53 protein-coding genes and 5 pseudogenes are annotated in these 110,847 nt (G+C 66.7%); 20 read left to right on the plus strand and 38 right to left on the minus strand.

The window, feature by feature from the left end; all coding sequences use genetic code 11:
- The first annotated feature begins 92 nt into the window (after positions 1–92).
- Positions 93–791, plus strand: coding sequence for an SDR family NAD(P)-dependent oxidoreductase (locus ABD366_RS36610; protein WP_324767139.1), 699 nt, complete (start codon positions 93–95; stop codon positions 789–791).
- 547 nt (positions 792–1,338) lie between these two features.
- Here ABD366_RS36610 and ABD366_RS36615 read toward each other — a convergent pair.
- The 5 genes from ABD366_RS36615 to ABD366_RS36635 form a co-directional block, all read right to left on the minus strand.
- Positions 1,339–25,539: a hypothetical protein gene (locus ABD366_RS36615; RefSeq protein ID WP_344443221.1), complete on the minus strand. Its 24,201-nt coding sequence runs from the start codon at positions 25,537–25,539 to the stop codon at positions 1,339–1,341.
- A gap of 598 nt (positions 25,540–26,137) precedes the next feature.
- Positions 26,138–26,512 (minus strand): GNAT family N-acetyltransferase, encoded by a 375-nt coding sequence (locus ABD366_RS36620; RefSeq protein WP_324770667.1) that lies wholly within the window; start codon positions 26,510–26,512, stop codon positions 26,138–26,140.
- Between the two features lie 115 nt (positions 26,513–26,627).
- Positions 26,628–27,491: a helix-turn-helix domain-containing protein gene (locus ABD366_RS36625; protein ID WP_324770666.1), complete on the minus strand. Its 864-nt coding sequence runs from the start codon at positions 27,489–27,491 to the stop codon at positions 26,628–26,630.
- A 376-nt stretch (positions 27,492–27,867) separates the two neighbouring features.
- Complete coding sequence (locus ABD366_RS36630; protein ID WP_324770665.1) at positions 27,868–28,185, minus strand: hypothetical protein; 318 nt, start codon at positions 28,183–28,185, stop codon at positions 27,868–27,870.
- 556 nt (positions 28,186–28,741) lie between these two features.
- A complete protein-coding gene (locus tag ABD366_RS36635; RefSeq protein WP_344443224.1) occupies positions 28,742–29,662 on the minus strand; it encodes a LysR family transcriptional regulator in 921 nt (306 codons plus the stop codon).
- A 242-nt stretch (positions 29,663–29,904) separates the two neighbouring features.
- Between ABD366_RS36635 and ABD366_RS36640 the strand changes: the two genes are divergently transcribed.
- The 5 genes from ABD366_RS36640 (at position 29,905) to ABD366_RS36660 (ending at position 35,833) form a co-directional block, all read left to right on the plus strand.
- Positions 29,905–30,972, plus strand: a complete 1,068-nt coding sequence (locus ABD366_RS36640) for an esterase-like activity of phytase family protein (protein WP_411293752.1) — start codon at positions 29,905–29,907, stop codon at positions 30,970–30,972.
- A gap of 300 nt (positions 30,973–31,272) precedes the next feature.
- Positions 31,273–32,196, plus strand: a complete 924-nt coding sequence (locus ABD366_RS36645; protein ID WP_324770662.1) for a helix-turn-helix transcriptional regulator — start codon at positions 31,273–31,275, stop codon at positions 32,194–32,196.
- A gap of 149 nt (positions 32,197–32,345) precedes the next feature.
- Positions 32,346–33,785 (plus strand): NADP-dependent phosphogluconate dehydrogenase, encoded by a 1,440-nt coding sequence (gene gndA / locus ABD366_RS36650; protein WP_324770661.1) that lies wholly within the window; start codon positions 32,346–32,348, stop codon positions 33,783–33,785.
- A 375-nt stretch (positions 33,786–34,160) separates the two neighbouring features.
- Positions 34,161–34,499: a hypothetical protein gene (locus ABD366_RS36655; RefSeq protein ID WP_324770660.1), complete on the plus strand. Its 339-nt coding sequence runs from the start codon at positions 34,161–34,163 to the stop codon at positions 34,497–34,499.
- A gap of 221 nt (positions 34,500–34,720) precedes the next feature.
- Positions 34,721–35,833 carry a DNA alkylation repair protein gene (locus ABD366_RS36660; protein WP_324770659.1) on the plus strand — a complete coding sequence of 371 codons (1,113 nt, stop codon included), beginning with the start codon at positions 34,721–34,723 and terminating at the stop codon, positions 35,831–35,833.
- A gap of 116 nt (positions 35,834–35,949) precedes the next feature.
- Here the strand turns inward: ABD366_RS36660 and ABD366_RS36665 are convergent, their stop codons facing one another.
- The 10 genes from ABD366_RS36665 to eccD form a co-directional block, all read right to left on the minus strand.
- A complete protein-coding gene (locus tag ABD366_RS36665; RefSeq protein WP_344443227.1) occupies positions 35,950–36,471 on the minus strand; it encodes a hypothetical protein in 522 nt (173 codons plus the stop codon).
- A 931-nt stretch (positions 36,472–37,402) separates the two neighbouring features.
- On the minus strand, positions 37,403–40,762 hold the full coding sequence (locus ABD366_RS36670; protein ID WP_324770657.1) for a right-handed parallel beta-helix repeat-containing protein: 3,360 nt from the start codon (positions 40,760–40,762) through the stop codon (positions 37,403–37,405).
- 293 nt (positions 40,763–41,055) lie between these two features.
- The gene (locus tag ABD366_RS36675) at positions 41,056–49,890 is read right to left on the minus strand and encodes a hypothetical protein (RefSeq protein WP_324770656.1); all 8,835 of its coding nucleotides are present in this window, start codon (positions 49,888–49,890) and stop codon (positions 41,056–41,058) included.
- A gap of 70 nt (positions 49,891–49,960) precedes the next feature.
- The gene (locus tag ABD366_RS36680) at positions 49,961–50,404 is read right to left on the minus strand and encodes a YbaB/EbfC family nucleoid-associated protein (RefSeq protein WP_324770655.1); all 444 of its coding nucleotides are present in this window, start codon (positions 50,402–50,404) and stop codon (positions 49,961–49,963) included.
- Positions 50,405–50,468: 64 nt separating this feature from the next.
- Positions 50,469–53,969, minus strand: a complete 3,501-nt coding sequence (locus tag ABD366_RS36685; protein ID WP_324770654.1) for an AAWKG family protein — start codon at positions 53,967–53,969, stop codon at positions 50,469–50,471.
- A gap of 80 nt (positions 53,970–54,049) precedes the next feature.
- A complete protein-coding gene (locus ABD366_RS36690; RefSeq protein ID WP_324770653.1) occupies positions 54,050–54,520 on the minus strand; it encodes a type VII secretion system-associated protein in 471 nt (156 codons plus the stop codon).
- A 78-nt stretch (positions 54,521–54,598) separates the two neighbouring features.
- A complete protein-coding gene (locus tag ABD366_RS36695) occupies positions 54,599–54,913 on the minus strand; it encodes a WXG100 family type VII secretion target (RefSeq protein WP_324770652.1) in 315 nt (104 codons plus the stop codon).
- Positions 54,914–54,992: 79 nt separating this feature from the next.
- Positions 54,993–55,364, minus strand: coding sequence for a hypothetical protein (locus ABD366_RS36700; protein WP_324770651.1), 372 nt, complete (start codon positions 55,362–55,364; stop codon positions 54,993–54,995).
- 379 nt (positions 55,365–55,743) lie between these two features.
- Positions 55,744–57,237 carry a type VII secretion protein EccB gene (gene eccB, locus ABD366_RS36705; protein WP_324770650.1) on the minus strand — a complete coding sequence of 498 codons (1,494 nt, stop codon included), beginning with the start codon at positions 57,235–57,237 and terminating at the stop codon, positions 55,744–55,746.
- A gap of 20 nt (positions 57,238–57,257) precedes the next feature.
- Positions 57,258–58,655, minus strand: a complete 1,398-nt coding sequence (eccD, locus tag ABD366_RS36710; protein WP_324770649.1) for a type VII secretion integral membrane protein EccD — start codon at positions 58,653–58,655, stop codon at positions 57,258–57,260.
- Positions 58,656–58,982: 327 nt separating this feature from the next.
- Here eccD and eccCa point away from each other — a divergent pair, with 327 nt between their 5' ends.
- A complete protein-coding gene (eccCa, locus tag ABD366_RS36715) occupies positions 58,983–62,975 on the plus strand; it encodes a type VII secretion protein EccCa (protein ID WP_324770671.1) in 3,993 nt (1,330 codons plus the stop codon).
- A gap of 92 nt (positions 62,976–63,067) precedes the next feature.
- Here eccCa and ABD366_RS36720 read toward each other — a convergent pair whose 3' ends face one another.
- The gene (locus tag ABD366_RS36720; protein WP_324770648.1) at positions 63,068–64,270 is read right to left on the minus strand and encodes a S8 family serine peptidase; all 1,203 of its coding nucleotides are present in this window, start codon (positions 64,268–64,270) and stop codon (positions 63,068–63,070) included.
- Between the two features lie 358 nt (positions 64,271–64,628).
- Here ABD366_RS36720 and ABD366_RS36725 point away from each other — a divergent pair, with 358 nt between their 5' ends.
- Together ABD366_RS36725 and ABD366_RS36730 are read left to right on the plus strand one after the other, a co-directional pair.
- Complete coding sequence (locus ABD366_RS36725) at positions 64,629–67,469, plus strand: hypothetical protein (RefSeq protein ID WP_324770647.1); 2,841 nt, start codon at positions 64,629–64,631, stop codon at positions 67,467–67,469.
- 776 nt (positions 67,470–68,245) lie between these two features.
- Entirely contained in the window at positions 68,246–69,100 is an 855-nt protein-coding gene (locus ABD366_RS36730; protein WP_324770646.1) for a hypothetical protein, read from the plus strand.
- Between the two features lie 242 nt (positions 69,101–69,342).
- Here ABD366_RS36730 and ABD366_RS36735 read toward each other — a convergent pair.
- From ABD366_RS36735 to ABD366_RS36755, 5 genes and pseudogenes are all read right to left on the minus strand, one after another.
- Positions 69,343–69,714: pseudogene (locus tag ABD366_RS36735) on the minus strand (transposase); the annotation flags it as partial.
- A gap of 92 nt (positions 69,715–69,806) precedes the next feature.
- Entirely contained in the window at positions 69,807–70,892 is a 1,086-nt protein-coding gene (locus ABD366_RS36740; protein ID WP_324770644.1) for a uroporphyrinogen decarboxylase/cobalamine-independent methonine synthase family protein, read from the minus strand.
- Positions 70,893–71,000: 108 nt separating this feature from the next.
- Entirely contained in the window at positions 71,001–71,879 is an 879-nt protein-coding gene (locus ABD366_RS36745) for a helix-turn-helix domain-containing protein (RefSeq protein WP_344443233.1), read from the minus strand.
- Between the two features lie 121 nt (positions 71,880–72,000).
- The gene (locus tag ABD366_RS36750) at positions 72,001–72,390 is read right to left on the minus strand and encodes a DUF6009 family protein (RefSeq protein ID WP_324770643.1); all 390 of its coding nucleotides are present in this window, start codon (positions 72,388–72,390) and stop codon (positions 72,001–72,003) included.
- Positions 72,391–72,512: 122 nt separating this feature from the next.
- Positions 72,513–74,033 carry a DNA primase family protein gene (locus tag ABD366_RS36755; RefSeq protein WP_324770642.1) on the minus strand — a complete coding sequence of 507 codons (1,521 nt, stop codon included), beginning with the start codon at positions 74,031–74,033 and terminating at the stop codon, positions 72,513–72,515.
- A 1,647-nt stretch (positions 74,034–75,680) separates the two neighbouring features.
- Here ABD366_RS36755 and ABD366_RS36760 point away from each other — a divergent pair.
- Both ABD366_RS36760 and ABD366_RS36765 read left to right on the plus strand, forming a co-directional pair.
- Positions 75,681–76,049, plus strand: coding sequence for a hypothetical protein (locus ABD366_RS36760; RefSeq protein WP_324770641.1), 369 nt, complete (start codon positions 75,681–75,683; stop codon positions 76,047–76,049).
- 871 nt (positions 76,050–76,920) lie between these two features.
- Positions 76,921–77,640, plus strand: a complete 720-nt coding sequence (locus tag ABD366_RS36765) for a hypothetical protein (protein ID WP_324770640.1) — start codon at positions 76,921–76,923, stop codon at positions 77,638–77,640.
- 615 nt (positions 77,641–78,255) lie between these two features.
- Here the strand turns inward: ABD366_RS36765 and ABD366_RS36770 are convergent.
- The 6 genes from ABD366_RS36770 to ABD366_RS36795 all read right to left on the minus strand — a co-directional run bounded on the left by ABD366_RS36770 (position 78,256) and on the right by ABD366_RS36795 (position 88,599).
- Positions 78,256–81,258 carry a lantibiotic dehydratase gene (locus ABD366_RS36770; protein ID WP_324770639.1) on the minus strand — a complete coding sequence of 1,001 codons (3,003 nt, stop codon included), beginning with the start codon at positions 81,256–81,258 and terminating at the stop codon, positions 78,256–78,258.
- A 609-nt stretch (positions 81,259–81,867) separates the two neighbouring features.
- Positions 81,868–82,707 carry a carbohydrate ABC transporter permease gene (locus tag ABD366_RS36775; protein WP_324770638.1) on the minus strand — a complete coding sequence of 280 codons (840 nt, stop codon included), beginning with the start codon at positions 82,705–82,707 and terminating at the stop codon, positions 81,868–81,870.
- A complete protein-coding gene (locus ABD366_RS36780; protein WP_324770637.1) occupies positions 82,704–84,068 on the minus strand; it encodes an ABC transporter permease subunit in 1,365 nt (454 codons plus the stop codon). Before ABD366_RS36780 ends, ABD366_RS36775 begins: the two co-directional genes overlap by 4 nt.
- A 5-nt stretch (positions 84,069–84,073) precedes the next feature.
- A complete protein-coding gene (locus ABD366_RS36785; RefSeq protein ID WP_324770636.1) occupies positions 84,074–85,402 on the minus strand; it encodes an ABC transporter substrate-binding protein in 1,329 nt (442 codons plus the stop codon).
- Between the two features lie 68 nt (positions 85,403–85,470).
- Positions 85,471–87,093 carry a glycoside hydrolase family 13 protein gene (locus tag ABD366_RS36790; RefSeq protein ID WP_324770669.1) on the minus strand — a complete coding sequence of 541 codons (1,623 nt, stop codon included), beginning with the start codon at positions 87,091–87,093 and terminating at the stop codon, positions 85,471–85,473.
- Positions 87,094–87,327: 234 nt separating this feature from the next.
- The gene (locus tag ABD366_RS36795; protein ID WP_324770634.1) at positions 87,328–88,599 is read right to left on the minus strand and encodes an ABC transporter substrate-binding protein; all 1,272 of its coding nucleotides are present in this window, start codon (positions 88,597–88,599) and stop codon (positions 87,328–87,330) included.
- A gap of 163 nt (positions 88,600–88,762) precedes the next feature.
- Here ABD366_RS36795 and ABD366_RS36800 point away from each other — a divergent pair, with 163 nt between their 5' ends.
- The 4 genes from ABD366_RS36800 (at position 88,763) to ABD366_RS43685 (ending at position 93,419) form a co-directional block, all read left to right on the plus strand.
- Positions 88,763–89,278, plus strand: coding sequence for a PadR family transcriptional regulator (locus ABD366_RS36800; protein ID WP_324770633.1), 516 nt, complete (start codon positions 88,763–88,765; stop codon positions 89,276–89,278).
- Complete coding sequence (locus tag ABD366_RS36805) at positions 89,275–90,051, plus strand: ABC transporter ATP-binding protein (RefSeq protein WP_324770632.1); 777 nt, start codon at positions 89,275–89,277, stop codon at positions 90,049–90,051. Before ABD366_RS36800 ends, ABD366_RS36805 begins: the two co-directional genes overlap by 4 nt.
- A gap of 76 nt (positions 90,052–90,127) precedes the next feature.
- A complete protein-coding gene (locus ABD366_RS36810; RefSeq protein ID WP_324770630.1) occupies positions 90,128–92,419 on the plus strand; it encodes an FtsX-like permease family protein in 2,292 nt (763 codons plus the stop codon).
- 676 nt (positions 92,420–93,095) lie between these two features.
- Positions 93,096–93,419, plus strand: coding sequence for a helix-turn-helix domain-containing protein (locus ABD366_RS43685; RefSeq protein ID WP_411293751.1), 324 nt, complete (start codon positions 93,096–93,098; stop codon positions 93,417–93,419).
- Between the two features lie 276 nt (positions 93,420–93,695).
- Here the strand turns inward: ABD366_RS43685 and ABD366_RS36815 are convergent, their stop codons facing one another.
- The 5 genes from ABD366_RS36815 to ABD366_RS43690 form a co-directional block, all read right to left on the minus strand.
- Entirely contained in the window at positions 93,696–96,032 is a 2,337-nt protein-coding gene (locus ABD366_RS36815) for a hypothetical protein (protein WP_324770629.1), read from the minus strand.
- A gap of 365 nt (positions 96,033–96,397) precedes the next feature.
- The gene (locus ABD366_RS36820; RefSeq protein ID WP_324770627.1) at positions 96,398–96,910 is read right to left on the minus strand and encodes a hypothetical protein; all 513 of its coding nucleotides are present in this window, start codon (positions 96,908–96,910) and stop codon (positions 96,398–96,400) included.
- 508 nt (positions 96,911–97,418) lie between these two features.
- A complete protein-coding gene (locus ABD366_RS36825; protein ID WP_324770625.1) occupies positions 97,419–97,967 on the minus strand; it encodes a hypothetical protein in 549 nt (182 codons plus the stop codon).
- A gap of 508 nt (positions 97,968–98,475) precedes the next feature.
- Complete coding sequence (locus tag ABD366_RS36830; RefSeq protein WP_324770623.1) at positions 98,476–99,414, minus strand: ParA family protein; 939 nt, start codon at positions 99,412–99,414, stop codon at positions 98,476–98,478.
- 1,243 nt (positions 99,415–100,657) lie between these two features.
- Positions 100,658–101,131: an IS110 family transposase gene (locus tag ABD366_RS43690; RefSeq protein ID WP_411293750.1), complete on the minus strand. Its 474-nt coding sequence runs from the start codon at positions 101,129–101,131 to the stop codon at positions 100,658–100,660.
- Positions 101,132–101,613: 482 nt separating this feature from the next.
- Here ABD366_RS43690 and ABD366_RS36835 point away from each other — a divergent pair, with 482 nt between their 5' ends.
- Positions 101,614–101,919 carry a hypothetical protein gene (locus ABD366_RS36835; protein ID WP_344443239.1) on the plus strand — a complete coding sequence of 102 codons (306 nt, stop codon included), beginning with the start codon at positions 101,614–101,616 and terminating at the stop codon, positions 101,917–101,919.
- On the opposite strand, the pseudogene ABD366_RS36840 reads toward ABD366_RS36835, so the two are convergent.
- The 3 pseudogenes from ABD366_RS36840 to ABD366_RS43695 all read right to left on the minus strand — a co-directional run.
- Positions 101,913–102,206 (minus strand): annotated as a pseudogene (locus ABD366_RS36840) (transposase); the annotation flags it as partial. The gene ABD366_RS36835 and the pseudogene ABD366_RS36840 overlap by 7 nt on opposite strands.
- Before the next feature lie 17 nt (positions 102,207–102,223).
- Positions 102,224–103,296 (minus strand): annotated as a pseudogene (locus ABD366_RS36845) (IS110 family RNA-guided transposase).
- A 240-nt stretch (positions 103,297–103,536) separates the two neighbouring features.
- Positions 103,537–104,335 (minus strand): annotated as a pseudogene (locus ABD366_RS43695) (IS630 family transposase); the annotation flags it as partial.
- A gap of 865 nt (positions 104,336–105,200) precedes the next feature.
- On the opposite strand from ABD366_RS43695, the gene ABD366_RS36860 reads away from it, so the two are divergent.
- Positions 105,201–106,433: a ParA family protein gene (locus tag ABD366_RS36860; protein ID WP_324770189.1), complete on the plus strand. Its 1,233-nt coding sequence runs from the start codon at positions 105,201–105,203 to the stop codon at positions 106,431–106,433.
- Complete coding sequence (locus ABD366_RS36865; RefSeq protein WP_324770188.1) at positions 106,430–107,602, plus strand: ParB/RepB/Spo0J family partition protein; 1,173 nt, start codon at positions 106,430–106,432, stop codon at positions 107,600–107,602. Before ABD366_RS36860 ends, ABD366_RS36865 begins: the two co-directional genes overlap by 4 nt.
- Before the next feature lie 152 nt (positions 107,603–107,754).
- Here ABD366_RS36865 and ABD366_RS36870 read toward each other — a convergent pair whose 3' ends face one another.
- From ABD366_RS36870 to ABD366_RS36880, 3 genes are all read right to left on the minus strand, one after another.
- On the minus strand, positions 107,755–108,354 hold the full coding sequence (locus ABD366_RS36870) for a hypothetical protein (protein WP_324770187.1): 600 nt from the start codon (positions 108,352–108,354) through the stop codon (positions 107,755–107,757).
- Positions 108,355–108,446: 92 nt separating this feature from the next.
- Entirely contained in the window at positions 108,447–108,884 is a 438-nt protein-coding gene (locus tag ABD366_RS36875) for a hypothetical protein (protein ID WP_324770186.1), read from the minus strand.
- Positions 108,850–109,467 (minus strand): hypothetical protein, encoded by a 618-nt coding sequence (locus tag ABD366_RS36880; protein ID WP_324770185.1) that lies wholly within the window; start codon positions 109,465–109,467, stop codon positions 108,850–108,852. The genes ABD366_RS36875 and ABD366_RS36880 overlap by 35 nt, the downstream gene beginning before the upstream one ends.
- A gap of 72 nt (positions 109,468–109,539) precedes the next feature.
- Here ABD366_RS36880 and ABD366_RS36885 point away from each other — a divergent pair, with 72 nt between their 5' ends.
- Positions 109,540–109,776, plus strand: a complete 237-nt coding sequence (locus ABD366_RS36885) for a hypothetical protein (RefSeq protein WP_324770183.1) — start codon at positions 109,540–109,542, stop codon at positions 109,774–109,776.
- A 21-nt stretch (positions 109,777–109,797) separates the two neighbouring features.
- Positions 109,798–110,709, plus strand: a pseudogene (locus ABD366_RS36890) (IS5 family transposase).
- Positions 110,710–110,847 lie beyond the last annotated feature (138 nt).

A 110,847-nucleotide genomic window follows, 5' to 3' on the forward strand; every position in this document is an offset into this window, starting at 1 on the left:
CAGCAGGGCAACACCACCATCAACGGCATCACCTCCCAAGCCTTCACCCGATAACACCGGCACACGTTCGAGACATGCGGGGAGAGTCCGATATGACCACCACCTTCATCACCGGGGCCAACAGGGGCATCGGCTACGAGGTCGCACGCCAGCTCATCGAGCGCGGCCACCATGTCCTCCTCGGCGCGCGCAGCGCCGAACGGGGCGAGGCGGCCGCGGCCGAACTCGGAGCACGCTTCGTGCGCATCGATGTGACCGACCAGGAGTCGGTCGACGCCGCCGCCTCGGATGTCCTCGCCCGGGAGGGCTCCATCGACGTACTCGTCAACAACGCCGCCGTTCCCGGTCCGGTCGTCACGAACATGCTGGAGGTGACGGCCGAGGACGCCGAGTACGTGATGCAGACCAACTACCTCGGCACGCTGCGCACGACCCGGGCTTTCCTGCCCCTGCTGGAGAAGTCATCCCTGCCCGGCATCGTGAACGTCTCCAGCAGCATGGGCTCCTTCGGCCGCTCGGTCGACCCGGCCACGATCGAGCATGCCCATCCGATGCCCTTCTACCAGCCCAGCAAAGCGGCGATCAACATGCTCACGCTGAAGTACGCCGAGGCATATCCCCGGTTCCGCATCAATCTCGCCGACCCCGGCCCCACCGACACCGTGTTCAACGGACATATGGGCACCCAGACCGTCGCCGAGGGCTCGGAGGCCATCGTGCGCCTTGCCACGCTCGGACCTGACGGCCCGACCGGCATCTTCCTCGACCGCGAGGGGGTTGTGCCGTGGTAGCCCCGGCCTCCGCGGAAGCTCTCGTACCTGTGCTCGTCCACGGTGTCGCGACACCACCACAGCTCGTGCGGCTGTCGCGCGGAGCCTGACTGATCGTTTTGGTCTGCACTGCCGAGGCGCTTGGTCGCGGGATTCCCCGTGGATGAGCCGGCACCAGGGGTCATCGGCGGCGGATGACCGTCCCACCGTAGTCCGCGCGTCGGATTCCGCGACCACCGTACTGGCCGGTTCTGCGGCGCACTGTCCGCCACTCGCGTCGACACATGCGGTCCATGTCCAAGCTGTCGATGGCATCGAGCTTTATTTCGACGCGGGGCCACAGCCGATCGTAGTGGCCGAGAACGGTCGCCATCAGCGCGTCGACCGTGCGTGATCCGTACTGCTCAGCGACCTGCGCCGGCATCTCCCGCTCCGGGGCCCTCCAAGGCCTGCGCGCGACCGGCGGCTCACTCGACGGATCGCAGCCCAGTCAGTGCGGGACGGATCACACCCCGCTATCGCGGGCAGAGCACGGGCGAAAGATCCGGGGCGCGCCGAGAAATCGTCCTTACCCGGCGGTCCCCCGCACCACGGTGGACCACACGACGACAGAGCGCCTGGCCTGACGGTCGACGGCACCCGCCGGCGCCACGAGGCGCATCCGACTTTCTGACGGGTCCTTACCGCGCGACGTCACTCGGACAGTCGGGATGAAATCCGGTCCCCATCGATCCGCAAATCGAGCGAGCAGATTCCGCAGGTGCAGTTCTACGGCCTTCGCCCGCTCCATACCGGTTTTTACCGCATCGCTTCCGTTGCCCCCACCTTCCACGTGAATGGTGAGACCCGGAAGGTTTTCCTTACGACGCCGCCACACCTCCTTCATAATATTCGACAAGAAATCATCAAGGGGACCGGAGGAATCCGGCGAGATATTCAGCCTGTCCTTCTCCGCAAAATCGATTCGCGCGACAGGCGTATTCCACCGCGGGTCGGGGCGACCCTTATCAACTTCTTCCCTCCATGCACGAGAGTCGGCATCCTGAGCCAGTTTCATAATTTCTTTGTAATACGCGGACAATTCGCTCTCGTAAGTATTCCAACCGCGAACCAGCGCACGATCAAAATCGCCATAAGCTCGAAGTTCTATTACCGCAAGAGGAACGGTCGATCGAGTCCCGTGATGGTCGTCCATTTTTTCGAAGTAAGTTCCCACACCCATCATCACCCGCTGATTGATGGCTGCAGTGCTTCCGCGCGACGGTTCCTCAAAGAGTGCACTCTTGAGATAGTCCAGTATCGAAAATCCTTTTTTGCTCCTCGCCAGAAACACTGCAGGTTCCCCCTGCTTTCCCTCCAGGTAGAGATCCGGATCCTGACCATTATCCTTCAGGAACTGCGTGACGAATTTATCGATTATCCGCCCTCCCTCATCCCGGAGGAACTCCCGGACCGGGCGGGAAAGCGACTCCCGCAGCGCCGACATGGAGGTGCGAGAAGCGACCTGAGAAAGTTTCTTGGCGTCCAGCCCCGATTCAGACAGAAGCGTGTATGCGACCGCAGCCACCTGCGTATAGAGAAGCCACGTATAGCCATGCAATGCGTCTAGGTCCGATTTGGAATTCCGTATTTCCTGCGGCAGACGTCGTACAACGCGATCCGCAAACTCTCGCCCCCCTTGCAGGTTTACATGGCCCGGAGCATTTTTGAACATTGTCCGCTCTGCGGTCAGCTCAAGGAGGGGGCCAAGACCGACCAAGGGGACTCCGACCGTCATGTGAATCGACAACCTGCCCTCATGCAGTTCAGGGCCACGACGGGCGGACTCCCCTTCCTTCGTCAACGAGAACCCGTCGCCCCTGGGGAAGATTTTCGCCAGAGGGGTTCCGGGCTTGGCCTTCTTCAAGCGCCTGAACACCTCCACCACATCCCCGAACACATGCTCCCGCTGAGCCCATTCCGATTCACCACTCAGCGCATTGATCGGCCGCGTGACGACCTCGGCAACCCATTCATCTCTGAACTTGTCTGTAGTGATCACTACATTCTTGGACAGGACCAGGTCATCCGCGTAGAACCATCCGTCACTTTCCTTCGAGTCAAGAACGATGGAGCTTTCCACCTCGAATCCCATTGCACCGATGCGCAAATCCAAGGGCTTATCCACGATCGAACGCGCAGTGGACTCCGACTCCGAGACTCGATCAAGGACGTCAGAGGAATGGTTATCGGTGTTCATCAACAGGGCGTCCGGGGATACGCGCCCGAGGGAAACTACAACCGCTTCGGCATGGAGGGCGTCCCGGGCGGGTGCGTGAACCGATACCCGGTTACCCGAAGCTCGTTGAAGTTCAAGCCACCAAGTACGCCCATCGGGTTCGGCGACAGCGGCGAACGCGTGCCCGATAGAGGCGGTCCGATCTTGGAGGAAGTCAGCACCGGAACCACGCCTCCATATGATCAATGCAACAGCAGGAGCACTGGCTCGCACTGATTCCCTCCTGAGAGAATCAGCCACGTGCGACCACGAGGATATTCTATTCCAGGCAGCTCCTGGAATAATTGTATTTTTTGCACCTGAAAGCCCGATGACGGAATCGTCTACCGATCCGGCCGCGCGCACTCCGGTATACGGTTCGCGTTGAGGCTGAATTTGGGTCAGGAATTCTGCCAGCAATGTCACACAGTCATTGTTTGCGGCGTCTCGGACCACCCTTTCCGCCACTGCCTCGAGCGCAAGTCTGTTCAGCTCTCCCCTGACGAGTACTTCCCTTCTTTTATTCTCGGCTGCACCCATGAGTTGAGCTGTCACTCGGTCGGCGAGCGCGAGCGACGGCGTCGGTGAGATCTCCTCGGCCTGATGGGCCGAGCCCCTGCGTGACGACGCCGCAGACGTCACCTGGAGCTCTTCCCCCGGCCGGAAGACCACCACCGGTTCCCGGCCCGAGGCATGGTTGCGGTTGACCTCTTCAGATATGTGCCGACCCTCGGATGTCTCCGGCTTCCAGTAGGTGAGAGCCCCGTGCTCGACCCCCATGCGGCCCGCCTTCATCGCGCCCACGGCACCCTCGTCACGCACAAGGGTCAGCGGGGAACCACCCGGCGTGTAGATGTCGAAGATGTCGTGGTCGCTGGTGAGCGGGCGCAGCTCTCCCTCGCTGCTGTATCCATGCACCACGCCGTCGACCACGGGGAACCGCTCGGCGAGGGCAGCCATCTCGGGGGCCAGTACCCGGTATTCGTGCAGTCGCCGTCGGCCGCGGGTTTGGATCTCGTCCCACAGGCTGTCGTCCATCAGAGCCGTGCGCTGCGGCGAGGTAGGTGAGAAGTACCCGACGAGCCCGAGGTTCCGTTCGTCCGCCCCCAGGTGGACATCGAGCGCGTCGAGCGGCTTGGCCTTCACCGCCTCGGGCTTGGGCAGCGCCCCCTTGTCGAGCCACGCGGTCGCGTGCGGATCGGTCGGGCGCACCTCGAGCACCAGGTTGAGTTCACTGCTCAACTTCCGGAAACGTGAGACGTTCTTCTCCGGTATGCCATGGTCGATGTCCACCCTGGGCACGGCGAACCCACCCCCATGGGTTCCGAAGCCGCTATCCGGCAGGGTGGTTGTCCGTCCCTGCTCCGGCACAAGGGTGGTGCCCTCGGAGCCCCACGTCGCCGGCCGGCTCGAATCGCGCCCCGTGGCGGCGTCGAGCCACTCGGTGGCGATCGGCGGCACCACGGCTTCAGGCGCTGGTGTCACGACTTCGGCTGTCGATGTCACGGCTTCGTGTGCCGACGCCACGGCCTCGGGCACCGGCATCGCGATCACCGGTTCCGGCTCAGCGGTGGGGCGGAACCGCTCATAGGTGTCCAGTACGGCCCGCACCCGTGCGTGGCCCGGGGTGTTCGGGTCCAGACGTTCCAGCTGCTTCCTGAGAATCCGCTGGCTCTGCCCGTTCGTGATGTCGTTTTCGGTCAGCGCCATGCCCACCCAGGGGGCGGATCGCTCAGCGACGCCCCCGGACGCGTCGCCTCCGGTGGAGTCGAGGACCGGTTTTGAAGCGGCAGCGACAGGGCGCGGGGCCACCCGCTCGACGAGTCCCAGCACGCTCAGAAGATCGTTGCCGAGGGACAGCTCAGGGAAGTGGGTCGCCTCATCGCCCAGCTCGGACAGTTCAGAGGGCGGATTGATCATCTTGCCTTCGGCATCGACGCTCATCCATGACACCAAGCCGGCGTCTGACTGCGGAGCGGACATCAGGACACCGCTCCTGGCGTGGGACCAGCGCACACGATGGCGGAGATTGACCGCGTACAACGGACTGCCGACACCCTCTCCCCAGAACTCGGGCAGCACGAGCGCGCGAGCGCCGGTTCCAGCCTCCAGCAACTCCCTCTCTATGTGCGTCGCCGCGAGGTTGGCATCAGGCGAAATCCGAAAGGCCAGGCGCAGGCGCTCCTCGTACTCGACGGGCACGGCGGCCGTCACCGGCCCGGTCTCCCTCTCTGGCAGGGGTGCCTTCGCGGGCAGGAGATCACTGACGGACCTCAGCAGGGTTTCCAGCCGTTCGGGGCTGATGTCCTCGGTGTCGCGTGCCAGCTCGCGCAGCCCGTCGAGCGCGAACCCGGCGTCCTGGCCGGTCCTGACCGGCGCCTCCTCCCCTTCGGCCAGCCGCAGAGCATCGCGATACAGCGAGGCCAGGCGTGGATCGGTGTCGAGCCGGGCCTGCCTGCGTGACACCTCGACGGACAGCGCGTCGGCGAAACTGCGTCGGCGCTGCCATGAGGTCCGGTAGATCTCGCCGAGTTCCGACTTGTCGAACCCGAGTTCGTCCGCCTTCTCACGCAGGTCCCCGGTGATCAGTCCAGCGCCCTCGGCGTCCGCCGCCGTGAGCCCGCCCCGGGCAGGGCTGTCGGCGCCGGGATCGAGCGGATCGAACGCGTACACGTGACCGGACGGATCGGCCCAGCGCTGACGGACCGTGCCGTCCCCGCCGTTGATGTCCAGGCGTACGTGCACGTCGAGTTCATGCGCGAGGTCACGGACCAGGTAGTCATGGGGCAGCCCGTAGAGACTGAGCGAGGGGGGAGTGCTCACCGGCGGCGGCTGCTGCTGTGAGGCGTTTGTGAGATGGGCGGCGGAGTCCAGGGTGAGGACAACCCCGTCGAACGCGCCGTCGGACTGCTGGCGGATCAGCCGGGCGACGGTCTGGTGGGCCCGGTCCGCGCTTGCCGCGCGCGTCCTGCCGGCGTCTCGCAGCAGGGAAGCCAGGTCGAACCGGGGCGCCTCCTCCAGTTCCAGCCAGCCCAGGTCGCCGCGGCTCGCCCGCTGTTCCCTTTCCTCGAGGCGGGCACGCAACTCCTCGACCTCGGCCTGGAACAGCTGGACATACACGTCACCGGTGAAGGCGTCACTGCGGACGATGCCCCGCTGTCGCGTGCTGGGCCACAGGAGGTGGCGTGCGTACCGCTCGGCCTCCAGCCGGTAGCGGCCGCGCATGCGTACCAGTTGCAGCGGACCCTGCTGCTTGACGTGCTGCTCGCGCCGGTAGTTCTCCGTCCCCGCGTCCGCCGCGCTGCCGGCGGTGACACGGGTGGCCACGGTGCTGCCCTCCGCTGTGTAAGGGGGGATCGGCTGGCCGTCGGTGCCGGGCTCGGGCTGGTGGATGGCGCCGGTGGCGGAGGAGTTCACGTTGGCCGAGGGACGCCAGCGGTCGGTGGTCTGACCGGCTGTCGTGCCGCTCTGGTGCTTGATGTAGCGGCCCGCACCCGTGCCCTTCACCGGGCCGAGGACTTCGAGGTCGAAAAGGTCGCCTCGCATGTACAGCCTGGCTCGCGTGGAGGAGCGGCCTGGCACATGCAGTTTGTCGGTCAGCAGGTATCGGTTGCCCGCTGACGCCTGCAGTATGTGGTTGGTCTGGTGTGCACGGCCCATGAGCTGCCGGAGCGTCTGGCTGGTGCGGGTCACGGCTCCGTCGGCCTCGGGGCCGAAGAGCTGTCGCATCAGCTTCATGGCGGCCGGCAGCCCGTCGTCGAGCATGGTGCCCGTGACGTAGGCGTCGCCCGGAAGTGGCGGCAGGGGGCGCAGGTCGCGGGGGAGCGAGGGGCCGTACTCGGGCAGGAACTCCGCGAGTCCGCGCGGGACTTGCAGGTCGAGCAGGCCGGAGACACTCGTGCGGTTCACGGCTGATCGGGTGGGCTCGCCCGCCCTGTACCACCCGGCCAGCAGGTTGTTGAGCGGTCGGCCCGCCATGTCCAGGCGCCTGACCTCCGCGGTCAACGTGTGCCGGAACCGGGCCAGGTAGTTGGCGTTCCAGTCGTAGATCGTCTGCTCGGTGACGGCGTTCTCGGCGCGGGTGACGCTCCGGTGGTGGCCCTGCCCGAAGCCGACACTCGCGCTGTTGAAGGCGTTCGTCTCACTGCCGCCGAATTTCAGGGGCGTGAAGCTCTGGATTCCGTCGCGGGAGGAGCCCTGCGACTGGCTCACATAGCCGTGGCCGTACACCTCGATACCGGTGCCGGGCCGGAAGTCGTATATCTGCGGGGCGCCTTCGAGGACGTCCGAGAGCTTGATCTCCACGATGTCGGTGAGCAGCCAGCCGATCGGGTTGACCAGATAGAGGGCGTGCCCGTTGGGCGAGAGGAATTCGTCCCACATCGCCATGTCGCGGCCCTTGGCCAGCAGGGCCTGCAGGGAGTTCACCCCGCCCTGGACCCGGCCGATCCGCCGTCCCCCGGCTGTCCACAGTTCGGGGTCAGAGGCCAGCAGACCCGGGGCCGTCTTCTCGACCTGTTCGCGCACGATGTCGTATGTGGTGCGCCCGTCCTGGTAGTTGAGGTCGTGGATGCCGCTGTGGCCCAGGGTCCGGCCGCCGTCGTCGTCGCGGGTGAGGTACTCGGGGAGCTGGATGTCGTTGAAGTCGTTCAGCTCGATCAGCGGATTCTTGCGCCTCATCTCCGCCGGGCTCTCCAGCTCCGTCCCGAAACGCCCGTTGAACGTGTTCCTGACCGTGTCGTCCAGGACCGGCAGGCCGCCGTTCTCGTGGAGTCGCGCGAGCGAGTGGGCGAGTTCGGTGCGCTCCGCGTCGAGAGGTGCGGGCAGGTCGTCGGGGAGTGTCGCGGTCTCCCTGACCCACCGGGACAGGACGGCGGCGACCGTGTTGCCGCTGAGCCTGGCTTCGCCCTTGTTCCAGCGGTTCATCACATCGACGAGCTGCTCGTCGGAGACGGGGAGGAGGTCCTTCCCGTACTGTTCGAGCGCTTCGGGCTCGGAGAGCAGGAACAGGGCCGTGTTGCTTACCTTCGTCTCGGCCTCGTCGGCCACATGGTGCACTTCCGGCAGCAGCTTGCTGTGCTTCTCCAGGCGGTTGGCGACGAAGTAGTCGACCGTCGTACGGAAGGCGTAGCCGCGGTTGAAGTCGAGCTGGATCAGCTCCTTGCCCCCCGTGCGCCCCTCGCTGGAGGAGATGTTGCGCTGCCAGGTACGGCCGGCGTCCGCTGTCCCCTGGACCGCTCCGGTGCTGCCGGGGTCGTCCGCCTGGGTCGGGCCTCCGGCTGTGACATCGGCCTGGACCCACTTCAGGCCCGTGGTCCCGGTGTCCGAGGTGTTCGTCTGCAGCAGCGAGAGCATGATGATGCCGAGGACGAACTTGTCGGGTGTGGCGCCCGCGAACTGTACGGGTCCCAGCTCGGCCCGCAGATTGACCATGCCGAACGTGTCCCTGAACCAGCCGGGGCTGAACGGCTGGTCCGTGGTCAGCTGGCCATGGGCGATCTCCTTGAAGTGCGCCTTCACCTGGATGGTGTTGGTGAGCGAGTGCAGTTCCTGGTCCGCGTTGCCCTGCGGGCCGATCAGCGGTGTGAGTACCGAGGTGGCCGCCTCGTGGAGACCCGTGGCGTCGACGTAATACACCACGGCACGGTCGAGTACGGACGCCGGTGTCCTTCCCGGGGTGTCCTGGCCTTGTGCCAGGGTCTTCAGGCCGGGCTTGCCGGGACGGCTGACGTCGCCGAGGGGCAGCAGGTAGGCCAGGGCGCCCTGGCCCTCCAGCCTGATGGGGCCGGGGTTGCGGGTTCCCTTGCGGATCTCTCCCTGTACTCCGCTGTGCTGGAGTTCCATCGTGACGGTGTAGTCGCTGAACAGGCGGTGCTTGTTGACGACGCCTGGATACTCCAGCAGTTCGGGACGGTTGTTGAGGTAGGAGACGCCTTCGGTCGCACCGATCTGACGGATCAGGTCGACGCCGGTCACGGAGCCCTTCAGCTGGTTGAAGAGGCTCTTGAACCGGAAGCTGAGCCCGGCCTTCGTGCTGCCCCCGGTGGACTGTCCGGCGGTGTCCATGCCCATGGCGAGGTTGACGGTGTGGAACTCGGCGGTCGAACCCTCGAACCGGGGGGCCAGTTCCGAGGAGCCGCTCGCCTTGAGCGTGATCTTCACCGCGTCCACATCGAGGTCGATGCCCGCGATGCCCCGGCGCCGGTACATCGTGAGCACCAGGCCGTCCTGGTGGATCTGGTCGAAGTGCGATTCCATGCCGCGGGCGCTGAAGTACTTCTCCAGCATGTTCAGGTTGCTCAGCCGGGAGTCGGTCTGGTTGCCGTGCGAGTACCAGTGGCCGCCGGCCAGCGGTGCCCTGGTGTCCGCGGGCAGGAAGCCGAGCCGTTGCAGCTCACCGGCCACCCGGTCGTGCAATTCCCGCACGGTCTCCTCGTCGACGTCGACGAGTCCCATGCCGATGCCCCGTCCCTGCGCCACGTGCGGGGGGACCTCCAGGTGTTCGGGGTCCCCGGGGCGCCGCCCGGCGGCGCGCAGCAGGTCGGGGCGGTACTCGACGGTCCGGCCGAGCGGCCCCTCGTGGATGGTCATCGTGTGCTCGGAGGTCTCCGGCGCGGTCTGCGTGACACTGCCGGCCTCGACGATCTCAAAGGGCCGGACGATGTCGTCCCGCCCGGCCAGCGCGGCGATCTCCTCGGGGTCGGTGATCTCTGTGATGGCCGGCTCGTCCACGGTCCGGGCCGTCGTCGGCTCGGCAGCTCCGCCGGCCCCGTGGGTCTCCTCGATCCGCGTGGCACTGTCCGTGATCAGCGGCCTACTCGGGCCGACGACCTGATCGTCGCGCAGCGCTTCCTCGTCCACCTGGAATCCGTACCTGAACGCAAGTGGTTCCGGCATCCGGACCAGTCCCTGGCCGGACACCGGGGAGGTCGTGAGTGTGCCGCCGCCCCGAACGGCGACCACGGCACTGTGCTCGAACTCCACCCGGTAGCCGGCGGTGAATCCCGTGTACCGCGGTACCACGACCCATAGACCGGTGCGTCCCGAGCTGATGCTGTCGGAGTTGCCCCAGGTCATGGCGAGCGAGGCGCTGACGCCCAGGCCCAGATCGGGGTGGGCGAGCGACGCCGGCGATATGTCGAGCGTCACGGCCGGCACGGTGAGCGTGGTCGAGTTGTTGACCGTATGGGTGCCTCCCGTTCCGTCGATCGCCGTCCTGACGTTCTCCACATGGGCGACGTCGCTCGTCGAGCCGACCCGGCGGCTGTGCTGGAGCCGCTTCGAGTGCAACTCCACCACCGCGATCGGCCTGCCTGACCCGTCGTGAAGACTGAAGCGGTAGCCCTCCTCCTTGTTGACCGCGTCGTCCAGGTGTGAGTCGAGGTTCCACAGTTTCTGGAGCAGTTCGTTGCGGGTCACGCTGCCGAGCGGCAGTTGGTACCCCTTGTGACTGAGCGAGTCCTCGATGTGGTCGAACAGCTGGGGCAGGTTGGTCAGACCCGAGGCGTAGTGCACGGCGGGCAGGCGGTGTGCGAGGTCACCCGTGCCGGTGGCGACGATCTGGTCGGGGGCGGACTGCAGATAGTGGTCCGGTACGTACAACAACAGCCGCTGTTCCCCCTGCGGCCTGACCTCGGTGGGAGTGATCTCCCTCCAGGGCTGTTTCCTGTCCGTTCGCACCCGCAGGGACCAGTCGGGACGGTACGCGATCATCGTCGAGTCGGCTCTGGTGTCCTCTACGTGACCGCCCTCGGCGTCCCCGGTCTTGGTGGTGGACCGGAAAGAGGAGTTGGCGACACCGGAGACGCCGGCGGAGAGGTACACGCCGGGGGCGACGACGTACTGCATCGAGAGCCCGCCCCGGGTCGCGCCCGTGGGGCCGGAGTGGGACTGGACCTGTGCGCCGGTGAGGTACGAGGCGTTGATCGTCTCGTTGGCGTGGAAGCGCTCAGGTCCGGCGGGACGGTCGGGTACGAGGCCGACCGGTCCTGGACTCGCCTCCGTCTCCTGCGGATGGGCTTGAGCATCCGTGGAGGGCACCGAGTCCGGGTCTTCGGTCTGCCGGAGCCACGAACGGTCGTACGCCCCCGCGACGTGGGAGACCGCATGTGGGTCGCGTGGATCGAGCGTGACGAGCGCCTCGACCCTGCCCAGGGGCACCATCAGGCCGCTGGGTTCGGAGTCCCCTTCACCCGGCACCAGGTAGCGGTAGTTGCTCAGCAGACGCTGCGGCAGGCTGTCCCAGTACGACTCGGAGACGGTCTGCCCGCTCTCCTCGACCATGACGCGCAGCCGCGCCACCACGTCGATCAGGTACGGCAGTCCCGCTCTCGGCACTCCGATCGACCTGACCATGGGATCGACGTCGATGGGATAGCCGGGCGCCGAAGGCGTCCCGGAGGACTCGGTCGTCGGGGGTGTCCGCTCCTGGGCGGCCGCGTCGAACGCGGTCGCTGAGTCAGTCGGTGTCTCCAGGGTGATCTGTCGTCGCAGGAAGTACGTTCGGCTGCCGGCGCGTTGCCCTTCGAACAGTCGGAAGCCGGTGCCGTTCTCGAGGCCCTCGGGTGCGTCGGCCTCGCTCAGTGTGCCCGCGTCGAGATCGATCTCCATGCCGTAGCGGCTGGCGATGACCGGTGTCCCGAGGATCTCGGAAAGCTGCGGCGCGACCTGGTCGGCTCCCGGCATCGTCAGCAGCGGTGCCCTCATGCCGCCCGTGACAGCCGTGATCAGGCTCGCCAGGCCCTCCGCCGTCACAGGCCGGCCGTCGGCGAAGAGTGCGCCTTCGCGTACTTCGCCGAAAACGAGCACGGTCTGCTCGGGGACGAGCCTCGGCAGCGCGGCGAGGGTGGCCCGGTCCCGATCCGGTGTCCCCGTGTGCGGGCCGGGCAACCACAGGGCCAGCGGCCGGTCGCCTGCGTGCGCCGTCCACGCCCCGGCGAACAGCTCTTCCACCGGTACGGCTCCCGCCGGGCGCGCGGCGCCCACCACGGGTTCGACAAGGAGACCGGGCGTGGGTGCGGAGCCTGGCACGTCCTCCTGAGCGGGCAGTTGGGCCGCTTCCTCTGCCCGGGGCTCTTCCGGGATCACCGGGAGCGGTCCTGCGGGAATCGGCGGAAGTACCCCCTTCGAGACTGCCGTGTGGCTCCACTGATCCTGCTCCCGCGACTCCTGCGACTCGTGTTCCTCGGTCTCCGGATCCGACAGATCCTGTGGCACTCCGATCCTCGACAGCCGCACTCGGAAGGTGTGCGCCCCCGCCTCGGCGAACTCCGTGAGCCTGCGGCCGAGCTGGACCGCCTCGTCCTCGCCCGAGTGGCGCAGGACGATCTCCTCGACGTCCGACCATGACAGGTCTCCGTGGATCTGTGCCTCGAAGTAGCCACGCTGATCGAACATGCCGGCGCTGAGCTGCTCCCGCAGCTCCGGATCGTGGACGAAGCCGGTCGCCTCGGCGAAGGCCAGCCTGACCGGGTCCTCATCGCCGTGCGCCAGCAGGGGGAACAGGTGGTCCCGGCTCGTCACTCCTCGGACCCCCTGTGCTCCCTCCAACCAACTGTCGCGCGGCGTGAGCGTGATCCGTGACGCGACGTCCTTCTTCCAGTGGAAGACGGCGTTGCCGTACTCGGTCGCACCGCCCTGCTGGAGGCGGGAGACGAGGGCCGCGTATTTAGGCAGCTGCCGTACCGCCTCGGCGGACGGGTTGAACTCGTCCAGCAGAGCGTTCGGGGTCCGGCTCTGGAAGGTGCCTCCGAGGGTGACGTCTCTGCCCAGGAGAGCCGCGTACCCCATGCTCTCCTCTCGGGTTCCGCGCATCGCCGAGTTCATTTGAGCCTGCGAGGACTGCGTCTCCCAGTAGTTGCGGAACAGTCCGTCCGCGTCTCCCGTAAGGGCCTGAAGGAGAGTGCCGCCCCTGACTTCGCGCCCCAGATCGAAGTTGGTCACCAGCTCCATCCGGTCCCGCAGATGCTCGTGCACCCGGTCGAGCAGCTGGTCCAGTTCCTCGCCCCGCGTCGGGTACCCGGCGGCCCATGTCCAGTCCCCCTCTGCCAGGTGCTGCCTGACGATCTCCCGCTCGCGTCCCACCAGCTCCTGAGCCTTGCGCTCGACCAGCACGAGAGCCGTGCGCTGCGCGTCGGTGAGATGCCGAAGGCCGTCCCGGGAGCGCATGGCCCGCAGCAGACCGCGGTCCTCCTCCATGTGCCTCTGGTGGCGCCGCAGCATCTCGGTGTACCCGTCGGCCCCCTTCCCGCCCCGTGACCGCAGAACATCGACGCGCCCGAGCTCGGTGGTGAGCGCCGCGGCACGAAGGTCGAACTGACGCTCCGCCTCGTACTCATCCATCGCGAGGAAGCGGGCGAGTTCGATCTCCCGGGCCCCTGGCACCATGCTCTGGCTCGCGCGCGTCGCCTCGGTGCGGCGGTCCAGCTCGGTCCGGATCGTGGCCGTCTCCTGGAGCAGTCGCTGCCGGAACTCGCGCAGGTCGGCGAGACGGTCGGCGAAGCGGGAGCCGGAGGCCGCCTTCGCCTCGGCCTGCGTGACGGAGCTCTCCAGGCGGCTCAACAGCCTCTCGCGTCGGCGCACGCCCTGTTCCAGCGCGTCCTGCGGGCCTGTCAGGAAGTGGGAGGCGGCGAGGCCGGAATCGGTGAGGAGGGCACGCGCACTCCCGAGACGCTGGTTCAGGTCCTGCTGAGACGCCGGGTCGAGGTGTTCCGTCCGTTCCTGCTCGTCGCGTATGTCGCTCAGTTGCTGCCAGGCGGTCCGAAGCCGGGGCAGCGGATCACTCGCGCGCGATCCTGGGACGTGGTGCGCGTCGTCGTCCGGGTGGGTGGCAACCGGCATGGTCGCACCGCTGACCGCCGTACCGCGTCGCCCGCCGTGCACCAGAGGATAGAGCGCCGCCCAGCCGGCGGGCACGGACGGAGCGACGTCCACTTCTGACCGCGGACTCGCTGCCAGGGGTGCCCGTGCGGGAACGACCTGCCCGGAGACGGCCTGGCCCCCGGCATGGACGTGCGGCAGGAGGACATCGTTGATCTGGCGCAGGTGATCGGGCGTGAGGAACAGCTCGCTCGGCAGGGTGCGCCCGCTCATGGGCCCCATCACGCTCGACAGGCCCTCGGGCACCGCTTGTTCGCCACGGTTCCCCGGGCGGAGAAGGGCCTCCGGCGCGAGCAGGTCGTCGAGCACGCCGAGACCGTGCAGGTACTCGTGCACGTATGCCGCCGGATGCACGCCGGTGAACCACACGTCCTGGACCATGCCTCGCTCGGTGTCCGGCAGTCCGCTGCGTACGGTCACCGTGCCGTGCGCCTCTTCGGCACTGTCCACGAATTCGACAGAGGTGAAGAGGTTGGGTCCGACTGTCCGCGGCCCTGGCACATTTCCGGGCTGCAGCGGGGGCAGCCGGTAGCCGGGAAGGTTCACCACCTGCTCCAGCGCCAGGGTGAAAGCCGCGCGTACAGCGCTCAGCTCGCTTCGGGAGACGCCTTCGGGCCGTAGGTGGATCCGCCGTGTCACACGCAGAACACCCGGCTCGGCCGCGCTGCGGCGATGCCACGCCCAGTCGTAACCGACCTCGGTCCGCTCACCGGAACGAGCGGGTCGGGTGACGCGCGGCCGTGTTCCGTTCCCGCCCGGGGTGAACACGAAGGCCTCGGGTCCGCGCCCGGACTCGTCGCCCCGGCCGCCGAACGGTGTCCAGCGGTCGGTACGCACCTGGCCGAAGCCCCACACCGGGCCCAGACCGGGAGCGAACAGAGGGTCGGCCGCAGTCTCGTCGTAGGCCGACTCATCCGCTGCGGCGCCTGCTAGCAGGGTGTTGTGCCAGCTGAGGTGGACCGGCGCGGACGCGTCAGCAGGGGCCTGCCAGTCTCCGGGCCGCCAGCGCACCTCTCCGGCCCCCGTGTCCCACTCGCCCGTACGGTGCTCCAGCGCGTCGAACACGCTGACGGGGGCGCTGCCGGAATCCGCGTCAACCTGGTATCGGTAGCGTGCGACGCCGTGCCACAGCTGCCGATCACGCGGCGTGGGTACGAGCCCTGCGTCCGGAGTGTCCCTGGCCCACTCGTACAGGGTGGCGTCGCGGGGCGCTTCACCCGCTGGGAATCCCCGGCCCAGAACCGTCGCGGGATCGGCACCGGAGAACCGCCACAGCCGTATGCCCGCGCCGCTCTCCACCGAGACCGTTACATCATCGCCGCGGCTGGGCCGGTACTGCAACGAGGGAGCCACGTCCGGTCGGGGTGTTTCGGGAGGGGCCACGAGGTGCCGGGCGACAGCACGGCCTCCGGACTCACCCGCCACCTCCGTGGCCAGCGCGACAGCCCCCCGCTCGTACTCGGACCAGCCCGGCAGCACATCATGGCCACCCTGCCCCGCCGACCACTCCTGCTTGAGAAATTTCTCCGCCGACGCCGAGGTCGCCTCGGACACGGTCTCCCAACCCCGGGTGAACACATCCGCACCCAATGCTCGGAGCCTCATGCCCGCCCCGACCAGCCTCCCCGCCGCGTTCCGGGACTTCAGCGCCTTGTCCTTCTTGGCACGACGTGCGGCCGACGACAGCGCGTCAAGCGCCGCATGATATTCCGTCACCGCCTCCGACACAGCCTTCGACCCAGCCGCGACATCCCGCGCCCGCGCCTCGACGGCCGGCTCCAACACGGCATACCCCGCTCCGGATCGCGCCACCGGAACAGCCTCCACCCTCCCCAATACCTGCCGACGGGCGACAAGGTCCCTGGACTTCACCAACTCAGCGGCATTCGCCACCACCTCCAAGGACGGAGGGCCATCCACATACTGCCCGCTGCCACCCCAGCGGTACTGATTACCGCTTCGAGCGACACTCTTCGCATATACAACCGTGTCTACCAGCCCGTCCGCAGCAAGCGCGAAGAAGAAGGCCACACCCCCGCTGCCACCATCCAGATGAGCATGCAGACCCACATTGATCGCGAGGTGTGACTCCCGCACACTCGTACCCGAACCGGCAATGGCATCCAGAACACTGTGCTGCAAATCCGTGAAAGCGTCAGATCCCAGGCGTCCGACGGGGTAATGGACCCGACCGCTGTGCTCCCACGTCCTGGCATCGGCCGGACGGAACGCTTGGAAACGCCCCGCCCGCACAGCCCGCTCATCAGCCAACCGACCCTCTCGCTCCTCCACCACACCCCTCCACACCAAGGCCCCAGCCGCACTCACCTTCTTATAGGAATCATCATCCAAAGCGATATCAACCGACCCAAGGAACTCATCAAACTGCCGGCCGAACGAACCAGCAGGAGCCTCATGGTCCAGGAATTCGTCGACCACATATCCGGCCACCCGATCCGGATGCGCATGAACATCCTCGGCCGCCGACGGCGCCCCGATCAACAGAGGCAACAACCCGGGATGACGCTCCAGCGCACCACCGACACCAACACCCGCGTCAGCATCGGACCCCTCTCCCCAGATCGCCCGGTCAGCCAGCAGATCCACGACCTCGACAGGCAAGACCACCACACTGTCCACCCGTGAACCGGAGGAACCTGGAACCCGAGACCCCGGATCCACCCTCTCAGCGACTGAACCGGCCTCGACACGGATCTCCACAGCCGACTGCGACATATCAGGATTCCGATATACGGCACCAGTCCCCCGGGCAGCTCTCTGCGACTCGTCGATCGCGGCGAGCAGCCGCGTGACATCAGCAGCGGCCACCAGCTCCTCGAACCTCGGCGCATTCTCCCGAACTAGCTGACGCACCGTATCGGTGAACTCTGCGTCTCCAGCGACACGCCCCCACCACAGAGGCTGTTCCCAGAACATCCGTGCGAAATCGGTGTGCTCCTCGAGCAACGAAGCGAAGCCCCGACGCGCGATGGCCCGCACCAACACCTCGGCATGCTCCACAACAAAATCTTTATCGACCCTGAGGAGGGAACTCATCACGCCGGTATGTTTTTCCAGAAATTTTCTCCGAGACTGGTTCAAGAATCCAGCCAACACAGGATGCCGTTGAATGACCAGCCAGACCCCGCTTTTGGCGCTGGCTACATCGATGAGAATCCTGTTTGCACGCACCGCCTCAATAAGCTCAGGACTCCTCAAAAATGCGGGAAGAGAACTGGGATCGGCTCGCAGCAACTCCGCCATACCCCGCAGGCCCACCACGGCCGCGCGCAACCCGTCATGAGTCATCAGTACCTGCGCAACCGCGGGCTTGGCACGAATCAAATCCAGCACAGCCTGACTGGTGAGTCCACTGCGGACACCATCAGTCGCAGAATTCAGCACATCCACGAACTCGGGAGCCACCGACACCACCGGCAGCAACTTCTTCGTCACCACATCAGCCATGAGACCGGGGTACTCAACCAGCTTCGACAACAGACGAGAGTTCTCCAGAAGATTCCGCCAGGCCCTCGCCTCTCCCGCAACTTCGGGCCGCTCCCCAAGAATCTTTGCAAGACCCGGCACACCTTGCAAAGCCGCCACCAGATTTACATCGTGCGCCGATGCGGACAGTCGGCCCTCAGTCGCCAGAACAGCCCGCACAACACTGTCGGGCGCGGAGCCCAACACCGCGACCAATTCCGGAGACCTGATCAGCTCAGTATAGGCCGATCGGCTCCGAAGAACAGCCTCAGCTGCGGGCACACTGCGCCTCATCAGATGGTCGAAATTCTGATTCCGCGGGAGCAACAACGACTGGCTGTAGGCTTCGAAAACCTTGAGGTAATTAGGGTTTTGCTTGTAGACCTCAACGTAGTAGTTGTTGAAATTCTGCCGCAGAGAATCATCCATGGTAAAGGCAATGAATGACTCATCATGTTGAATAAGGAGGTCTGCCAGATTCCTCACTTTCATCACCTGGTGCAGCACCATAGGCGAGCGTTCAAAAAGGTCCAACAGCGAGGGGCGAACCTCGGTCAGTTCAGCCACTCTTTCGTAGAAGAAGGCTCCCAGAGCGTAGGTCTCGCTGCTGACCACCGCCTTCTTCAGTCGCCCGTCAGCCAGGATCCGCTCGTATCGGGACAGCACGGACCGCAGATCGCTTGTCTGCTCTCCGTTCTCCCGGAGCAATTGCTCGGCCGCCGCAGCGGTATCCCCCCGGACGATGCTCCCCACCAACAGACTCACCTGGTGAACACGTTCCTCATCATCGATCAAGAATCCGTCAGCGGCTACATGCCGCTGCCCGGTGTCCCTTATCGCTGCGAGGAGGCCTCGTGCGGGGTCCAGGTCCTCACCATCCGCCTCGCTTATCTGCGTGGCGAGAGCATCAAATTTTTGAGGATCATCTTCCCATGCCTTGACAAAAGCAGGTCGGGCAACAGCCTCTCGCAGGACTTCCGCACGGGTTGTCAATTCGTCGACCATCGGCCCTTGCATCTGTCGCCCGATGGCCCGGAGGAGCGCACCGTCGAAGAAGAAGTATTTCCAGTGGCCGGCGGTCACCTCGCTACTACGAGGAAGAAGGATACTTGGAACATCAGGGGCGATCATCAAATGGCTGAGCACAGTCAGCCAGTCCTCCCCGTCGAATCCGTTCACACTCTCCGGACTCCTGTGAACGATCCGCAAAAAGGAAGAATTCCCTGCAGTGAATGCAGTCCAGATCCTGTCGGCCAGACCCTCCAAATCTTCCTTATTTCGTACGATGGCTCGATCCCTTAGAATGTTCAGGATCGCCAGATGGGTGGGGTGAAGAAGACTTGCAAGGTTATCCGTAGCGTCTAGGTCACCGAAAGAAGCAGCATTTTTTATGGGTTCTAGATTTTTCAGATGAGAAATGTCCCGTAGCACCCTGAGGACATATTCAACATTGGGAGAGCGTTCCACTGCCGCACCCAACCACGGATTCGCCTTGAGAAAAGTGAGCAGCTCCGGACGGACAAGGTATTGCAGGTTGAAGGAGAGGTAGGCCAGCCCCGGATTTCTGTATATTGCATCGAAAAAGCCCGGATTGATTGTCAATTCACTACTGAATGCCTCTATCGCCCCGAGGTCCTGCCCTCGATCAAACTTCTCGTACATGGCTTCGTGCCTCGACGCAAGCTGAAGCGCCATGAGGGCGGCTTTAGGATCTGCCGGTAGCTGTATTTTTTCCATCTTGGGATGCAGCATCCTCCGCACCGAATGCGGATAACGGGGGAGGGTCGGGTGATGCGCCCATATGCGTATCAGGCTTTCACGCCCCATCACAGACAGAGCGAGTTTCTTGTCAGCCTCACTTTTACTACCGAGAACAGTCTCAGCTGCCGCATTCATCTGCCTGATGTAACTCAGCAGTTCTATAGGTCGTTTGCTATTGATCTCTGCCGGCGAGAGTACCGCCGGCACTCTCCTGTTTTCCTGCTGCGGAGACGGATCCCGAGTACTCGCGAGAGCTGCGGACAAATTATCGTCGTCGACCTTGTCATAATGATGCGGATCGGACGAGAGTGCGGCAGCCACGTGGGCGTTGTCAATTGCCGCGGAGATGAACTCCTCTTTGGATAGCAGCCGAACAGCAAGTTCGGGCAGGTCCTCCAGCACATCGGTCAAGAACGATGCTTGTGGACGGCTGAGGTGCCGAATCGAGGCAGGCTCAGACTGCGCAATACTCAGCAGTCGCTCATCGGACAACAAGACGTTCTGTCGCTCTGGATTATGCCGAAGGATTGATCTGATTCGATCATTCTCAAGAATTGTTCGATAGAACTCTATAGATCCTGTTCGACCCCTGTGGCGCTGAGTCAGCAACGCCTCGACGAGATTTACCTCGGATCCCAGATTCCACAGCGCCTCTACAGGATCATTTGCCTGCAGCACGGCTGACCCGAATTCTGGTGACTGGTGACCCAGCCGGGTGAGACCTGTCGTGACCTTTATCAGATTTCGTAGAACACCAAGATTCCCGTCGAAGTGTGCCAGCAGGTTCCAGGCATCCACGAAGACGGCTCTACGCAACTCGAAGTCGGACTCCAGTTCTCGAACGACCTCTTCCCTGCGCAAGATCGAAACGGACTTTTCAAGATAGGTGTCGTCCCAAAGGTGAATCACTTGAGTCAACTGCTCCGAAACTGCAGGAGCCGAACTCATTCGTTCCAGCAGAACACCGTCATTTAGAAATCTCCTCATCAGGAGGGGACGCTTCATCGCCATGTACACGAGATAGGGATTTTGGAGCATCTGCTCCCGGAAATTAGAATTTGCCTGGTGCAGTGCAAGGACAGCAGAAGCAACTGTTGCAAGCGAAAGTGTCGGAAGATGTGCGATCTTCGGAATCAGTTCAGTGACGTCAACACCAATGGCGATCGTTTTCTGCTGGTCCAGCCTGAGTCGCTGCCACGCGGCCGTACTACGTACGGCTTCGAGGATTTCTTCCCGAACCTTGGGCCTCTGCGCTGCGGGGCCCTCCTGGGCTCGAAGATGTGCCGGAGGCTGGTGCTGCGGCTGGGCGGAGGTGGCTGCTGTGGAGGAAGACTCCGAGGGCTGCTCGGTCGCGGCCCTGGCCTTCTTCTTTGCTCCGCCATTGAGCCGTCCCTGCTCGCCGCCGCTCAGCACACGGTCTGCGATGGTCTGGGCCTGCTTCTTCAGCGGATCCCTGCGTTGCATGTCTGACAGTTCGCGCTGCCAGCCCATCACCTCTTCGACTCCGACCGTTCGTTTGGTCCAGCCAGTCGCCTTGCTCAGTTCGATGACGACCTGGGCTTTCAGGTGCTCGCGCCACTGAGTATCGGTACCGGAAGTGAGGTGTCCCTGCGTCGGCGTCGTGGAGATCTCGCGAGTGGTGTCTCCGTTGCGGCTCCGGGTGTTCGCCCGGCTGGCGGACGAGCGCGTCAGGTCGCCGACGACCGCGGTGTCCTGTGCGGCCGGCTCCTCCTGGACCAGCTGATCCTGCGTGTCCAGGTGCTGGGTCTCTGTCCGCTTCTGCGACTGGGAGGCGGGGCGAGTGGGTTCGGCAAGAGGACCGGCCACGGCCGCCGGGGCGGGACGGTTCTGCGCCGTGGCCCGCTGAACCGCTTCTCCGACATCAGCCGAATCCCTGTCCGACTGGTTCGCGTCCGACGGGTGGGTGTCCGACGGGTCGGTGCTGTCGACGGTGGGGGCAGGGTCGGTGCTCTCGGAGGTGTTGTTCTCGCCGGGACGGGTGCCGGGGGGCGTGGGGGCGTCGGTTGCCAGCGGCGTACTGCGCGCGGCGGCTTCCTGCGCTCGCAGGTGAGCGGCGGAGGCACCCTCCTGCATACCGCGGGCGGTGGAGAGTGTCTCCTCGAAGCCGTTCTCGTGACGGCGTTCGTGCCGCAGCCATGCCTCGATGTCGTGTTCGGTGCGCGCCCAGATGGCGTCGTAGCGGGTGATGCTCTCATAACGGAAATCCCCGCCGAGCCGCCCGAGGGTTTCCTCGTCGACGTCGTAGCGACGTACGAGACTGTCGGGATGACCAACCAGGTTATGGAAGTCACGGGCGGTGTGATGCAGGATCCCCTGAAGCTCTGCCTCGTGCTGCAGTCTCAGCTCGACTGTCGCGCGCAAGTCATCGAAGGCGTCCCGCCAGGAGCGGGTCCCGGCATCCCGCTGTCTGCCGACCGATCCTGCGGATCGCCTGGATCCCTGCGCCCGCGGATCGTCGGTGGACAGCGTGGGCAGTGGACGGGTCCAGGCATCGTCTTCGGCCGGGAAGGCGCTCTCCCGCGCGCCGTCGACTTCCGGCAGCCCGGCGGCGTCGAGGGACTCGGCGGTGGGCGGGACCCGGAAGTCATGGCGACCCTGGTGGCCGAACCAGTCCTCGTCGATCGCCTTCTCAACAACCTTGTCCCACTGTGCAAGAACCCGCTCCCGGCCCGCCTCGTGCAGTTCCTCCACACTGGTACGGCGGTTCTCGAACCGGTCGAACTCCGTGGTGAGGAAAGTGCGGGCCTGCGCCATCCGCTGCTCACGGACCTCCGCGTACATGAACCGCTCGCGCAGGGCTGACTCTGTCAGGGAACGGTCGAGATACGTTCCCCAGCGCAAGGCGAACGCCGGCCGGTCGGCGCCCGAGGCACGGCGCAGTGCCCGGTGCACCGTGCGCAGTTCCTGCTGGAAATCCGCACGCGCCTTCGCCTGCGAGGCTTCGTCGAGGAGACCGCCGCCGGCGATGTCGTCCTGCCACTGCTCCAGCGCATCGTCGAACCGGCGCGTGGCACGAGCATGCTGCTCGATATGCCGCTCCCGCTCGCTCAACTGCGCTACTTGGTCGGCGAGTTCTTCGCGCAGCGCGTCGATACGTTCATCGAGCGCCTGGCCGTAGCGCTCGTCGCCCGGCAGCCCGTCGCCCCCGGTGCGGTAGACCTCGTCCACCGCGCGCAGGTATCGCAATTGCATCCGCGCTCTGATCTGCTGCAGAGAGTGCGGGACATCGGTCTTTTCCGCCTCCTCCAGCAGGTCCTCCTGCTGGATCTCCCTGTCCGGGGCGGTCTCCGGTGTCTCCTGGCCGCTACGGGCCCCGGGCGTCTCCTCGGCCGGGAGATACAGCCCGCCGAACGGATCTGTCGCACGGAATTCGCTGACCGTGCGGTCGAAGTCCCGATGGAAGATCTCCGCGTGACGCTCCCGTTCGGCACCCCGGGCGAGGAAGCGCGGCATGTCCTCACGCACCCGGTCGTGGGCCGCTCGCCACTGCTCCGCGCTCACCCCTGCGGGCCCGGCCCGGCGTGTCAGGTCCTCGTGCACACGGCGCAGTTCCTCGCGGTAGCTGGACTCGGCATGCTCGCGGGCCATCCCGCCGGACTGTGCGTACCGCCCTCCGAACAGATCCGTACGCGCGAAGCGCCCGCTCTCCTGCCCGACCTCGGCCGACACATCCCCGGCCACACGCTGGAACCGCTCCTCGGCCGACAACCGCTGCTCGTAGAACGCATCCCGCTCCGCCCGGTAAGCCGACCACTGCTCCAGCGCCTGCGCCCGCTCCGCCGGCGGGATGGAGGCATACAAGGGCGACAACGCGTCCGGAACCGCGGTTCCACCATCCTCATGCCGGTCGCCGACCTCGGCCTGCTGAGCGGGCGTTTCATCTCCCGCCTGCGGTGCGGGTGTTGCAACCTGCGCGGGCGGGTTCTGCCGCTCCGCCGCCGTCGGCTGCCCATGCGCCGTGGGCTCCCCGAACTGACCTGTCGTCTCCCGCGCCCGTGGTGACCGAGGCTCCCGGTCGCGGCCTGCGGGGTCTTCCGAGACCGTGGCCTGCCGTAGGGGGGGACCCGCATCCGTGCCCGCGACCTGAGGCTCACGGATTCCCGAACTGACCGCCGCCAACCACCTGGGCGCGTCGAGGTCGCCCGGGGCGTCGCCGTCGCGGGTGTCCGGCACGGTGACGTCGTGGTCGGCAGCGGCCTCCAGACCGCCCAGGCCGCCACTGCGGTCGGATACGCCCTCCTCACGGGCGAACTGCCCCGCGCCGGTTCCGGTGTCCGCCAGGTTTCGCGTCGGGTCGCCACGTCGCGTCGCCGCATCGGCCGGCCGCTGACTCGCCTGCGGCCCCTGTCCGTGCCCCTGGGGGCTCTGGGGACTCTGGGGACTCTGGGGACCCTGTGCCATCAGCACACTCGACTGTGCCTGTGCCGCCGTGAAGTCCGTGACCGGCCGCTCTCCCGGCGCAGACCCCTGATCCAGACCACTGACCGGGTCACGTCCCGAACCGGACAGCACCTCGCCGCCGTCAGGCGCCGTAGCCGTACCGTCAGCGGCCCGGCCGACGTCCCCGGCGACATGGACCGCTCCCGATTCCGCGCCAGGACCGGCCGACGACGTCGGCAGCACCCTTGGCTCCGGTGCCCCCGCCTCCTCACCACGCACCGGACCCGAGCCCGGCGTCCCGGTGAGGGTCTCGGTCCCGGGAAGATCCGAGCCGGGGAGCTCCGCGCCGGTTCGGTCCGACGCCCGCCCGGAGGATCCGGAGCCCACCGGTGCCTCACCAGACACACCGAAAGACCCGCCGGACCCGGCCGGGCCGGCATCCGCGAGCCGTGTCCCGCCTTCCACAACAGCAGCATCGCCCCCGGCACCAGCACCGCCCCCGACCGTGCCGGGATCGCCGGTTCCCACCGTGCCGATGCGGTACCCGTTCGCACCGTCATTGAGCGGCGCATCCGGCCCCGGCAGCGGGTTGACACCACCGGCCCGGATCCCCGCCAGAAGTTCCGGCTTCGCCCACACCTCGAGCTTGTCCCGGATCCCCGCACCCATACTCAACGCGTTCCGCGTCAGCATGTGCCCCAGCAGACCCGCCCCCGCACCCGCCACGCCCGTCTCCCACGACGTCGTGAACCGGCCCGTCGTGAACAAGTTGTACGTGCCTTCGGAAACATTCTGATGCGCCACATTCGCCACCGCGTCCCCGGCATAACCGCTGAACTTACGGCCCCAGTCAGTCGTCAGAGCATCCGCGACACCATGCGACAACGCACCCCGCAAACCCCCACCCGCCACCGCCGGCAGATCATCAAGACTCCGCCACAACGCCTCGCCCAGATCCTTCTTCCCGAACCGGTACACGAACCCCTCGGCCCATCGCTGCCCCAACGACCGCGCGGCGTCCGTCCCCATCACCCCGCCCAGATCCCGCGCAAACAAATCACCGACATCCGCCCGGAACCCACCGCGGACCGACGCACCCACCTCACCCATCTCGAACCGCTGCGCCATACCCACCGCACTGACACCCAGATCCCGGCCCAGCCCACCCAACGGCCCCACCACATCCCGATCCCCCGCCTCCCGGCCCAGCCGGCCCCCCGCCTCCTTCACACCCTCCGAGCCACCCCCCAGCACAGCACCGTCGACCGCCCTCCCGATCGACCCGACAACGTCCTTGCCCATCCCCTTCGCCAACAGCCCCGCCAACGCCGAACCCGCATACGGCACGAACACCATGAGCGCGCCCTGCACCGCACCGAACGCCACCGCCTGCTTCAGATACTGGCCGCCGTTCTCCGTGTACTTGCCCTCACCCGCCAACGACCAGCGCACGAACACATCCATCGCCGCGCCCAGACCCACGTTCAGCGCCTCGAACATCGCCACCTGCGCCAACAACCGCAACAGGAAACTTCGCAAAATCAACTGATACAACGCCCGCAAAAACGTCTGATCGATCAGCGCCGCGATCGGATTGAAAACCGCCAGGATCAGCGTCATCGCCCACTCGACCAGGAACTGCACCACCTGAGCGATAATCATGCGGTTCGTGTAATCGATCTGATAACCCGTCTCCCGCGCGTAGTTCGCAACCTTCGCCGCGGTATCCCTCAGACTCTTCACATAATCCGCACCCGCACCCGTACCAAACGTCGACATCGCCTGGCCGTAAGCATCACCCCACTTACCACTGACCGTCCCCGACACCGACCGCGTAATATCCGCGATCGCCTCCTGGAACTCATCCAGAGACGCAGCCAGAGCCGCATGCGGAACCTCCACCTCGCTCCGCAAACGCGCAGAACTCCCCCGCGGAACATGCATACCAGTCAGCATCACCACGATGCCGTCAAGAAACGGATCCACCGCCACGGGCTACCAGCACCCCCCGCGGAACGCACCGGCGACGGCCCCGACCGGCATACGGCGTGGAGCACTCGGAGCATGGGGGCGCGGCATCAGCCGTGCGGGGCCGGACGGGTGCGCACGCAGGATCGCAGGGCCCCGCCCGGCCGAAACGCGGCCACCACCGCCCCATGACCTGAGCGACCCCAGCACGGCGCACACCCCCTTCCCCCTTGGTCTGTCCCTAGATCCAGGGGTATTCGGAGCCTGGGCGACGGCTACTCGTCGCGCACCCAGCCACATGACTCAGCGATTACCGGATTCTGTGTCGCTGCTACGGCCCATGACTACCGGCTCGGCTCAGCCATGGCACCTCAAGGAAAACTCTAGACCCTCCAAATGAAATATCCGCCCAAATGAAATAGCGAAACGATGGAGTGGGGCCGAGCTCGATCCCAAGAGTCCCGGCGACTCGTCGTGAAGGGCGGTGGCACAGCCCGGCACCGGGCCGCACGCCGTGGATTCAAGAGGCGGACAGGGGCGGGAGAGTGAAGAGCCGGTACTTCGCCCACCGTCTCGCACCCCAGCCGCCGGTACCGGGATGCACCCGCCGGAATCGCTACAGCGCGCCCGCTTCCGTGCCGCGGTCCTGTCCGGTCCGGAGAGCCGCCGCCGTGAGGGCCGCGCCGATCCCTTGCCTCCGGTGGCTCTTCGCGACATGAACCAGGAAGACACCCGCTACCCCGTACGAGCCCAGCATCATCGCCGTGCCGGCCACACGGCCGTCCATCACACCGGCGATACGGACGATGTCGGCATTGTCCGCACGCTGCGATTCGATGTGCACCACGTCATTCCCCATGTCGGGTGACACTCCCCTGGAGGCGATGTACGTACGCACCCGCTCCGCGAGTTCGCCCGCGTCCTCGACCGACTCGACCCTCGGACCGGCAGGCTGGACCGTATCCTCGATCCGGTCCAGCTGCCGGGTCATCACCGGCAGCACTCCCGATGACGCGGCACCGAGGGCTGACGACGCCGTTGGACTGGCGCCCTGTGATGAACGAGGTTCGGGCAACGGCTCCTTTCCGAGGAACCTCTCGTCACGGTCACGCCGTGGCAGCGCGGCCGGCGTCCGTCGAACTCAGCCGCGCCCGGTCCTCCCAGTTCCCCAGCAGTCGGTCCACCGCCTGCCGCGTGTACGACCCGGCCTTCGGCATGAAGATGTCGAGCGTCTGGCCCCAGTCTCCGCGCGGCGTCACCTCCTCGACCTCGAACTCGAGAACACCGGCGACAGGGTGGCGTATGGCTCTGCGAGGGTGCACATCCAGTTCCACCGGGTGCTCGGCCCACAACTTCGCGAAGACGGGGCTGCGTTGAGAGAGCTCACAGATCAACTTCTGCAGGCGTCGGTCCGAGGGGTACAGCCCGGCGTCGAAGCGGAGCGCGCCCACGATGTCCCTCGCGTTACCCGACCAGTCAAGCCAGTTGCGCGACTCCTCGTTGAGGAAGAACCAGTGGGCGGTGTTCCGCTCCCTGGCCGGCAGGGCGTAGAAGTCAGTGATGACGACCCGGGCGGCCGCGTTGGCGGCAAGGACGTCCATCCCGCGCCCATGAATGACGGCCGGGGCCTCTCGGACGGACTCCATGAGGCGCAGAAGACCGGGGCGTGCCGATGTGGTGGGCGGTGTGCAGTGGGGAGAGAGGTGTGTGAGATTGACCAGATGGATCCGCTCGGATACGGAAAGGTCCAGGGCTGTTGCTATGGCGTTGAGAACCGCTTCCGAGGGAAAGCGCTTGCGCCCCTGCTCCAGACGCGCATAATAGTCAGCACTCACACCCGCGAGCGACGCCACCTCTTCACGACGCAGCCCCTGCGTGCGTCGCAGTCTCGCCCCAGTGCCCCGCAGATCCGGCTGATAGGCGAGACGCCGGGACCGCAGAAAAGCGCCGAGTGGATACTCCGGCTCCATGGGTCGATCACTCCTTGCTCTAGATCACCAGTGTCCCGATACGGGCGAGACAGGTGCGTTCGGCGTCTCCGCCCGGCGGGACAGGGGCAGCACCGAGCCACTCATGACGATCGGGGCCGCTGCCCTCGGAGTGGAGACGCCAGTGAGGTACGGCGGCACATGCGTTGACCGGGCATGGACCTTCGCGGCCCGGAACCGAGCGAGCTTCTTCGATCGCTCTCGCTGTGCCGAGCCGCCTGTCGGCTGTGGCATGGACTCCGCTGCCGCTCCACGGACCACACCCGCTGGATCCGACGGCCGCCGCGGACATTCTCAGGCTTCCTCGACGGGCGAACCACCCACCCGTCGAGCGGCCGCTGTCCGCGACGGCGCCATGCTACGCGGAGACGGATCGTGGGTTCTCTCGTGTCCGTCCCAGGACAGCCGTGTCGGTTCCCACGGTCGGATCCGGTGCCACCTTCGACACGTTCGACACCAGCACCGCCCGGCCTACGCCGGTGTGATCGATGGTGGCGTGCACGGGGAGGGATGCCATCCCGCCGGTGACGCCCGCGGCGTAGGCATGTACGTGTGCGTGTGCCGGGGTGTCGTGCGCGCCGATGCCGGTGTCCGCCCCGGTGAAGTCCCGGGCCATGACGCCGGTTCTGGATCCCGGAACGGGTAGAGGAGTGGTCACTCCATGCTTCTCGGCCATGATGGGCTCCCTTTCTCGGCGACGAGCGCGTACCCGTCCGGTATCGACAGACTGGTACGGAGCACGCCATGGCGGAAGGCAGTGACTTCCTAGGTGTACGGCACCCAGGAACGACCGCCGCCATCACGCCCCGTCATCCTGTGCGCCACACAAGGGCTACCCGACAACCTCACCGGCGCGCCACCCGTTACACGTCGGTAACGAGCGAACAGTATGACCGCAATGATCAGAGCCACCGCATTCCGTATGCGTGCCTTCTGCCGTCGCGACGCGTGGCGCGCTGCCGCGTCCGCGATGACAAGCAGCCGTGACGTGCACGTTCTCGCAGCGAAGGCTCGAGGGCCCAACGGTTTTGGCGGCATCGCCGCCGTTCCGTATGGCAGGCGTTCGACTCCGTATGGCAGGCGTTCGACGGTTGTGCCTGGGCCGGTTCGTCATGCTGTCAGCCCGCGCAAGACATATGTGCATGGTCGGTCCTGGGCGGCAGTCAGCACTACTGCCGCAACCGCAGCGGCCGTCCCCCCGAGCCGCGCCGCGATACCCCTGGTGGCAGGGCCTACGGGACGACTCGACCCCGACCTCCTCGGGTCTGCACGCCCGGCCGGGGGCGGTCGGCGTCCCCGAAGGCCGCGACCAGCGCCGCGGCGCACACCTCCGAGGTGTCCAGGGACGTGATGATGTGACCGTTCAGGGCCGTCGGCGGATCGAGCGGCACCTCACGCAGGTGACGTGCTCCCATACCGGCGATGTACTCGGCGGGCAGCAGGGTCCAGCCGACCGGATCGGCGCCGACCTCCAGCACCGTATTAAGCACGGTGCCTGTGAAGTGACCATTGACCGTCGCGGAGTTCGGCCTCCCGGCGACGGAGACGATCGCGTCGTGCAGTGGCGGGTCGCCCTCGCGTGAGGGCACCCTCAGAGCGGCGCGGTCCAGGTTACGAAGGCTCACCGCGCATCTGTCGGCACAAGGATGACCCCGTGGCAGTACCGCGCACAGGGGCTCGGACCAGGCCTGGATCACCTTGACACCGAGGGCCGTGACAGGGCCGCGTACCAGTGCCAGGTCCAGGCGGCCCTCTCGGACGGCCTCGATCCTGGCCGGCACGGAGAGCTCGGTCAGGACCGGTACAACAGGTCGTCCGCCCGCCCGCAGGCGGGACATTCCCTGCTCCAGGCGGGCGGTGAGCTCCACGGCCGCGCCGATACGTATCCGGAGTTCCTCCGCCCCGACGGCCGCCTGCTGGACGCGGGCCGCGGCGGCGAGCGTCTTGCGGGCCGCGGCCAGCACTCTCCCGCCGGCCGCTGTGAGCCGTACGTGTCTGGGCGACCGGTCGATCAGGAGGACTCCCAGCTCCCTCTCCAGTTTGGCGACCTGCTGGCTCACGGCGGGTTGCACGATGTTCAGCCGCTCGGCCGCCCGCCCGAAATGCAGTTCCTCAGCAACGGTCACGAAGTATCGCAGGGACCGGAGTTCCAAGGAGACCTCCACGATTAGGAACTGTGATGGCTGAGCAGTGTAAGTGGCCCTGGTTCCAGGCAGCTTGATGCATTGTGATCAACAGGGTGTCCATGGGGACGGGTCCGCGAAGGGTTGTGTCCGCTTCGCCGGGATCTCGGTCGTCACGCCCCAGGGAGACCCTCACACGGTGACGGGCCGTTCCCAGCGGCCGGCAGATTTTCCGGGGCCCACCCAGCGGATCGTTACCCTTCGGAGTGATCATGAAAATACATGCAGTGACATCTGCCCTGATCATGGCGGCCGCCATCGGCGTCGTCCAAACCGACGCCGGAGCAGTCGGCACACAGCCGGTCTCGTCCTCATCGGAACGCCACCGGTGTTCCCCTTCCGTGGACATCAGGGCGTTCTCCGATGAGCTCGACAAGACGACCTTCGATGATGTGTACGCAGGCAATCTGTCAGCTCTCGCTGTCGACAGGGACGGCCGCATCGCCACGCTGTCCGACGAGTCGTACCTCTTCTCGCTCGCCGTGCGGGAGGGGGCACACACGGTGGGAGCGAAGCCCATCGCTGTTGTACCGCTGCGCAAGCAGGACGGCACGGCTCCGGACTCCGAGGGCCTCGCCGTCGACAAGGACGGCAGTTACCTCATCACCTCCGAGACGGAACCCTCCGTCGCCCGCTACCACCGTGACGGTGAGGCAGCGGCGGAACTGCCCGTACCCACCAGCCTCGCGGTGGCTCCAGTTGGTCGGGCAACAAGGAACCAGACCTTCGAAGGACTGACCCTCGAGCCCGGCGCGCGTACGTTGATCGCCTCGATGGAAGGCGCCCTGGCCGGTGACGACCCCGAAGCCGTACGACTGCAGTCCTGGTACCGCGACATGGTCGACAGGCCTTTCAGGACGGGCGCACAGTACGGCTACCGCGTCGACGAAGGTCTCGGCGTGGCGGAGATCGCGTCCGTGGGGAAGGACCGGCTGCTCGTCCTGGAACGCGGGTACACGCCCGACTACGGGAACACGATCCGCCTCTACCTGGCCGACCTGCACAAGGCACAGAATACGAGCAAGGTCGAGACGCTCACCATCGGCGGCGCTACCCGGCTGGCGGACAAGACCCTCCTGGCGGATCTCGTGAACTGCCCGGACCTGGGGGCCACGGCGGGCCAGCCGCAGGAGAATCCTCTCCTGGACAACATCGAGGGACTCGCCGTGACGGGGCGGACGACCGGAGGAGGGTTGCGCATTCTCCTGGTGAGCGACGACAACGAGAACGCTACGCAGACGACCCGGATGTACGTGATGGACATCCGTCTCCCGCGCTGATCCGACGGGGCTGTGACACAGGCTGCGATCCGCCGGGGCGGAGCTGCTCCGTGGGCGGGTAGTGCCACGGTATCGCCGCGGCACAGCCCACCCCCGGTCCTCTCTGTCCGTTTCGCAAGGAGGCGCTCCCGAGGTGAGGACCAGCACCTAGGTGTGGCACTCCTAGGGAGTCGCACCCTTCCCCGGTGCGGCGCGGGCGAGCAGAGTGACGGAGAAGAACGCGCCCCGCACGGGGCCGGTATATCAACACTCCATGGCGGTGGGTCACAAGCCCGCGCCGCACAACCTGGGAGAGCCTCAATGCGTATGCGCGTGCCGGCCATACCCCCCGCCAGCTTTGGACGGACCGTCGGCACCACCTCGGACAACGTTCTCGGTGATTTTCTCCGGATCCATCGATCCCGGCTGGCCCCCTCGGCCACCGGCCTGTTCCCCGGTGGCCGAGGACGCCGGGTCCAGGGCCTGCGCCGTGAGGAGGTGGCGGTCCTCACCGGGGTCAGCGTCGATTACTACAGCCGCCTGGAGCAGGGGCGAGAGCGGAACCCCTCGGCCCACATCGTCGAGGCTCTCGGGCAGGCGCTTCAGCTGGACCCGGATGTGCGCGATCACCTGTTTCGTCTCGCGGGGCACAATCCGTGCCTCTGCCCGGACAGCACACTCGAGCATGTGCACCCGGCCCTCCTTCAGCTGCTGGAGAAATATCCCCAGGCCGTGGCCTATGTGCTGAGTCCTTGTCTCGACATCCTCACGGTCAACGCGTACGCGCGGGCCCTGCTGTCTCCGCTGGGCAGCGAGCTGAACATGATCCGTAGCCTCTTCACTCGCCCGGAGGCGCGAGAATTCTTCGCCGAGTGGCCCTCAGCCGTCACCGCCTCCCTGCACACGCTGCGTCTGAACAGCGCGCAACTGCCGGACGACACTCAGCTCGTGGACCTCGTCACCGAGATGTCCGCCCTGTCGCCCGATTTCTCCGGGGCCTGGCAGGACCACAAGGCCTTGGATCTCGAGCGTGGCTACAGCACCGTTGTCCATCCCGAGGCAGGCCGCATCGAACTCAGCTATCGAGCCTTCAGTGTCCAGGCCGCACCGGGGCAGCGTCTCCTGGTCGGAACTCCTGAGCACGGCAGTCGCAGCGCCGAGGCTCTCACCTATCTCACGGCGATGGGTGGCCCGCAGCAACCCATGCGCCGTAGCCGCAACTCCCCGGCGCAGTGGGCCGGATGACGTGGTGCGCCGTGCCGGACGGCCCCGTGCGGGGACGCCCGGCCCTGTGGCCCACCGCACGCCGGCCCCGCTCGCCCTGCCCGGTGCCGACACAACATCGAAGAGCACCATCCCCTACACGCCGCACAGCCAAGGAACAAGAGAGAATCATGAACGCATCTGCGCACATCGGAGTCACCGGGCTCGCGGTGATGGGCCGCAACCTGGCGCGTAACTTCGCCCGCCACGGCTACACCGTCGCCGTCCACAACCGGACCGCAGCCCGAACGAGGTCCCTCGTCGAGGAGTTCGGCCACGAAGGCACCTTCGTACCGGCCGAAGCGGCCGAGGAGTTCGTGGACTCCCTGCAGCGCCCACGCCGAATCATGATCATGGTGCAGGCGGGGCCCGCCACGGACGCGGTCATCCAGGAGTTCGTCCCGCTCCTGGAGAGCGGCGACATGATCATCGACGGCGGCAACGCCCACTTCGCCGACACCCGCCGCCGCGAGGCAGCCCTGCAGGAACACGGCATCCACTTCGTCGGAGCGGGCATCTCCGGCGGCGAGGAAGGCGCCCTCAACGGGCCGTCCATCATGCCGGGCGGCAGCAAAGAGTCCTACGCCGTCCTGGGCCCCATGTTCGAGACGATCAGCGCCCACGTCGACGGGGAGCCCTGCAGCACCCACATCGGCCCCGACGGCGCCGGCCACTTCGTGAAGATGGTCCACAACGGCATCGAGTACGCCGACATGCAACTCATCGCCGAGGCCTACGACCTGCTGCGCCAGGTCGCCGAATACAGCCCCGCCGAGATCGCCGAGATCTTCCGAACCTGGAACAAGGGCCGCCTCAACTCCTACCTGATCGAGATCACCGCCGAAGTCCTCTCCCACACGGATGCCGACACCGGGCGCCCGTTCGTCGACGTGATCGCCGACGCGGCCGGCCAGAAGGGCACCGGCCGCTGGACCGTGCAGACCGCTCTCGACCTCGGATCCCCCGCCACCACCATCGCCCAGGCCACCTTCGCCCGCGCCGCATCCAGCCAGCCCGCCCTCAGGTCCGCCTACCGCCCACTGCCCGGCGGCACCCACATCCCCATGACACGCTCCGAGGCCGAGCGCTTCACGACCCAGGTCGAAGAGGCCCTCTATGCCTCCAAAGTCATCGCCTACGACCAGGGCTTCAAGATGATCCAGGACGTCGCCGGCGCCTACGGCTGGGACATCGACTTCGGAGCAGTGGCCGGTATCTGGCGGGGCGGCTGCATCATCCGCGCCGCCTTCCTCGACCGCATCAGCACCGCCCACGCCGCCGACCCCACACTGGTCAGCCTGCTCGCCGAACCCGCCTTCGCACAGGAGATCACCGCGGCCCAGGTCCCCTGGCGCGAGGTCGTCGCCACCGCCGCCCGGCGCGGCATCCCCACCCCCGCATTCGCCGCGGCCCTGTCCTCCTACGACACCCTGCGCGCCGAACGACTGCCCGCCGCACTCCTCCAGGGACAGCGGGACTACTTCGGCGCCCACACCTACCAGCGCACCGACAAGGAAGGCACCTTCCACACCCACTGGACGCAGCCCGACCGCCCCGAGACGGCCGCCTGACCTGGCAGCCGTGGCGGAGGGGCTCCACCCGCTGCCTTGTGCGGGTGGGTCTGTCAGTCCCTGTGGAATCCTCCGACGGTCCATGCCTTCCGATGGGCCCACTTCTGGGCCCCGGCCTCGTTCCCGTCTCGACGACCGGACCCACATAGCGGGCGTTCAGTACATACAGGTGACATCCGCGCGGGGCATCGCGGTCGGCGGGGCAGGAAGCGGTGAACGAGTCTCAGCCCGCTTCCGCTCCGGGGCACCGACTGCCCCGCCCGGGTGGCAGGCGACCCGTTAGATTGAGCCACTGACGTTTCACTGCTTTTTTCGTCTTCCGTACCGGAAGACGTGTGAGGAAGAGCCCTCTACGACTTCACGGAGGTGTGAGCTGTGGCTGACGAAAGACTCTTCGCGGCGGATCCGGCGAAGTTGAAGAGCGGCGGGTACAACACCGGCGACCTGGGTGAGCACTTCAAGAAAGTGGTCGACGATTTCGTCGCGCGGACTGGGTGGAACTCTGAGGATCCGCCTTGGGGTAAAGACTTGATCGGCGACACGTTCCTCGCAAGTTATGGCGAAGCCCATACTCAGCTGCGTGACGCGATGACAAGCTTCGCAGAAGCCGTCACCAAGGCGGGCGACATGACGACCACTTCGGGGAAGAATTTCGAGAGCGCACAGAGCGACAGCTTTGATGCGATCAGTACTGAGGGCAGAAAGTACCACTGAGCCACGGACCCCTCCTCTTCAGGCTGGCTCCTGCGAACGAGCCGTCAGCCGTACCAGTCTGTCGATGCCGGACGGGTACGGGCTCGCGGCCGAAACGGGGGCCGGGGCGGGCACCCATGACACCCCGGCACACGCACACGTATATGCCGGGCCGCGGGCGTCACCGGCGAGACGGCAACGCAGCAGCGCACCGCAGCACACCGAGTGACCGGACCACCACCATGCACAGCATCGACCAGCCCATAGACCGGCACACGCTACAGACCCTCACACGCGCCATACAGATCGCAGCTCCGCATGCCGAGCTGGCGGCACTGCGCGCCGCGGCCGGGCAGATCGAGCCGCTGTCCCTCAGGCAGCGCGCGGATCTGTTGCGTGACGCGTTGCTGACGGACCTGCCGGGCGACTTCGCCTCGCTCGCCCGCACCGTGAGCATCGCCCGCGACGACGCCCCGCACTTCACCGGCTGGTTACTGTGGCCGGTCACCAGCGCCCTCGCCACCCGCGCCGTGCGGGACGGAAGCACCGAGGCCTTCGACGGCGCGATGACGCTGCTCGCCGACCTGACCTCTCGGTTCAGCTCCGAGTTCGCCCTCAGAACGCTGCTCAGACACGACCTCGACCGGGCTCTCGACATCATCGTCAGCGACTGGACCGCATCGGCCCATGCCGATGTGCGCAGGCTCGCCGCCGAGGGAACACGCCCGTATCTGCCGTGGACGGTGCGCGTACCGAGGATCATGGCCGGCCCCGGCGTGACCGCGCCCGTTCTGGACGCCCTCTACCGGGACGAGAGCGAGTACGTACGCCATTCGGTCGCCAACCATCTCAACGACCTCAGCCGCGAGCATCCGGATGCCGTGGTCGACACCGCTCGCCGTTGGCTGGCATGCCCGGACGTGACCACAGGGCGTCTGGTGCGCCGTGGGCTACGTACGCTCGTCAAGCGCGGCCATCCCGGGGCGCTGAAGCTGCTGGGATTCGCTCCTGCCACCCTTGAGGTCGGCGGACCGTTCCTTGACCGGAAGACCGTGGTGCTGGGTGACTGCATCCGCTTCACCGCATTCATCCGCAACACCAGCGAGTCCCGGGCACAACTGGTCATCGACTATGTCGTGTACTACCGCAGGGCGGGAGGTGGCCAGGCCGGCAGGCCCTTCAGACTCACCTCCCGCACCCTTGCGCCGGGCGAACAGATCGAGGTGGAGCGCAGCCACTCGTTCCGGCCTCGTGCGACGCGTCGCCATCACCCCGGTCGCCACTCCGTGTCTCTTTGGATCAACGGCAGCGAGTCGACCCGCGCCGACTTCGAGCTCCTCGAAGATCAGGCCTGATCCGACCGCGTGAAGCAGACCGGTCGACCGGCATGGCCGTTCCCCGGCCGGTCACGACGTCATCGTGGACACCCGCATCGTGGCCACCCGGCGGAGTGCCGGTCGTAGTGGTCCGCCTACGACGCCACCCGGCGCGCGAGGCCGTCGACGGCACCGGCCTGACGACCGGGGACCCTGCGCCGCAGTGCGAGGAGGTCCTGGCCGAGGCGCTGAGCTTGCGCGGCGTCCGTGATGTGCTCGAACTGGTGGTGGGCACGGTCGACAGCCGCCTCGACCTCCGGATGGTCCGAGGGCTGGTCGCTGTCCATCCGGACGCGGGCGGCGGCCGACCACAGCTGACACGACAGCGACGGTTTCCCGGCCATGCGGGCGAGTTCGGCACGTACCTCCAGCCAGTGGACGGCCTGGGGCGAACCGGGGCCGTGCGTGCGCAGCGCGGCCTGCTCCCATATTCCCGCGGCGGCTGCCGCCTCATCGTGCCGTCCGGCTTCCGCCGCCGCGAGAATCGCGGGATGAGGCAGGACGGTGTCCATGTTCCACATGTCGTTCTGCAGGATCGGAGAGGAAGGCTCGGGCGGGGCCGCGGCGCTCTCCGCTTCCCCCACCGCGGCAGGAGCTCCCACGGAAGCGGAACTCATGATGGGGACATGAGGAGAGCCATGGCCGTCGCTTCGTCGGGTATCGCGCAAGCGGAGCGGCTCATGCGCCAACAGAACCCGTTCGCCCGGGGGAAGTGAGGTCGCGGCCCTCCTGTGCAGCTCCGGCAGCGACACGCGGGTCCCCTCTGTCGCGGCCGCGGCGAGGGCCACCAGATAGTGGGGAACCGTCCGTGTCCGGCGCCGTGGTGGCGGACGGACCACTCCGAACAGGCGGACGGCGGAAGCCGCGAACAGGCCGTGGCCGCGGACACGCCGCCAAGCGGCGTCATCGGCGACGAGATCGACTATGACGGTGGTCGACCCCGGCGCTCGCCGCCCCAGCCTGGAGACGAGGCTGTGCCAGCCCAGTGCGGCCCGGTCCGCGCCGCCCCTGGGGCTGGACGCGAGCGGAACCTGCAGCGTCTGCCGATCGGGGTGGAGAAGGAGCTGGCCGGCCATGTACACAGTGAGCTGACGGGCGGTGAGCGCGGCCGTGCGAAGCCGCTCGGCCACCACACCGGGGTCCGAGGGGTTGTCCATCTCCAGCAGCATGACGCGAGGGTTCTGTGACCAGGCGCTGGAGGAGAGGGCGGAAAAGGCTGAAAGGGCGGCCGAGGTGTCGAGCATCCGGCCTCTGTGGGAAGGTGCCGCGGTGATGAGGACGACGATGTCGGGTCGCTCCCCGGTCGGCAGGCTGTCGCTACCGGCCACGGCACCCGCCGACAGGCCCGTGGCACCGCTTCGGCATGTTTCGGCATGGGGCGTGGCAGAGGCAGACGCGATCTGTCACGGCGCCGGGGTGTCCGCTCGTCCTCGGAGCCCGTGTCATATCCCGTGTCCCCGCTCGTCGCAGCGCCACCTGGGTCGGCAGCGCCGTCCGTCCACGCAGTTCGCCCTCGGGCCCGCCGGAAGGCATCATGTGCGCATTCCCCTACCGTGTCAGCTCTTCCGAGGACTGTGACCCTTGCTGACGCGGGAGATCCTCGGGGAGCAGCAGGGTGAGCGTCCTCCGATCGGGGTCGGTGATGCGGCTGAGCCGGCCTGCCTGTCGGGTCATCATGGTCTCGACCAGCTGGCGAGCCAGTCGTGCGTTGCCGAAGGAGCGTGAGCGCGGCAGCGCCGCCAAGTGGTCGCGCAACACCTCACGTGTCTGCGGGGCGCATTCGTATCCGGCGACGGTGGTCTGCTCCTCGATGATGTCGAGCAACTCGTCGGTGGAGTAGTTCTCGAACTCGACGTGCCGTGAGAAGCGCGAGGACAGGCCGGGGTTGGACTGCAGGAAGCGGTTCATCTCGCTGGAATATCCGGCGACGATGACAACCACCTGGTCCCGGTGGTCCTCCATCAGCTTCAGCAGCGTGTCGATGGCCTCACGGCCGAAGTCCTGCGATGAGTTCGCCGGGGCGAGGGTGTAGGCCTCGTCGATGAACAGCACACCGCCGATCGCTCTCTCGAACGCTTCGGTGGTCAGTTGGGCGGTGTGCCCCAGATAGCGGCCGACCAGATCCGCGCGGGCGACCTCGATCAGCTGACCTCGGGGCAGGATCCCGAAGGAACGCAGCAGATCCGCGTAGAGACGGGCGACGGTGGTCTTGCCGGTGCCGGGTGGCCCGTGGAACACCAGATGATGGCTGATCCTGGGAGTGGGCAGCCCGACGGCGGCCCGCTGGCGGTACGTCGTGAGCAGGTCCACGATTCCTTCGACCTCGCGTTTGACAGCACCGAGGCCCACCATCTCGCGCAGTCTCGCCAGAGCGGCGCCCTCGCCCTGCTCCGTCCCTTCGCCGTCCTGAACCTGCCTGGCCTCCTCGTCGCCTATGTCCTCGGGGAGAATCAGTGTCAGATCGGATTCCCCCGCCTGGGGCATCGACGCCAGCCGGAATGACTGCCGGTCGACGATCTCCTCGAAGACCTTGCGCGCGGCACGCCCGTTTCCGAAGGTGGCGTCACGGTGCATACCGGAGAAGTGGACCTCCAGCGCCTGCCGTGCCGAGGGAGCGAGAACGTAGCTGTGTCCGGCACACATGTTCTCGGTGATGGTGACGAGTTCGTCCACCGAGTAGTTCTCGAACTCGATCGTGCGGGTGAAACGGGAGGACAGGCCGGGGTTGGCGGCCAGGAAATCCTGCATCTCCTTCGAGTAGCCGGCCACGATGACGACGACTTCATCGCGGTGGTCCTCGATGAGCTTGACCAGCGTGTCGATGGCTTCCCGCCCGAAGTCCGCGCCCGAGCCCTTGCTGTCGGACAGCAGTGTGTAGGCCTCGTCGATGAACAGCACACCGCCGATCGCCCTCTGGAACGCCTGGGTGGTCTTGATGGCTGTGCCACCGATGACCTGGGCCACCAGGTCGGACCTGGACACCTCGACGATGTGCCCGGACGGAAGCATGTCCAGGGTGGCGAGGATGGCTCCGTACAACCGGGCGACCGTTGTCTTGCCCGTACCGGGAGGACCGGCGAAGACGAGGTGCCGGCTCATCGGGGGTGCGGGGATACCAAGTTGGACACGCCGCTGCGCGAGCGCGCCGAGATTGACGAGGGTGTTCACCTGGTGCTTGACACCTGCCAGGCCGACCAGGGCTTCGAGTTCGGCGAACGGGCCTTCGGGTGCGGGGGCGCTCTTGACGGGCTCGGGGGGAGTCCCGGTCTCTCCCGCGGAGCCTTCGGAGCGTCCCTCGGGGGTTTCGGCGCCGGGATAAACATCCGGGATGTTGTTGCCCGTCCCGGTGTAACCGTCCAGGACGAAGTGGGGTCCCGGTTTGGCGTGCCGCAGGCCGGCGCCCTGGTTCGACTTCGCGCTGCAGGCGATCACGGACACCTGCTCCGCGCTGTCGAGACGTATACCGTCGCCGATGTTCTCGTTCAGTTCGCAGCTGCGCAGTGTCGCCCTGCCGCCGGACGCAACGAGCACTCCGTGCGCGCCCGACTCGGTGACACGGACTCGGCTGAGGGTCACCTCCCCGCCGTTCTCGACAACGATGCCGGAGCCGGAACTCGCGATGACCTGACAGTCGCGCAGCGAGCCGAGACCTCCGTCACCGATCAGCACGCCGGACTTGGCGGAGCCGCGGAACACGCAGTGACCGATGTACGGGTTTCCGCCGTTCTCGGTGCGCAGGGCGGCGCCCGCCGTCTCCACGACCTCACAGTCCTCGAAACGGCCACGGCCGTCTTCCCCGACGAGGATTCCCGGCCCGCCGCCGCCGTTGACGCGCAGGCGTCTCACGAAGGGGTTGGCACCGGTCTTCACGGTGAGGGCGACACCGTCGACGTCCGTGATGTCGAGGCCGTCGAACTCGGCCACGGATTCACCTGCCAGCCACACACCCGCTGCCTTGCCCGCTTCGATCCTGGCTGCGGTGAAGACGGGTGTGCTGACCTCGTCGACATGTACGGCGGTGCCCTCGGCCGTGGCGAAGAAACAGTCGGCGTAACGGCCTCGTGAGCGGCCGGTGATGTGCAGCCCACTGCCACCGGTTCGTCTGGTGGTGCACCCCACCATGTGCGGATCGGCTCCCGCGGTCACGGCGAATCCGTGGCTGGTCGTGTCCGACACCTGAACGTTCGTCAGGGAATTCCGACCGGTGCCCGCGATGAAGACACCGAGCACTGTCTCGTGCACGGTGGTACGGGCTATGGAGACGGAGGTGTCGCCCTCCAGTGCCACGGCGGGTTTGTCGGTGGTGGAGATCTCGCAGTCCTCCACCGACCCCCGGGAGCTGCCGTTGGCGAGCACCCCGTTGCCGCGTGCGTCCCGCAGGGTGCTGCCGCGAACGGTGGCTCGGCCGTCCTCACTGATGACCACGGCCGAGGTGCCGAGGCGTTCGATGACGCAGTCCTCCAGCACGCTGTTCTCCGTGCCGGCGATCACGACACCCGCGCCGACCGGATTGCTGACGCGGGAACGGCGCATGACGAGGGATCCGGTGTCCCTGCTGAGGAGCGCGGTCCAACTCCGCCCGTGGACCTCGCAGTTGTCCAGGGCGACCTGCCCTCGGGCGGCGTCGACGACCGGAACATCGTCCTCACCACCGCGCAGCACCAGATCGGTCAGCATGACAGCGTCCGCTGCCAGGGTGATGGCGGTACCGGTACGCGGTGCGATCTCCACCGAGTTGCGCTGCCCGTCGGCGACGATCGTGACTCTCCGGCGGACGACGAGGTTCTCGGGGTAGGAACCGGAGCGAACCCGAATGACGGTGCCGGAGCGGGCCCGTTCGAGGGCTTCGCCGATCGTCGGGTGTTCGGCAGATCCGTCCTGCCCGACAGTCAGTATGTGGCGTGACACGCCCGGTCCCTCCCTAATAGTGGTGCTGCCGTTCCGGCCGCGATGCTTTCTCGTCGGAGCGACAGTGCCATCATGCCTGCTGTCGTACGGATGACCCAGCGTGGGCCTGACAGCCATCGAACCACCCGGCTGCTCGCTCTTGGCGCCGGTCCTCGGACGGGCCGCCGACAGTGACTGTCGGTACGCCGTCGTCCGTCGTACACACACCCGTGCGTCCGGTTCGGACTCCGATACGGGTATCGGCCGAGGAGACGAACGAGCGCACCGCGGTGCTTCGTGGCGGTGGAGGCGGGTCACGGCGTCCTCCCCGGGCCGGTGTCGGCCGCGCGGCCGGCCGCATGCTCCGTCGGCACGGCGGGGGTCTCGCTCCGGGCCGCAGTGGCCGTGCCGCCTTCCGTGTGCCCGGGTGGGACGAATGCGCGGCCGGACACCGTCGGAGCGGACATCGTGAGTCCCATCAGACTGGCCCAGACGATCTCCCGTACGGGCGGTTCCCGTACCTCTTCGGGAAGCCGTCCGCTGTTGGTGTCGGCGGGGGCCATTGAGGCCGGTCGATCGGCTGCGGCAGCGGCCGGCGTGGGCTCCTCCGCGATGACGGACAACGGCCTGCGCGGGGGCCGCAGGGACGTGTCGGGGAAGGGGACACCGGAGAGGGCCGGGGCCTCCTCGATGATCGCTGATCCCGCGCCGGTGTCTGCGGGCTCCGCGGCCGCCGGGGACGGGGGTGTCCGCGGCTGTCCGTCGTCCTTCGCCGAGCGGGCCTCGGGCTGCTGCTCGACGGGGCCCGTCCCGAAGAGTTCGGGCATCGCCTCTCGCAGTCCCTCGACGAGTCCGCCGTCCGCGTCCAGGGGCAGCATGCCGATCAGGCCCCGGGGGACATCCACCATCAAGGCCCGCCGAGGGCCCGTCGCGGGCTGGGCGACGACTCTGAGATCGAAACGGTACAGGCGGAATCTGCGGGTGCCCTCCTGATTGTGCTCGGCCGTCTCGGACGCCGCGGACACCAACTGCTCCTCGTCGAGGCGCCTGCGGTCCAGAGGCATCCGGCCCAGTAGCGCGTCCGAGCCGGTACCGCCACCGCCCTCCGGCCCGCCGCCGTAGAAGTAGCCATGGGTCTGCTGCGTCGTGTGTTCCGCGTCCTCGTCGTCCTGCCGATAACGGCGGGCCTTGAAGGCGATGCCGTCCTGGGGGCCGAATGGTTCGGCTCGCGTCAGTTCGAAGCCGACGGTGACGACGCGCTCGCCGACCTGTACCTCATAGCGCTTGGTCAGCAGCGCTTCCAGACGCGGCCGCAGCATGCCGTGGCTCGTGTAATGGGCGTAGCGGAGACCGGCCACGGAGGTGAATTCCGTGCCGCCCGGGTCCTCGGGGCCACCGTGCCGCGTGCTCAGGTCAAGGTCGCCGCGCAGCGCGGCGACCTTGACCCACCGGTTGACCGCGTCGGCGGCCGGGACATCCCACGGATGAAGGTTCTTGAGGAGGGCATCGGGCACGGCGGACGCGTCCACGGACGCGATGGACTGTTCCCAGCGCGGATTCTCCCCGTATGTCCGGCCGAAGGGGGCGACCGGCGCCCTCCCCGGTGCTTCGGCTGTCATGTGATGGGCGACCAGCAGGCGCACACCTCCGGCGATCGCCGTCCCGTCCGCGGCCGAATCCTCGTGCCACACCCAGGGCTCGTGACTGCGCCAGAGGTGCTCCCAGGCATCGGCCCGGCCGACGGCCCGTGCCGCCAGGCCGGTCACGGTGCGCACGCCATCGATCACGGAGCTGATGGCCTGCGGCATCTTGCGTACGGTGCCGAGCTCGACCCGGAAGGAGAGGCGGTGCTCGAACTCGTGGGAGCCCTCGCGGTCGCGGGTGTTGGCCCGGTAGATACCGACGGACTTCGACATGTCCGTGGTGGAGGTGCTCCGTATACCGACGCGCCCGGCGACGAGGTCCATGCCGGCATGGCCCTGTTCGTCGGTGGCGGTGTCGTGCTCGCCTCCGCGTGCCGTGAGAGCGGCGCCCACCGTCACCGTGCGGGACTGCTTGCCGACGGTTCTGTCCTCCTCGACACTCTCGCCGCGCAGTGTGAGTTTGACCCCGGGGCGTGCTCGTGTGGCGTGTGCCGCCTCGATTTCGGAGACGCTGACCCGGACCCAGAGATACTCCGTCGTCCCTGCGAAGCGTTTGACGGGGAACCACGCCCAGACTCCGCCGCCGAGGAGGTCGTCGAAGCGTGCGACGAGTGCGTCGGGGCGAAAGGCCGCTTCCAGCGCCCGTCGCAACGTGTCCGCGCCGCCGGTGCCGCCGTCTGTGCGGGCGGCGAGCAGGCCGCGTGCGGTCAGGCGGCGTTCGATGGTGTCGAGCACATGCTCGGCCCGCAGTGTCTCGGGATGTGCCGCCGTACGCGCCAGCAGTCCGTTGTCCAGGTACGTCCGCGCGACCTGTGGCGTCCGCTCGGTGGACGGGGCGGCGACGGAGTCGGTTGCCGCTGTCGTGGATGCCTGGCCGGTCCGTGCGGCGTCCGGCTGTGCGGCAGTGGCCTCGGACGTGCGGGCGGGCAGGAGGTCCTCGACGCGGCGCTCCGGCACCAGCAGGTCCATGGCGTCCTTGAATCTCAGGTACCGGGTCGGACCGGCGTCCACGGTGCGTCCCCTGGAACGGCTCACGTTGATCTCGAAGACCGCGTCCGAGCGGAGCGTCTTCGGAGTACCCGCGTACGTGGCCCGGGTGACGGTGATGTAGCCGCGGCCCCGGTGCCGGGCGGTGCTCCGGCCGGCGCGTGCCTCCGCGTGGGCCAGCGCGGCCACCCGGCCTCCGGGGGAGCTGCCCGCACCGTGGTGGCCGTCGTCCGAGTGATCGTGGGTGTCCGCGAGTTCGATGTCGTTTCCCTGGTCCGACCCGAACCGGAACTGGGGGCCTATCGCAGCCTGCGCGGCGACCGAGTAGCTGTGCTCCCGCTCCACGGTGTGACGCCCCACGGCCTGTGCGTACTGCTCGATCTCCGTCTCGCCTTCGGTGGCGGGCTGTTCCTGCGGCGAGTAGCCACGCAGCCTCAGCCGTACGGAGGGAGTCCAGCCGTCGTGTTTCGGCAGCTCCACGGTCCAGCCACGGTCACTCGTCAGCAGACCGAAGTAGGCGGCCAGTGATTCGGGGCGGGTCATTCTGAGGATGTCCTCGGGCCAGTGGACCAGGTTGTCCGCCCATGCCCGCGGCAGATCGAACATCGCGGCGTAACGACCGACGATGAACCGGGGCAGTTCGGGCAGCACCAGGAAGGCCGGGTACAGCCCCGAGGTGCCCGAGGAGAAGTCGTACATCGGCTCGCCGCCCGGCCAGTTCCTGGTGGCCTGGGACATACGGCCCGCGTCTCGCGCCCGGGGCCTGTCGACGGGTCGGGTCGGCACGTGCTGGTGGGGGACGACGACCTGGGCGACGATGTCGTCCGGCCGCTCCAGCCACCAGCGTTCGAAACGCAGGTTCCTGTCCCCGTCGAGGCGCAGGGACAGTTCGTAGGCGATGTCCATGATGTGCTCGTCGACGCTGTCGGTGTTCTCCATGCGCCGATAGGTCTTGCTGGTCGTGGAGAACTCCTCCCCCGTACCGCCCGCGACGCGGCCCACCAGCCGCGCGGCCCCCAGCTGGAGACGGAACCAGCCGCCGAGACCGACGCGGGCCGCGCCGCCGAGACCGGCCTGGACGGCCCAGCGCTGGTCGCTCCCGCCTGCGACCGACTCCCCGACCGCGGCCCGGGCGTTGACGATCATGGGGTATGTGGTGACGCGCCGGGAGTCGAGCAGGTGTCCACGCAGGGCGAGGGTGACGGTCCGGTTGCCCACCCGCATGGTGTGTTTGACACCCGCCAGGACATTCGTCAGATCCCCCTCAAGCGCCGGCCGGCCGAAGTGGACGGAGATCTGGCGATCCACCGCCGCCCAGTCGACCCGCCCCAGACCTTCCAGCCGGGACAGTTCGACCAACTGGTGGCGCAGGCTGTCCTCGACGAGTTCGGCCCCTGGCAGGGCCGCGGCCACCGCGTACCCAAGACCGCGGCGACTTGCCAGCGCCAGCGGCTCGTTCCGCGTGATCCGTGCACGGTACTCGGGGTGCAGCCGGGCAGGCATCACACTGCTGCGGTCACGCCGCACATCGGCCAGGCGCAGCAGAGCGCGGACATGGGGCTGTCCCTCGACCGGGCCGGGCAGAACGCGCGGCACGGCCTGGCCCGCTGTGGTCCACGCGGCGACGGCGGGGGTGACGACCGCGCCGAGGGTGCGGCGCTCGAAGTCCGCCGCGCCCCGGCCGTCGCGCCAGGGCACTCCGACATCGGCGTTGACCTGTACGGAGGTGTCGAGAGCCTCCAGCGCCCGGTGAGTGGTGGAGTTCCACAGGGTCTCCACGTCGAAGGTGGCCCGGTAACGCGCCTGGGGCTCGGTGGTGTTGAGAATGGTGTGGGTCAGCGGCTGTGACGTCATACGGTAGTTCCAGCCGCGTGCGCCGGTGCCTGTGAGCGTCGCCAGCGGGGCCAGTCCCTTGGTCTCGAAGGGGCCGCCGGAGTCGGCGAGCGATGGATCGACCCAGCCGGTGGCGGAGGCTCCCACAGTGAGCGAGGCGGAGCTCTCGCCGCCGACGAGACGGGTCGTGGCCTGGCCGACGCCGAGGTCCTCACGTGTTTTCACCTGATCGGTGACCGTGAGGAACTGCAGGCTGTGCGGGGCGATCCGGATCCTCATGTGCCCGTTGAACCCGCCCAGTCCGGGAAGGTCGACGCCCACACTGATCCGGTTGGACGGATCACCGCTGGTGAGCCACCATCGGCTGCGGTTGCGGGCCGTACGCTCGTTGACCGTGCTCTGCACTTTGCCCATGACCTCGAGGGCGGTCCGCGCGGACAGTCCTGCCGAGCGCAGCCGTCCCTGGAGATGCGCTATGACAGGAATGAGGTCGATGGCATTGACCACCTCACCGGCGAGTCGCGCACCCGCCGGTTCCTCGGACAGCGGTGCGTCGGCGGGCTTGTCGAGCGACGGCCGTGGCTGGTGCGGATGGGTGTAGACAGACGGCAGGTCGACGGTCAGGCCGCGCGCGGTGATCGCCTCGGGGCTGGTGTGTTCGTGGCCGTCGACAAAGATCCTGAACCGCACGGCGGCGCTGAAGGCGGTCGAATTGTCCACGAACAGTTTCCGGCCCGTGATGACTGTCTGTCGCTGTCCGCGGGAGTGTGTAGTGGATGCCTCGCCCGCCAGGTAGGGAGCGGTGAGGATGGCGGCGGAGGCGGCGGCGGAGGCGACGTTGATGGCCGTGAACAGGAGCAGGTCCGACGCGCTGGTGGTGGTCCGGGACCGTTCGGCTCCTGCCGCGGTGGAGTTGAAGCGGACCTGGTATCGGCGGACGGGCCCGTCCTCGGCAGGAGTCCCGCCCGGTTCCACCGCGGTCAGCACAGGTCTGATCCACACGAGGTGCCCGTCGATGTCGTACGTCGCACCCGTGTTCAGCAGCTCCGCCCATCTCTTGGGGTCGGAGAGGCCGAGCAGTTCGGTGATCCTGCTCTCGGTTTCGGTGGCAAGGGCGGGCATGGACCGCCTCAGGGCGGCAGTGGCAGCGTGCGCGGACCGGCCGGATTCTTCTGTCGTCCACTGTTCTGCCACCACGCGCACGGTCGCCTCGCCGAGCATGTCGTGCTCGGTGTACCAGGGACCCGCCGGCGTCTGGGTGCCCTCCCCCGGCAGGTCGTCCGTCATCGGCCGTGAGGGGTCTGCTTCCGGCTGATCGGTCGTCTGGGAGAAGCCGACCGTGTTCGGTGTGCCGACGTCCTCGGAAGTGCCGGGCGCCACGTTCCCGTCGGACACGGTCGGCATCGGGCCCGTACGGTCGGATCGCTTGCCCAGTGCCTTCGCGGAAGGAAGCGGGGGCGAGGATCGCTCGTGCGTGCCGGCCGGTCCAGGCCCACTCACTGCGGGAGTTGCGACCCTGTCGTAGGAGAGCTCGGCGCCGGCCGGGGAAGCACCGCCAGGGAGCCGTGCGGGTTCGCCACCGTTCAGGAAGCTCTGAGCTACCCGGTCCGCACGGGACGCGGTCGCCGGCAGCCTCGTCGTCAGGGGCGGGGAGTACTGCTCCTGGTGCCGCTCCCACACCATGGCCTCGGTGATGGTGTCGATCAGTTGCCGGGGCCCGCCCAGTTTCTCCAGCTGACTGCGCACGAACACGAACAGGCGCGCGCTCTCGTCCGCGAGGCCCGATCCGTCCGCATGGGGCGGGGGTTCCGCGGCAACGGTCGAACGAGGTGTTTCCCGCGGACCTGCTGAGCCGTCACGGACGGGCGGTGCCGGTACGACAGCGGACCGATCCGCGGTCCCGACGACGTCACGGACGGCCGGGTCGGAACGGAGTGCCGCCGCTGTCCGGCCACCGGAATCCCGGCCGGCCCGGCGACCGTCGCCATCCTCGGGCAGTGGTCCGCCGGACCTGTCGGCCAGTTGACCGCCGGGCGCAGGCCTGCCCGCACCCGGGCCCGGAGCGACCACGAACCTAGCCTCCTCGTCCCCCGGGTCCGCCCCATCGCGATGGACGCGCGCACTGCCCGGCTGCGCGGCCAGCGCGGACGCCGGCCCGGCGGGAATGCCGGACGGTGTCGAGGAACGGCCGGCGTCCGGTGCCGAGGACCGCTCACCGTTGGCGACAGCGCTCTGTCCTGCGGCGTGTTCACCATCCTGAACGGTCTGGCTGTACAGAACAGACCGCTCCTTCCCGCCAGGCACATCCGTGGGCGGAGCCGGCGCTCGCGACACCCGATCCGGGTCTTCGTCCGTCGGGCCGGTCTCACCGGCCCGATCGTCCTGCGCGGCCAAAGTCCGCTCGATCCGCCGAAGATGGCCAGGCTGCTCCACCAGAGGGTCCGGTCCAGCGCCGGACGTACTTTCCTCCAGCCCACCGGCTCTCTCGTCGACCGTGCTCAAGCGGTCAATACGCTGCCGCAGGAGCTGCGTCTGGCGCCACTCCTGCGATTCCTGCCGCGCCGCCTCCGCCTCGTGCGCACTCCCCGCGGTCAGCATCCGCTGCCGCAACACCGCCTCTGCGGGGTCTACCAGCCCTGCCGCCGCGTCATCGAGGCGCGTGCGCAGACTCTCCCCCGACGACCACGACCTCAGGTACGTCCGCAGTGCCTCGACAGCCCGCTCACCACCGCCGGAGAGCACCTCCCGCCGAACCACCGCCTCCTCGGGGCTGTGGAACACCGGCACGTCCCTCCCCGTCAACACGTCCAACGGCACATGCCGCTCGATCAACGCCGTGTAATCCCGCAGACTCCCGTCCAGCAGACGCAACTCGCCGCTGCGCCGCGCCACCTCCACCTCCTCGACCGCCGCCGACCACACCCCCCTCGGCACATCCAGCCTCTCCAGGACGGCGGACCCTCCACCCGCCTCGCGCATCTCATCCGCCTGCGCGCGAAACGCCTCGTACCGGGACCGGACCTCCTGCCCGACGATCCGGTCCTGCATCTCCCCCACCGCACGGCCCACCTCACCCCAGTTCCCCGAGCCCACGGCATCGCGTACCCCCGTCACCAGCTCCGAGCGTTCCTCCAGCGGCAGCCCCACCTCGCCCGCCAACGCCTCCAGACCGTCCAGCGTTTCCTCGACCCTCACCTCGACCGGCGTCACCGCTCCCACTGGCGCCACCGACCGGAGCGCTCCACCCGCCCCGGGATCCGGCAACCCACTCACCGAAGGCAACACGGGCGACCGCTCACCGCCGACGACCGGCGCCCACACCGCAGGTGCACCCGGGTGCCCGTCGTCCTCAGGCAACGGCATGGCGGTCGGTACATCGAACTTGTCCAGACCTCCCAGCCCCGACTTCGTGCGCAGGGCACTGCCCAGCAGATGCGCGTTCGCCGACAGCCCGTGGCTCAGCGCGCCGGCGCCCACACCCGCGACACCCGTTTCCCACGACGTTGCGAACCTGCCCGTCGTAAACAGGGTGTAGAAACCTTCCGATACGTTCTGATGCGCTGTGTTCGCGAGTATGTCGCCGACGTGACCGCTGACCTTCCGTTTCCAGTCCGCCGACAGCGCCTCCGCTATGTCGTGCGACAGAGCCGAACGAAGACCAGAACTCTCCATCCCTCTCAGCCCGGTGAACAACGCGTCACCGAGCCGACGGCTCCCGAAGTTCGCCAGGAACGCGTCCGCCCACCGCTCCCCCCATTCCCGTGCCGCGCCCTCCCCCGCAACCGACCCGAACCGACGCAGGAACGCATCCGACACGCTGCTCCGGAACGACGAAGCGATCAGGCCGTTGACCTCCCCCATCTCGAACTTTCTCGCCAGACCCGCCACTGTCGTTCCCATGTCCCGCGCGAAACCCCCGCCCTCCGCACGGTCCGCACCACCCGACACCTTCGAGTCGACGATCCCCTCCACCACCCCGGCCACGTCCCGGCCCAGCCCTTTCGACAGCAGTCCCGCGAACGCGGAGCCCGCGAACGGGACCAGCCCTCCGAAGGCTCCCTGCACCGCACCGAAACCAACCGCCTGAGACGCGTACTCGCGGCCGAAAGCCGTATATTTCCCCTCCCGCGCCAACGACCACCGCACCAGACCATCCATCACCGACGCCAGACCGACATTCATCGCCTCGAAAGCGGCGATCGAGGCGAGCAAGCGCAACAGGAAACTACGCAGGATGATCCGGTACAACACCCTCAAGAACGACTGCTCGATCAGCGCCTGCAACGGATTGAACAACGCGAGAACCAACGTCAGAGTCCACTCGAACAGAAATTGTGCGACCTGCACAACGATCATTCGATTCGTGTAATCGATCTGGTAGGCCGTCTCACGTGCGAAATCCGCCAACTGCCCGGCAGTGTGCCGCAGGCGCGCCAGCACATCACCCCCCGCCCCTGACTTGAACGTCGCCATGGCATCGCTGTACGACGAACTCCACCGGCCGCTCGCGCTCCCCGCCACCCCTTTTGTGACCTGCCCGAGCAGGTCGTCGAACTCCTCCAGTGCCCGCGTGAGGTCCCGGTGCGGTGCCTCCACCTCGGTGCGCATACGTGTGGAGGAGCCCTTCGGCACATGCATGCCGGTCAGCATCACCACGATGCCGTCGACAAAAGGGTTCACTGCCATGGATCAACACCGCTGGTCTGCGGGGGAGTTCACCCTGACCGGCGCATCCTTGGTCACGGCCGTCACCTCTCTACTGCTGTTTCGCCGAACCCGACTCTCCGGGCTCCTCGGCGCCGAGCCTCATACCGGCCAGCAGCCCTTCCCCTTCGAGCGGTTCGAGCAGTCGGTCTAGGTTCAGGTCGTTCAGGTTCGATCCCGCCACGCCGAGGCCCATGCCGGACACCTCCTCGAAGCGACCGGTCACCTGTCGTGCGATCTCCTCCCGAGCGAGGGTCATCACCTCCAGCACACTCAGGGCCAACGCCTGTCCCGACATGGTCTGGTGCTTGTTGTTCAAGAAGCGCAGCGCGGTCGGCTCGCCCTGCGCGCCCACCGTCACCTCGACGGCACGGTCCTTCGACCGCATCGTCACCGACATCGCCGCCACCTCGTCCCTCGCTCGGATCAGGGACTCCTGCTGCTTGGTGAACTCGGACATGGCCTGCTGGAGTTGCTGCTGGAGTGACTCGCTCACTGTTCCTCGCCTCTTGACTACGTATCTTGCTTCGGGCAACTCGACACACTGGATCGGGGTGCGCTCACCGCCCGATGGCGGCGGGCAGACCTCCCTCGTCCGTGCCCCAGACATTGCCCTCCGACCCGGCCGGAGACGAGGAGGAACTCTGTGTCGCCAACCTCACCGATCCACGGCCCGTACGCGACTCGGTCACCGGCCGGCTCAGGAGCTCCTCCGCGTCCTCTTCCTCTTCCTCGAAGACATCGTCCGCAGCAACGGCCCGGGATGCTCCCCCGGCGGGGCCGGCCATGAATGCACCGTCGGAGTCCTCGTCCTCGTAGACGTCGCGGACCCGTTCGTTCTCCTGCTGGCCCCCCTGCTGGCCCTGACCGCCCATGCGCGCCATGCCCATCATCATCATCATGGGGGTCATCATGTTCATCAGGCCCGAACCCGCGTCGGTGCTTCCCCCCGGTGTCGCTCCCGCGGTGGCCCCGGCCTGCGCGCCCAGGCCCTGGCCGGCGGGTTCGGAGCCTGGACCGGGGACCGCCTGGAACTCGCCGTTGGGGCCGGTGAGCATGCCGCTGCCATCAGGAAAGCGGGTGGTGGTGAACCCCTGCGGGTTCGTCATCGACGTCGCCCCGCTGGGGTACTCGGTCGTGCGGAATCCGTCTTCTGACAGGGTGGTCAACCCGTTTGCGGCACCGCCACCGGTCGTGGTGATCGCCTGTGGTCCGGTGAGGCCGGACGCGTCCGCGCCGAGGCCGGTACTCGTGCCGTTCGCGTCGGTCGTGGTGACGGTGCCGTCCGGGCCGATGGTATAGGAACTGCCGTCGGGGAAGGTGGTCGTCACCGCGCCGTCACCATCGATCGACGACGTGCTGCCGTCGGGGTTGACGAGGCTCTGCCCCGGGACCAGCTCTCCGTCCAGGGCCTGGCCCGTGCCCGTGGTCGTGGTGACCGAGCCGTCCGGTCGCACGGTGGTCGAACTACCGTCACCGTAGTCGGTTGTGACGCTCCCGTCGGTGTTCTGTGTGGCGGTGCCTCCGTCCGGGCCGGTCACATGGGTCATACCGTCCGCGTCGACGGTCTGCACTGTTCCGTTGGGGAACTGTGTGGTGCTGCTCCCGTCAGGGTTCGTCACGGTGAAGCTGCCGTCGGGCGCTGTCCCGAGGGAGCCGCCGTCCGGCAGTTGCCTCGTGATCGACCCGTCGGGGTCGATCGAGGTCGTCGATCCGTCCGGGTTGGTGAGCGGCTCGCCCGATCCGATGGTCGAGGTGGTCACCTCGCCACCGCTGTCGGTCGTGGTGACCGTGCCGTCCGGGTTGATCGTCGTCGTGGAGCCGTCCGGGAACTGTGTGGTCAGGTCCCCCTCGGCGCCGGGAGTCGTGACAGTGCCGTCGGGCCCGGTCACCTTTATCTGCCCCTCCGGCCCCACGGACTGCGTGCTTCCGTCGGGCAAGGTGGTGACCTGGGAGCCGTCGGGGTTGACAGCGGTGAAACTGCCATCGGGGTTCGAGGTGAACGAACTGCCGTCGGGCAACTGGTTGGACACACCGCCGGCCGCGTTGATACTGGTCGTCGATCCGTCCGGGTTGGTGAGCGATCCGCCCGACCCGATGGTCGAAGTGGTCACCCCACCACCGCTGTCGGTCGTGGTGACCGTGCCGTCCGGGTTGACCGTCGTCGTGGAGCCGTCCGGGAACTGTGTGGTCAAACCCCCGTCGGGAGAGGCTGTAGTCACCTGCCCCTGGGAACCTGTGAGCGACGTGGGCTTTCCGCCGGTCGGCGAGTTGGCCAGCAACGAGCCGTTGGGAAGGGTCGTCAGCAGCGAGCCGTCGCCTACAGTGCTGGTGATCCCCGATTCATCACCCAGGCCGGATCCTCCGATCCCTCCGGCGCCCAACGGGGTAGCGGTGCCGAGCGAGGCGAACGTGCTGGAGGGAGAGAGACCGCCCGGACCCGTGGTGTCCGGCACACCCGCGCCTCCCGTGCCCCCCGCACTTCCCGGGTCTCCCAGACCGGAACTGCCGCCGGTCGTGGCCAACGTGGACGGTATCGATATACCGTCGCCGCCGGCCGACGTGCCCGGATCGCCCAGTCCTTCGGAAGCGCCACCGAGCAGGGTCGACGAACCCGCACCCGCGCCGTCCGGACCGCCGCCCTCGGCGCCGCCGCTGAGTCCGTCCAGGCCCGTGCCGCCACCGAGTCCGTCCAGGCCCCCGCCGCCGCCACCCGCGCCGGCGCCACCGAGTCCGTCCAGGCCCTCGGTGCCACCCACCGTCTCGAACTCACCGCCGCCCAGGCCCTCGCCCTCACCACCCGCACCGGCGCCACCGATATCACCGCCGATGTCGCCCGCTTCCCCGGCCTGGCCTTCCATCAGATCTGCCTGATAGTCCGAGACGAGGTCGGACTTTGATGTGTCCTCGAAAGCGAACCTGGTGTTCCAAGCAGGATCCATGACACGCGACCAGTCCTGCTGCAGTTGTGTCACCAGCGGAATCGCCGGGGTGTCGAGGTTGGTCGACACATTGTTCTTCCAGCGGCCCACAGCCTCATTGGCGATGGCACCCCAGGTACTCATATCACTGAGCCTGCCCCAGTGCGTGCTCTCCATGTATCCGTCGCGCGTCGCCATTTTGGTGTTACTCGCGATGCTGCCCGTGCCGTTGGGGCGGAACTGGGTTTCGCTTGCCACGTACGGGACCTGACGCGTCGCGACGAAACTGGTGAGGTCGAGCACCAGGTCATTCAATATGTCGCGCGGATCGGCCGGCGCATGATACGTATTCCAAGAAGTGCCGTCGGCCCTGATGACATTCAAAGGGCTGGCACGCTGGTAAAAGAAGTTCTGATATGTCTCATACAGGTCCGAGTACAGCTTGTGCAGGGAGACCTCGGCACCGATGAGCGAGTCGCCGTGAAGCGTAGTGCTCTGATAACCCGTCGAAGGGGATGTGCTCGCGGGCGAAAACCCGGGCGGGCGCAACTCATTGGTGTACGACTCATATTTTCGGTGCAGGTCTTCCAACATGCTATGGAAGACGCCGGCGGCAGTACCCTTCCAGGCAGCCTGCTCATCCCCCAGAGCTTCAGCCCATTGCTTGATGGTCTCGGTGTGCTTGGAGAAGAAATCCCCAGCGACATCGAAGGATCGAGCCGCCTTGCTGAACGAATGGAGATCGACGGCATTCCCCTCGCTTGGAGACCCACCCACCGGATCATAGAGATTTGCCGACGAAAAATTGTTGTACACGAGATGCCAGAGGGCGAATTCCGTAGCTTCCCAGAACTTCTTCCCATTTTCGAGGTTTATGTACTTTATTTCAGCTTGCCACTTCCTGGCACCCTCACCCACACCACTCCAGAATTGGATGGTCGCGCCCATGCCGTCCGAGTTCCAGGCCTGGACAATGTTCATGTCGATGCCGTCGGTGTAGTCTTGCTGCATCTCGCTGACATGAACACTGAGCCATGGAATCCCGTCGTCACCCTTGGCGTTATCGGCCACGTCGGCACGTTCTGGCAGGGTCCACCCAGTCACCAGGTTGATGATGTGTTCCCAGTTGTCCATCGCCATGACAGCTCACTCCAGAAAGTATGCTCGCGACCTCAGCCGGACAATGCGAGCAGCCGTGCCTGATACACCGACAGTCGGCTTCAGGTCGTCGATCCGCCGGACGCAGGCGTTGTCGGGCTGCCTGCTCCTCCGCTCGCACCGCCGACACCTCCGGTTCCGCCCATGTCACCGGTGTAGTCACCGATCGCCGTGAGGAACTTCTGTCCGTCGACGGCTGCCAGGTTCTCTTCCTGGGCCTTCTTCATGGAAGAGAGCACCTCATTGAGGTTGCGCTCAAGGTCATCGAAGGCGGTTACATGCTTGTTGAGAACGGCGTCGACAGCCTTCGCCGCGTTGCTCAGGTTGCCGATGACGCTTTTCCCGCCACTATCCCCGTCTCCACCCATCTGCCCGATGAGCAACGGGGTGGGTGAACCGCCCAGGTCATAGAGGGACTGCACGTCCGGCGTCGTGGTCCGCACGGTCACCAGATCGCCATGGAATCCATTCACATCGTTGTCTATGAATGCCCTGAGCGTAGCGGGATCCAACTTTGTCAGATCTTCGGCCATCAGAATCCTCGATTTTTCATGCCCGAAAGGCCGGCCCCTCGCGTATGAATGCAGCACGAAGAGCCGACCTGATTTTGATCAGAACTTGATCTCTTCGAAACCCTGTGCATTTCGGTAGACCGTCTGCTTGTAATGGTCCGAGACGCCCGTCAGAGTCTGTGCGTGGCTCTGCAGAATGGTGGAGAGGGAGGAGACCTCCGCGTTCCACGTGGGCTGTACCTTCTCGAAATAGATGTCGCGGTCGGGTCCGAGCCACGACTGAACGATCTTGTTGATGTCCATTTCGAGATGGGAGACGATGTCCTTGATCCTGCGCGTCTGCTCGTACATCTCCTCGGAGAACGTCGTGGCAGTTCCATGATCGATGTAGATTCCGTCTTCTGAACCGGGCATGAAGGTCTCCTGATGTCGCCGTAGGGCAGTGCCCTACGAGGTAGTTGTGCGTGCGAATGTGTTTTCGCTGCTGCCGGTCTCAGTTTCCGGTCATGGTACTGAAGGCATTGTTCTCGGCGGGACTTCCGAGCGCCGAGAGCCTGGTCTGGCCGTGGACGGTCTCCAGGTTGTTCAGCTGGGTCTTGTCGGAGAGGTGCATGCTGTTGGTGAGCTGGTTCTGCATGGCGTCGCAGGTGCTCTTGATGCGGTCGACCTCGCTCAGCCATGTCTCCATGACCCGCGCATAGGCCCGCCCGTCTTCTCCGCCGTAACGAGCCTGAAGATCAGCCTTGGCAGCCTCGACCTGTCCCTGGATCGTCGTCATCTGAGTCTTGGCATTGTTGAGGGACTCGATGGCCTGGGAGTAGGTGGCGGTGGATGACTGCTGTGTACTGCCGGTGGGGGTGCTCATGCGCATGCCTTTCCGTTGGCCAAGGGGCGCACGGTGGGCCGGTGCCGTCGGGACGACACGTCTCCCGCCCGCGCGTCGGCGCGATTGGCGCTGTGTCTGCTGGAACCGGACACACAGGTTCTCAGAACTGGCTGAATGGTAGATCGCTCGAGGCCTATACGCCCGTTCTCTGTGCGGGCCATGGCACGGACAATCCACCTGGGCAGCCTCTCGATTTCACATGCCCGTGAACTCGCGAGATCCGCGTGCCTCTATTCTCCGCATTCAGAGTGGCCCGAGGGACTGTCTCTGAGCGGGCAACTCCTGCGGGAGGGAGCACTGTTGGAGGAAGAGACAGGGACTGACAGGCCGTGGCGGTTCTCCGCGACGACTCGGCTGCTCACCGGGAATCGTCCGCGCACCCGCGGTCCCCACCGGTCTCTCCATGGCCCGCCAGGGCCGCGGCCTGAGTCAGATCCGGGCCGGTGGGCAGCATCCTCAGCAGTGGGGACGGCAGCGCTTGTGCCGACGCGAGGTCGACTCCCAGCAGTTCGGCATCCGCGGCGGTCGGTATCCGGTACTTCACGCCGGAGTCCGTGATCAGGTAGGTGGTTGAACCCACCGCTCCACCTGCGCTGCCGAGCGCCCGCACCAGGCTCCCCCGGGACGGCGGCACGAAGAGGGCGTCCACCTTGAGGCAGGCGCTGGTGACGCCCCTCTGCGGCCGGGCGGAGGCCTTCGCGAGGGCACTGGTGTCGGCGAGCACGAGACTCACGTAGGTGCCCTGTTTTCCACGCGGAGCGAGTCGTGCGCAGACGTTCTTCTCCTCAGGCACGGACGTCAGCTTCGGCGGCGATGCCGGCAACTCCTCACCCGCCCGCTGTACGTTCCGCGCTTCGCCCGACGTGGACGCTGGGGCCAGGGCCTCGTTCAGGGCGTCCGCGGAGAGCGGGATCAGTGCGGGGGTGTCGTGGTCGTACGCCTTGTCCCGCGTGCCCGGTCCGCTGAGTGCGAGAGCCGCCTGGGTGGCGGTGAGGGGCACCAGCCCCGCACGCTGCAGCAGGTAGTACTGCTGCGCGGATCCGGGAGTGTCGACAGTGAAGACCTGTCCGATCCGGCTCTGCTCACCGTCCAGTCGAGGGCCCGCGCCGCCCTGCCCGGACACGCTGGGCGGCTTCAGGTCGGGGCCTGCGGGAAGTGCGTTGAGGAAGGTCGCCGACACCATGAGCGGAGTGGCGGAACTGTAACCCAGCGCATTGCGGGTGGAGTTGCCTGCTGCCATCTCGAATCGACTGCCGTGCCACAGCAGGAACGTGTCGTGGCTCTTGCTGTCCTGTACCAGGATGGCTCCGTCAGGCCCGGACGAGGAGTCTTCCCCCTCAGCAGTGATGATCAACGAGGTGGTGGGGGCGCTCTCCCCCCCGTCGGTGGTGCGCATGCCCGCGCACACCTCCCAAGGGCCGTCATTGAGCTGACTCGCCGATGGCAGAGCGTCGGGAGCGCCTTCGATACCGACCGAGGTGCCGCGGGCGACTCCCTCGAGGGAAGCGGTGGAGATGTCGTCCGTGGTCATGTCCGGGCCGATGATGAGGCGGGCGGACGCGTAGTTGAGCACCGGGCGCAGCGCGCCGTCGTAGAGGTAGCGGGTCCCGGTGCTCTTCTCGACGATCAAGGTCTTCCCGTCACGCCACGAGGTGGCGCCGCCGGGGCGAACGAAGCCGTAGACCAGTGAGCCTATGCAGACCAGCACGCCGATGAGGGCTCCGATCACCACGCCCCGGTTGGTACGTCGCGTGGGGGTCTCGGGCTCGTCCGGATTGCCTCGTTGAAGACCCGTGGTCAGCCTGGAGACCACGAATTGGTGGGCTTGGACCTGGTCCCGTCGCGTCTGCATCGTATGCCTCGTCCTTCTCTTCAGCCGTTGACGGCGCGGAGCTCCTGGTAGACACCGAGCGTCCACAGGATGATCGGCAGCAGGGCCACCGCGGTCGCCGACTGCAGCAGGTCGCCCGCTCGCCCCCAGTGCGGCAGCAGGCGCCGGCCGGGCACCGACCAGGCGATGAGGGTGAGCGCGACGGTGAACAGCAACAGCGTGGCCGCTGCCGCCAAGTGCGCGATCGGGCCGCGGTCGTCCGTCATCTCGGCGACGACGAGGGCAGCGCCGAGCACAGCGGGCGCGGTCAGGGCGATCCGGTGCCAGGCCGTGCCGTGGTTGCGGCAGTGCAGAACCAGGAGCAGAACCAGTAGCCCGGAGGTGACCTTCTGGGGTGTGCCCGGGTCGCGCGCCATACCGATCAGTGACGCGACGCAGGCGATCCCTACCGCGGTGTACAGCCCGCTCATCCAGTGGTCGGTCGCCCGCGCTCGTTCGGATATCTCTTCGGTCGAGTGCGGTTCGATGCCCTCTTGCAGCTGTTCGGCGTTGGTCGGCAGCGGCGGGAGTTTGAGCCCGGCCAGCTTGAAGGAGAGCATCGGCACGAAGGCGCTGAAGATCATGGAGACCGCCACCACACCGGCGGCCGCGGCGGAGAAGGGCCGGTCGAGGGCGATCATCAGCGCCCCGCCGACAGCGGAGGCGGCGAATGCCAGCCCCATCGTGGTGAAGACGACCGAGAATGTCGCGACGACGGTGAGTGCGAGTGCCGTACCGATGGCGCCCGCGACGGAGCCGGCGAGGAGCTCGGCTCCCGCCGTGCGGTGCGTGTGGGGTGCGACCAAGGGATCTCCGACGACCAACACCCCGCCGAGAGCCAGGAAGCAGGAGCTGAACAGACCGAGCAGCACCGCACCGGTCCGGTCCCCCAGAACGCGGCCCGCGGCACCTGCGGCGGCCAGCACGATCAGCGTCGCGCCGACCGACACAGCGATACGCGGCGCGCGGTCTCCGGGGAGCGCCAACATGATCAGGCAGCCCAGAAGGCAGACGGCGGCGGCAGCGCGCAGTACCCAGCGGCTGACCCCGGGGTCCCAGGCGTGCGGCAGCTGCCGCATGGTGGTCGATACGGCGTCGACAAGGTTGTCGTAGCGGATGGAGGGCAGTGCCTCTGTCCCCGGGCGCAGCAAGAGCATTTCGCCGTCACGCAGGTCCAGCGCGTCGGGGGTGGCGTCGCCGTCGAGCGGGTCGCCTCCGATGCGCTGCAGAATCCACCCGCCGTGCTCGATGCCCGTTTCGTTGAGGTCCTCTCCCGCGTGCTCGACGATGACCGGGAGCATGTCGGCGAACGGGATGTCCGCCGGGACGGCGAGATCAAGGCTCTTGCTCGGGGCCCGTATCGTGAGGCGGCACAGCCCGGCCGCGGAGCTTTCGCTCATGAGTGGTGAAACCTTCCCGGTCGGGTGGGAACCGACCGATCCAGGGATCCGATGCTGGAATGGTCCAAGTGCTACGGTCGGCCAGCATCCCTCGGCCGCCGAAGATCGTTGCCGCGACAGGGCTTCGCTGGTAGTCAGCTGGAGCAGTGCGGCGAGCGATGCGAGTTCATCAGAGGTACTCGGCCGCGCTTTGCGACAGCTCCACGGGCGGCGCACAGATGTGTCACTGACCGCGGCGCCATGTGTTGAGCACAACTGCTTCCACGGCTCTGCTTCCGACCGGTGCCTCACCCTACACAGCAGTTCGAAGGAGACGTTCCGTTGAGCGTGGTTTTCTTCCGCAGAACCGCCAGGCGCCGGGGGCCCGAGATGCCCAGCGGCGAGATGGTGATGCAGGAGCCACCCGTGATGGCCGAATCCGTGCCCGCGGGCGGCGCCGGGATACTCACATACCTGCCGATGATTCTGATGTCCGGCGCCATGGTGTTGCTCTATTCGCGTTCTGGTTCCTCGTCGTCACCCATGACGTATCTCGTCGTCGGCATCATGGCCGTCGCCATGGGGGCAATGTTGGTGGGCCAGCTGATGCGTGCCGGTGCTGAGCGCAAACAGAAACTCAAGGGCGCTCGTCGCGATTATCTGCGCTATCTCGGCGGAGCACGCCAGAAGGTGAGATCCGCTGTCTCCGAACAACAGCAGGCTCTCGCATGGCGGCACCCGGCCCCCACGATGCTCTGGTCCATCGCCCGCTCGAGCCGATTGTGGGAACGCCGGACCTCTGACGAGGATTTCGGTGAGGTGCGGCTGGCGATAGGGGAGCAGCGGCTTGCCCTCCATCTGACAGCCACCTCGACCCGGCCCGTGGAGGACGTGGATCCGCTGACGGCCCATGCGTTGCGGGCATTCATCAACGCGTACGCCACGGTGCCCGATCAGCCCATCGCCATTTTCCTGCCGACCTGGGCGCGTGTGCTGCTGCGCGGCGAGAGGGGTGAGGTGCGGGATCTCGTCCGGGCCATGCTGTCGCAGCTGGCGGTACTGCACTCACCGCAGGAGATGGTGATCGCCTTCTGCGTCGACTCCGAGCTGCGTGCGGAGTGGGACTGGGGCAAATGGCTGCCGCACGCCCTGCATCCGCACGACAAGGATGGTGCGGGGCCCACGCGCCTCATCGCCTCCTCTGTCAGCGAGCTGGAGGACCTGCTGAGTGAGGAGTTCAGCGAACGGCCGCCCTTCGAGGCAGGCGCCGTCGCGAGCCAGGACGAGCCGTATACCGTGATCGTCGTCGACGGTGGCCAGGTGCCCTCCGATCACGCGCTGGTCCGGCGCGGTCTGCGCAACACCGTGGTGCTCGATCTCTCGGGCGAACTGCCGTGGCGGCCGGGTCGCACGACGCTGCGCCTGAGCGTCGTCGACGGCGAGGTGCAGCTGGTGCGCACAGACCGCAACCGCCGGGAGACCTTGACCCTGCTGGGCCGGGCCGACCGTCTCGGCGCCACGAGCGCCAGGTCGCTGGCCTCGTTGTTGGCTCCGATGCGTACAGGTGCGAAGGCCGAGACGGCGCAGCCGCTCCAGACCGACATCCAACTGACAACGCTGCTGGGCATACCTGATCTCCACCGGCACGATCCCGCGGCGTACTGGGAGCGGCGGCAGGGGAACGCGGCCCAGCGTCTGCGTGTTCCCATCGCGGTCGGTGCCGACGGTCGGCCGGTGCATCTGGACATCAAGGAGTCCGCGGAGAACGGCATGGGTCCCCACGGCATGCTGATCGGCGCCACGGGGTCCGGCAAGAGCGAGCTGCTGCGGACCCTGGTTCTGGGACTGGCCCTGGCCCACTCGTCGGAGACCCTGAACTTCGTACTGGTCGACTTCAAGGGCGGTGCGACGTTCCTCGGTCTCGACCAGCTCCCGCACACCTCGGCGGTCATCACCAACCTGGCTGACGAGGCCACACTGGTGGGCCGCATGCAGGATGCCCTGCACGGTGAGCTGATCCGCAGGCAGGAACTGCTTCGGGCCGCGGGCAACTTCTCCTCCGCCCTCGACTACGAGAAGGCCCGTGCGACCGGAGTGCCGTTGTCGCCGCTGCCGAGCCTGTTCATCGTCGTCGACGAGTTCAGCGAGCTGCTCTCCGCGCACCGTGAATTCATGGATCTCTTCGTGATGATCGGCCGACTCGGTCGCTCGCTCGGTGTGCATCTGCTGCTGGCCTCGCAGCGTCTCGACGAGGGCCGGATGAACCAGTTGGAGAGCCATCTGTCGTACCGGATCGGCCTGCGCACGTTCTCCGCGATGGAGAGCCGAGGTGTTCTTGGCGTTCCTGACGCCTATGAGCTGCCGTCACAACCGGGCGCCGGCTTCCTCAAGAGCGGTATCGAACCCCTGACGCGGTTCCGTGCCGCCTACGTATCCGGCACCTACCGGCATCGTACGGAGAACATGACACAGGCACGGGTGGCCAGCCAGGTCGTGCCCTGGACGGGCGAATGGGTCGCGGCCAGGACCATCGCCCCGGCGGCGGAGGCCGAGGAGCCCGCGGTCTCCGCGGGTCAGGACGGGGACGGCGGTGCCGCACTGCTGTCGGTGGCGATCGATCGGCTCAAGGAGTCGGGACCGCCGGCCCACCAGGTGTGGCTACCGCCGTTGGCGGAACCACCCACGCTCGACCGGCTGTTGCCCCCGCTGTCGCCTCACCCGCTCCACGGCCTGACCACGGTCGGGTGGTCGGAGCGCGGCTCGCTCAAGGTGCCCGTCGGTGTGATCGACCGGCCCTTCGAGCAGAAGCGCGATCTGTTGATGATCGACCTGTCGGGTTCGGGCGGTCACCTCGCGATCGCTGGAGGCCCGCAGAGCGGCAAGTCCACCTTGGTGCGCGATGTGATCGCCGCCGTCGCGCTGACACACACCCCGCGTGAGGTGCAGTTCTACTGCCTGGACTTCGGTGGGGGGGCGCTGTCGAGTCTGCGCGGTCTGCCGCACGTCGGCTCCGTCGCCAGCAGCATGGACACGGAACGCGTCAGCCGTACGCTGGCCGAGGTCACCTCACTGCTCGCCCGCCGGGAGCGCCTCTTCCTCGAACACGAAATCGACTCCATGGCGACCCTCCGTCGTCGCAGGGCCGCGGGCGAGTTCCCCGCTGAGGAGCATGGCGACGTCTTCCTGGTCGTCGATGGCTGGTCGACCGTCCGACAGGATTTCCAGGACGACATAGCCACGTTCAACCAACTGGCGACGCGCGGGCTGAATTACGGCATCCACTTGATCACCACAGCGACGCGCTGGGTCGATTTCTCGGCCGCCGTGCGGGATCAATCCGCGACGAAACTGGAGCTGCGGATGGGAGATGCCATGGATTCCATGGTCGACATCCGTCGCGCCCAGAGCGTGCCCCGACACCCCGGCCGCGGTCTGACACCGGACTCGAAGCTGCACTTCATGACGGCGCTGCCACGCATCGACAGTGTGGAGAACACCGACAGTCTCGCCGAAGGAGTCGCCGAACTGGTCTCCGCGGTGGCGGAGAGCTGGACGGGCCCCGTGGCGCCTCCCGTACGCATGCTGCCGACGTTCCTCGACGCACGGGAGCTGCCGACCGCACAGGAGGACCGCCCGTTCATGCTGCCTCTGGGTGTGGAGGAGACAGAGCTGGCCACCGCCTGGCAGGACTTGTCGCAGACACCCCACCTGGTTCTCTTCGGCGACACCGAGTCAGGCAAGACCAATCTGCTGCGCCTGGTCGCACAGCACGTGGTCGAGCACTTCACTCCGGAGGAGGCCAAGATCCTGGTCGTGGACTACCGGCGCGAGCTGGTGGACGCGGTTCCCGAGGAGTACAGGCTCGGGCATGCCGTCTCCGTCGACCAGTTGGACGAACTCCTCGCGGGAACCGCGAAAGCCTTCAAGACACGGCTTCCCGGCACGGACATCTCGCCCGCGCGCATGCGCAAGGCCGATTGGTGGGCCGGGCCTCGCCTGTTCGTACTCGTCGACGACTACGACCTGATGGCCCGGCCCATGACCACACCGTTCGAGCCTTTGATGGAGCACTTGCCTCTGGGGTACGAACTCGGTCTGCACATGGTCGTCGCGCGAGCCGCGGCAGGAGGACTTCGAGGTATGAACGATCCGCTGATCCGTCGTCTGCTGGAGGTGAACGCTCCGGGGCTGTTGATGTCCTGCCCGCCGTCGGAGGGCTACCTCTTCGGCAACGTCAAGCCACGCACACTGCCTCCCGGTCGCGGCATGTACGTCACACGCCGCGGCACGGTGCAGATGCAGACCGCCGTTGCCGAGAAGACAGCTGAGCAGATGCAGTAGGCCCCGCCGTCCGGCTCCACCCATCGGTCCAACGATGCGAAAAGCCCGTTTGGTGCCCCTTCTTCGGTCCGGGGCGCCAAACGGGGTGGGTCTCACAGTCCGGGTTTCGCGTTGGAACGGGAGCGCCGCACAAGTACAGTTCCGCTCCACACCGCGAGGCCGAACAGCACACAGCCACCCATGAGCACAAGCGAGCGGACCATCGCTGGACCTTCGTGCACGACCGCGAGCGGCGTGAAGGCATGGTCGGTGTCCGTACCGCTCGTCGGGCGGTCGGTGGACGCGACCCCGGTCAGCGCGCCGTACACATCGATCTCGGGCACATCGGCGGGGTAACTCGTACTGCGCAGGCGCTGAACCACTTCCTCAGCCGACAGTTCCGGTCGGTACGCCCGTACCAACGCGGCGGCCCCCGCGACGATGGCCGCCGCCACCGAAGGCCCGTTGCCGAGGTAGTGCCCCTTGCCGACAGGACCGATGCCGGTCACTCCTTGCCCGGGGGCCGCCAGGTCCGCCCGATCGGGGACACGTTCTCCGTCGGGCCGCTGACCGTCGATGTCGATGTCGAGGACCGACACCACACCGTCGTCAGCAGCCGGCCAGAACGACGTGGGCGGGGAGGCGGAACTGTCGGAGGCTGTCGCCGAAGCGTCCGGGACGGCCGGAGCGATGACCACCACGTCCTGCTTTCGGGCGTAGGCGACCGCCGCGGTGAGTGCGCCGCTCCCCTTCTCCAGGGCCGCGGCCACCACGATCACCTGGGCGTCACCGTCCACCGCCTCCCGGATGCCCTTGGCCACCGAGGACGCGCTGGGGACGCCGGTGGAGTCTGTACCGCGGACCGCGCGGATGCGCGCCCCAGGAGCCACCCCGGTATACCCCGATCCCTTCTGGGGAGCGGCAGCGACAGTGCCCGCCAGGAAGGTGCCGTGTCCCACGCAGTCGTCCGTCGCCGGGCCCGCCACTCGTCCGCTGAGGCCGGGGGCCTTCGCCGACACTCCGGTGTCCACCACACCGACGACGGTCCCGGCGCCGTCCGTGAACCGGGAGATCCCGCTCAGCCCCAGCCACCGCTGCGCCCAGGGCACTGACTTCATCACCGTGGCCGATGCCTTCGTGCACTGGTCGGACGCCGTGCCGAGCCGGGCCGGAACGACTGGCAGCTGCACCTTGCTTGCGGACGGTGAGGGCGAGGGCATCGGAGCCGCGGCGACCGGTACGGCGGCCCCGGAGAACACCAGGACCAGCCCCAGGACACACGCCCGGTAGCTGGTTCGGACGCCTTGCTTGTCCACATGGCCTGACGTTGGCCCGGTCTTTGTCATTTCACACCCATGTCTCGACGATCAGGATATTTGGCGCATAGTGGTCGCTCACTCTGATTTCCGACCTCGCGCGGAGACTGACAACAACAGATCGCCCTCTCGGACGACAAACTAGACTCAATTGTTCAACGGGCGGTCGGTGTCAGCCGCTGTACCGTCCCATGGTCGGCAGGACGCGACACAAGCGACGGCGGGGCCTCGTTGCGACCGTTCTTGTTCGTCCCGCGGTGGTCATCACCGGCGCTCGACGTCGACCGCCCAGTCCGACCGCGAGGTCAGCCACCAGCAAGTGAAGGCAAGTTGAGGACCGCATGATACGGAACACCCGGTGAACCGCAGATCAGTCCTCGCGCGCGGCAGGCTCGGCACCGCGGGCAGGCGCTCGGAGACGGGTAGCACAGGAGCTCTCACCCTGTCAGGCGGCGACGGCGTCTTCATCGTGCACCGCACGGGGACACCTCACGCGTTTCCCGCGGACATCATCGCATCGCTGCGCACCGAGCCCGCGGAAGGCACGACCGTCCTCGTCGACACCCTGGTCACCGACGGCGAACTCGACGCTTTCACCGCGGTGTTGGACCAGATACGCGACCCACTCCGGCATGCGGGAACCTCCGAGATACGTCTGGCCATGTCGGCGGGTGCCAAGGCCCGGGCGGAGCGGCCCGCACCCGCCCAGACGTTGTCCGCGGCCTGGGGAGTGGACGTGGTGGCACCCAGTGGCGCCGCCGTGATCGTCCCCGGCGGCTCTCTCTTCTCCCCCGACGATCCCGATGCCCCCGGGGGCTGGTGGCGGTTCTCCCCCGGTCTGGTCCCGCGCCGGCTCGGCGCGCGGTGGCCCACTCCCGACTGGGACGCGGCACTCGATCGTGTCAACGAGGACATCGCGGAGAACCACTTCGTTCAGCAGATACCGGCCGGACTCCTCATGCACCCCAAGGAGACTCGCTCCGAGGGAATCGATGCCCTGCGCTACGCGGTACCGGCCGATCCCGCCCACCCCGTCCTGCTCGTCGGCTCCCCCGGCTCGCCACCCGTCGACGCCGACGCGCTGGCCGGTGTCATCACCGCGCTCCCCCGGCATATCCGCGGCACTCTGCGTCTGCTGCCCGGCGACGGCCGCGACCTGCTCGACACGGGCCAGGAAGTGGCCGACGCACTGGGCCTGGAGGTCCAAGTAGGGAGCGGTCTGCCGGTCGTGGTGACAGCGGACTCGCCGGACAGTCCTGCTCACCGTGTGCTGATTTTCGACGCGAACGGCACGGCCTCCTGGCGACCGTACGTACAGACCGTCACCTGCGCACCTGCCGAGAGCGGGCCCCCGCCCGCTCCGCGACTGGGCTCCTGGCGCCTGCCGGAGATCGGCTCTGCCGAGAGTTCCGAGCCTGGTGTGCTAGTCCTCGACAAGCGCTGGCAGGTCACACTGACCCGGGCGGGCATGTGGATCGGCCCCCGAGGGAAACCGGTCTCGATGTCCGAACGTCGCATCGACACGGCGGTCGTGGCCATCGACCTCGGAGTTTCCGGCCGCTCACTGGACGACTCCTTGTGGCCCATGCTGGACCAGCTGTTCGGCGGGCTGGAGCAGGACGTCCGCGATCGCGCCATGATCCAGGTCCATGGCACCACCAGCGCGGAAGGGCTCAGAATGCTGCGCCGCCTCGCGGTGCGGCACGGGCTCGTACTCGCGCCGAACGGTTGGCGTTCGGACACACAGGACACCGTGGTGACACCCTCGGCACCCGCTGCCGGCATCCGGCTGGAACAGCCGGCTGAGGCTGCTTCCTCGGAGCCGCCTGCCGCACCTCCCTCGCCCGCCGCTCCGGCATCCGTGGACATTCCCGCCACGGACCCCACCCCCTCCGCCCCTCCGGTCCTGCCGTCGTCGAACTTCGACATCACCATGAGCACGTCCTCCGCCGGCACGGTCGACGCATCGTCCTGGCAGACGCCACATCCCTTCTCCGGTCCGCAGGAGAGCATCTACAGGGCACCAGCCGGGCTGCCACCGACTCCGGCCGTAGCGGAGTCCGGTGCATCCGCCCAGGTGAGTACGACGACTGCGAGTGCTTCGCCACAACTGGGCCGACCCCCGGCCAGTCCCCCTTCAGGCAACTCCCGCGGCGCAGGCGCAGAACATGATCCGCTATCTCACGATGACGACGATCACGGCACCGAACACGGCACCGAACACGGGAAGGCCTACCAGTCGCCCTCACCTGGAGGCGTTCCGACGGTGCCTGACGCGGCCCATGTCACGGAGACCTCGCCTCACCACACGCTCCCCGAGACACCGCCCACCGAAGCACCTACTCCGGAGCCCACTTCATCGCAGACAGACCTGTCCGGGTCAACTCCTCCCCCGGCGCCCTCGACACCTATGACCTACAGGGAGATCCTCTACGCACCCATCCGGCCGACCCACGTCAGTTCCGCCGCCCAACGAAAGGCTCTGCGCGAGCATCTCGGTTCCCACTGGGACCGGCACCTCGGTGCCGTTCAGCGCACCCTGACAAGGCTGCCGGGCCTGCGTATCGGTCATGCGGTCGATGAACTCGCCGAAGACCTCACGGCCGTTCATGCCTACCTCGAGGGCGACATGGGCCTGTCGACCGACGCCGGCCTCGAACGACGAGACCCTGGCACCCTCGCCTTCCTGTCCTGCCTGGCTTCCGGACTACGGTGCCTTCCGTCGTACCGGGGTACGGCCATCAGGTCCGGCGGCATGCTCGGAGAGGGCGCTGACCTGCTCCTGCCGGGCGAGGAGTTGGGCGAAGCGACAGCGATCAGTGCTCTGGCCCTGGCCGGGGGCTACGTCCCCGTCCCTCAGGACCACTACCTCATCGCATCAGTGACGGGGCGAAGGACAGGGTCGCTCACGGGCGAGGAGCAAGCGGCTTCAGCCGAGGAGATCGTCTTCGGCCCCGCCACCCGGCTCCGCGTTCTGGCGGTGCGGGAACGTGCCGGATCGAAGGTGATCCTGTTGCGCGAGATCATGGACAGCGCGCCCATCTCGATACCGGGTGTGCTCGACGACACCGACCAGCAGGTCCTGAATCGTCTGAATGCCTTCGCCGACCAGCCCTCGACCGCGGTCCCCGGTCTCACCTTCCCCTCCCGCTGCGCCGGAGCCCTTGGCCTCCTCTCCCCGGACACTTCATCGGCGTAGCAGCCGCGCCTGGGCGCATCCCGGCCTCCGCGCTCCGCCGGCCGACGGCCTGAGCCGGGACCACCGCGCCCTCGTCACAGTTATCCCCCTACATAGGAGTACCGATGCCACGGCATGCTCAGGCGCCTTCGGGCGCACTGCCCGGTCATGAGGCCGCCACCACCGCACCCGCGCAGCAGACCATTCACCGCGCCATCGCGCTCCCCTCCGAAGGCAGAGTCCCGGCCTCGTTCGTCGGCGAAGGTGACCACACCGCTGCGATGCCGGCCTCAACGGCCGGTACGGGCTCGCCCATCGCGGCCGCGGCCCAGGAAACGAGCAGTGGTGGAAGGTCGCCGGGGAACCTCTTTCGCAGCGGTCGCACGGCGACCCCACCGGCACCCGGTGCCTCGGCAGCCGCTGAGGGGGAAGACGCCCCTGCCGGTGCCTTCGTGCCGGGTGCCCAGGTCGCCGCGGGCCTGCGCACCGGCGGTGCGAGGACCCCGTCCTCCACGGCCACGCTGGGCGCACGGGCGGGCCGTCCCCTCTTGCTCGCCACCGCTGTCGCGGGCGCGGTCCTGGCCTCCGCGCCTTTCCTCCAGGCGCGAGGGGAGACCTTGGTCCAAGGCGGCAGCATCGGTGAAGCCGTTCCCCTGACCGCACCGTCGTCGGCCCCGCAAGACACGGACGGCTCCGGCGGTCCGGCCAGTTCCATGCCTCTTCAGGATCCGGCAGATGACGCCGGGGCAGCCGTTGTGCCCGAGCCCGCGGCCACTCCTTCGCCCCCGAAGGAACATGTGAAGGGGAAGACCTCTTCGACCCGGGACAACTCCCCGGCCGGCACCGCCTCGACCACGCGTCCCGCACTGATCGGACCGCGGGTGCCTTCCGATCCCGACGTGTCCGGCCGCGGTCACGACTCCCGTGACCGGACACCGGGTTCCGCGACAGCAGCTTCTGACGAGTCCCCGCTCACCAGCGGTACGGGGCCCAAGACCCTCCTGGCCGGACACTCCACCGGTGACCAGCAACCCTCGGACGACTCGCCCGAGGCAACCGTCGCGCGTTCGAAGAGCGCTGTCGACCCGGATGCCTCCGATGCGCCGAAGACCACGGCGCATGCGCTCGACACGAGCACCGGCGCGGCGAAGACGGCCTCCCGGCGCACGTCGAGTGAGACGGAGAATACGGCCGAGGGTGATACCGGCACGTCCGGCTCAGACGCCGGGACCAAGGACGGTGACTCCGCATCAGACAAGCCCGAAGCAGAGTCGACGCGGAGGGACGACGGGGCGGCCGAGCGGAAGAACGCGCAGTGGAGCCGACTCACTGTTGACGGTGGAACGGTCCTCCACCCCGGCGAGTCGGTGGCGTCCAACCGCATGCGCATCAAGATGAGTCACACCGGAAATCTGGTGATATCCGATGAGAACGGTGTCATCCGGTGGGCTTCGCACACGGCCGGCGAAGGGTACAAGGCCGTCTTCAGCTCGAATGGCAACCTCATAGTACGTACGCAAGACGGCCGACGAGCCTGGTCGAGTAGGACCAAGGGGCATGACGGCGCGCAGCTGGTGATACACAGGAACGGGAACGTCACTGTCTCGGTGCCCGACGGCACAGTTCTCTGGTCGGCCGGCACACAACACTGAACATGGCTGGGCCCTCCTCACGAAACGGAGGAGGGCCTGACGGGGGCGCCATGGGTCGCCATGGGTCGCACGACAAACGAGTCCGTGACGGGACCCATGCGTCCTTCGACACATGGGTTCGATCTCGACTGCTCGACGGGAGGATCCGGGCCACTCGAATGACGCCCTCAGTGCATGTACCGCCCACCGGATGAAGCACTACCGTTGACCGGTCCTGGGGACTTGGCGCCCTGACCGGGGTGGGGGGAGGGTGGTCCGGGTGTCTTTTCCAGGGCGCGGACGGAGACCGCGTAGACGGCTGACCGCACCCAGGCCTGCTCGGCGTCGCTGGTGGACATCTCGGAGACCAGATTCTGAAGCCTCGCCCATACTCTGGCCTCCGACCACTCCGTGAATCGCCTGAAGGCGGTCACACCTGACGGCCCGAAACCCGGTGGCAAGTGGTTCCACGTGCAGTCCGACGTGGCCACGAACACGATTGCGGCCAGTACCTCACGGTCGCTGTACCGCTGTCGCCCTCCGCCCTGGGGACGTACCGGGGCCGGTGGCACGATGCGCTGGAACATCTGCCACAACCTCTCAGGGACCATACGTTCGACCAACCGTGCTCCCACGTCGACCCCTTTCAACAGTTGCCCTGATGCCCACCAGAGGGAAACGCGTGTGCGCGGTCCTGATGCCGATCGGCTTGCCGCTCTGCGAGAACTCAGTACTGTTCATGCACCCGCCGGTGCAACTGCAGCAGGTCTCTCACGACGGCAGGCTCTGTACGCCCTAAGCCACAGTCGGTAGCGATACCGAAATTCTCCCGGACGGTTCGGGCAGCACGTATACGTCGATGCGCCCCCTCCACACCGTCCACCAGGTAGACCAGTCCCAGATACAGATCGGTCACGTCACCTGACGACAGATCAGCAAGCGGTGCGAAGTACTCCGGATCGGTCCGGTCCTGCGGTACAGGCATGTGGAGAAAGTCGATCGGCCGTGCCACACGTTCGGTGAGTGCGTTGGCCATCTCGACCAGCAGGCTGGTGTCCTTGGGCTCCACGAAGCGCTTTCCCTTCGAGTTGCCGTAGCAGAGGTGATATCCGAGTTGCACATCCGATGGGACCGCGTCGCCGAGGCCCACGAGACTCGACATGATCTGGTCGAACAGCCCGGCCTTCGGACCGGCCCAGCCTCCGAGGGCCGCGCCTTCGGACTCGAGGAGAGCCACCTCGACTGCGACGTCCCACTGGATCGCAAGATCCTCATGCGGTATCTCGTCCAGAATTCTCCGTAGATCTCCCAGGAGTGCTCGCCGATACACCGGCTCCACGGTCTCCCGGTGTTCCGGCTCCACTGTCAGCGCTATCGACGCCGTCGGCGTGGGCAGACTCACCTGAAAACGAGCTGTCGCGGGCACCTCTTGGGCGGAGCGGAGCTCTCGCATGACTTCGTAGCTGCGAAGAGCCTCGCGGGCGTACCCGAGCGCCGCGAAGTCAGCGGCATCCAGGGTGTCGGGGGACAGCGGTCGGTACCACTCGGCCCCCGCTCCATACGTCGATTCCGCGGCGTCGACGCGCTGGAAAGCCGGAGAGGCGGCAAAGGCCTTACGCTGCCAACTGCCCCACGACGCACGGTCGCCGGTCTCCCCGTCAGGAATCCTCTTCACATAGGATCCGACCTCCCGTGCGGCGGTACGAAAAACATCCGCGGAATCGGCCAGCGGGATGCTGCCGAGCAGATGTATCCCGCCAAGTCCTCCTGGGCCTCCGTCGGGTATCTTCCCTGTTCGAACTCCTCGGGCCATATGAGTCTCCTTCAGTCATAGTTCTAGTGCGACAAGGGCCATATGGCACCTGGCCCAGAAGAATCGCTCTCGCCCGGAAACGGTGATATCGCAACAGTTCTTTCGGTCTCATTCCCACTGCTCGGGGAGAGCGAGCGCGGGACTCGCCGTCTCGGCAGCACCGGTTCTACGTGACGCCAGCAGACGAGCAACAGCACTCTTCGTCTGTGTATCCCGGGGCATGAAAATATCTAGAGTCTGGTCCCGGTCAGCTTTGGGCGACACCTCTTCCATGTCGAACCGAAGGGACCCCACTGCAGGATGATTGATCAGCTTCCGTCTGGGAAAGTCGACTGCTACATAATGCAGGGTCCATAAACGCCGGAAGTCCGAACTCTGGCTGTTGAGCTCGGCAACCAGGGATTGCAGGCGGCGGTCGCCGGGGTGACGGCCGAAATCCAGGCGCAGCATCCCTGCGACATGGGCGGCCACATTTTCCCAGTCCTCGAAGATTCGAGATTCCTTGTCGAGAAAGAACCAACGGGCGATATTACGCTCGCGCGACGGCTTGGCATAGAAGTCCGCGATGACCGCTCGGGCTGCCTCATTGACAGCCAGAATGTCTGTTCCTCGACCGTGCAGCACAGCCGGGATGTCACCGATGGTCTCCATAAGATTCATCAATCCAGGCCGGGCCGACTGAGCCGGCGAAGACCGTCGCAGCGGCCGAGTGGCGCGGGCAAGATCGAACAGATGCTGGCGTTCGACCAGACTCATCCCCAGAGCCAGGGCAATCGCGCTGAGGACCTCTTCCGACGGAGCATTCTTGCGCCCCTGTTCGAGCCGCGTGTAGTAGTCGACACTCACGCCCGCCTTGGCGGCCACCTCCTCTCTTCGCAACCCGGGAACCTGCCGGGCGCCGGAACTGATCAGCTGCTCCGGAGCAGGCCTCGCTGCCTGCCGTCGGGACCGTAGGAACTGGCCCAGGACTGCCTCCTGATGCACCACAGCAAGTCACTCATCTTCCGTCAGTGGGTCGAGCCGGCCTTCGCGGACAAAGACGGAGGTCCGTCTTGGTTCTCCGTTCTGGTGAGGTGACGAGAGGAGCAGATCGACATGGTCAGCCGGGTCAGCTGCGCACCGGAGCATCAGCTGTGGCCATGTCGCCACCCTGGGATCTGCTTGTCTTCCCACCGGTCTTCTGCACGTCGACGGTGCGGGGGTCCACGGCCTCTCCAGGTGCCCCTCGGCGATAGACCCCGTCGGGGAGGGCGTCGCGATCATGCGGCAGCAGGAAGAAGACGCGGCGTCGGTAGAGGCCGCTCTCCGGATCCGCCGACGCTTGATCACCAAGTTCGGCGTAGCCGACGATACGTCCGTCCCGCGCATAGCCGGGTCTGCTCCGACGACGGGTTGTTTTGTCGATTGCCTGCCGGACGTAGTCGAGGTTCTCGAGATCTTCGAGCCACACCACACGCTCCTCGTAACAGAGGTCACCATCGGTGAGCAAAGAACTCATGGCCAGGTCCTCCTGCAACTTCTATCGATCAACGCCCGCCTTGACGGGGAGAGAAACATATTCATCGCCATGAAGATCCCGCGCCGGGAGCATGATGGAGAGTCGTAAAATTGAGGAAACAGTCATTCCGACAGCGCGATGCCCGGATAGTATTTACGCCCGTTCGACTTGATCATTTCTGCGGGCGATGTCAGACCTACTTCTCGTCGGACCCGCACGGCAAAGGCACGAGGGCGCGCTGGAACAATCCCCTCTTGCGCGCTGCACCAGGAACTGTAAGCGGCATAGAGAAGACTCTGCTCAACACGGTGTTCGAAGCCGGCTCCGGTATCGCGAATGCAGCGGTTCTCGATAAAACGAGCGATGTGTTCCTCGCTGGTGGAGTATGCGGTGTTTGCACGGCGCACGCGGTCGGGGCCTTCCAGGCTGCCTCGGGTGGCGAGATAGCGGCCGGCCCCCTCGACAAGCCACTGAAGAATTCCAGGGCCTTCGTCACGGACGAGCTCGAAGGCAAGATTGTCTATCCTTCGACCATCCGGAACAACACGATCCAAGGGCAGCAGACGGATACGACGCCAGAAGGAGGACCCACCGATGGCGACTCCAGGGCGCTGATTACCCATGATCCACAGATGGTGCGTGGGGGCAAAAGAGAAACTTTCCTGCATCCGACGAGCCTTTATCCTGTCCCCGCCGGTGAGGAAGTTGACTCGCGTCTCGTCGAACTTTTCACCGCGCCTGGGCTCGCTGCATACGATCAGACGGCGCCCATGGAGTTCCGCGAGATCGGACAGACTCTCAGAAGCCGCGCCGCGTTCCATAAGGAACCCAGAAGGTGCGGTGTCCGCATAATCCCCGAACAGCTGCATCATGGTGTCGAGCAGCACAGATTTTCCGTTGTATCCCTCTCCACAGAGAAAGGGTAGTACCTGGGCCCCCACATCACCCGTGATCGAGTACCCCAACAGCACCTGTAAAAAATCGATCATATTTCTACCGTCGGTGCCCTCTCCGAAGATATCGGAAAGGAACCTGTGCCATCGAGGAATCCCCATTACTTCTGGAGCCACGCTGGTGGCGCGGGAGTGCAGGTCTTTGCCGGGATCAGCAGCGCGCATCCGACCGGTCGAGAGGTCCACGACTCCGGCAGGCGTGCACAGAGCGTATGCATCGCTGTCGAGCGCATCGGGGCTGACGGACAGGTCCGGGGAAGCCTCGGCATGAGCGAGGAGCGCCTTCATGCCGAAGGTCGACAGGGTCCGCCTCCGGTGCTGCTGCAGCTCCCGATCGTTGAAGAAACCATGTGTGTCGCTGGCGGGCATCCTCTCCCCCATCTCACCCGCGGCCCACAGGGCAGCCTTCTCCGCACCATCGCGCTTCCATCGATAGCCGTCCCGGACCAGCCAGCCGACTCCCTCGGCATGACGAAAACGATCATGGTTGAGATCGACGAACAGCCTTGCATTGCCTCGATCGGTGAGCGACCCCGGCAGTGGACCGGGCCAGCAACGAACGTCAGCGCCGGCGGAGGGCCACGGCTGATCAACAGCAGCCACGGCGGAGCTCGCACTCGTACGTGAGCGAGGCAGCGGTCGCTGAGTGCCGACACGGGCACCGCGGTCCGTGCTGTCGTCGCGACTCATGACACTTCCTTCAAGTGGAGCGGGAGGACGGATGGGAGTTGCTCCGGCCAGGGCGGCGCATCCGTTGTCGGCGCCCGCCATGGGAAATGCCGTGCTTACAGCGCCGCGCGGCAGGACGCAGACCGCGGGTCACCTGGTTTCCGCGACTGCTCCACCAGAGTCCGTGACCAGCCGCGCCACACACCTCGGATTCGGCGTCAGGCGGCAGTCCGCACTCAGGAGGTGGTCCCACCTGCATCCCGTGCGCATCCATGAGCCCTCAGCGGCACCACACGGGCCGGCGGACCGCTGTCTCATAGCGCGGGGTACAGATCGGCAGAGAGCGTGATCGCGGCAGGCTTTGAACGCCACCTGTGTGCAATGACTCCACAGCGGGCGACCCAGCGGTCACAATCGGCTGGATGAGCAGTCCGAGGCGACTTCGGTCATCATGCAGCACCGGTTACGGATGGCCACTCCCATTCGGGTGGAAGCAACATCGACTGTCCGCCCCCGGTTTCTCGGTGGGCTACCCGTAGCTGCTGAAGCGCGATGGATCGCTGGCATGACTGATGCAAGAGACAGCACCATGTTGCTGCTCGGGTACGACACCATCACACATATTGCGTTGCTGCTCTTTCCCTGTCGTCTCTGCCTGTGTGGGGATGACATCCGACGAAAACTCCTAGCAGGGGCTGTTCTTGGAATTCGTAAAGGAACAGTACACACGGCCCCATTCCCCTTCGGTCAAGGGACGCAAGGGACCGCGTTCTTTGAGAAGCCTAAAACCTGCAAGGGGCACGAGCCGGAACTTTTTGCGGACGCCACCGTCTGCGACAAGCGCCACAGCACCAAGTTTTCACCAAGAAGATGTAAAGCAACGGCACAGCATGTCGCATATAACACGAAAAGTAGGGCCCGAAGGGATCCTCCCAGGGGGATTCTCGGAGCACTCGACAGCAAGTAGATGTAGGAACACACGAGGACTGACAGGCCGTGGCCGCAACTTCACTCCCGGAATCACCTCCTGACGCAAAGCGGACTAAGGGCCCCAAGATGTACATCTCTCCATGACGCCTCAGTCTTTCAAGAGGGCAAACTCCCACCCGAACTCTCGACCCCCGCGACGAGTGCCGGCGATTCGCTCCACATTGGGAGCGCAAGGGCCGGACAGCCTTGAGCTATTCCGGCCTGTTCATAAATGTCTGCACCAAGGGCCCTCACATCATCCTCAAAGAGAGTCCCTTGAGTCCCTTGAGTCCCTTTTTCGCGTCCCGGGCATCGATGTATACTCGCCAAGGGTTCTGGAGTAGGGCCGTGCACGCCTCCACCCGTCTATAGGGTGAGCAACGAGTCGATCGGTCGGCATACAGCGTGTTTTACTGTCGAATTCCGATAGTGTCGTCTGTTTACGATTAGCGATCGCAGTGCGCCGGCCGACCGGAAGATGCCAGAGCAGTCATCTTCCGCCTCGGGCAGCAAGCCCGAACAGCGCGCGCCGGTGAGCGATCCGCGACCGGTCCGAGAGACGCCACGGCTCCTCGCAAGCACGCGCGAGGGCCGCAAACGGGTAGTGACTCGTCCGCGATTCGAACCCAAGGGTGCTGAACCGCTGCGGACTGCCCATCATGCCGTCGTCGGCCGACCCCCCTAGCCCGAGGAGGCGACATGACCACGCCCCAAGAGACCGCCCCTGGACTCATCCGCGCAGTGGCCGAGTGGCTGCACATCAACGGCATCGACCCCGCCGATGTGCCCGTCGACTCAGACATCAGTATCGACCGGAAGACACTCAGCGGTACCCGTCACATCCGTTACAGTGCGCTGCTCCGCAACGAACTCGGCCACCTGTATCACGACCCGATCACCGGCCGGCCTGCGGTGGAGGATCGGACAGCGGTGTTGACGGTCGCCCCACCGTTAGGTTTCTCATGGCTCAGCAATGGAGCCTCCAACCTTCGGATCCCGCACGGCTCCTCCTCCGGTACGGCTCTTGATGTTCCGCAACAGGACCATGTCCCACCGGATCCGGCATGACTGCCTCCCCCCGTGGAGCAGCTGGCCCGTGGGGTGGTGTCACCAACTCCCAAAGCGCTGGCAGGCCGCTGATCGATGCCCCTGTGTGCCGAGCGGCGGCAGACGGTTCGGCTCCGTTGATCGCGCTTCGCGACCCGATGGACGACGTCGCCCAAGCAGTGCTTGAGTACCCGAGGGACCCCAGCGAGCGACTAGTTTCCGGCACTATTGCGCAGGGAGCGCTCCTGACCGCGGACACCGTCACAGATCTGGCAGACGCCGTCTGCGGCGAGCGGGTCCCGTATCCGGACCCCGAGGTCATCGACCTGACGGTCGAACCCGCACAGGTCGGCCGAGAACCTGGTTGGGACGCCACTGAGCAGCAGGCCCTGCAAGACAGCGGGCAAGCGTTCGAGGTGCGGATGCGCTCGTCGACCAGGTCATCGTGTGGCTCGGACCGCAGACGGGGAAGCGTGCAGCCGTCCTGCGCGGTGACCTCGCACACATCGGTGCGGAAGAGCTCGACCGGGCGACCGGGAGCGCGTCGACGGAGCCGGTCCTGCGGTCACTGCCCGCGGCCCGAAGGCGGTCTCCGGTGGACGTGGGCACGTCGCTCATGTCCTGGCCGTCAGCGGCACCCTGCCGATGAGCGTCCACCCGAGACCGTCGGCTCCTTCGACCGCGAACCGGCGGTCGGGCCACTGCTCACACCAGCCCGGCAACTGGCCGACATCATCCCCGGTTCGACCGAGTCGGTCCACGACATACAGAGCGAGAGGCCGACCGCCTCCCGCTGCAAGGAGAGCCGGAGATCCCCGACCACCGCTGCGCCCTGGTCAACTCCTGCTGACCGCCGGCCCGCCCAACTCGCCACGACCCAAGGAACACTGCGGTGCTACTCAGCCAGTCACTCACCGACATCCACGAGACGATCATCATCCTTCCGGGCGGTGGTATCCATGTCCACGGTCTTCTGTACGAGGGGCCCGAGCCGCTCGAGATCCTCATCGAGCGCGTCTGCCGCCCTCTCCACCCCGTGGCCGTCAATATGGACAGACTGATCCGCCTCAACATCGGCCACCCAGACGGCCACGTCGAGCAGTACCAGATGGCTGCCGACGGCACACTCCACCCCCATCAGGTACCGGACACCGCCCCCGCGGCCACCGACCCGATCTGGAGCCAGGGCATCCCGCAGGACTCCGGTCTCCTAGGTCCCATGCGTGCTGCCCACCGCGCGGGTAACTGGCGAGCAGCGCGGCAGGAGGCCCACCGCGCCACTCAGCGCCTCATCGCGCGACACGGCCCCGACCACCCGTACGCGGCGATGGGCAACGAGCTGCAGGCCTACTTCGCCCTGATGGATCAGGACCGCACCGCCGGAGCGGTCCTGTCCACCGCTTCCGCCGACGCGATCCACCGGCTGGGCGGTCCCCCGGCCCAGTTCAAGCACCACCTCGCGAACGCTGTTGCAGCCTGGCTCCACTCCGACCGCGACACTCGCCCCGGCGGACCGGGATTCGCTGTCGCTCACGCTTTGCTGCGCATTACCCCTGACGACCACGTCCCGATCGGCGTCGTGCTGAAGCTACTCACCAAGGACCGGGCATGACGACCGTCACGGCACCGCCATGCCATGCCACCAGAACAGTGTCGGCGGTAACAGCACTCGCGCCTGCGCCGACCGGGCACGCTTGGGTCAGGGCCATGCTCGCCGGCAAGCAAAGGGGTCGGCGGAGGCTGTCAGCGACAAGTCTCGGCGCTGCTGCGGTCGGCCGAGGTGGTCGCTATGTCGCTGGCGGGCCTGGTCGGTGGCCGCCCTCGAGGTCCCGCATCAGGTTTTGAGCGGATCGAGGTGCCGCCCGGCCGGCTGGACGGTGTGCCGGGGTGATCCGGGCGCCTTCGCTCAGACCATCACCGACGCCGACACATGATCCGGCAGGCCGTGGACAGGTGCAGCTGTGGGAGCCCAACCGTTTGGTACGGGCCCGTCCCGCCGGCCCGATCCTGCCGACCCCCACCGCGGTTGGCGTATGCCGGCAGTGCCAACCTCCCGGTTCGCTGCATCGATCAGGGCCGTGTCGAGGCCGAGCACGTCGGTGGCGATGCCCCGCCCGCGGTCCCGGCTCCTCCTGCCCGGACCGAGCCCATTCGTCTCGTCGGGCACATCGCTTGATCGACCTTCGGCCGCGGACCGTCGTCGCTGTCAACGAGAGTTCGACGGAAGTTACCGAGCACGCGCCGCCGCGACCGAACGGTCCGCGTGGGCCTGCACAGCTCCACGGGCGACGGCGTACGCCTCTGCCTCGCGCTCGGCACTGGGGCGCAGCCGCCGGTTGCAGTGCATGTGAAGAAGCGCTGCGAGCACTTCGTCCGGATCTGTCCAAGCCTGTTCGCGGGCCGCCTCACGAACCGCAGCACCGAATACGCCCAGGCTCTCCCGCCATTCCCGCTCCAGTTCGGTTACTGGCTGTGTGGCTGAGTCCGTGATCAGGCTGAGGGCTTCCCGCCGGTGGCGGACGAACAGTTTGTGCGTGGTCTCGACCTTGGGGATCTGGGACAGGACCCAGGTACGGGTTGCCTCTTGGTCACCCTCGTGGAAGGCGTTGATCATGCTCACGAGATCGGGTGCGACCAGGATGGGATCCGTGTCCTGGTGCAGCTTGCTGAGGGCGATCCGACTGTCACGGTGGAAGACTTGTTCGGCCAGGGCAATGCAATGAGGGCCTCCGTAGCGTTCCACCTCGGGTCGGTAGGGGTGCAGCGAGAAGTCCCCACAGAGCCCCGCCGAGCGCGACGCCTCGATGTGGTTCCGGAACGCGGGAAGCACGTGACTGTTGAGTGTTGTCCCCTCGCCGTGGACTCGGATGCGCAGATGTTCGCGTCCGGTGCCGTGGTCCCGGTATCGGATGAAGAACCACTTGTCCACCTGGTCAGGGTCGAGAGCGTCCAGCCACGGACCGAGGTGGTCGACGAGCAAGTGCCTCTGGGCACTCGGCGAACAGTGAACCTCCGCGGACATCCAGTCGCCGCCCGGCGTATGGGCTGAGAAGGCTGACCGCGGGGGAGCCAGGGGAACCGCACGACGACGATCCGGCATCCGTGCCGACCGGAAGATCGGCACGACGATCTCCGCCTCGTGACTTCCGCGCGGTCCCTGCAGCCAGCTGGTGTGGGGTGCGAGATCCTCCTGCACCACTGCTGGAGAATCTGGCGTCACGGCTCTGCGGAGCAGATCTCGGTGCGCCGACGCATCGAGGTCGAGTGCCAGGTGCTGGTCCTGATGAACCAACCTGATACGACTCGGAACCCGCCAGCGTGCGATCCAGTCGTCGAGTGAACCGTCGGCCAGGTCGGAGGAGGTGAGACGCCACCGTGCCGGGCTGAGAATCACCCGTCCGAGGCGAACGGAAGGCAGATAGGGTGCATCGGCCATGGCACCCCAGTCCCAGGGCCGCAGGGGCACTACCTCCGTGAGAGGGGCCTCCAGCAAAAATCGGGTGATGTTGGGAAGGTTCTCCCTGTTGGTCATGTGAGGAGCCACCGGGTGGATCTCCCGGCCCGATGCGAGGTCGTGGATGCGGAAGCCATGTGTGTCCGCACTGATCACGATGTCGGACAGTGCCAGGGTTCCGTCCGCTTCCGTGTCACTGAAAAGCCCTGTCCGCAACTGGTGCGGCACGACCCGAGGGGTGCGGGAGACGTTGGACAGGCTCCGGTCGGCGGCGGCGGAGAACACTTGCACCGGCACGGGGGCATCGGAGTTGTCGTGGGATGTGCCCAGCAGATCGGACAGCGTGTCCGCTTGGCCGAGCAGGTCGGTGAACCGTCCCCATGACGCACCGCCGTACGGTCCGATCACAGGAGACAGCTCCACGAGGAAGCTGCCTTCCGAGAGATCGTCGACCGAGGGAGCGATCAACCGCGCGTAGACGTCCGCCGAGGCGGGAGGCTCGCCGGTCGGCGCACCGACCTGAGCGACTTGTGCCTCGGTGAGGTCGATGTGTTTCCCCGAGGTCCAGGCCTCCACAAGCAGCTGATGCAGCAGAGCTGACCGGGCAGAGTCGACTTCCTCCCCGGATGAACCGACGCGATGGCCCGCCGGCCATGAGTACCCTGCCGGCGGGCCAAGACCGGTGTCGGGGTCGAGAAGACGCGCTACGGGCACGGTCTCGCCGATGCTGTAACGCTCCAGGAACTCATCGTGGTAGGAACGCAGCGCCAGTTCCCGCGGGCCACGGGTGGGAAAGAGGTGCCAGAGCGCTGTAGCCGCTTTGCTGATCTCGTCGAATACGGGTTTCGGCAGACACAGCCTGGCGTCGAGTGCCACGTCCGTCTGGACGGATGTGCCGCTCTCCGTCAGATGGTGCAGCTCACGTAGGACGCCCGTGCCCTGGCCGACGCGGGTTTCCGCGTATGCCGCGAATGCCGCCTCGAGCTCATGGGCGTCTTCTGTCAGTGCCCGGTTGCGGGCCAGGGCACGCCACGGCGCCGGGTCCTCAGCGGCCGGCTGGACGTTGGTGAGCAGCACACCGAGAGCCACCAACTGCTGCGTCAGTAGGCCTGCTTGGCGGTGGGAAAGGGCGGGGTAGCTCTCGGTCAGACCGTCCACGAGGTCCGTGTACCGCACGGGCTGCCGTGCTCGCTCCATCGCTTCCGCGACGAGTTCGGTACGACGGATGCTCCTAACCCTCGGAGGATCCGCGGCCCCCGTCGGAGGTATGACGACCCGTCCGCCCTGCCGCCGGCAGAGGTTGTTCGTGATGACCCGGGCTTCGGCCAGAACCTGGGGGTCCGCCTCCCAGGTGCTGGCCCTCATGCCCAGCCACTGGCTGTCGGGCAGCGCACGTTTGCGGGGCAGTTCCCCCAGTGTCGCGTTCACGGTCCGGTGAACTTCGACCACCTCACCGATCGCCACTCCGGCCAGGAGACCGAAAGGCGTCGGGCGTCCCGTGATGCGAAGGCCGTAGCGCAGGAGAGAGCGCCCGACGCGTGCTTCGTCAGCGGGTGACATGGAGACACCGCTGCGCAGGCGTTCGACGGCGGAGGTGAGAGACGGGCTGGAGAGCCTCAAAGCCTCCAGCAGTACACCGAGATCCTCGTCTCCCTCGCCGGAATCCAGCAGGGCGGCGACGGGATCGTCGTCACGTATCAGGCGTCCGGCGCTCTCCTTGGGCAGGAGAGCAGCGCGCAGGAGAAAACGGTCGGAGTGTACGAAGGTCGGGTCCATGCGAGTCTGCCTGGTCCTGCGGTGTGCTGACGGCGGTGATGTGGAAAGCCCTGCTGGGCGAGGGCGCCGAGCCCCCTCACCCAGCAAGACGGCTACCGGCCGGAATCCTTACCAGGTCTTGGAGCTGAGGGACCGGGCGGACTGCGAGTTCCCCTGGGCCTCCAGCGGCTCGTCCTGTACTTCGATGTCGAGCATGTCGACGATCTGTTCGCTGTTCATCATGCGTCCTCTCGGTCGGGATCCGCGACAACCTGTCGCGTATGGCACGCGGCTTGCGGAACGCCCACCCCCACGTGGGAATCCGCATGTCGCTCGCTCTGAGCGAGCCAGGCATGTTGTCGACCAACATGAGGATGAGGCTGGCGGAAATCACCGGTCACGGTGGTGCGGGACGCACCGTTCGAGGTGGAGGAACCTCGTGGAGACCGCGCTCTTCCTGCCAGGATCACCCTTCGGCCTCTGCCATGGAGTCCATTCAGTCAGGTTGATCGACGCCGAACCAGCACCCGCTTGGTCCCCTGGGTCATAGGTCTGCCAGGCCCTGGCCCGCAAAGCCGCTCCGAGCGGTTTCGATCGTGTTGTGTGCCGGTCCGCCTGCCCCACCGGCGGTCACTTCACCGAGCCCGCCATGACACCCTGGACGAAGTGGCGTTGGAAGGCGAAGAAGACGATCACCGGCACCACCAGGGACAGGAACGCCCCAGGTGCGAGCACGTCGATGTTGCTCCCGAACTGCCTGATCTGCGACTGCAGTTCGACCGTCAGTGGCTGCGCCGAACTGTCGGCGAACAACAGCGCGACCAGCATGTCGTTCCATACCCACAGGAACTGGAAGATGGCGAGACTCGCGAGAGCCGGCCGCCCTACCGGCAGCACGAGCCGCGTGAAGATACGCCACTCCCCGCCCCCGTCCATGCGCGCGGCCTCCAGCATCTCCTTCGGCATCTCCGCGAAGTAGTTGCGCAACAGGAAGATCGCGAACGGCAGCCCGTAAGCCACGTGGAAGAGGACCACTCCGGGGATCGTGCCGAACAGCCCCAGCTGCCCGAACAGTTTGGCCACCGGAAGCAGCCCGATCTGCACGGGCACCACCAACAGCGCGACCACCAACAGGAAGACGTTGTCCCGTCCTGGGAAGTCCAGCCAGGCGAAGGCGTACCCGGCGAGCGCGGCGATGACGACGACGAGGAACGTGGTCGGCACCGAGATCAGCACGGTGTTCCAGAACGCCCGGGTCATCCCCGAGTTGCCGAGCAGCTCCGAGTAGTTGTCGAAGGACAGCTGACGGGGGCTGGCAAGTGCGGTCCACCAGCCCCCGCCGGCGGTGTCCTGTGAGGAGCGCAGCGATGACAGGAAGAGACCGGCGAGCGGGGTGAGCCAGATGAAGCCGATCAGTACCAGGAACGCCTGGACCAGGCCGTTGCCGAGCCCTCGCCTGAGCGCGTTCATCGTTGACTCCTTCGGAAGCGGCGGACGTTGAAGACCATGGCGGGGACGACGAGTAGCAGGAGCAGCACTCCGAGCGCGCTGCCGAGCCCCTGGTTGTTGCCGCCTCCGAAGGACACCAGCCACATCTGGGTGGCGAGCACGGTGGCGTCCTCCTGCACCGGCCCCGGTGCGATGACGTAGACGAGGTCGAAGACCTTCATCACGTTGATGACCAGGGTCACGAAGACCACGGTGAGGACGGGCGCGAGCAGCGGCACGGTGATCCGGCGGAAGATCTGCCATTCGTTCGCGCCGTCCATCCGGGCCGCCTCCAGCGTGTCCCGCGGCAGCGCGGCGAGGCCGGCGCCGATGAGCACCATGGCGAAGCCGGTCCAGATCCACAGGTACGCGCCGATGATGGCGGGGGTGACGAGCGCGGGGCCCAGCCAGGAGATCCCCTCGTAGGGCGGCGCGAAGTTCGACCCGGGCAGCCGCATGGTGTACGAGCCTTCGTCGAGCCCCTGGAAGCGGAAGGAGCCGTCGGCCGCGGTGGTGGCGCTTGCGACCGTCTTCCCGTCGCGCACCGCCTCGACGCTCATCTGCGGCAGTCCGTTCTCGTCCCGGTCGACCTCGCCCTGCCTCCCTCCCCCGCCGCGAGTGAAGTCCAGGTAGACGACGCCGCGCAGCTCGTCAGCGGAGGCCTTGCGCGTCGCTGCCGGGTAGGCGGGCCGCGCGTCCGGGGGAAGGTCCTCGGCGCGTACGCCGACCAGACCGAGCCCGACGGTGTCACCGGGCGACACCGCCGCGGTCGTCCCGTAGGAGCCGTCGGCGCCCTTCGTGAGGCCCTGGCCTTCGCGGGCCCGGGCGGTCGGGTACGACGACGCACTCTTGAAGGCGTCGTGCACGGAGACGACTGCGGCGTTCAAGACGCCTTTCTCAGGGTCCTCGTCGTAGGCGAGCCGGAAGACGATGCCCGCGGCGAGGAAGGAGACGGCCATCGGCATGAACAGCAGGAGCTTGAACGCCGTCGCCCAGCGCACCTTTTCGACGAGCACGGCGAGTACGAGGCCGAGTCCGGTGAGCAGGGTGGGCGCGACAACGACCCAGATCGCGGTGTTGCGGACGGCCTTGAGCGTGGCCGGGTCGCGGAACATCTCGGCGTAGTTGTCGCCGCCGACGAACCGGTCGCCGGAGGCGTCGAAGAAGCTGCGGCCGATGGAGAACAGCACGGGGTAGACGACGAGCGCGCCCAGCAGGAGCAAGGCGGGGAGGACGAATGCGAGGGCGCCGACCCGCGCCCGGCGCCGGGCGCGCCGTTTGCGGTCCTGATCGGCCTGCGCGACGGGTGCGGGGTTCGCCTTTTCGATGAGTGTGGTGGTCATGGCGATCAGTCCTGGTACGCCTTGGCGGCGGCCTTCTCCAGCGCTGCCGCGGTCGCCTTGGGGTTGGACGGGTCGCGCAGGAAGTCCTGGAGGAGCTTCCACTCGCCCGTGCCCTTGGTGCCGCCGAACGAGGCCGGGGCCTGGTCCGACATGTCGAAGCGGACCGAGTCACCGGCTTCCACAAGGGACTTGGCGGTCTCACGGGTGATGTCATCACCGTAGGAGGCGAGGTCGAGCTTCTTGTTGGGGGAGAGGAAACCGCCGGCCCCGGCCCAGACCTCGGATGCCTCGGGGGTCGCGAGGTACTCCAGGAACTCCATGGCGGCCGCCCGGCTCTTGCCGTCCTTGAGGACGACCGCGGCGTCGCCGCCGCTGACCACGGGTGCCTTGCCGTCGCCGACCGCGGGGAAGGGGAAGAAGTCCGTGTCCTCGCCGATCTTCCTGTCGAACTGGTCCTTGGCGACGCCGGCCACGAAGTCGCCCTCGTAGACCATGCCCGCCACCGGCTCGGGGCCGAAGACCTTCTCGACGGATCCGGGGAAGTCGGTGTTCAGGGCGCCCTTCTGGCCGCCGTCTATCAGCTGCTTGTCCTTGAAGAGCTTGCCGAGGGTGGTGAGGGCGTCGACCACGGTCGGGTCGGTCCACTTGATCTCGTGGGCGGCGAGGGCGTCGTATTTCTCGGTGCCGGCCTGCGAGAGGTAGACGTTCTCGAACCAGTCGGTGAGCGTCCAGCCGTCCTGTCCGGCGACGGAGAAGGCCGCGAGGCCCGACTCGGAGACGGTCCGTCCGGCTTCCAGCATCGCGTCGTACGTCTTCGGCGGCTGGACACCGGCCTCGTCGAGGGCGTCCGGGCTGTACCAGACCGTCGACTTGTGGGCGGCCTTGAAATACAGACCGTACAGGCGGCCGTCGACGCTGCCGTAGTCCTTCCACACCTTCGCGTAGTTGGCGTCGACGGACTTCTGCGCGGTCTCGGACAGCGGCTCGAGCCAGCCTTCCTTCGCGAACTGCTGGAGCACACCGACCTGCGGAACCATCACGACGTCGGGGGCGTTGCCTCCTTCGATCTTGCTGCCGACGACCGTGGAGACGTTGTCACCGGTGGAGGTGAACTGGGTCTTCGCACCGGTCTTCTCGCTGAATGCGTCCAGGACCTTCTGGAAGTTCTTCTGTTCGCTGCCGGACCAGACACCGGCCACGTTGATCGTCTCGCCGCTGAGCGGCTTGTCGCCGCCGCCCGCCGAGACGGGGCCGCCGCCTCCGCAAGCGGTGGCGCCGAGGGACAGTGCGAGGGCGGTGCAGCTCATGTACATGGGCATGCGTCGTCGCATCATCGTTGATGTTCCTTCGAGGAGGTGGAAGTGCCGGGCGGCCGGCCGGGGCGTGGGTGCGAAATGGCTGGTCAGGGGTTGGTGCTGTCGTTGATCCACCACGCGGCCGTCGAACCCGGCAGGACACCGGGCGCGCAGGGGCCGCTGGACAGCAGGGGGGTGCCGGACACCGGCGCGGGTGTGGGCGCCGTACCGAAGTTGACAGCGCACACCAGGCCGTCGCCGCGGACGAAGCCGAGGACGCCGGGCGGGGTCTCCAGCCAGCGCAGCGGGCCCTCACCCAATTGGGGGAGTCCGGCGCGTAGTTGGAGTCCGTCGCGGTAGAGGTGCCAGAAGGAGCGAGTGTCGGCGAGGGCGCGGTCGGTGGCGTACTCGGCGAACCAGTCCGGCTGCGGCAGCCACGGCTTTCCGCTCTCTCCGGAGGTGAAGCCGAACGGTGAGGCGTGACCCGACCAGGGCAGCGGCACCCGGCATCCGTCACGGATCCGGGCACGGCTTCCGGTGCGGTGGAAGATCGGGTCGGTGAGCACGTCATCGGGCAGGTCGACGACCTCGGGCAGGCCGAGCTCCTCGCCCTGGTAGATGTACGCGGCTCCGGGCAGCGCCAGCATCAGCAGTGCGGCGGCGCGAGCCCGGGCGGCGCCGAGGCCGCTGCCCTCGGTGCCCAGTTCGCCGTAGCGGGTGACCGTGCGGACCTGGTCGTGGTTGTTGAGGACCCAGGTGACTGTCGATCCGGTGCCGGCGATGTCCTGCATGGCCTCCGATATGACCTTGCGGAAGGCGTCGGCGCTCCAGGGCGCGCTGAGCAGGTCGAAGAAGAAGGCCTGGTGCAGCTCGTCGTGGCGTACGTATTTGGCGTGTTCGAGGGCGGATGGCACGGAGACTTCGCCGACGAGAAGGCGTTCCCGGCCGTCGCGGGCGGTGTACTCCTCGCAGACCGAGCGCCACTGCCGCCAGACGTCGTGCACCTCGGGCTGGTTCCAGGCGAGCGGGTTGACCGAGTCGCGGGTGCGGGCGTCGGCCAGCGGGTCGGGCGAGTCCGGCAGGTCGGGGTGCTTGTAGAGGCCGGCGGCGACATCGATACGGAAGCCGTCGACTCCTCGGTCGAGCCAGAAGCGCAGGGCGTGGTCGAAGTGGGCGCCGACCTCCGGGTTGCGCCAGTTCAGGTCGGGCTGCGCGGGTGTGAACATGTGCAGGTACCACTGGCCGGGTGTGCCGTCCGGCTCGGTGACGCGGCTCCAGGCGGGGCCGCCGAACATGGCGTGCCAGTTGTTGGGCGGCTCCGCCCCGTCCTTGCCTCTGCCGTCGGCGAAGTGGAAGCGGGCGCGGGCCTCGCTGCCGGGCGAGGCGGCGAGCGCCTGCTGGAACCACGGGTGTTCGTCGGAGCAGTGGTTGGGGACTATGTCGAGGAGCACCTTGATGCCGAGCCGCTGGGCGTCTGTCATGAGCCGCTCGAACTCGTCGAGGTCGCCGAAGATCGGGTCGACGTCGCAGTAGTCGGCCACGTCGTAGCCGTGGTCCTGTTGGGGCGAGGGGTAGAAGGGGCTCAGCCAGATCCCGTCGACGCCCAGTTTCTTGAGGTACGGCAGTCCGGCCCGTACGCCGGCGAGATCGCCGATGCCGTCACCGGTGCTGTCCAGGAAGCTGCGGACGTAGACCTGGTAGATCACTGCGTCGCGCCACCAGCGGTGCATGTTGAGCGTCACCCGTTGACCTGTCTGTGCGTGCCTCTAGTTATGCATGCATGTTAAGTAGGTGAGTCGTACAGGTGTCAACGAGTAAGCGCACATGCAGCTGAGATGTGGTCTTTATATGCTCATTTTTCATCCGGCAAAGGTCTAGGGCGGGCCGGTGGGGTTACCTAACAGGTAACTACTATTGCTCAAGACTGGCGCAGGGAGGAGAGAGTGAGGAGACGCGGAGGGGGCTCAGCCCCGGCGCGAGATGTTCGCCAGCTCGAGCGCCAGCCGCCGCACTGCGTCCTCGGGCGTCTGACGGCCGGACATCGCGTCGTACACGACGGCCTGCACGGCCAGGCTGACCTGGTCGTAGCGCGGGCTCTTGGGGCGCGGCGCCGCCGCGAGGACGCTCGCGCGAAGCGTCGGCAGATACGGGAACCGCCTGATCAGCTCGGGGTCCTTGTACAGCGCGGCCCGCACCGGCGGCAGCGCACCCTCGGTGAGAACCTGACGCTGGATCCGCTCACTGGTCAGGTACGCGATGAGACGGGCGGCGGAATCGGGATGCCGGGCATGTGCGCTGACCGCGAGGTTCGAGCCGCCGAGCACGCTCGTGCCCGGCCCGTCCGGCCCGGGCAGCGGCACCACGCCGACCTTTCCGGCGACGGGCGAGCCTTTGGCAGAGGCGCCGGCATAGGCGTACGGCCAGTTGCGCAGGAAGAGGAGACGGCCGTCCTGGAAGGCCTGTTTGGACTCCTCCTCCTTGTACGTCAGCGCCTTCTTCGGGATCCAGCCTTCGCGCACCCCTCGAGCCAGGAAGCCGATGCCGTCACGGGCTGCCGCCGAATTGACGGTAACGCGTTCGCCCTCGTCGCCGAGGATGGTGCCGCCGGCCGAGTAGACCGCCTCGGCCGCGTTCACCGTGAGCCCCTCGTACGGCAGGAACTGGCCCGCGTAGCCGTCGACTTCATACTCCGGTGCGATGGTCCTCGCCTGCTCCGCCAGCTCGGACCAGGTGCGCGGCGGGGAGACTCCCTCCTTGTCGAGGATGTCCTTGCGATAGAGGAGCAGACCCGCGTTGGTGACATAGGGGACGGCGTACAGCTGCCCGCCCCAGGTCGCGGTGTCCACGACGGGCGGCAGGAAGCCGTCGAGCGGGAAGCGGCCTGCGGGCAGTGGGGAAATCCAGCCGGCGGCGGCGAACTCCGAGGTCCAGGCGACATCGATGTTGAGAACGTCGAAACGGCTCCGGCCGCCGCGCAGGTCGGTGGTCATCTGCGCGCGGGTCTCGTCGGCGGAGTCCGGCAGCTCGACGAGAGTCACCTTCTCGCCGGGGTGCGCGCGGTTCCAGCGGTCCAGCAGCGGCCCCAGATATCCGGTGAGATCACCGGCTGTGGCCAGCGAGATCGCACCCCGCCCACCGGCGCGCGCCGCCTCGGAATGAGTGCCCGAGGAGACACAGCCTGCCAGAACCACCGCCGCGACCAGGAGTCCCCTACCCGCGGCACGCATCCACCGCATAGGTACCTCCCTGCTGCACCGGCTGCCGGACATCTACGGCCGGAGTCAGAGGCCATGTATACCCGTTAGGTATGGGCGATACTAGAGGCTGCGGCACATCGGTCCGGCGCGCGGGCCTGCGGCACCTTACTAGGACCTACGGCAGAGGAAGGGGGACGCACGAGTGCGGCTGCCTCTCCTGGCCCTGCTGGCGCGTGGCCCGGCACACGGCTACGAGCTCAAACAGGACCTTGAGCAACTGCTGGGCTCCGCGTACCCTCAGCCGAACGTGGGCCAGATCTACGTGACGCTCGGCCGCCTTGAGAAGTCGGGACTGATCGAGGGCGAAGAAGTCGAACAGTCGAACCGGCCCAACAAGAAGATCTACCACCTCACCGATGCTGGTCAGAAGACACTGCGCGCCTGGTACGAGGAGGCGGCAGAAGAGCCGCGCGTGCGGGACGAGTTCTTCATGAAGCTCGCCCTCGCCCCGCGGACCGGTCTGGCCGACCAGATCGCCCTGATCAACAGACAACGGCGTGAATACCTGAACACCATGCGCAACCTGTCGAAGCTCGCCGCGGCCGAAAGCCAGGACAACCGCATCTCCCACCTGCTCATCGAGGGCGCCATGCTGCACCTGCAGGCCGACCTCGACTGGCTGGAGCGCTGCCAAGAGGAACTGGAGGAGCTGGAATGAGCCGCAGCCGCCCTGTTCCCGAGCCGTGCGCCCAGGACGCCCCGCTTTTGCAAGCCACGGGCCTGGTCAAGACGCACTACGGCGAAGGCACGCCCGCGCATGCCGTGCGGGGCGTGGATCTCGCCGTGCGACAGGGCGAGTTCGTGGCCGTCACCGGCCCCTCCGGCGCCGGGAAGTCGACACTGCTGCACTTGCTCGGCGGGCTCCAGCGGCCGGACTCCGGCAGCCTGTGGCTGGACGGCGAACGCACCGACGCGTACAGCGAGGCCCGTTGGGCGGCCGAACGCCGACGCCGTATCGGCATCGTCTTCCAGTTCTTCAATCTGGTCTCGAACCTGTCGGTCGCCGACAACGTCGAACTGCCCGCCCTGCTCACCGGTCTCTCCACCAGAAAGGCGCGTACCGAGCGGGAGCATCTCTTCGCCGAGCTGGGACTGGAGGGCAAGGAGCGCAGCATGCCGGGCGAACTGTCCGGCGGCGAGCAGCAGCGCGTCGCGCTGGCCCGTGCCCTGGTCAACCACCCGCCGCTGCTGCTTGCCGACGAGCCCGCGGGCAGCCTCGACAGCAGGGGCACCCGCGAGGTGACCCGGCTGCTGTCGCGATTTCACCAGCGCGGTCAGACGATCGTGCTGGTGACGCATGACGCTCGGGTCGCGAGCGCGGCAGACCGGGTGATCAGCTTCTTCGACGGCCGCATCGCCGACGACGCGGCTCTGGACACCGCGCCCGCCCGCGGCACGGGCATATCCGGTGTGCTGGAACTGAAGGGCTGAGCGGCATGCACGAGCCCGTATCGCAAGCTGTCCGTTTGGCTCTCTCCGCCGCTCCCGGCCCGAGGGGCTGAGTCACGTGCGGGCCGCCCTGCGCTGGGCGCACGCCGACCTGCGCTCCCACCGGGGCGAGGCCCTGTTCATCGTGCTCGCCACCGCCGGGATCGTCATCTCCCTGCTGCTGGCCACCACGCTCTTCGAATATGCGACCAACCCCTGGCAGCGCGTCTTCACCCAGTCGCAGGGCCCGCACGTGTGGATCCGCACCGGCCCGTCGGCCGACGCCGACCGGCTCGCCGGGCTGGACGGCGTCACGTCGGTCGCGGGTCCATACCCCACCGCCGCCACGACCCTCGCGTCACGCGGCACCCGCGCCTCCGTCGAGCTGCGCGGCACCGTCGACCGGCCCACGACCGGCCGTCCGCTGCTCGCCTCGGGCCGCTGGCTCGACCCGGGCACGCCGGACGGCGTGGTGCTGGAGAGCGGCCTCGCCCGCGTGCTGTGGGTCCAGCCGGGTGACACCCTGAACGTGCCCGGCACCGCGCGGACCCTGATCGTCCTCGGTACCGCGGACAGTGCCGAGCCCCGCTACAACCCGGGTGAGCGGCCGGGGCTCGTGTGGGCGCTCCCCTCCGCCGTGCGGCACACCGACGGGCGCGGCGGCCAGGTGACCGGTCTGCGGCTGACCGACCCCGACGACACGGACTACGCCGTCCAGCGCGCCGTCACCCTGCTCGGTGCCAAGGCGATCACCGACGTCTCCAGCTGGCAACAGGCACGCTCCGAGGCGCAGGGCGGCAACCGGCTGCTCGGCCAGGTCCTCGGCCTGTTCGGACTGGCAGCCCTGCTCGCCGCCGCGCTCGCCGTGCACGGCGCGATCAGCACCAGGGTCCGCGGCCACCTGCGGGACATCTCGGTGCTGAAGGCGATCGGTTTCACCCCGGGCCAGGTGGTACGGATCTTCCTGCTCCAGCACGTGGCGTTCGCACTCCTGGGCGCCGTACTGGCCGCGGCCCTCACGCAGGCCTGGGGCAGCCGGGCACCAGGCCGCCTTGGCGACGCGGTCGGGGTGTGGCAGGGGTTGCCGGGGCACACGGCGGCCCTCCTCGGTGTACCGGCGGCCGTGGTGCTGTTCATCGCCGCGACAACGGGGCTCGCGGCCTGGCGTGCCGGACAGGTGCCACCGGTGCCGGGTCTGCGGGCGGCAGCGCCTCTCGGCGGCCGACTGTCCGGCCTCGCACGCGGAGCGCTCGGGCTGCGACTGCCATCGGCGTTGGTCCTCGGCTGGCACAAGGCGTTCGCACGCCGCCCGCGCTCGCTGACAGCAGTGGCCCGGCTGGCCCTGCCATTACTGCTGATCGTCGTGGCCATGAGCGCCTGCACGACCATCGACCGCTTCCACAGCAAGCCCGACCAGGTCGGCCTGGCGACCGCGCTCACCGTGCGCGCTGACAGAAGCCTGTCCGACCCGGACGTACGGGCCCTGCTGGACGGCGGCGACCAGGTCGCCGGTGTCTATCCGGGTGTCGAGGTGGCCGCCTTGGTCCCGGGCCAAACGGGCACGATCGCGCTGCGCGGGCTCGGCACCCACGAGAATCCCTATCCGTTCGCACCGGTCGAGGGCCGTACCCCAAGCGGCCCCGACGAAGCGGTGGCCGGTCAGGGCCTGCTCGATCTGTTGGACGTGCGCGTCGGGGACTGGGTACGGATGACGGTCGGCGCCCGGCCGCAGGTCCTGCACATCGTGGGGCGCAACATCGAGCCGGAGAACGGCGGCCGAACCATCTCCGCCTCCCTCGACACCCTCCGCGAGAATGACCCGAAGCTCGCGACGGCCCTCTACCAGCTCCGGCTGCGTCCCGGCGCCGACCCGCACCAGGTGGCCGCCGAGCTGACGAAGACCACGCAAGGGCACCTCAGCGCGCACGTCGTGCCGAACCCGGCCGACGGGCTCTCGCCGCTGCGCGGGGTCGCCGTGGCGCTGATCGCCGTGCTAGCCCTGATCGGCCTCATCGAACTGCTCACCGCGATCGGCGGGACCCTGCGCGAGGGCGAGCGGGACCTGCCCGCCCTCAGGGCGATCGGGCTGACCCCCCGGCAGATCACCGCGATCACGGTGACGGCCACGGGGTGCACGGCGCTGGCCGCAGTCGTCGTCGGTACGGCACTCGGGGTGCCGCTCGCGCACTGGCTGATCGACGCCCAGGGCAGGTCGAGCGGCACCGGCGCCGGAATCGCCCAGGGTCCCTCGCCCGTCTTCCTCCTGCTCTTCGGCGCGGCCGCCGTGCTCGGCGCCGCCGCCCTCGCTGTCCTGCCGGCGGCCCGGGCTGCCCGCCGCCGCTTCGCGGACACCCTGAGCATGGTGGGCTGAGCTGGTCTCCGGCAGGGGTAGCGAATGGAAGGTGCGTGTGTGTATGCAAACGTCAGAGAAGGGCGCTTTCCCAAGGCCGGGTAGTTAGCGTATTACCGCTGGTGGCATAGGAGTTCGGTGTCGGGTGGGAGGGCGGCCGTCAGGCCCGCGTTGTCAGGGAGTCCGCCCATACTTCCAGCCGTTGGGGAGCCGCTTTACCCACGCGTCGTTGCGCCCTGCCACCGGTCTGGCGCACGTGACCTGCGCAGACGGCTGGGTGCAGAGCCGAGGACGCGCGTGTTCGAGACCCTGGCCGGCCCGCCCCCGCCCAGCCGGTGGTGCCCGGAGTGCGGTCCGGGCCGTTCCGGATGGTCTCCTGCGACGGCTGCGGCTCGACCAACATCGACACCGAGGCCAACCGCACCAGCAATCGGACCCGCTGCGCTGACCTGCCCATTCCGCACTTCTATCGCCTGATGTACGGCCGTGCAGGCCATCGCCTCCTGCGCCAACTCGTCCTGCCCAGCTGGAGCCCTGCCCGAACGATCAGGGCACACAAATAGCTCGGAGAAGCGACTCGCTTGACAGTCCCTCGCCATCAATGGCGCTGCCATCTGACCGAGAAGGGTGGCCAACAGGGGCAGGGCATTGGACTTACGTCTGCTCGCAGCAGGGTGAGTGAGCGGTCAGTGGGGCGGTGCGGGGGGCTTGGCGCCGAGACGGGATAGCCGCGCTGGTCTCCGCATGGCCGCCGAAGCTGCGCAGACTCAGCGACGGCCGGTTCGCCGAGCTGGAAAATCAACGGCCCGGCCGAACTCGGCTGGAAGGTCCAGCGCTTGACGCTGCGAAGATCCGCATACTGATCTTGCGGCAGTTCGCCCTGGACGTCTCGCCGGCGGCAGTCGGGCGGCTGATGCACCGGCACGGGTGGTTTTGGCAGTCGCTCGCCCGTTGGGCTGTGCAGCGCGACAAGCACGCGCTTCAGCTGTGGAAGAACAACGTGCAACCGCGGGCGGAGTGACTGCGGCGGCGCTGGTCGGGGCCGCCGGGCTGCGCAAGTAGGCAACCGAATACGACTGGCTCACCGTCGTCCACCTGTCTTCCTACGCCCCGGACCTGAACCTGGTGGAGGATATCTGGTCGCTGATGCGGCGTGGCCCCTGGCTAATGTCGCCTTCACGGACGTCGACCACCTCGAACGCGTCCTCCGCCGCCGCCGAGAAGGTCAGTAGCACGCTCGATGCCGAACGCCTGTCCGCCAATGCCGGCCCCTTCCGGTGAGAGTCACACGAGGTCTTCACCGCCCAGCCGCCACGCGAGTCCCCTCGGTCGCGGACGCGCCGCGAGACCGGATTCGGGCGAGATCAGCGAGGAACTCATCCAGCAGTTCACGGGCCACCCTCTGCCGGGCCCGCTCAGCCTCCTGCTCCGCGGCCGAAAGGAGTTCTTCACGGGAGATGCGGAAAGCGGGGCGGTTCAAGGTCATTCGGTATACCAACTGCCCCTCCCGCACTGCCGGTGCGCTCTGCACCAGCCGGGCCAGCGCCCGGGCCCTCCGCTCGGACAGGACCTGATCGGCGAGATGCCGGCGGACATCCGCGCTGCCTTCGTCGTCGACAATCTGTTGCTGGCGCACCACTCGCCATGTATCCGCCTCAACTGTGCGAGTCAGCTCCTCAAGAGCGGATAGGTCCGTCAGATCAGCGCGCAAAGCAACCACAAGATCGACCGCCGCACGCACAGAACATGCGGTGAGCCGATCCGACCGACAGGTCGAGCACTCCCCCGCCACCCCTACTCGCCCGCATGACTGGCAGGGCCGCGCCTGAGCTTCCGCCCTCTGCTTCTGGACCTCATGCCGCCGACGCGCGACAAGCACATCACGTTCAGCCTTTTCTCCGCGCTCGTGCTCCCACCGCATCGCGTGGTTCTCGGCAGTTCTGCGATAGGCGTCGTGCACGCGACGCTCCACTTCTGCTCGCTTCTGTGGAGAGGATGCAGTGACTTCACTCATCACCTGCCGGTAGCGGTACCGTCGGTCAGCTAGTCGGGTGGCACAGCTCTCGCAAGATTGGTTGTCATCCATACGTAGGCCGTCGTCACACCGTGGCGACCAGCAGCCTGCGTTGCGAGGCAGGCCCCGGCCGATGAGCCATCCGGCGACATCGGTCACAGGTGCTTCCTGCGCGCTCATACGGCGACTCAGACGCTCGGCCAGGACAACCTGTGCCTTGTCCGGCCCCACCACGTGGGCCACTTCGGTCAGGGCGTCGCGGACGCGGCCTGCCAGCCAGCGCATGGTGCTGGTCCGGGGGATACGAGCCCAAAGTCTAGCCACCGGTGCGAGCACCACCTGCAGGTCAACAGGCAGCCTTTCAGCAGTGATCAGGCGCATACTCCCGTTCTCTTGAGATCTGCCAGTCTGATTTTCCCCGCGAAGCGGGACCACCCCCGTACCAGGCCGTCGCTCAGGCCCTCCCAAAATCACGGATCGCACATGCTGCTCCTCCAGGCGCGCGCCATCCCGCAGTGGTCCTGCACCCCCACCGGCAGAGCCGGAAAATCGATCAAGAGCACCAGTAGAAGAACGAGAGAGATCAACCACCGGTGTGTGCTCAGCGTGGATGTCTGCACTTGCGCGCAGACCCAATACGTCGTCAGTCCCAAGTGCACCAAGGGGTTCAAGGGATCGAGGCGCTTCCAGAGACTCCTGATTCCTGAATGCAGTTGCCCCCTCCGCCCCAAGAGCATCGTCGAAGGTCTCCTGGGCCCATCCCTCGCCCTGCGGAACGAACTCGTCCTCAGGACGCGTATGTTCCGCACAGGAGACGCACACGGTTCGGCTCTGAACCGGTTCCTGGGCAGGTGAGAGCTCCAAGCCCTCCGTGACCACGGCATGGCCACGGAGGCGGGTGTACGCGGCGGAAACGGCTGCGATGCGCATGCGTCCGTGATGGTCCCCCTTCGCTCCTTGCGTCAGGAGAAGGACACCGTCCCGGTTCATTCGCTCAATAGCGCGGGCCGCGGTTTTGAGGTCCCACCCCATGATTTTGGCGAGGGTGGCATCCGCGCGGGAGAAGCCTGCTTTCACCTTGCCTGCGACCATGGGCACCTTGCCATCCCTGCGGCAGCGCAGCACGAGGAGAAGAACCGCGAGTCGGATGGACGCCGATCCCTTCTTCTTCTTCTCGAAGTCCATGAATCCCGGGAGGGTTGGTCCGGCCTCCGGCTTGTTGCGGGGGGCCGACCACCCGGGGCAGGTAACGGCCTCGGCTGTGGCCAGGAGTACGCCAAGTTCGCGCTTGCCGAGCGCGGCGAGGGGGCTGGCGGCGCAAGCCGCACGGGCTTCACGAAGGGGCATCAGTTCGAAGCGCAGCCTGTCAATGTACCCGAAGTTGTCGTGCACCTGAGTGATGGTCGCGAGTCCGGTCTCCTCCAGCCAGTACCGAACGGTGTGGGCGAAGTACGAGAGGGAACAGCCAAGCCAACCTGCGAAGTCACGGGACTGGACTTCGACGGCTGCCGACTTCGCCGGCGCCTTGCACAGGAGAATCACGACTGCGAGGCGTACCGCCTCGCGGCTCCCTTTCAGCCGGGGATCGTTCAGGCGCGGATCGTTGAGGAGCTGGCGCACGGCAGCCTCCAGAGCGACCCGCATCTGAGGGAGAAGAACCAAGGGCTCATCCGCGAGTACGACAGTGCCGTGCGCGATACTGGCATGTGATGGGGGAACGAAAGCCGGATTTGATGACATTTGGTGCGCTGGAGAGGCTACTGGCGTGTGATGCGGCGCACGTGCAGTGGGCACAACGGAGCCAGTCCTCTGACTGGTGGCTATGATCTGCTCCTAGTCGAGGAGGTATGAGGGGACGAAGGCATTGCCGCCGACGGACTGCTTGGGGAAGTAGGGGCGTCGGCCGGTGCGGTTTCAGTTAGGTCTGGATCAGCTCTTACCTCCTCGACGTTCTAGAGCGGGGGTTTCGGGCAGGGCGCTGGGGACTACGCCCTGTCTGGACTGCGTTGAACTGCTGGTTTTTTGCGCCGAGGTTCTCGTGTCGGAGTCTGGGCGAGGACCGAGGGCAGATCGTCAATCCATCTGCCGATGGGGAAGCGGAAGGCCAGCTGGCCATCGAGGGGCGCCGCGCTCGTGCCGTGTGTGTCTGTAGCCTCGAGTGCAGCCCGCTCCAATCGAGTGTTGGCGACGAGAACCTGATTTTGTGTCACCCAGAGCGTCGTCTCCGCAGTCGTAAACGGATCTGTCACTGCGTCACGAGCGGCGTTAAGAGCAGTTAGCTGCCATGTGTCCACAGCGTGCTTACGCGAACGCTGTCGCGGCTTGTCGGGCCACGTGATGCCAGACAGCAGCCGGTGGAGCTTGATGACGATGATGTCCGCTTCGAAATGCGTCGCGGGAAGGATCCCGTTCTCGACGGCGCGGTAGACCCAGTTGCTGTCCACCCCGGCCGCGTTGGCAACGGCATTAGCGGTGAGGGTGCGCCTCGCTGACGGCATGCAGGCTCCTGCTTACTCATGACTCGGTGTGACCGGATCACTCTATCTCAAGTACCGAAGTTGTTCCCCTCACAGGGGAATAGATCGGGCCGTTGAAAGATGTCGGGAGCTGAGAGTGCGTCAAAACTAGGAGTGAGCCATCGACCCATCGATCGTTCGATCGATCGATGAGCCCGGTTTCGAACCGAACTATCATCGACACTGCTATCGATCATAAATGCAGGTCAATGGCCTGTAGAAGGCCGTTTGTTGAGGACGCATGGGCGAGGGTCCTCGTCATTTCGACGGCAAACAGGACCGCGCTCCGCGCGGGAAGAAGGTCTCAGTACCGGCGCTTGTGTCGTCTCTCCGTAGCTACCGGCTCCCGTTGGACCGGGTCGCTCGGGCATACAACCAGTCAGAAAATCGGCCCAGGCTTCGGGCGTGTCGCGAAACACAGCAGGGGTCGTACACCAAGTGGTGTACGACCCCTGCAATTACTGCGAAGGCGGGCGGTTCTGACGTGTGGTCAGAGCAGGCGTTGCCGCTTGGGTTTTGGCATGGGCCCCTCCGCTTCGAGCTTTCGGAGCATCCGCACAGTGAGCGCGGTCATCAGGTCCTTACCCTTACGCCCCAAGCGTGCCTCCGTGAGAACTTCGAGCAGCTGCTTGAACTTGGCGCGGGCCTCCGGGCTCATACTCACCGATGTGCGATCGCCCGCAGGCACTCCCAGCAACTCCTCGTTGATCATGTCGACCAGCTCGACTAGCTCGTCGGCACTCTCTGGCGCACTTCTGATGACCGCGTCGATGTAAGCAGGCCGTGCGAGCTCAGTTTCGCCGGAGGACCTCCTGTCCTGCTTCACTCGTTCAGCCAAACCGTCCCAGACCTCGGGAATGAGGTTGACCCCGTGTTGCTTCCAGACGCGCGACCGTACGCGCGAGTCGCGGAAGCTGTCCCAGACCTGTTTCTGATACTCGCCGTACTGCGGAGCGTCACCGTCAGCTGCGCCACCCCGCTCTTTCCGCTCCGGCTTCGGCTTTTGCGTCTTTGGACGCCGGCTGGGACCGGCCGACACTGGGGCAGAGGGCGTGACCCAATCTGCTTCAACGCTGTCGTGGGAGGCAGCCGATGGAAGCGGCTCTGACGCTGCCGTCTCAGGTGACGCGTCTCCAGCTCTCGGAGTATTAGCGGTCTCGGCTCCCTGACTGCCATCAGGCGATACCGGGCTGTGATCCGCGACTTTCGGTGGCCCAGGCGGCGCAGAGGCTCGGGCCTCCCCTGCTCCCGCCGGTTGGTCAGCGTCAGGCGCAGTTGGCGCAAGGATTTCAGCCGGTTCCGGAGCAGACGAGGCAGGCTCCGCCACGATCACGGCAGGGGCGGAGGAACCAGAAGCGGACTCCCCCGGAGCGGACTCGCCGGCCTCAGGAGCGGGTGTGCCGATGAAAGAACTCCCGGCAACAGAAGTCCCGATGGCCTGCAAACGTGCCGCATTCGCCTCACGGTTCCCGGAGCCGCGTGGCCGACGCCGCCTGGTTACCTGCGCGAAGTCACCTGCAGGATCATCGGAGGCCTTGGCCTTGCTGTCAGACACGGCTTGCCTCCGTCAGCTGCTGGTTGGGCAGCTTCGCCGCGGCGGCCGCCTCCGCCGCATCCAACTGCTCGTCGGCGCTCAACGCGATGTCCCACTCGTTCAGCGGGGAGTCCATCCGTCCAAGGACTTCCTGGAGGAGCTTGGCGTACTGCTTGCCACAGGCTGCACGGGCGTAGCCGATGACGGCGGGAATGCCCTTCTGGTAGCTGCCCGAGATACGCGAGTCCTCACGGATCTCTGTGACGAACGGCAGCAGGGCGGAGTCCACCATCTGATTGCGAACATCCACCTCTTCGTTCGTCCACTCGGACATTGGATGTGCCATGTTGAGCAGAGCCCCAAGGTACTGGGGATCAGAAGCGCCGTTCGTGTGCGTCACAACGTGTTGAACTGTGGACATCATGGCCACGGCGCCCTCGATCGTCGCGCCCTTCGGCGCGCAGAGAGTCAGAGCGAAGTCCGAAGCGGCGAGCGCCACGCCGTTCAGGGACTGCACTGCGGGGGGCGTATCGAAGACAGCGAAGTCGTAGTCGTCCTCAAGCTCTGTGAGCAGATCGCGCAACACGTGAATCTTCGACACCCCGGCGGAGTGGAGGAGGTGCTGCGCGTTGGCCATCGTGGCCTGTTCCGACGCCAGCAAGTCGAGCTTGCCCTTGCTCTTCCTCTGAGTAAGCAGGTCGCTGCGGGGAATGATGCTTTCGCGCAGGGATGTACGTACGCCTTGTGCCGCGGTCTGGAGCTTGAGGCCCAGCGACTTCTCGAGTTCTGCCTCCCCCAGCCGCACGCCAAGGGCAGCCCCTGCTTGGGCCTGCGGTTCAATATCTGCCACGAGCACCCTGAAGCCCGCGAGGGCCATGCCGGCAGCAAGGTTGACGGTCGTGGTTGTCTTACCTGGGCCGCCCTTTTGGCTGACTACGGCCAACTTGTCCACGAGCTGCTCACTTCCTGTACGACGGCACGACGGGGCGTCTCTGCAGCCACGTCGAAGAGTGACGCTATTCGCGGCTTCGCAACCCCGGCAACTTATGTCCCTGTGAGGGGCATTACTCGCGCGACTGTAGCAGCTCTGCCCCCTAGTCAGGGGGGGACCACGCGGCCTTGCTTGATGCGGATGTGAAAGTCCCGCCATATGGCGCGGGCAGCATCAGCGAGATTTGGTCGAGCTCACCCAGGTATCCGCGGTCAAGGTCCGGCAGACCGGCTTTAGTTGGGGCGCACGTTCCATCGCGGGGGCGGAGCGGGCTGTGTAGGGGACGTAGAGAGCGCTTCGGCCTGTCGTGTGATCAGGTAGCCGTGCGGGCGTGTCTTGGCCTGTGGGAACGTTCGATCTTGCTGCCGCGGTAAGACAGGATCTGCTCGTCTGGTGGGTGGTGGATCAGCTCGTGATCGTCGCAATGGGACCGACGAGGTTCGTTGTACAGACAGACGGATCAGGCGGCCCGTCGCCCAGGGACTACGTGGTTCGACCTCAGCGTCAGGTGAAGTCGGCGTGGATGTACGAGATGGTTTGTTGTTCGTACGAGGGATCGAAGCTCCGGTAGCTCGCGGGCTAGCTTGGTGGATCGGCGTATGTGACCGAGACGCCGTCAGCCCATGGCAAGGGCGATGGCAGTAGAAGTCCAGCGTTAACGAGGTACGTGTGTCGGTCTGACGAGTCATGAGTAGGCCGTTCGAAGCATCGGTCATCAAGAGACGCGGTCTGGAAGTGGCAAAGGGAGTCGAAGCGTCCGTTGGTCGAACGATTGCCCTGAATGGTGTTACGTCATTGCAAGTGACACAACATGCGTGGAACCAACTGACTCGGCATCACAGGATGCGTTGACTGATAGGTCGATCGGACGGCTGAAACGACGATAGTTCTCATCAAACGTACGAGCGTCCTTACGTAGGTACGTCTTAGCGAGAGTGCGTCGATGAATCTCCGCATAAATCCGCAAGACGGTAGGTAAGTCGATCACATGCTCGCACGCACAAAACATAGTGCTGGGAATCACTGAGACGTACGGTCGATCAGACTGTCGATCGATCAATTTATCCATATGTCCCACCGTAGATCGATCGATCGCTTCATCGATCGATAGTAAAGGCCTGGCATATGTACTTTGTAGTGAACTTAGATCGGTACTGGCATGCAGACTCTTATCGAGCCTCATAACAGTACTAGCATCGCGATTCTATAGAGCACTAAAGAACGCACTGGTATCAATTGTCTGATGAGGTTTAGAAGGCGAACTGTCTAGCACACTACATTCTGGACTGCATGCGACACTAGCATCGATACTTCTATCGAAACTATCGCAGGTCAGAGGCATGTTGTGTGCCTGTGATTGTGATGATGAGACTGCTGTATGCGTTGCATCCCGGGCATCCGTCTTGCCCCGGTCGCGGCAGCCGGCCGAGGCGTGATGGATAGCCAGAGCTGTGAGGTAGGCCATCGGCTGGTCTTGGGCGAGCAGTAGCCCGATCAATAGGGCCGCGCAGCTATGGACGGTATCCACGCCCACGCATTTTCTCCTGGCCAGCGAGCGCGAGCACGTCCTGGAGCAGCTCCCGCAGCTCGGCCTCGTTGTTGCGCACGCGCTGGGCGGCAGGCGGCTCCCGTGCGCGTCCACAACCACGCAGTGGTGATGCTCCTTGCTGATGTCCACTCCGGACCAGATCTATAACATGGCCACCCCGTCCGCTCATCGTGTTCAGGTGCCACGGACGGTCTCACCGGCGTAGTCCTACCAAGCGATCAAGTCGCGTATCCCAATGCAGCAGTTCAGACCGTCACGGGGCTCCGGGCGGTTAAGTCTGCGAGGCCATCAATCGGCGACGGGTTCTCAGCCATACCCGAAACCCCTGGGCCCTCCGATCGTACGAAGGACCGGTGCGGACCCACCTCGAAAGGTAGGACGGGTTCTGTCGAGTCTTTGGAGGTCACTTGAGTTCCCCGCCCGCGGCGCCGTCTACGTCTATCCGTGGGAGCGGGCAGGCTGGCGGAGGACAGCTGCTGACCACGACTCACACGGTCGACGGATTCTCCGCACCGCCAGTCCTCGGAACTCGCCGTGCGCTCCTGCACCACCCGAGATGCGCATCACGGGCAGGCTGCTCGCGGAGAGCCCAGCCCGGCGACCAGCTGCATATGACGAGATGGCCCACCCCGCTCGACTCTCTGACGGCGCCGTGGCTCACCATCTGCTCTGAAGGTTCCGGCGGCCGCACCGGTGAGGATGCCGCGGGACATGGCCTCGACAGGTACGGCAACTATGTCCTGGGACTTGACACTGATGCAGTGCTCCTCTCCACCGAACTCGGGCACTGGGTCGGCGTAGCGGACAACCCCGACGTCATCACCAACCTGATCGAGATCTACGAGCGCATGGCGAGTAGTGACGCCTCATGCCCGCAACTACCCAGTACACCCGCAGCGCGTAGAAGCGGTTACTGAGCTTGTCGCGGTGTTGTCGGGTGGCGACTCAAGACGAGTCCGGTCCCGGCTAGACAACCGTCGATCAAGTTGGGACGGAGCTGTATGTGCCGCAGACCGCGGCGGAGGGTGCGCTCGAGGTGGTCGTCGTCGTGGAAGGCGGCGTTGGCCAGCGGGCCGCGCCGCAGCAGCGACCAGATGCCTTCGACCGGGTTCAGGTCCGGTGCGTAGGACGGCAGTTGGATGATGGTGAGCCAGTCGTGCTCGGCGGCGTACTGGCGCATTCCGGCCGTCCGGTGGGTGTTGAGGATGCCCCTATGTTGCGTCAAGCGGCAGAAGACGGCGATACAGCGAGGGGTGACGGTGGCTGGAGTTGACCGTAGATCTCACGGGCGACGTAGCGTTTGAGGCAGCGGATGATTTCGCGTTTCGACAGGCCCTGTTTCGTGCGGCGTTCGAGGTAGAGACGCGTCCGGGCATCGCGGCGTAGGCGATGACGATGCGGTAGAGGGCGGCGTTGGCCTGCCGGTTTCTCCCTCGGTTCAGCCTGCGACGCTGGGTCTTTCCGGCGGATTGCTCGACGGGGCTGACGCCGCACAGAGCGGCGAAGGATGCCTCGTTGCCCAGCCGTTCCGGGTTGTCGCCAGCGGCGATCAGCAGAGCAGCGGCACTGTCGGGCCCGACGCCGATGACATCCAGGAGCTGCGGATGCCGGCAACGGACGGCCTTGGTGGTCCGACGGACGAGCTCCTTGACTTCGGCGGTCAGTTGCTGGATGCGCTGGGCCAGCAGTCGGAGCGTGAAAACGGCTGCATCGTCGCCGTGAAGGCCGGCGCACGTGGCGATCAGGGCTGTGTTGCTGAGGTTGGACAGGGCCTCGCGCAACGCGGGATCGACACCAAGCAGCACGGCTTTCAGCTGGTTCTTCGCCTGCGTGCGGGCCTTGACAGCCGACTCCTTCGCCAGTCGCAGCACACGCATGTCGGCCGCCGGCCCCTCGCCGGTCTTGGGTGTGACGTCAGCCCGTCCGGACAACACCGCGCGGGCAGCGGCCTCCGCGTCGACGGCGTCAGTCTTGCCGCGCTTGCGGCGCAAGGCGCGGTCGGGTTGATTGACCTCGACGACCTGGACGTTCTCTCGGCTCAAGAAGCGTGCCAGAGCCGCTCCGTAGGATCCGGTCCACTCCACACCAGCTCGTCGCAGAGCACCGAAAGAACTTGCCCAGGACAGGAGTTGACGGTAGCCAGCGGCGGTGGTCGGGAATTCTTGGTGGGCCAGGAGCGTCCCGAGTGCGGTGAGCACGGCTGCGACGTGCACGTCCTTGTGGGTATCCACCCTTAGGAGCGCGTCCTCCGCCAGCGGTTCTCCTGGCTGTGCGGGCAGAGTCGACTGGGGCATGCTGGTGATGGTCACACGGCTCCTCGATCGGCACGGGGGCTGTGGCCGACGTTGGGCAGGCGGGCGGTCAGAACTGTGACGGTGCCTTGTGTGGCAAGGCCCCTATGGGGACACACCCGCCGGTCCGGCGACAGCAAGCACCACCCGGGACCACGGGTCGACAGATCCTGAACAAGGCAGATGGGCCAGTTGTCCCACGGGTCAGATCCGGGCCCCGGACGGCGTCCCTTGAGTCTCACAGTTGTGCCAGATCAGGACGATGGGAGCCTGGAGCTGGATGGGGGCGCGGACGATGAGGTCGCGGTAGTCGGTCCAGGCGAAGCTGTTGCGTCCCGTGCCGCGGTGCTTGCGATGACGGCGGGGCCGGAAGATCAGCCGGGAGGGCTCGCCCGGCCGGTAGCAGCACAGGGCCGCGATCGAGTAGCGGCGCCAGGACCGGCCGCGCACCCGCACCACCGGCGTGTGCCCCCGCCGGCCCCAGGTGCGAGCCTTCGGCGGGGTCATCCCGAACCTCGCCTCGTCCTCGAAGACGAGGAAGGCGCCCAGCGCCGCCGCAGTCATTCCGCCTGCGGCCACACGTCCTTCTTCCACAACTGAACGGCGTGCTCGTCGCGCTCCAGGGCCCGACGGGCGGGTGACTGCCAGGACCAGCCGTGCCGGTGCATCAGCCGGGCGACCGCCGCCGGCGAGACGTCCAGGTTGAAGGTGGAGGCGATCAGTGCCCGGATTCTCGCCAGTGTCCAGCGCTGGTCCTCCCAGCCATGTTCGGCTGGATCTTTGACCAGCTCCTTCTCCAGCTCGGCGAACCGGTCGTCGGTCAGCTTGGGCAGCTTCGGCGGCCCGGCGGAGGCCAGGGCTGCCAGCCCGTCCTGGCGCCAGGCCTGCCGCCAGCGCTCCACCGAGCGCACACTCACCCGCAGTTCCTTCGCGATCACCGCGTTCCTCTCGCCCGCGCGAAGCGCCCGCCGGCCTCAAGCCGGATCCGTTCACGAAAGCGCTGCCGCTTGGCGGTCAGCCCGCCGCCCTGTTCGTATCGCATACCACCGGCCTACCGCACGGATCACCGACCGTCACGACCTACGACAACACCCCGACAAGGTCAGTAACTACCGACGCATAGATCGTCAACGCCCGGCTGACCGGCTGCGAAATCCGTGTGCGCGGCTCCAGCCGGAGCTTTACCGCGGTAAAGCCGAACTGTCAGCCACGAGGTGCTCGTCCAGAATGACGCCCGCACCTGCCCACTGCACAAGGTCGCAGCTTCCGAGCCTGCAGATCAAGCGGATGAGACCCATCGACGAAGCGACCTCCGCTGCGTAAGCAGTGGCCTCGTCAGCCAAGCCCCAGCGCATGGGCAAGTAGAACAACGGGCCGCGGGCCTACCCGATCAACGGAGCGGTTGACCAGGGTGAGTCGTCATCGTCGTCCCCTGTGAGATCCGGCCGACGCCTCAAGAACACCGCGACGAAGGCCTCTATGCGCGCAGCCCGAGGAACCGCAGGCTCGTCCATGCCGATGTACGGATCAAGCGGATCGCTGAAGAGCCGGGCCGCCGCAGCGTCATCCGCAGGACGCTCGCCCTCCCACACTGCAAGGTCATAGCTCATGGGCACAGCCCGCCGCGCGTCGCTGACAACCGGGCCGGCGAACGACATGACTAGTGACGATGTCTGCTTACCGGGGAGACGACAGCTCCGTTGCCGAGTCTCCGTCGAACGAACTTACCGGGCGTCAGGTTCGGCGAGATCAACGGATCTTCGGGTGCGACAGGGCAGGTGCTCGGGCAACCCAGGATGGCTCACCTGCAGCGAAATCAGGCGACTTTACCGCGGTAAAGCCTAAGGAGGTGCCAAACTAACGTGTCGATGCAGGATTTGAGAGATGACGTTAGTAAGGTGTCGCCTATGAGTTCTCCAGCCACCTCCGGCGACCGGGAAAAGGTCGTCTCCAAGCTGCCGGGATGGCTCCGGCAGCAACTCAAGGTCCGAACTGCCCAGCACGGCATCGAGATTCAGGCAGCAGTCGAGCAGGGCCTGACCCTCTGGACAGCCCTCGCCTCGACGCCGGAAATCGTTGACACCTCGGGCGCCGACTCCTTCGCCACATTTCTCCCGGCTGGCCAGTGGACCAACTTCAAGACCACAGCCAAGCACCGCAGCGTCTCCATGACCCAAGGCCTGGCACAGGCCGTGCAGCTGTGGCTCGACAGCAACCCAGCCCCCGGCATCACCCGCCCCGCCATCACCCGCCGCATCGTGGTCTGCAACCAGAAGGGCGGCGTCGGCAAGACCGCTGTCACTGCCGGACTCGGCGAAGCACTCGCCGAAGACCCCAACGCCCTGTACCCCGTGCAGATCGCCAAGCAGCTGGCCGCAGAGTCCGACACCGACGACCCCCTGGGCGTCGAAAACCTCCCCGGCCTCGGACTGCGCATCCTCATGGTCGACTTCGACCCGCAATGCCACCTCACCAATCAGCTGGGCGCCGCACCCCTGCCCATCGACGGCGACAGCCTCACCAACCACATGGGCGGAAGCCCCAAGGGTGATCTCCGCGACCTCATCGTCCAGATCGACGAAGAGCACTTCGGAGGCCGGCTGCACCTGCTGCCCGCCTGCACCGACGCCTTCCTCCTCGACGTGCGCCTGTCCAGTGTCCGGGCCCGCGAAGCAGCCCTCGAACGCGCCCTCGCGCCCCTGGAAGCCGACTACGACGTCGTCGTCGTCGACTGCCCGCCCAGCCTCGGCCTCAGCATGGACGCCGCCGCCTACTACGGACGCCGGCGTGAGAACGAGGCCCCGGGACAGTCCGGCGTCCTCGTCGTCGTCCAAGCCGAAGACAGCTCCGCCGACGCCTACGACCTGCTCACCAATCAGATCGAGGACCTCCGCGGTGACATGGCCCTCGACATGGAATACCTCGGACTCGTCGTGAACCTCTACGACCCGCGCCGCGGCTATATCGCCACATCCTCACTCGAAGGCTGGATGGACATAAAGGATCCGAAGGTTGTCGGCATCATCGGCGAGCGTAAGGAACAGAAGGAAGCCGTGCGCATGAAGCGCCCCCTGCTCTCCTACGCGCCCAAGAGCCAGATCTCGGTCGCCATGCGCGCCCTTGCCAGGGAGGTCGCGTGACCAAGAAGGACAAGCTGGGCGCCGGCCGGTTCGGCAGCACCCAGACCACCTCGGTCAGCGCCCGCCGCCAGGCGGTCGCCCAGGCCACCGGCGTACCCACCACCGGAGCCCCCGACTCCCGGCTGCGGACCCTGCCGCTCGAACAGCTCGTACCCACCGCATTCAACCCGCGCCGCAACTTCGGCTCCGAAACCGACCTCAAGGAGTTCGGGCAGAAGCTGAAAACCAAGCAACTGCAACCCGCCGTCGCGGTCACCCGCGAGGCCTACCTCAAGCTGTGGGAGGACGAGGCCGACGCCGTCGGGACCCACCGGTACGTCATCGCCAACGGCGAGCGCCGCTACCGCGCCTCTCAACTCATCGGCCTGGAGACCCTCGAGGTCATCGTCGACGACACGATCGCCACGTCCCGGGCCACCTTCCTCGACGCGGTCCTGTCCGAGAACAACGACCGTGAGGATCTCGACCCGGTCGAGCAGGCCATCGGCATCCAGACCATGGTCGACCAGCTCGGTGGCAAGACCAAGGTGGCCGAGCACTATGGCAAGTCAGCCGGCTGGGTCACCCAACAGCTGTATCTCCTCAAGCTGGCACCCGAACTGCAGCAACTCGTCAGCTCCGGGATCCTTCCGGTACGCGAGACCCGCGCGCTCATCAAGCTCCCGGTGGAAGAGCAGGCCACCGCCTGGGAGAACCGGCTCACCGCCCGGGAGGTCGAGAAGGAGGACAAGCAGGAGAAGCGTCGGAGCGGGCCGAGCGTCTCCGCGGGCTTTACCGCGGTAAAGCCCGAGCCTTCAGGCGTGGCCGAGATCGGGGAAGCGGCTGTTGAGCCGCCCGCAGACTTTACCGCGGTAAAGCCTGCGGCCTCCGTGACAGATCAGGCGAGCCCCGAGGCGACGGCTGGCACCGCTACACAAGGCGTTGTCAGCCAGGACTCTGAGACGAGGGAGAGGCACGAATCGCCGGCGGATCCCAGTGAGGGTGTCCCCGAGCCGCGTCAGTCGCACTCCGACACGAACACCGGTGTGCGGAAGTTCCCCTACGACAACGGTAAGGAGGCCGCGTTCTTCCTGAACCAGCGGATGGACGACGATCAGTTCTTGGCGATGGTTGACGAGGTGACTCGGATGGCCAACCTCCGCAGGGAGAAAGCAGCAGAGCCTTCCTGACCGCACTGCAACGCATTTCTAGCGAGGGGCCGACCTCAACTGTGAGGTCGGCCCCTCGCAGCATGTGCCCAGCGTCCGAAAGGGGGCAGCGCGGGTGAGGGACGGATCCGTAGGGCGGGCGCGATATTCCCGCTGGCGCCCGCCACACGGGATCAGTCGTGAAGCTCCGGTGAACTGCCCCGAGGTACGGACCGCCCTCTTCCGAAGGGCAGATGTGGTGCCCCCTCTGGGGGGATCAGTTTTTTCCCCCAGGCCGGATGCTGGGCGGGCGCGAATGCTGACGGCGCTTCCCCGGCAGCCCAGTTGAGCCGGGCGGGGGCGGCGTCCAGGCGGGCAAATGCCTCCCGGAAAACAGGGACGTTTTCGCTGGTGAGCCGGTAGGAATCGGCTCGCCGCCAGGACGCCGATGCCGGCCCTCCGTAGACGACGGCGATGGGGGCCTCGATGCCTTCGGGCAGCCAGCCTTCGCGCATGCCGCGGGTGAGTGCCTTGGCCAGGGAGACGGTCGGACCGCGCAGTCCGCGGTCGAAGTGCTCCCGCAGCGTGTGGGCACCGAGGAGACCGTCGTCGGCGTCGACGACGAGCCGGGCGAACAGCCGGGCCGCGGCGGTCAGCGAGCGCAGGAAGTCCACGGCCCGTTCGACGGTCCAGGTGGTGTCGACGGTGACGGTCAGCTCCTCGCGGTGCTCGGCGAGCAGATCGAGCAACTTGCGCTCGAACTCCGGGGAGGCGCCTTCGATGGTGATCCTCATGGGCCCTCCGATGCATTCTCAGCAGTACCTGTCTGGGAAGTGAATCATGGCGGATCGGGCCCGCGCTGTCTTGTCACTGCACGGTCACCGCTTCACGCGGGCCAGAACTGCACGAGGTACTGCTCGACACCTTCGGGTACGTCAAGTTCGGCGAGTTTCTCTACTTCCTCCCGGTCGCTGACCTGAATGCGCACGTTCCAGGTCCGCCCACCTTTGCCCAGTGCGATGAGTTCAGGGGTCATCGCCCCGTAGGTCCGCAGCCGCAGTTCACCGGCCGGCGCTTCGATCTGTGTCTGTTCCGGAAATTCCCACGGCCTTGGGGCAGCGGGCGGCTCCTCGTCCCAGACCTCCGCGCGGAGGCTCGCGGTGTGGGTATGCCCCCCGCTGTGCATCACCACGCGGCTATCACTTGCAGATCCGAACGACGCGTTTGGTGCGGGCTCGTCATCGAAGGACGCTCCGATGTCCTGCATCCACAGGCCGTAGTACATGACTTCAGCGGCGACGGTCTGCTCCGCCAGCAACCCCATGATCGCTCCCTCGGCTCGTTGCGGATGCCGATGTTGCCACCCTTTCCCGCGGACGCGGCGCAAGCCCGCGAAGTCTGATCGAAGCTGTGTCCGGTTCTCGGGTCGCATCATCGGGCGGCGCGGACACGTCGAATTGGCTGATACGGCGCAGGGAGGGCAGGGCTCGGACCGTGCATTTGTTGCTGTCCGAGACGTCCGCCATGAGGGTTTCGGCCTCGTCGGTGACGAAGGGTTGGTCCTCGGAGGTTGGTGTTCCGAGCGTCTTCGCCGGGGCGAGGGCGGGAGCCCCGGGCCTGGTCTCCATGATGCGGAGCGCCTTGCCGCCGTCGCTGGGGACCAGCATCCGGTCCCCGTCACCGAGCAGCACCGGATACCCGTGTGCCGGTCTGGAGGCGCCGACGGACACGCTGACGCCGGTGACGGTGCGGCCCTCGGCGAACGGCATCACGGTTTCCGCCCCGGACATCAGGAGGGGCAGGCGTTCAACGTCGGCCGAACTAGGCCGTGTCTGACAAATGATCTCTGCGAAGCTGAGGTGTCCGAAGCTGACGGAGGGGTCATGGGGATCGAGCTTGAACTTCACTCGGGACGGCCTGCACGAAAGGGGTCGTCCCGAGCCACGCTGCTGCGGGGGTCGTACCAACACGGTGAAGCGTTGGCGCGGGCGCTGAGCAGGCTTGACCGCCATGGCTCGGGCAAGCTCGGCTGGGTAGATCCGTACGGCGACACGCTGTTCAACGAGCAAGAGGCTCAGCTTGCCAGCGAGGAGACTGCTGCCCTTGTGAAGGGGGGCGACGATGAGCAGCAAAGGGCAGCTCTCCTCGATCTCGCCGAGCTTCTTGAAGCCTGTGCGAAAACTCCGGGCAGCTACCTATGGTTCATGGGCGACTAGCCATAGTTGATCATTGATCTTGTGGCTGGTCGTGGCGAGTTGACGGATGTGGCGTGGGAGCGGATAACGCCGCTGTTGCCGGTGCTGGATGGCCGGGGGCGGCCCTGGCGTGATCACCGGCAGGTGATCAACGGAGTGTTGTGGCGCTTGCGGACCGGGGCTCCGTGGCGGGATCTGCCAGAGCGGTATGGGCCGTGGCAGACGCTCTATGAGCGGTTCGTCCGGTGGGAGTCCGACGGCACGTGGGCCCGGTTGCTGGAGCACGTTCAGGTCCGGGACGATGCGGTCGGCCGCGTGGAGTGGACGGTTTCGGTGGACTCGACGGTCAACCGGGCTCACCAGCATGCCGCCGGCGCCCGGAAAAAGGGGACCCGGGCGGGGACAAATTGGAAGATCCGCAACGCTCGGCGGCACGGCAGGCCCTCGGCCGGTCCCGCGGCGGGTTGACCACGAAGGTCCACCTGGCGGTGGACGGCCGCGGGCTGCCCTTGTCGTTTGTCGTGACCGCCGGGGACGTGAACGACTCCACGGTGTTCGACGCGGTGCTGGACGCTATCAAGGTGCCTCGCGCAACGGTCGGCAGGCCGCGACGCCGTCCCGACGGGGTGCTGGCGGACAAGGCGTATTCCTCACGGGCTATCCGGGCCAGCCTTCGGAAACGCGGCATCCGGGCCATCATCCCCGAACGCTCTGACCAGGTGGCCAACCGCAAGCGACGCGGCACCCACGGCGGCCGACCGCCGGCCTTCGACAAAGAGAAGTACAAGGGCCGCAACGTGGTTGAGCGCTGCTTCAGCCGTCTCAAGCAGTTCCGCGCGATCGCGACCCGCTTCGACAAACTCGCCGTCCGCTACCAGACGGGACTGCACCTGGCCTCGCTCACCTTGTGGCTCCGCGACACCACAGCATGATCATTTGTCAGACACGGCCTAGCGCGATGTTGACGGGGTTTCAGCTGTTTGGGCTCCTTGTCACTGTGGATCGCGATATGGGACCAGGTATCCAGTTCGCTTAAGGGCTCGCAGAGAATCAACGTGTTGCTTTGATCTCGGTGGGCTCGTTGACCTGGCA

This window comes from Streptomyces kunmingensis (assembly GCF_039533535.1).
GTDB lineage: Bacteria > Actinomycetota > Actinomycetes > Streptomycetales > Streptomycetaceae > Streptomyces > Streptomyces kunmingensis.

Excerpts from the sequence above, each read along its gene's own strand:
- ABD366_RS36820 (WP_324770627.1), bottom strand. The coding sequence starts at position 96,910 with ATGCCGTCAGCGAGGCGCACCCTCACCGCTAATGCCGTTGCCAACGCG.
- ABD366_RS36775 (WP_324770638.1), bottom strand. The coding sequence starts at position 82,707 with ATGAACGCGCTCAGGCGAGGGCTCGGCAACGGCCTGGTCCAGGCGTTC.
- ABD366_RS36805 (WP_324770632.1), top strand. The coding sequence starts at position 89,275 with ATGAGCCGCAGCCGCCCTGTTCCCGAGCCGTGCGCCCAGGACGCCCCG.
- ABD366_RS36770 (WP_324770639.1), bottom strand. The coding sequence starts at position 81,258 with ATGGACCCGACCTTCGTACACTCCGACCGTTTTCTCCTGCGCGCTGCT.
- ABD366_RS36690 (WP_324770653.1), bottom strand. The coding sequence starts at position 54,520 with ATGGCCGAAGATCTGACAAAGTTGGATCCCGCTACGCTCAGGGCATTC.
- ABD366_RS36875 (WP_324770186.1), bottom strand. The coding sequence starts at position 108,884 with ATGGGGTTGCTGGCGGAGCAGACCGTCGCCGCTGAAGTCATGTACTAC.
- ABD366_RS36790 (WP_324770669.1), bottom strand. The coding sequence starts at position 87,093 with ATGCACCGCTGGTGGCGCGACGCAGTGATCTACCAGGTCTACGTCCGC.
- ABD366_RS36640 (WP_411293752.1), top strand. The coding sequence starts at position 29,905 with ATGAAAATACATGCAGTGACATCTGCCCTGATCATGGCGGCCGCCATC.
- ABD366_RS36660 (WP_324770659.1), top strand. The coding sequence starts at position 34,721 with ATGCACAGCATCGACCAGCCCATAGACCGGCACACGCTACAGACCCTC.
- ABD366_RS36665 (WP_344443227.1), bottom strand. The coding sequence starts at position 36,471 with ATGAGTTCCGCTTCCGTGGGAGCTCCTGCCGCGGTGGGGGAAGCGGAG.
- ABD366_RS36780 (WP_324770637.1), bottom strand. The coding sequence starts at position 84,068 with ATGACCACCACACTCATCGAAAAGGCGAACCCCGCACCCGTCGCGCAG.
- ABD366_RS36700 (WP_324770651.1), bottom strand. The coding sequence starts at position 55,364 with ATGAGCACCCCCACCGGCAGTACACAGCAGTCATCCACCGCCACCTAC.
- ABD366_RS36630 (WP_324770665.1), bottom strand. The coding sequence starts at position 28,185 with ATGGCCGAGAAGCATGGAGTGACCACTCCTCTACCCGTTCCGGGATCC.
- ABD366_RS36645 (WP_324770662.1), top strand. The coding sequence starts at position 31,273 with ATGCGTATGCGCGTGCCGGCCATACCCCCCGCCAGCTTTGGACGGACC.
- ABD366_RS36740 (WP_324770644.1), bottom strand. The coding sequence starts at position 70,892 with ATGGCCCGAGGAGTTCGAACAGGGAAGATACCCGACGGAGGCCCAGGA.
- ABD366_RS36760 (WP_324770641.1), top strand. The coding sequence starts at position 75,681 with ATGACCACGCCCCAAGAGACCGCCCCTGGACTCATCCGCGCAGTGGCC.
- eccD (WP_324770649.1), bottom strand. The coding sequence starts at position 58,655 with ATGAGCGAAAGCTCCGCGGCCGGGCTGTGCCGCCTCACGATACGGGCC.
- ABD366_RS36610 (WP_324767139.1), top strand. The coding sequence starts at position 93 with ATGACCACCACCTTCATCACCGGGGCCAACAGGGGCATCGGCTACGAG.
- eccB (WP_324770650.1), bottom strand. The coding sequence starts at position 57,237 with ATGCAGACGCGACGGGACCAGGTCCAAGCCCACCAATTCGTGGTCTCC.
- ABD366_RS36785 (WP_324770636.1), bottom strand. The coding sequence starts at position 85,402 with ATGATGCGACGACGCATGCCCATGTACATGAGCTGCACCGCCCTCGCA.
- ABD366_RS36870 (WP_324770187.1), bottom strand. The coding sequence starts at position 108,354 with ATGAGGATCACCATCGAAGGCGCCTCCCCGGAGTTCGAGCGCAAGTTG.
- ABD366_RS36685 (WP_324770654.1), bottom strand. The coding sequence starts at position 53,969 with ATGGCGATGGACAACTGGGAACACATCATCAACCTGGTGACTGGGTGG.
- ABD366_RS36675 (WP_324770656.1), bottom strand. The coding sequence starts at position 49,890 with ATGGCAGTGAACCCTTTTGTCGACGGCATCGTGGTGATGCTGACCGGC.
- ABD366_RS36755 (WP_324770642.1), bottom strand. The coding sequence starts at position 74,033 with ATGAGTCGCGACGACAGCACGGACCGCGGTGCCCGTGTCGGCACTCAG.
- ABD366_RS36860 (WP_324770189.1), top strand. The coding sequence starts at position 105,201 with ATGAGTTCTCCAGCCACCTCCGGCGACCGGGAAAAGGTCGTCTCCAAG.
- ABD366_RS36795 (WP_324770634.1), bottom strand. The coding sequence starts at position 88,599 with ATGCGGTGGATGCGTGCCGCGGGTAGGGGACTCCTGGTCGCGGCGGTG.
- gndA (WP_324770661.1), top strand. The coding sequence starts at position 32,346 with ATGAACGCATCTGCGCACATCGGAGTCACCGGGCTCGCGGTGATGGGC.
- ABD366_RS36695 (WP_324770652.1), bottom strand. The coding sequence starts at position 54,913 with ATGCCCGGTTCAGAAGACGGAATCTACATCGATCATGGAACTGCCACG.
- ABD366_RS36625 (WP_324770666.1), bottom strand. The coding sequence starts at position 27,491 with ATGGAGCCGGAGTATCCACTCGGCGCTTTTCTGCGGTCCCGGCGTCTC.
- ABD366_RS36750 (WP_324770643.1), bottom strand. The coding sequence starts at position 72,390 with ATGAGTTCTTTGCTCACCGATGGTGACCTCTGTTACGAGGAGCGTGTG.
- ABD366_RS36835 (WP_344443239.1), top strand. The coding sequence starts at position 101,614 with ATGACGAGATGGCCCACCCCGCTCGACTCTCTGACGGCGCCGTGGCTC.
- ABD366_RS36620 (WP_324770667.1), bottom strand. The coding sequence starts at position 26,512 with ATGACCCGGCAGCTGGACCGGATCGAGGATACGGTCCAGCCTGCCGGT.